This window comes from Rheinheimera sp. ATLC3, assembly GCF_059429535.1.
In genome coordinates, this window is sequence record NZ_CM182103.1 from 3510201 (window position 1) to 3625543 (window position 115343).

Below are 115343 nucleotides of genomic sequence, written 5' to 3' on the forward strand. Positions count from 1 at the left end.
CAGAGCGTCATCAAAGCCTTTCATATAACAATAACCATACGCGTTATAAGCGCCTGCCCATATTGAGAAATTATTAGAAGCAGGTGGAACGTTTTGAGTCACGTCATAGAAAGTAACTGTTGCAGCATTCGCTGCAGAAGATAGCGCAGCAACAGACAGTAAGGAAATAAGTAACTTTTTCATTCATTTTCATCCTTTTAAACAGAGAGTTAACTTAAATTGGACTGTTATATTCCAACCCGGATGAAATAATACTCTTATATTGCTTTTAAATTATTTCACTTTAGTGAACTTTGTGTTTCTATTTTTTCAATTTTTTATCGTTATTTCCTGTTTTAGGTAGTTCGGCCTGAATTTAAAGGAGGTGTAGCTCATGAGGTTTGGCTGATTGAGTAGCAAGTACAGAGCCTGGGCTCTGTAATGGGCATGTTTTCAGGCAGGGACCTCCAGCATTTTTTTAATAAATTTCCTTGACTAGCATTAAGCCAATGACGGATGTAATACAGGGTGTTCCACGTAAGTCCATATGTAATAATGTTGGTATATTCTTGCGATGATATATTTACGAGTGATAAATGTGAGATTTTTTGTTTTTGTGGGTTTAATTAAACAATTAACACTGGGTAGGCTGCTTAATCCGCTTTAAAATGATCGCGCCTGAACAACCTTACTGATAAAAAGCTAAATTGTGCCTGATATTAATATATTAAGCGTTTTGGTTATCGCGCTGGCAGTACTGGTTACCGGCATTTCCAAATCCGGTTTCGCTGGCGCTATTGGTGGCATTACCGTGCCTCTGATGTCATTGGTGGTAAGCCCTGCCTTTGCTGCTGCGCTGTTACTACCGATTTTGATCATTGCTGATGTGCTTAGCCTCCGGCAATGGTGGGGACAGCACAGTAGGGCGCATTTAATGCTGTTACTACCGGCTGCAGTAGTTGGCATTGTGCTGGGTTATATCAGTTTTGGCTCTTTGGACGAAGCGGGCTTGCGCTTGTTACTTGGTATTATTACCTTGCTGTTTGCCCTGAATATGCTGTTTAAAGTGGTTAATCAATCGCACTTCACGTCATCTGCCGCGGGGCGTGTGCTCGGTGCGCTAAGCGGTTTTACCAGTTTTATAGCCCACGCAGGTGGTCCACCGCTAAATATGTATTTGTTACCACAACACTTGCCTAAGCAGCAGTACCTGGCTACTGCTGTGGTGTTTTTTGCTGCTGTAAATCTGTTGAAACTGCCACCATACATAATATTAGGCCAACTCAATACCGCTTTACTGGGTTATGCTTTGCTGAGCCTGCCACTGGTTTGGCTTGGTGTAAAACTGGGTATTGTTTTGCAGCATAAGATGAATGAAAAAGTGTTTTACTACCTGATTAGTATCAGTATGTTACTGCTAGGCCTACGGCTGGTTTATCACGCCATATTGCCTTAACGCACGTTGCTTTTACGCACCATTTTATATAGCAGTTCCGGCGATAAGCGCGAGACCAGGGCGCCGAGGCGTTCTTTCAAGCCGCCGATAACAATATAGTTTTTACCTTTCAGCAGCGCTTTAACGGCTTTTTCAGCAAAGGTTTCGGCCGTCATGGCATTGGCTTGGGCATCGTCCATGCTACCAAGAGTAGAACCATCTCCGGTTAGCGCATTACGTGATACATCGGTTTTAACGAAACCCGGAAAAATCGTTGCCACCTGCAGGCCTTTATCAAACAGTTCTGCCCGCAGGCTGTTTGCCCACAAATGCAAAGCAGCTTTAGCTGCTGAGTAACTGCCTCGATATTGAGTACCGACTAAACCAGCAACTGACGAGATAAATACGACTTTACCGCCGCCGTCCGCCAGCAGTAGCGGTAATGCGCTGCGGGTTAGGTGGATCTGAGCAAAGTAATCGACATCGAACAGTGTGCGATCTGTTTGCGCCGTGGTGTCAGTTATCAGTGCGCGTTGGCTGATGCCAGCATTATTGATCAGCCAGTCAAGGCCACCTATTTGCTGCGTTATCGTCGCGATGGCGGCTGATACTGCATTAAAGTCGGTAATATCTAATGGAAGTAATAAATGCTGCTGACTATTGGCGAGGCTTGCCTTAACCCGTTCCAGTTCGTGAAGGCGCCTGGCACTGAGCACTAACCTGGCACCATCTGCTGCCAGCTCCCGGGCCAAGGCTTCGCCAATACCACCAGAAGCGCCAGTGATCCAGATAACTTTGTTGTGTATGGCCGGGTTTATCATAGTGCTGCTCTGTTCGCCTGATTAAACCCGACATTAAGCCAGTAGCATCAAGGTTGTAAAGCTTTCTGCGGTGCGACTTTATATTTGCGTTTGTAATAGCCCTTTAAACTCAGGAGTACCGCTGTGCCAATAACTGGTGCAGCCAGCCAGCTGATTAACTGCCAGTCGCCGGGTAGCCACTGCGCCAATATTCTGCGCCCGCCTGCGGCGAAAAATGCTGTGTAAACCGCGATACCACTGCCTACCATGGCACTGAAATGCTCGATAATCCAGGCGCGCGGGCTGACTTCTGCTTTGTAAACATACCAACTGATTGTGGACGCTGTTACTAAGCTGACGCAGGCAAAGATGATTAACAATGGCATACCGACACTTAGCCCTTGCCAGGCAACATATAAAGCAGTAGGGAACAGCAAAAACACCGGGCCTTGGTAGTTCCAGCGCCGCAGCAGCGCCCGATTATGTTTGGTGCGAAGTACACCAATTGCGTGGCGCACAGTGACCCAGGTTAACAGGCTAAGCAGTAATAGAAATTGCGATAGCGGCACCCGCCACACCAGCATGCGCTGTATTTGTTCAGGGTTTAACTGGCTTCCTGCAGCATAAATAGCAACCGGGTCAGCTAGGCCCAGTGAACTTAATACCACGCCGGAGCCCGACACCAGCAGCATGATGTAATAAAAAATATTGCCTGCGCTGATATGAAGTTTACTGCCTTTACGCACTATGATAGGAAGCCAGTAAAGTAACAAAGCCACAGCACCGAGTGTAATGTGCAGGTAAAGTAAGACGGTATAAAGTGTGTGCATAATAAGCCTCCGAGATTGATAGCAAAAGCTTACCCGGCAACTTTTATTAAGGCAGGTGCCATAAGTCAGGATTTTTCACTATGACTTCTGGCATATTGCTGTTATGTCAGCATCTTGCATAATGCACTTATGAAAAAACAATATGATTTTGCCGTTCTGGCGGGGTTGGCCACCTGGCTGGCAGTTTATGGCATCAGTTTTTATATTCTGCATAAAATAGCACCGGGCCAAAGCTGGTTGCCGGTACATTTGTTGTTTATCGGGTACGGCAGTTTGTTCTTTGTGCTAACCCAGGCGCATGGCCGGTATACGTTGTCAGGACGTTACGGCGGTGTGTTACTCGTGCTACAGCTGATAACCGCTTTTGCCCTGCTGCTGTATCTTCCGGCTGATTATTTCGATTTTTTATCAGTACTAACCATTATCTGGGTAGCTATGTTGCCGTTTGTGATGTCTACCGGCCGGGCGATGTTGGTCGTGCTTGTGGTAGTGGCGACATGGTACAGCATTGTAGCCTGGCAAAACGGTCACAGTGTCTGGATCACTGCATTGCTTAATGGCTGTTTTCATGTGTTTGCGGTGTTGGTGCAAAGTGCCAGCCGGGACGCAAAAGCAGCTAAAGAAGAGCTCGAATTGAAGCATCAGCAATTGCAGGCGACACAGCAACTGTTGCAAGGGGCGTCGCGGCAGGCTGAGCGTACGCGGATTGCCCGCAACTTACATGATCTTGTCGGTCATCATTTAACGGCTTTGACAATACAACTGCAGGTAGCAGGTCACTTAACTGACGGCGACGTCAAAACACAGATTGATAAATGCCATCAGCTGGCTAAATTATTGCTGTCAGATGTGCGTGAGGCAGTCAGTACCATGCGCCAGTTCACTGATGTATCTTTACAGGATGCGATAGCACCTTTGCTGGCATGGTTACCTGAGCAGCTAAAGGTAAACCTGACTATTACGGGGAATATTATGCTGCATGATCTGCAGCAGGCGCAGCATTTACTGTGTATCGTGCAGGAAGCGCTGAGTAACAGCTTAAAACACAGCGGCGCCAGCGAAGTATTTATCCGGGCGTTTACCGACCAAGATTGCCTTAAGCTACAGATCTTCGACAATGGCAGCTTGCCGGCGCGATGGCGGGCAGGCAATGGTATTAAAGGTATGCACGAGCGGCTTAACGAATGTGGTGGCAGTTTGGTGCTCACAACACAAAAGCAGGCGATGATGCTGAACATAAGTTTGCCCTATCGGGGGAGTGACAGTGCATAACGTAATACTGGTTGATGATCAGAAGCTTATCCGTGATGGCATTAAAGCACTACTGGGTTTGTGCGCCAGTGTACGCGTTGTTGGCGAGTACAGTGATGGTAGTGGTGTGGTTGAAGGTTGCCGGCAATTGCAACCTGATGTGATTTTGCTGGATTTATCCATGCCGGTAATGAATGGTATTCAAACGCTTGGCGCGCTGCAGCAAGCCGGTATCAATATACCCGTGCTTATTCTAACGACTTTTGATGAACACGAGCTGGTACTGAAAAGTATCAGCTGTGGTGCGCGTGGTTTTTTATTAAAAGATGTGTCACTGGATACGCTGATACAAGCTATTGCTGCGCTGGCACAGGGCGGTAGCTGGTTTGCGCCAAACATTACCCAGCGTTTGTTGGAAACGGTGAAAAGCAGTGACAGTACTTTTACTATGCCAGCTACGCTTGAACCTTTAACTGAAAAAGAATTAGAGATACTGCAGCTTATGGCGGCCGGTTACAGCAATAAAGAAATCGCGTCGGCGCTGTATAAATCTGAAGGTACTGTTAAAAACCAGTGCTCAGCGATACTGGCTAAACTCGGGGTGCGTGATCGTACCCGGGCCGTATTGCTGGCACTGGAGCTTGGCCTAATCAGTTAATTGCTATACCCGTTAGGGTTTGCCGACTGCCAGCGCCAGCTGTCACGCACCATATCGTCCAGTGTTTTCTCTGCCTGCCAGCCAAGTAGGGTTCTGGCTTTAGCAGGTTCGGCATAACATACTGCAATATCGCCCGGCCGTCGCGGTGCAATCTGATAAGGCACCGGCACTTTGTTAGTTTCGCTGAACGCTTTTACCATATCCAGCACGCTGTAGCCGGTACCGGTGCCCAGATTTATCGCCTCAATACCACTATGTTTCTGCAGGTACTGCAAGGCTTTCAGGTGGCCGCGGGCTAAATCCACAACATGAATATAGTCGCGTACACCTGTGCCGTCATGCGTAGCGTAATCGCTACCAAACACACTTAATTGTTCACGTTTACCAACGGCCACCTGAGAGATAAACGGCATCAGATTGTTCGGAATGCCGTTAGGGTCTTCACCTATCTGGCCGCTGTCATGCGCGCCGACCGGGTTAAAGTAGCGTAGCAGTGTAATACCCCAGTCGGGTTCTGCGCGCACTAAGTCTTCGAGAATATGCTCAATCATCAGCTTACTCTGGCCGTAAGGGTTAGTGGCGGAACGTGGCGACGATTCAGGAATAGGCACTTGTTTGGCATCGCCATATACCGTTGCTGATGAACTGAAAACCAGTTTTTTCACCCCAAACTCGCGCATAACACGGCATAAGGTAACGGTGCCGGCAACGTTATTGTCGTAGTAATGCAGTGGAATTTGGGTAGATTCACCAACGGCTTTGAGGCCGGCGAAATGCACAACGGCAGCAATATCATACTGACTGAACAGCTCACGCAGTGCTTGCTCGTCGCGGATATCGCCTTTAACGCTGACAATGCTTTTCCCGCTTAACTGCTCTACGCGCTTTAAGGCAGCATCAGAGCTGTTACTGAAATTGTCATAACTTAACACCTGAAACCCCGCGTTAAGCAACTCCAATGCCGTATGGCTGCCAATATAGCCTGCACCACCGGTAAGTAAAATATGGCTCATTCCTGTCTTCCTCAGTTTGGCTGTTATGGCAGTACTTTTTTAAACGGTTTTACTGTTGAACGTTGATACACACCTGCCGCGAGATAGGGATCGGCATCTGCCCATTGCTGCGCGTCAGCCAGCGAGGCAAACTCTGCAACCACCAGAGACCCGCTAAAACCAGCCGGGCCAGGATCAGCGCTGTCAATCGCCGGCGTGGGGCCAGCAAGTAGCAAACGGCCTTCAGTTTTCAGTTGTTCAAGCCGGGCCAGGTGTGCCGGCCGGGTTGCCAGACGTTTCTCCAGACTGTTGGCAACATCTTCAGAATAAATCATGTAGAACATAGATACGTCCTTTTACAGAGCCTGTTTTTACTGGCGCACCTTAGCAGATTGATAACACTTCGCCAATGATATTGCACGCATCGGAGCAGTGCAGGCTAGGATTTGCAGCAGCAGCCTGTTAGCATGCAGGGCGCTACTTATATTACTGAGCCTTGCTCAGACATTCTAATAAGAAATATTCAGGGAGTCCGCGTAGCAATGAAACGTGAACAATTCAGTTCAAGCCTCGGCTTTGTATTGGCAGCCGCCGGTTCAGCTGTAGGTATCGGCAATCTGGTCGCCTTTCCGGTTATGGCCAGCAAAAACGGCGGTGCCGCCTTTTTAATCATGTATGCCATTTTTGTGTTCTTTATTTGCCTGCCGGTAATGCTGGCGGAGATGAGCCTTGGCCGCCATACCCGGCAAAACCCGCTGGGAGCCTACAGCGAAATTGGCCAGAACCGTGCCTGGCGCACAGTTGGCTGGATGTCGGTTATCACGCCTTTTATGATTGGCGTGTTTTATCTGGTGATCACCGTCTGGATTTTTGGTTACCTTGGTAAATCAGTACTGGGGCAACTTAATGAACTAGCCGGGCCGGACAGCTTTGGTAACTTTATTAACAGCAACGAACTGTTTGTCTACATGGCCGTGGTGATTGGCCTGACGTTTTTAATTTTGCAAGGTGGGGTAAAGCAAGGCATCGAAAAGGCGGCACGGGTATTGATGCCTATGCTGTTTATTATGCTGATAGCGTTGGTGCTGTATGTCTTTACGCTGGATAACGCCATGCTGGGTGTGAAGTTTTTCCTGATCCCTGAGTTTGATAAATTAACCGGCAAAGTGTTAAACGGCGCCCTGGCACAAGCGTTTTTCTCGCTGTCGCTGGCAATGGGTATTTTGATCACCTATGGCTCTTATATTCAAAAAGACAATAATATTGTTCAGGCCGGTAAAATGGTGGCTGGGTTATCGCTGTTGGTGGCCTGTTGCTCGGGTTTGTTGATTTTACCTGCGGTATTCTCGTTTAACCCTGATATTCAAATCAGCACGCTGTCTGAATCCAGTATCAGCATGATTTTCACTTTTCTGCCGAAAATCTTCTTAGCGATGCAGGCCGACATTGGTTACTTTGGTGCATCTTTTATCGCCGGTTTCTTTTTCCTGCTGGTGTTTTTCGCTGCGCTGACGTCACTGGTATCGATTATTGAAGTACCGGTATGCAGTCTGATGGACCAAAAAGGGGTTAGCCGTCGTACGGCGCTATATTCACTGGGTGCAGCGATGATTTTGCTGGCTGTATTTTCTGCCTTGTCATTTGGCCGTGTTGAGCTGTTTAGCAACCTGTTGTCTTATGGTGGGGTGAATAAGTCTTTCTTTGATGTGGTGTACGATATTTTCTATGAAACTATCCTGCCGCTGAATGGCTTACTGCTGTGTCTGTTTGTTATATACCGCTGGAAAAAGCACAACTTCGATGCGGAAATCAGTCAGGGTAATAGCACTTTTGCCGGTTCGTTTTTGCAAAAGTACGTTAATTTCTCGTTGGGCACGTTTATTCCGCTAATTTTAGCGGTGATCTTCGTCAATACGGTATCGACTATATTCTTCGGTAAGAATTTGTTGTTCTGATATCAGCGAAATAAAAAAGGCAGCTCAGGCTGCCTTTTTTTGGGTCTGTGTGTGGCTTATTTAGCCAGTTTTTGCTGCATGGCAGCAACAACACCGGCGATATCCAGCATTTCTTTCTCGCCACTACGGCGGTGCTTGTATTCTACCTGCTGGTTGTCCAGGTTGCGCTCGCCGATAACAATACTGTGTGGAATACCCATCAGTTCCATGTCCGCAAACATGACGCCCGGGCGCTCTTTGCGATCGTCAAATAATACGTCAAAACCTGCTGCGGTCAGTTCGTTATATAAACGCACAGTCGCTTCTTCAATACGCGCTGATTTGTGCATATTCATTGGAATTAACGCAATTTGAAACGGTGCTATCGCGTCCGGCCAGATAATGCCGTATTCATCATTGTTCTGCTCTATTGCCGCTGCGATGATGCGTGATACACCCACGCCATAGCAGCCCATCGTCATGATCTGGTGTTTACCTTCTTCATTCAGCACACCGGCTTTTAATGCCTGTGAGTATTTGTCGCCCAGTTGGAAGATATGGCCAACTTCTATACCGCGTTTGATGACCAGCTTGCCCTTACCGCATGGGCTGGCATCGCCTTCAACGATATTGCGCAGGTCTGCCACGCTGTAGTTCTGAATATCACGATCCCAGTTAACGCCGGTTAAGTGATAGCCATCTTTGTTGGCACCACAGATAAAATCGTTCAGGTGTGCGGCACTACGATCAGCAATAATGGTTAGCGGCATAGCAACAGGGCCCAGTGAGCCGGGGCCGGCCCCGATAGCCGCACGAATTTCTTCTTCGCTGGCAAAGACCAGTGGGCTTTGCACTTGCGGTAGTTTTTCGGCTTTTATTTCATTCAGTTCGTGGTCGCCACGCAGTACCAGCGCGACTAATGGCTGAGTCGTATCCGCGTCAGTTTTTACGCCATAGACAATAAGGGTTTTACTTACCAGGTTTTGTGGTTGCCCCAGTAAGCTGGCGACATCAGTCACCGTTTTTGCATCCGGTGTGGCGACTTCGCTGATGGTTTGTGTTGCCGCACCGCGTTCACCGGTAGGGGCAACCGCTTCTGCCATCTCGATATTGGCGGCGTAGTCGCTGCTGTCTGAGAAGGCGATAGCATCTTCACCGGAAGCGGCAAGTACATGGAACTCGTGTGACATGCTGCCGCCGATAGCGCCGGTATCGGCCAGTACCGGGCGAAAATCTAACCCAAGCCGGGTGAAGATGTTGCAGTAAGCCTGATACATGGTGTCATAAGTCTGTTGCAGGCTGTCCTGGCTTAAATGGAATGAATAAGCATCTTTCATTAAAAATTCGCGCGCGCGCATCACGCCAAAACGTGGCCTGCGCTCATCACGGAATTTAGTTTGAATTTGGTACAAACTCAGCGGTAGCTGTTTGTAGCTGGTAATCTCGCGTCGTACCAGGTCGGTGATCACTTCTTCATGCGTTGGGCCAAGTACAAAGTCCCGGCTATGGCGATCTTTAAAACGTAGCAGCTCAGCATCCATTTTGTCCCAGCGGCCCGATTCCTGCCAAAGTTCAGCCGGTTGCACCATTGGCATCAGTACTTCAATAGCGCCGGCTTTATTCATTTCTTCACGCACGATCTGCTCAACTTTACGCAGTACCTTCACGCCTGTTGGTAAATAGGTATACATGCCAGATGCTACCCGGCGGATCATGCCGGCGCGCAACATAAGTTTATGGCTGATTACCTCGGCATCGGCCGGGGTTTCTTTAACGGTAGATAGTAAGTACTGACTGCTGCGCATCGTAATCTCATATTCGTGCTAAAAAATTGCCGCCATTCTAGCAAGGCGGCAGAACCAATTCTATTGGAGTTTTATTGTGTGTTTAATCAGCTGCGGGCTAACCTGTTGGTTATTTTGCATGCCACCTACCGAGTATATATCGCCATCCACGTTAACCAGCCCCCGTAAGTCCATTACCGCGGTGGTGTCGGCGGCGTTGAGCCAGCGCTGTTCAGCTATTGAATATACCCAGACCTTGCTGTCAGGTGTGGCCGCATTGCCGTCATAGCCGATGCCGTTATAGTTATAAGCTGTGGTGCTACCGCCAATAAACGCCAGTATCGGTTTGCCGGCCATTTCAGTGTTAATGCCGGCCATGCGGTAACGGGCTTTGCCGGTAGGATGAGGCACTATGCGCCAGTCTATCTGGTTAGCGTTACTGCCAACCGTACCCAGGTAACAGGCAGGTTCTGCTTTGTACTCGCGCTTTTTATCGCGATAGTATTCCAGTGCTACGCCGTCACACAGCAGCATCTGGTTATCAGCCATAGCACCGGCCAAACCAAACACCGGCTTTCCCGGAAAAGGCGTAGCCTGTGACCAACGCTGGGTATAGTTATCAAACACCTGCACTAAATTTACATTACCGTGGTCGCTCCAGCCGCTGATTAGATAGATGTAGCGGTTCTGGTAGGTGAGCGCGACGGCATCATCTACCGGTACCGGTATGTCATTGAGGCGGGTATAGCGCTTCGTAATGGGATCAAAGCGATAGCTGTCGGCTGCAGTTTGTTCTGTACCATCCGCATTAACAGCAAAACCACCAAAGACAAAAAAGTTATTATTTAGTGCTACAGCACTGGCTGCTACACGACCTTGCAGCCGTTGCTGGCTGGGAACATCTGGCATCTCATGCCAGCCAAATTCTCCCAGCGTATGCATAAACACTTTGTTGTGAATATCACTGTACTGTTTGCCAGGGCCTATACCCATAAAACTGGCGATATAGGTTTTACCACGGATAGCGACACTCGCGACTGCATTATTACTTACCGGCTCTGGCAAATCAGGCAGCTCGGCGGCGGACAGGGCAAAGCACGCTGCTGCGGCCAGGCTGCTAAGGCAGCCGATGAATTTCAGTAACATGGTTATGCTCTCCGTTCACAGTCCATTTGATATTGTAGTTATACAGCGTCATGCCGTAACTTTGTTCACCATCGCGCTGCTTTTTATAGGAAGGGCGTGGATCTTGTTTTAGTACTTTTTCAATAAAAATCTGCAATTCGGGTTCTTGCTGTTGCAGGCAAAATTGTATCGCCTGGTCTGAGAAACTGACTGTCATCGCAGTTTGCGGAGCTGCGTCGGCAAAGCCCCCGGCCGCGTCGGGCAGCGCATCAGAGTAGGGTAAATAAGGTTTTATATCGATAACTGGCGTTCCATCGAGTAAATCGATGCCGCTTAATTTAAGAAGCAATTTACCATTTTTATGCTCTATTCCTTCCAATTTTACCACTGACAGCCCGACAGGGTTGGGTCTGAAGGTTGCACGGGTTGCAAAGACGCCTTTACGGGCATTGCCGCCTAACCGGGGGGGGCGCACCATAGGAGACCAGCCTTTACCAGCCGTTTCATGAAACACAAACAACAACCACAGATGACTGAAGCTGTCGATACCCCGCACAATAGCTTCATCACAGTATTCAGGTTCAAGCTCCAGATAGCCGGTTGCTTCCGGGATAAGACCTGGCTGGCGCGGAATGGCAAATTTTTGTTTATAGGGTGAGCTTATATAGCCCACTACGTTAAACTGATATGACGCCATAAACTCCTGGCTGTATAGAAACCAATATAGTGTGCGGTATTATGCGGTTTTTTGCCGAAACAACAAGTTAAGCAAAAGACGTCTGAATGTCTTTGACGCCATTAGGGAAAGTGCGGTAAAACACTGGGCTGATTAGTTACCAGTGGTAAATGGCTATGGAACGCAAAATCTTACTTACCGAATGCCCTGATTCAAAAGGGCTAATCGCGCAAATTACCAATATTTGCTACAAACACCAGTTGAATATCATACGTAATACAGAATATGTTGACCCGGTTAGTGGTCAGTTTTATATGCGTACTGAACTTGAAGGCGTATTTAATGATCAAACTCTGCTGTTTGATTTGGACCGTGCGCTGCCCGCAGGCTCAACCCGCAGCCTGATTAGCCAGCGGGCGAAAAGGGTGGTGGTGCTGGTTACTAAAGAAGCCCATTGTCTGGGCGACATTCTGATGAAGGTTTTCGATGGTTCGCTGGCGCTGGATATTGCGGCTATCGTCGGTAATTACCCTGAGCTTGAGCAACTGGCCGCCCGTTTCGATTTGCCATACCATTATGTCAGTCATCAAGGGGTAAGCCGGCAGCAGCATGAAGCGGCACTATTAGAGGTCATTAAACCATACCAGCCTGAGTATCTGGTGCTGGCCAAGTTTATGCGTATTTTAACGCCGGCTTTTGTTGCACAGTATCCGAACAAAATTATCAATATTCATCATAGCTTCCTGCCGGCATTTATCGGCGCTAACCCCTACCGGCAGGCATTTGACAGAGGGGTAAAAATTATTGGCGCTACGGCACATTTTGTAAATGATCACCTGGATGAAGGCCCGATTATTCAGCAAATGGTGGCGCCGGTTGATCACAACTTCAGTGCAGATGACATGGCCAGAGCCGGCCGCGATGTTGAAAAAGCGGCACTGAGTAAGGCCCTGCAGTGTATTGTCGAAGACAGAGTATTTGTGCATGGCAATAAAACAGTGATCCTGTGATTGGTGATTTTACTTAAACGGCGTTTTCCCGGATACTTGGCTGATATACCGAAAAGGAGTTTTGCTATGAAAGCCATTTTTTTGTGTGGTGCGTTACTATTCAGCTGTTTAGTGCAAGCAGCAGAAACGGGCATACTTCATCCTAAGCTGGAACCTCTTCGGCCCTATCTTAACCAGCATTGGCAGGGTGATCTGACACAACCGGGGGCTACTGAGAAAGTAATAGACAGGTCATTCTGGAGCCGGGCGCTTAATGGTCAGGCAATTAAAACTGTGCATTCTATTAATGATGGCCAGTATGGCGGTGAGTCATTTATTTTCTGGGATGAAAGTAAGCAAAGCCTGGCATACTATTATTTCACCACGGCTGGGTTCTATACGCACGGTACCATGGCGTTCAACAGTAATATCGGTGAGATTATTGCACTGGAGCAGGTTGAAAATAATCAAAATGGTATCACCCAGGTAAAATCGTTCAGCCGTATTATGCCGGATGGTACTATGGAAACTAAATCCAGCTATTTGCAGAATGGCAGTTGGGTCGATGGCCACAGCGCCACTTATCAGCCGGTGGCGCAGCAACAAATCATTTTTAAATGATTACTTTTCTTCCGGGTGATAGTCAGTCAGATCCAAGGTGTAAATATCGTCAATTTTATCGGCACAAGAATGACTGACGCGTAAATCTTTCACCCTGCCATTGCGTAAGCTATACACCCAGCCATGAATAGCAAGTGGCTGACCACGCTCCCAGGCTTCCTGCACAAAGCTGGTATGACAAAGATTACGTACCTGCTCGGCAACATTCAGCTCAATCAGGCGGTTAAGCCGTTCATCTTCGTCTGCAATAGCATCAACTTCATCACGGTGCAGCGCATAGACATCTTTGACATTACGCAGCCAGTTATCGACAAAGCCGACTCGCTGCTTAGTTAGTGCGGCTTTGACACCACCACAGCCATAATGGCCTACGACCAAAATATGTTTGACCTTAAGAATATCAATAGCGTACTGCAGTACTGACAGGCAGTTCATGTCAGAGTGCACGACTAAATTCGCGACATTACGATGAACAAATAGCTCTCCCGGTAGCAAACCTACGATTTCGTTTGCTGGCACTCTGCTGTCAGAGCAGCCAATCCATAAGTACTCAGGTGCTTGTTGCTCAGATAGCTGTCTGAAGAAACCTGGTTGTTCTTTCTCAATCCGATCAGCCCAGTTTTTATTATTAATAAACAACTGTTTAAAATTTGGCATAATTTTACCTTCAGTCAGAAAATCGCGACAAGATAGCTGATTTTACCTACTTTTAGAGCACCGACCAGCTTAATTGACACATTAAGGGCTGAAATTGCAGTAGCGGGTAAAATAACGAATATGGCTGAATGGCTGTTTTTAGTTGAATACCTGAATAATATTTATGTCTCCACGCTGAATAAAACAGACAAAATTAGCGTTAATAGGGAAATAATATTGAAAGATTAAGAAATATTAACCGAAGCTGAATGGTGATGGATTTTTTATATAAAACAATACGTATTGTCGCTTTATTTTACAGCACTAATTGCTTATCCTGAAGCCATTAAGTTTGAAGGAGGTCGCAATGTCAATTTTATTAGATAAACGAGAGCTGAAAAAAGCAGCGAAAGAATTAACGCTGGCGAAATTAACTGACGTTATCGAAACGCTCAATGCTGTACTGGCGGAGCGGCAAAAAGAAGTGGAACTTATCAGCCAGTTAGAACAATTAGCCAAGTCACAGGGATTCACGCTTGAACAGTTGGGTTATAAGTTGAATCATGATGGCTTGATGTCTGATAGTGCTGAAAATACAGATAAAGTTGAAAGGCGTCCAACCAAGCCAAAATTTAAGACTATCAATAAAGAAAACCAGTATTTTTATATAGAAAATGGTCAATTGTTATTGTTACGTACACATACAATGAAAAAGGGTTTACAAGATCGTGGTATCGAAGTAATGCCTTTGGCTAAAGTTGATAAGAAATATGCAAAGCAAATTGATAAGCTGATCGCTGAAGCAACGGCCCAGGCGGTTGAGAATTTTAATAGCAAAGTGGATGCCTGGAATGAATGGGCAGCTGCAAATGCAGAAGAAATTCTAAGCAAAAAATAATTTAGGCTAAAAACAAAAAAAACCGGTTTCAGCCGGTTTTTTTGTTTTTAGTAAGCCGCTTTACAGCCAGCCTTACTTGGGCTGAGCATCCAAAGACTGGCCATTAACATCGTTGCTGTCGTCGCTCATTAAATACAGATACAACCACATCAGATCTGCGGCGGTTTTTAGCTTACTGACATCTTCACCGGGGTAAGCTTTGCTGCGCATTTTGGTGCGTGTAGCGCCAGGGTTAATACAATTTACTCTGATACTGCTGTTTTCAAATTCATCAGCCATTACTTGCATCAGACCTTCAGTGGCAAACTTAGATACGGCATAAGGGCCCCAGAAAGCACGGCCTTTTCGGCCTACACCGGATGATGTAAACACAACAGATGCCGCAGAAGTGCGTTTTAGCAGGGGGATCAGTGCTTGCGTCATCAACATTGCTGAAGTCACATTGACCTGCATAATGTCATTCCAGGTAGCCAAGTCTATATGTTCAAATGGGCTTAACACGCCAAGAATGCCAGCGTTATGCAGCACACCATCCAACCTGCCAAATTCTGCTTCAATAGTGGCTGCCATATCCCGGTAATGTTTTGCCGTTGCACCTTTTAAATCCAACGGAACAATAGCGGGTTCCTGACCGCCTTTCGCTACAATCTCATCATAGACAGCCGTGAGTTTGTTCACTGTTTTACCGAGCAGAATAACGGTAGCACCGTAACGGGCATAAGTCAGGGCAGCCTCTTTGCCGATACCATCACCGGCACCGGTAACCAGTATCACTTTGTCTTTTAACGCGTCCGCCGCAGCCTGATAACTTTGCATATCACCTAACCTGTTGCCAAAAAAACGGCGCCAGCATACGCGCAATTGATAAACTTTGCACCTTTCTTCACGGTTTATGTATCTTTGCGCTAGCGATTTGTTTAGCTTTGAGTTAACTTTAACTGGTCGTAGCTGTTGCAGCTATATCAGTGATTGGTTTCCAATAAGCAAACTAAGTTTTTGCTTTAAAAACAAAAAATAAAAGTCAGGATAGGGGAGAAATTATGAACAAGCTGGCACTTAGTGTGGCTGTTGCTCTGGCGCTCGGGTTAACCGGCTGCGGTAGCGAATCTTTAGATGATATTAAGTCTGATGTCGGTGACAATACTGAGAAATCCTATTCCAGAGTTGTGTTTGATCCAGGTGCCAGTACGCCTCGCCTGTCTGTGCCTAATGACTTACTGTTTCAAGGCACTACAGACGGTACGCTAACTACCGATAGTGGTGCTGCGCCTGATTATTCTAATCCTCAGGTTGCCTTAGGTGCGCTTGATGGCTGGTCTACACAAAATCCGTTCACCATTTCGATTGATTTTGCCGCCGGTATTAGCCTGAATGTGTCAACCGCGTCTGCCCCTGGTGCCGTACGTGTGTTTGAAATAGTTTCCGGCAGTGCCTTATCGCCCGATGCCGACTGTCGTACAGTCAGTCAGGGGCATGCCTGTAAAGTAGTGGGCGAACTGACGTTCGGCGTTGATTTTGTCTCTGGTGCCAGTGGAAACAATGTTGCTGTCATTCCACTTAATCCGTTAAAACCCGCCACTACTTATATGGTTGTATTGACGTCAATCATAGAAGATAGCGAAGGTAACCCTATAGCGCCGTCTACATCGTATGAGCTGGTGAAGCAGGACGACGAAACCTTACCGCTTAACACTCCGTCTCAGGTATCACTGCAAAAACTGATCAACAGCTTTGAAGATGTTATTGAGGCTGAAGGCGTTAATCGGGACACCATAATTTATACGGCTGCTATCACGACTCAATCTACTGATGTTGTCTTTAATACAATTAAACAACTGCTGTTACAGCCTGCGCTGCGGCCGGTATTGAATGCTGCACCGCAAGGTTACACTGCTGCAGATGCTTTAGTTCAGGCAGGCTTGATACCGGCTGCTCAGGCTAATTTAACCAACCCTGCTTATGCGGCTGCTACCACAGCACAGGTATATGGTGGCACGATAAATCTGCCTTATTTCAGTGCTTTGCCTACAGCTGATAATCCGCTGGCTCCGCTAACCGGCCGTTGGCTGGCGCAGTACGACAGCCCGGTAACCTTGTCGGGGGCTATTCAGGCGGGTTTGATAAGCCCTGCTGATTTAGGTTTAAGCCCGGAAGAGGCTAAAAACCCTCTAAATTTAATCGGTTTTGATCTGGATTTAGACAAGGCTCGCCATATTACCAAGTTTAACCCTATACCTAAGGTTAACCAGGTTGTGAATGTACCGGTGCTGATGACAGTACCTGATTTAGCACAGATTAATATGCTGCGTGCTGCTAAGCAATTGCCAGCGATGACAATGCCTGTCGGCGGCTGGCCTGTGGTGATATTCCAGCACGGAATTACAGGTAGCAAGAGTAACGCTTTGGCGGTTGCCGGTGCTCTTTCAATGGAAGGCTATGCTGTGGTAGCAATTGACCATACCTTGCATGGTGACCGGGGCTTCAGCGTTGAGGTGCCTACAGATACCGGTACCCGTACTGTGGTCATTAATGCATCAACAAATAATGCAACAGATTATATGAACCTGCAGAGTTTATTGACGACCCGCGACAATGTCCGCCAGAGTATTAGTGATATTCTCGGGCTGCGGGCTGGCCTTAATTTCAGTAATCTGACGCAATCTGGCACTATTAACCCGACAAATGTACAGTTTATGGGGCATTCGCTAGGCGCTATTACTGGCACCTCTGCTGTAGGTGCAGCGAATACGCCGGTACAAAGTGCAACCTTGAGTGAACCTGAGAAAGCACAGATTGATGCGGTGTACGCATTGAAAACTGCGACACTGGCTATGCCAGGTGGTGCTATAGCAAACTTCCTGCTGGAATCTGGTCAGTTTGGGCCGTTGATTAAAGCATCTGTGTTATTAAGCACCGGCACTGATGAGCTAAAACAAAATTTTGTTACTTTTGCGCAAAATGCTGGCGGTTGTGGAGCTGCTTTGGTTGCTCCGTTTGCTGCATGTTATTATGCTTTTGAAGAACAATTACCTGCAGAGACCCTCGCTAGATTGCAGGGGAATTACAGTCAGTTTTCTTTTGCTGCGCAAACTGTTATTGACAGTGGAGATCCAAATAACTATGCGCAGAACCTGGTGGCTGCCGAAACGCCGGTTTACATCATCGAAGTTGTTGGTGATGGCGCAGGGTCTTTACCTGATCAGGTTATTCCAAATGGCATCGCATCTCCGTTGCAGGCCGTTGGTGCCGGTAAAATGCCTCTGGCAGGTACTGAGCCTTTGGGGCGCTTACTGGGCGTAACGGGCGTCGACAACGTTGCCGGTACTCAGGTACTTGGTGGTGGTAATGCGATAGGTCGCTTTATTGCCGGTGGTCATGCGTCAATATTAGATCCTAGCGCCAGTGCTGCAACAACTGCAGAAATGCAGATGCAGGCTGCCAGCTTTATTGGCAGTGGTGGGGCAGCAATAGTGGTAACTAACCCTGGCGTGCTGGCACCGGCTAACTGAATATAACTTTCGGTGTTTATAATTGAGCCCGGCAATGCCGGGCTTTTTCTTTTTTATTAAGGCGCTACAATGCAACAAAACATAGGCTAAGGGGATAGCATTGGAATTTTTATATGAATACGGTTTGTTTCTGGCCAAAACGGCAACGTTAGTGCTGGCGGTTGGCTTGGTTGTCGGTTTGATTGCCGGCGCTGCAGCGGCTAAAAACAAAGCGAAAAAAGGTCAGTTGCAATTTACTGATTTAACGAAGCATTATCAGTCAATGGCAGAGGACATGCAGCAGCATCTGCTGGAGAAGAAACAGTTTAAGCAGTGGCAAAAGGCGCAGCGGGTAGGCAAGCCGGACACCAGAGCTAAGCTATTTGTACTGGATTTCAATGGCAGCCTGGACGCTAAAGAGACAGAGTCACTGCGGGAGGAGGTTACAGCAATACTGGCCGTTGCCAATCGAGAAGACGAGGTATTGTTACGGCTGGAAAGCGGCGGCGGAGTGGTGCATGGATATGGCTTGGCCGCTTCTCAACTGGACAGACTGCGACAGCATCCGCTGAATCTGACGGTAGCAATAGATAAAGTTGCAGCCAGCGGCGGCTACATGATGGCCTGTATTGGTAACACTGTTCTTGCTGCGCCCTTTGCAATTGTTGGCTCGATAGGTGTTATTGCACAGTTACCCAACTTTAATAAGTTACTGAAAAAGCATAATGTCGATTTTGAACAGTTCACTGCGGGTGAATACAAACGCACTGTAACGCTGTTTGGTGAAAACACCGACAAGGGTAGGCAGAAGTTTCAGCATGAACTGGAAGATACGCACCAGTTATTTAAACAATTTGTTTTGCAACACCGGCCACAGTTAGATATCGATAAAGTGGCTACCGGAGAGCATTGGTTTGGGCACCAGGCGCTGGCATTAAATCTTGTTGATACTATCCAGACCAGTGACGACTACATATTGACTCAGATGTCTCAGCGACAGGTGTTTCAGGTGAAGTATCAGCTTCGCAAAGGTATAGCGGAGAAGGTGGGAATGGGCTCAGCCAGCATCATTTCTCACTATTGGCAGAGGCTGATTCAACACAGCTGGATCCGTTGATGGAGGCTGAATTCTGGCACCAGCGCTGGCAGAATAATGAGCTCGGGTTTCAGTTAGATGAGGCTCATCCATTGTTACGTCAGCATCTGCCTGCTGTTACTAGCGGTAAGCACAAGGTTTTTGTGCCTTTGTGTGGTAAATCGCCTGATTTAAGCTATCTGGCGCTGCATATACCGGTTGTAGGTGCTGAATTATCGGCAATCGCTTGTGAGGATTTTTTTCTGGAACAGCGATTGCCGTTCGAGGTCAATCAGCAGCAGTCATTCCAGTGTTACCTGAGTAAGAATATAAGATTGTGGCAAGGAGACTTCTTTGGATTAACTGAGCAACATATCAGCGGCTGTGATCTGGTGTATGACAGAGCCGCGTTAATTGCATTGCCGGCTGAGATGCGGCGGCAGTATGTGCAAAAGCTGCGTCAGTTGATACCGAAGGGGGGCGATATTCTGCTAATTAGCCTTGAATATCCGCAACATGAAAAGCAAGGGCCGCCGTTCAGCGTGCCGGATAAAGAAATAAAACAACTCTTTGCAGGTGCTGAAATTACATTGCTTGGTACAGCGGAGTTAACCGGAAAAGGTTTTGCCAGGCGCCGGTTCGCAACCAGCAGTCTGCTTGAAACTGTTTATCGTATTACACTGCCGCCAATATAAACTGGCTGGCAGTGTGTTATACCGTAATAGTCTGATTAACGCAGTTTGTGAAAATCTACATCTTCTTCTTTGCTGCCGGCATTAATGTCATCGAAAACGGCTTTATCAAAAGCCCCCTCGCTTTTACCAACAATGCAGGACACCATAGCGTCACCCGTAACATTTACCGAGGTGCGGGTCATATCGAGTAAGCGGTCAACGCCTATAATAAGAGCGATACCTTCAACCGGTAAGCCAACTTGCTGTAACACCATCGCCAGCATTATCAGGCCTACACCTGGCACACCAGCTGTACCAATAGATGCCAGCGTTGCTGTCAGTATTACCATCAGGTAATCAGAAACAGAAAGATCCACTGCAAAGACTTGTGCAATAAATACAGTAGCCACCCCCTGCATAATAGCGGTGCCATCCATATTTATTGTTGCCCCCAAGGGCACCGTAAATGAAGCCACACTATTTTTTACACCAAGTTTCTTAGTTACCGTTTCCATTGTCACCGGCATAGTGGCGTTGCTGCTGGAGGTACTGAAACCAAACAGGGCAGCATCTTGCATTTTACGGAAGAAAATAATCGGGTTCAGACCTGTCAACAATTTTAAAATGACAGCATAACTTACCAGGCCGTGTATTATCAGGACACACAATACTACAGCGAAATATTTGGCCAGACTGGCAATCGTTTCAAACCCAAGCGTTGTGAATAGTTTTGCCATCAGGAAAAACACACCATAAGGTGCCAGATTCATCAGCAAAGTCACTAACTTCATAATGACTTCGCTAAGATCGGTGAACACTGCCGCCAAGCGCTCACCGGCTTTACCACTCATCGCCATAGCCAGGCCGAACAGCACCGCAAATACAATAATTTGCAACATGTTGCCTTTTGCCATTGATTCTATCGGGTTACTGGGGAAGATATTAATAAACACCTGTGACAGTGCCGGTGCCTCGCTTGGGTTAAAGCTGGCGTCAGACTGCATCTGTATACCTTCGCCTGGGCCTATCAGCAAGGCTGCAAATATTGCCAGACTTATCGCAATAGCAGTGGTAATCAGGTAAAGCGCAATCGTTTTGCCGCCCAGCCGCCCAAGTGCCGAAGTATCAGACAGGGAACAGGTGCCACAAACCAGCGAAACAAAAACTAAAGGCACAACCAGCATTTTTAAGCTGGCGATAAATATTTCTCCGCCTATATGAAAGAAACCATCAATAAACAGCGCTTTAAGTGGGATATCCATGCCCAGTAGATGCAGGACTCTTTCTTCCTGCCCGGCCAGAAGTAGCTTGAAAAGAAAACCAACGGCTATGCCGGCAACCATACCTATTACAATGCGGGCGGTCAGCCCCAGCTTCTTATTTCCTGTCATAACATCAGACTAGTATTCAGTTTGCAATGGCGCTAAGCCTAACAGGTTGAGACAATGAAAGGCATATTCAGGCGATTTTTTTTTCAAATATGCTGTGACGTTTGCAAGATTAATGGTTTAAGATACAGAATTAACAAAAACTATATAATAAATACAGCTTGGGAGAGTTTTCATGCGAAGCATAAAGCAACTATTGGTTGCGCTAATTGTTACAACCCTGGCCGCCTGTGGTGGCGGTGGTACCTTGGATAATGATGGCGGTAATGGCGGTGGAACTGGTGGAACAACGCCGACTTATACTCTTAGCATTGAGAACAGTAATGGTGAGCCTTTTGCTGAGCTCTCTCAGGCAACCCCGCAGCAGTTAACAGTGACTTTAACCGTCTCAGGTAGTGGTTCTGTTTCCGGGCAGGTTATTACCTTTGAGTTAAGTGATAACGAGTTAGCATCATTAACGCCTGCAGCTACAGCACTAACTAATAGTAATGGCATTGCCACTGTTAGTCTTTTGGCTGGAGCTAAAGCCGGGGCAGGAACGCTTACGGCGAGCTTCGGTGATGCCAGTGCAAGTTTTGGTTTTAACTCTGCTGGCGATGGTGGAACCCAAGTTGACGTGACTGTTGGTAGTGTTTCTCTATTCGCTGATACAGTCGTGTTAGGTACAGGCTCTTCTTCAAAGGTTGAACTAACAGCGTTGGTTCGGGATACCAATAATATTGTATTAGCCGATGTGCCCGTTACCTTCAGAACAGACTCAGGTGAGTTGTCTGGCGTTGATCAGGTAACTGATGAAAATGGTATTGCTAAAGCAACTCTAAAAAGCCAAACAGATAAGAGTATCCGCGATATCATCGTCACCGCCCAAGTGCAAGGACTATCAGCGGAACTTCTGATTAAGGCTAGTGGTACTAACCTTGACATTTCTGCTCCCGGCTCTGTAGTTCTCGGAGACACTGCTACTATAGATGTGCTGCTGGCAGACTCTAACGATGCAGGTATTGCCAGCCAGGTTGTTGAGGTATCTTCGGCACTTGGCAATACCCTGAACCCGGCAAGCCCAATAACTGCTGCCTCAGGTAAAGCTACTTTTACTTATACGGCGACAAATCCTGGCGAAGATACGCTAAGTGTGTCAGCACTCGGCACCACTAATTCAGTTTTGATCAATGTAAGCCCGGATCAGTTTGCTTTTGTCGCTGCTGCTGATGAAGCTGAAGTTATCGAAGTGCCGCTAAATTCAGCTGAAGAGTTAGAAGTAGAGTGGTTGGTTGATGGCAGCGGTAATGCAGGGGAGATGGTTACTTTTAATACCACTCGTGGGGTTGTGGCTGCCTCGGCAGCCTCTGCAGTCACAGCAACAGAACAAACGGCAACTGATACCACAGATGCTGCAGGTTTGGCACAAACCTTTGTGCGTTCTAAGTTTGCAGGGCTCGCTACTATTACCGCCACAGGTGGTGCTAACTCGGTCAGTGCGAAAAAAGTAATTGAGTTTGTTGCGACTGTGGCTGCCAATATAGAAACACAAGCATTCCCAGCTCAGTTGGGGGTAGGTGAAACCAGTACTATACGTGCTGTGGTGCGTGATGCTAATAACAATCCGGTGAAAAATGCTACAGTTGTGTTTTCATTAGATAATGCCGCCGGTGGTTCACTAAGTAGCGGTACCGCTGTTACTAACTCGCAAGGTGTGGCTTCCTCGTTATTTAATGCTGATAGTACTACTGGTAGTGGTGTTGACGGCAGCAATTTGGTGGTAAAAGCCAGTGTGCAAAGTAACCCGGCAGTGTTTGATGAAACGGATATTGCTGTTGGTAACCGAACGTTATTTTTCCGCTTCGGCACCGGCAATGTTATCACTAAACCAAGTGCCAGCACTTATGCCAAAGAGTTTTCTATTATCGTTACCGATAGCTCAGGTAACGCAGTTACTGGTCAGCAGCTGAATGTGGCAATAAGCTCTGTTAACTATCGCAAAGGCTATTGGGTTAAATCTCCCGAAGAGCCTGCAGCCTTTAAAAACTGGACAACATCAGGCACATCACCAGCAATTAGCTCGCCGATAAATTGTGTATCTGAAGATGCTAATTTTAACGGTATCATTGATGCTGGTGAAGATACCAATGGTGATGGCATGCTGACGCCGGGGAATATTGCAGTAGTATCTGGCTTAACGCCTTCTGATGCCAGCGGTATTGTAACCTTTAACGTGATGTACCCCCAGGACGCAGGAAGCTGGTTAGATGTGCGTATTCAGGTATCTGGCACTGCGGCAGGTACTGAGAATATCAGCTATCGTGAATATTCACTGCCAACTGCAGCTGATGACTTAACTACAGAGACCAATCGTCCTGCAGCTAACCCATTTGGCGTCGCACAAAATTGTGCCATCGCAAATTAATAGCTAGTAGCAGGTTATAAGTAACAAAAGTCCCCGGCTTGCTGGGGATTTTTTTGTCAATCTTAAACCACCTCCTATGGAGGTGGTGATCGTTCAGTCGGGGCTATACCCGTAGAGTACCCATGTTAACGGCAATCAGGTTGTTTAATAAATTTCCGTATCTTCGTAAGAAAAAGCTGTGGGGAAATCACTTTTGGCAGCGCGGCTACTTCGTAGACTCAGTTGGTGCGAATGAGGAAATTATCCGGCGCTATGTTAGGCATCAGGATAAAGTGGGTAGAGAAGACGAGGAACGTCAATTAAGGCTGGATGTAGAAAATAATTAAGCCCCCTTATAGGGGGCCAACGCAAAGCCACCTCCTGTGGAGGTGGCTTTTTAATTGCTTTTAGCCTTGCTGAAACTGATACACAGAACCCAAGCCCAGTATCCGGGTAAGTTCATCAAGTGCTGAGCGCGACTCATCCAGCAATTGCGGATCAGCCAGATCGGCTTCGCTAATCTCATCACGATAATGCTTATCTACCCACTGATTGAGCGTGCTAAATAACGTGTCATTCATCAGCACGTTCGGGTTGACCGCCTGTTTTTCCTGCTCACTTAAGGCAACCCGTAAGCGCAGACAGGCAGGGCCACCACCGTTACGCATACTTTGTTTAACATCGTAGTAATGTACATGTCTGATAGGCGTATGCTGCTGTACTAACGCTGCCAGATAAGATGAAACAGCAGGGCTTTCCTGGCACTCTGTCGGAGCAATAATTGCCATCTCGCCGGATGGTAATGTAATGACCTGCGTATTAAACAAATAGGTCTTTATCGCCTCTGATACACTGACATCACTGTCTTTTACTTCAATCAGGTGCAAATCTGCTTCGTTGCCGAATTTGCGTTGCAACTCGCTAAGTTTATTCTGCTTATCAACAAAGGCCTGCTGATGATAGAACAGCACGTTCTGATTTCCGACGGCAATAACATCGTTGTGAAATACGCCTTGATCTATCACATCCGGGTTTTGCTGCATATACACAACATGCTCGTCGTTTAAGCCGTGCAAACGCGCGACGGCTTCACAAGCCTCCAGCGTGTGTCGTGCCGGGAACCGGCTAGGTGCGGGTTTACTGCTATCGAATGCATAACGACCAAAGACAAAAAGTTCGACGCCACGTTTACCATAAGCGCTGCAAAGTCTGGTATGATTTGCCGCGCCTTCATCACCGAAGTGATCATTGTCGGGTAAATGTGTATGATGCGCGAAATGTGCAGGATCGCGGAACATCGCCTGCAGAATTCTGCCGGTAGTGACAGGTTCAAGTGAGCGGTGAAACTTATTGGTAAGATTTGCCGGGGTAAAATGCACTTTACCATCGTGTGTATCAGCGCTTGGCGAAATGGTTGCAGCATTGGCTGTCCACATACTTGACGCTGAACAAACTGCTCTGAGCACCGCAGGAGCCTGTTTCGCTGCCTTGGCTATGACCTGAGCATCGGTGCCGGTAAAGCCCAGGCGACGTAATGTGTAAACATCAGGCCGCTCTTGTGGTGCTAACACGCCTTGCACCATACCCAGGTCATGCAGAGCTTTCATTTTACTTAAGCCTTGCTTTGCTGCCTGGCGTGGGCTGGAGCTGTTTTTCGCGTTAGATAGCGAGGCAACATTGCCGACAGATAAGCCGGCATAGTTATGCGTTGGCCCTACCAGGCCATCGAAGTTTGCTTCAAAGAAATTCATTTTTGCTTTATATCCTTTAGTTGGAGTGGGCACTGTTTTTATTATTTTTGCGGCCGCGGAGGATGCTTCATTTATATTGGCGAACCTTTCGCCAGACAGCCCGGAAAACAGGCTGGTTTGCATAATAATGAGTTTATTCACTTGTCACAACTGCGGTTTACGGATATATGTTAAAAAAGCAGCACTGATGACAAGCATTAAAAAGTTAGGGATCTCAGGATTAAGATGGCGAAATCACTGGTAATAGTAGAGTCACCGGCAAAAGCGAAGACAATCAACAAATATCTCGGTAGCGATTTTATCGTTAAGTCGAGTGTTGGGCACATTCGCGATTTACCGACCAGCAGCAGTAAAGAGAAATCCGCAGCTAAAAAGTCGCTGAGTAAAGAAGAAAAAGAATATCAGGCGCTGGTTGACCGAATGGGCATTGACCCGGCGCATGGCTGGAAAGCGCGTTATGAAATACTGCCTGGCAAAGAGAAGGTCGTGAAGGAGCTTAAAGCTCTGGCAGAAAAAGCTGATACAGTTTATCTGGCAACGGACTTAGACCGTGAAGGAGAAGCCATTGCCTGGCATCTGCAGCAAATTATCGGCGGCGAAGAGCAGCGTTTTAAACGTGTCGTGTTTAATGAAATCACTAAAAACGCTATCCAGAACGCGTTTGAAGAACCTGGCGAGCTGAACGTTGACAGGGTCAATGCGCAGCAGGCAAGACGTTTTCTTGACCGTGTAGTGGGGTTTATGGTTTCGCCACTGCTATGGAAAAAAGTGGCCCGTGGTTTGTCAGCGGGGCGTGTACAGTCAGTGGCGGTCAGGTTGGTTGTAGAGCGCGAGCGCGAGATAAAAGCCTTCGTTCCGGAAGAATACTGGACAATAGCTGCAGATACACAAACTGCAGCGCAGCAGATGTTGCAACTGGATGTAACCCGCCAACAAGGAAAAGCCTTCAAACCGGTTAATAAAGCCGAGGCTGATGCCGCGCTTACCCTGTTAAACAAAGCCAGCTATAAAGTACTGGAGCGGGAAGATAAACCCAGTAGCAGCAAGCCGCAGGCGCCTTTTATTACGTCTACATTACAGCAGGCTGCAAGTACCCGTTTGGGTTACGGTGTTAAAAAGACCATGATGCTGGCGCAGCGCTTGTACGAAGCCGGCCATATTACTTACATGCGTACAGATTCAACAAACCTCAGTGCAGAGGCGGTTTCAGCATGTCGTGACTATATCTCACAGCAGTTTGGTAAAAAGTACCTGCCAGAGCAACCATTAAGTTATGGCAGCAAAGCCAACGCTCAGGAAGCACACGAAGCTATCCGGCCTTCTGACGTCAATGTGATGGCTGGTTCATTGGCTGATATGGAAGCGGATGCGCGTAAACTGTACGAGTTAATCTGGCGCCAGTTCGTTGCGTGCCAGATGCCCCCGGCGTTATATGATGTTACCAATATTAGTGTTGAGGCCGGCGAATTCGAATTAAAAGCCAAAGGCCGTGTACTGCGTTTTGATGGCTGGACGAAAGTGCAGCCTGCGTTAAAGCGCAAAGATGAAGAAGATAATGTGCTGCCAGATGTAAAACCTGGTGAGACGCTCGACTTACAGCAACTGCACAGTAACCAGCATTTTACAAAGCCACCGGCGCGCTTTAGCGAAGCCAGTCTGGTAAAAGAGCTGGAAAAACGCGGTATAGGGCGGCCATCAACTTATGCGGCAATTATTTCCACCATTCAGGAACGTGGATATGTTCGGGTTGAAAACAAAAGGTTTTACGCCGAGAAGATGGGAGAGATTGTTACCGATCGTCTGGTTGAGAACTTTAATGACCTGATGAGCTATGATTTTACTGCGAACATGGAGCTAAAGCTGGATGATATCGCTAACGGTCAGGCTCAGTGGCGCAAAGAGCTGGATAATTTTTATGGTGATTTTTACCAGAAACTGAAAACGGCCGAGAATGACCCAGAGCAGGGTGGTATGCGGGTTAATCAGTTTGTATTAACTGATATCCCTTGTGCAACCTGTGGCCGCCCGATGGGAATACGTACGGCTTCAACCGGCGTATTTTTAGGCTGTTCAGGCTACAACCTGCCACCCAAAGAGCGCTGCACAACAACGGTTAATCTGTTGCCTGGCGACGAAGCGGTTAACGTCAGTGACGAAGACGAAATGGAGACCGAAGCACTGCGGCAGAAAAAGCGCTGTGAAAAATGCGGTACTGCAATGGATAGTTACCTGATTGACGAGCAGCGCAAACTGCATGTATGCGGTAACAACCCTGCTTGTGATGGTTACCAGGTTGAGCAGGGCAGCTTTAAAATCAAAGGTTATGACGGGCCGGTTATCGAATGCGATAAATGCGGCAGTGATATGCAGCTTAAATCTGGCCGTTTTGGCAAGTATTTTGGCTGTACTAATACCGAGTGTAAAAACACCCGTAAGCTGCTACGAAATGGCGAAGCTGCACCGCCAAAAGAAGACCCGGTGCATTTACCTGAGTTGAAGTGCGAAAAGTCAGATGCGTATTTTGTACTGCGTGATGGTGCTGCCGGCCTGTTTCTGGCTGCCTCAACATTTCCAAAATCACGTGAAACGCGTGCACCTTTAGTTGCTGAGCTGGCTAAGTACCGTGATCGCTTGTCGCCGAAGTTTTACTACCTCGCAGATGCCCCGGTTAAGGATCCTGATGGCAACCCGGCTATCGTGCGTTGGAGCCGAAAGACAAAACAGCAGTATGTTATGTCGGAGAAAGACGGTAAGGCGACAGGATGGTCAGCCTGGTTTGAAAATGGCAAATGGGTTGTCACCAAAAGCTAATACGTTGAGATAAAAAATGGCCGCAGTAGCGGCCATTTTTTATCTTGCAGGCTTTACCACTTGCGTTTCGGCGCAAAGAGTTCATCCAAATCTTTGTTTTCTTTCTCTTCTTTCTTTTCTCTGTCCCGCACATTACCCTCTTTTAACTGGGTGGCGATGTCTTCAAGTGCTTGCATTACCTCAGATTTTCGCGTCGTGGCATAGTCATCCTGATGTGGGGTATTGGTCAGTGCTGTAAGTGCCTTTTCAAAATACTGTCTGGCAGAGCCGAGCATATTATTTGTTCTGGCCTGGTTACCACGCTTGATCTGGCTTTCTACATTAATCCGCAGTTGCAGCACTTCCAGGCGTTTGTCTTCCTGGATCACGGTTTGCGTATCGACATTACCTCTTGCGTGCTCTGCACGCAGCACAGTACGCAGTTTCTTAATACCTTTAATCATACCAATAAGCTGCTGGTCATTATCTGGCAGGGTGACGGTTTCAGCAAAGCTTGCGCCATCAGCGCTGGTGTCACTGAGTCTTTTTTCCGTTTCCTGCAAGCGCTGCTTTATATCACGGGCACCCGGCTCCAGTTCCACCATCGCTTTAAGCGTAAACGCTATACGTTTAAGCAGCATTTGGCTGATAGCAGGTGATAAGGGGACATTGGCGGAGTTGACAATTAACTCTTCCGTATCTTCGAGTATGGTACGAAGTTTACTGTATTCAGCCCGTTTCAATGTGGCTAAACGCTCTTTATGTTGTTGAATAGCACTGACTATTATCGCAATAACAACCAGTGCTACAACCAGCGTTATAATCAAGGTTAACAGCATTGAAACCTCATTCCGAACGGATTTTTATCATTCATATTAATCACAAAACAGCTTAAATAACAGCTATCTGTCTTTTCAGGGTAAAGTCAGGCGGAATACTCCGCCGCCAAGTTCACCACCATTTATCAGGTTGACGGTACCTCGTTCACCTTTATTAGTATGGGCACCGGCAATTAACTTAGCAAAAAAGATACCAAGCCCGGTATGATTATTGGCCAGATCTGGCGTATTCATATCTAAAGCATCGCTGTTGAGCATAAAAGTTGGAAAACCAGGGCCATCGTCATGAACTTCAATAAGCAGTTTTTGCTGTAGCTGCGTAGTTTTCAGCAAAATACGGCTGTTGCAGTAGCGTAATGCGTTAGCGACTGCATCATTTAGCAGATTGACGATTAGGTCATAGTCAAAAAACCAATACAGATCGGCGCTCTGCTCCAGTGTGATTTGCAGCTTGCGCTGTTCAGTATAAAACTGGTTTTTCAGCAAGACTTCTTCCGTGATATCAGCCAAATAGTGTTCATCAATTTGTACCGGCAGCTGATTTCGTTCAAAGCGGTACAGTGACAGTAATTGCAGCAAATTAGAATTAAGGCGGTTAGCTTCGTAGTTAAGCCGGGCAAGTTCATCCTGTGCGCTGTCTGATAGTTGCCGCCTTTCCTGTTGTATCAGCTCGGTCGACTGAATAAGCATACATAAGGAATTTTTCATATCGTGTACGGTTGACGCCAGCACTGACGCGAAATCAATTACCGGGACTGTATTACTCATAATATTTCCTTTATTCACAACAGACATCGCAGCCGATATAGCACCGGATCTATAATTTTTAACTACTGTTAGTTATAGCGACCAACGAATTAAAAATAAGTTGGAATATCCTGCTATATATGTATATTGAGCAATGATATGCCATTACCGGATCTGTGACACATGAAATTGCAGCAGTTGCGTTATATTGTCGAAGTGCTGAACCACAACCTGAATGTTTCCTCTACTGCTGAAAGCCTTTATACCTCTCAGCCTGGTATCAGTAAACAGGTTCGCATGCTCGAGGATGAGCTGGGCATTCAGGTGTTTGGACGCAGCGGCAAGCATTTAACACATGTAACGCCGGCCGGACGGGATGTGATTGAAATTGCGCAGCAAATTCTGGCGAAAGTCGAGAGTATTAAGTCGGTAGCCAAAGAGCACACCTTACCGGATCAGGGTAAACTCAACATCGCGACAACCCACACTCAGGCTCGTTATGCACTGCCGCCGGTAATCAGTGGCTTTATGCAAAAATATCCTAAAGTGTCGCTGCATATGCATCAGGGAACGCCCCAGCAAATATCAGAAGCGGCGTCACGTGGTGAAGCCGACTTTGCCATAGCGACAGAAGCACTGCACTTATATAACGATTTGGTGATGCTGCCTTGCTATCACTGGAATCGCAGCGTCATTGTCAGAAAAGATCATCCGTTGCTGCAACTAGGCAGAAAAATCTCGGTGGAAGATGTTGCCCAACATCCTATAGTGACATATGTTTTCGGTTTTACTGGTCGCTCGGAGCTCGACAGAGCCTTCGCGGCTAAAGGACTTGAGCCTAAAATCGTTTTTACCGCCACTGATGCGGATGTCATAAAAACCTATGTCAGGCTCGGCTTAGGTGTCGGTGTTATTGCATCAATGGCGATGGATAAAGAGCTGGATAAAGATCTGGTGGCAATAGATGCCAGTCATTTGTTTGACGCATCAACGACAAAAATTGGCTTTCGCAAAGGCGCCTTCCTCCGAACCTACATGTATGATTTTATCGAGCGTTTTGCCCCTCATCTGACTAAGGATGTGGTAGAGAAAGCCAATATGCTGCGTAATCAGGAAGAAATTGATCGCATGTTCTCCCGCTTCGAATTGCCCGTCAGGTAACATTTTATCGTCGTTTCCGTTCGGTTGAACGGCTTACGTTTTGTATTTTATTGCAAATGGTAATGATTATCAGTAATATGCCGGCTACTTTATAGCAGGCATATTACTTATCATGACTGAATTCTGGCGTGGACCAGCGTTGGCAAAAATGATGCGGGCAATTCACAGTTACAGCTCAATGCTGGTACTGGTGCTGCTGCTGTTTTTTGCTATTACCGGTATTACGCTGAATCATCCTGATTTAATCATCAGTAAAGCCGGGCAGGTGAGTCAGCAGTCCGAGCTCGAATTACCTCTTCACTTGCAGTTTGCTGAGCTGCCTGAATCTGCTGCTAAGCAGGCTGAGATTGCTGCGCAGTTTCGAAAATGGCTTAGCCAGGAACACCAGTTAAAAGCCTCTGTATTCAGTTATAGCTTTGAAGTCGATGACAAGCTGTTGGAGCTTGATTTTAAACGGCCAGCGGGATATGCCAGTGTGGTGGTTGATTTTTCGGCCGGTACAGCAGAGCTGGATATGGAATTCGGTGGTTATCTGGCGCTGCTTAACGATTTACACAAAGGGCGTAACGCTGGCATTAGCTGGGTTTTACTGATCGACCTGACGGCTATTGCCTGTATTGTGTTTGCGCTTACCGGTTTTTATCTGATTTTGAAGCAACCATCACGTCGCAGTTTAGGCAATAGTCTGGCAATGCTGGGCATTTTTATTACGCTGTTTGCGTATATTTTATCGTTACATTAATACCGTTATTTGCAGCTCACAGGGGAAATTTATGAGATTAACCAGCGCCATTTTAGTTGTATGTTTTAGCGCAATATTGACCTGCGGCGTTGAGGCTGCACCACATGAAATTACCGTACAACTGCCGGAGATTGAAACCAGCCAGTACCATCGTCCTTATGTCGCAGTGTGGGTTGAGGATGCCCAGCAACAGCCGGTTAGACTAATCGCGCTGTGGGTTGAAAAGCCTGACTGGCTGAAAGATTTACGCCGTTTCTGGCGCAAGATTGGCCGCAGCAATACTGCGTTGGTTGACGCTGTAAGCGGCGCAACGCAAAAACCGGGAACCTATACATTGCAGTGGGATGGCAAAGATGACAACGGTGAGCCACTTGCCGCGGGGCAGTATCAACTGCTGGTAGAAGCCGCGCGCGAGCAAGGGGGGCGCAGCCTGGCGAAACACGAATTTATGTTGCCTGCCAAAGGCGCTGTTATTGACATTGCGGCGGACGGTGAGCTGGGTGACATTACTGCACGTTTACATTAATCGTACCGGTCAGAATCAATACTGATAACAAGGACTTGCTATGTTGAAAAAATCTGTTCTGCTATTATCGTCGCTGCTTATCAGCAGTAGTTTGAGTGCTCATACCTTGTGGGTTGTACCAAGCCATTATGTATTGTCTAAGCCTGATAGCTGGATTGCGGTAGATGCATCGGCAGCAAACATGACTTTTGTACCGGACAAAGGTATAGGGTTAAAGGCACTTAAGCTGTACTTGCCGGATGGCAGCGTTAAACCGGTTACCGATGTGTATCAGGGCAAGCGCAAATCCATGGCGGATGTGCAGCTTGGTGGTGACGGTACTTACCGTATTGAACTGGCCAACCCGCTACGTTTTTTTACCAGCTATGAGCTGAACGGTGAACGCAAGCGGCTGATGGCAAATAAGCAGGAACGCGCCGCACAGTTACCGCAAGGCGCTACTAACGTTGAAACTGTGCAGATCCGCAGCCGCAATTTCGCCTATGTCACGGTCAATGGCCCGACAGATACTGTGATGAAGGTCCGTGGCGAAGGACTTGAGCTCAGCAGCAAAACGCATCCGGCCGATGCCGTGGCCGGAGAGAAACTGTCATTTGTGTTTAATCTGGATGGCAAACCCCAGGCTGGTGTAAAAGGTGTATTATCTTATGCGGGCGAGTTATATCGTAACGAGGCCGGTCGCGTCGATTTCGAGACGTCGGCAGACGGCAGTTTTAGCTTTACACCGCAGCACGCAGGGCGGTATCTGATCGAAGCGTCGTACTCAGCAGATACTGCAACAGCGCTGGCTGACAAGGTAAGGGAGTCTGTAACCTACACCTTTGAAGTCGCTCTACCGTAACGACACGTTTTTTCTCCCAAAGCCAGCCTGATACATTAGGCTGGCTTTGTGCTATTTGTTACACTGCCGCCAGTTTGAGACTTTGTTAACGGGAAGGCCCAATGCAAATCTTTGCCGATGAGAACATGCCATTAGTACAGCAATTCTTTGCTGGGCTGGGTGATGTTCATTTGTTTAACGGCCGCACTGTTTCTGCTGGTCAGCTAAAAGATGCAGATATTCTGCTGGTGCGCTCTGTAACCAATGTTGATGCTGCGCTTTTGGCTATGAATAGCCGGTTGCGTTTTGTTGGTACTGCAACTATTGGTACTGATCATATCGATCAGGCATATCTGGCGCAGCGCAATATTCCCTTTGCCAGTGCTCCCGGTTGCAATGCGCAATCGGTAACTGAATATGTTCTCAGTAGTCTGTGGTGTTTGGCCGAGAAGTACCAATGGGATTTGACTGACAAAACTGTTGGTATCGTTGGCGTGGGCAATATCGGCTCACGTTTGGCTAAGGCGCTGCAAGCGATGAATATTAGTGTGTTGCTATGTGACCCGCCAAGAGCAGAACGTGAGAGTAGTTTTGTGCATACCAGCTTTGAACAGCTATGTAAGCAAGCTGATATTATCAGTTTTCATGCCCCCCTGACATCAGGCGGGCGCTGGCCAACAAGACATATGCTAAATAAAGCAACACTGGCAAGTTTAAAACCGGACTGTGCGCTGATTAATGCCGCTCGTGGTGCAATTTTCGATAACCAGGCACTGCTGGCGGATGTTGTTGCAGCACAACCCCGTCGCCCTATAGTGCTTGATGTATGGGAAAATGAGCCCGATATCCTGACGGCTTTATTGTCGTATGCCGATATAGCTACTGTGCACATTGCCGGGCACAGTGTGGAAGGTAAAGCCAGGGGCACAGAAATGCTGTATCAGCAGTACTGTCAACTACAGGGAATACCCGCTAAACAACAGCTAAGTGAGTTGTTGCCGGTACCAGCAATGGAAAAAATACAAATTAGTGCAAATTTTGGGCTTCCAGATGTCCAAAACCTGGCGAGACTGTTATATGATGTACGACGTGACGATGCTATCTTGCGTCAACATTTAGCTGAACAGGGGTTTGACAGATTGCGCAAAAGCTATCCAGCACGGCGCGAGTTCAGCTCGTTACAATTGTGCGGCAGTAGCGTACCCGACTATTTGCTGCAATTAGGTTTTGGCCTAGCTCAATAATTAGAGGAACAGTCATGGCTTCGCAATATAATGTTGCCGTTTTAGGTGCAACAGGGTTGGTTGGACAACATTTAATTGAAATCCTGGAACAGCGCGATTTTCCGGTCGCAGAATTGTTTCCGCTGGCCAGCAGCCGCTCGGCTGGTGGTACCGTGACGTTTAAGGGCAAGAAAATCAAAGTTATTGATGCCGAAACCTTTGACTGGTCTCAAGCGCAAATTGGGCTATTTTCAGCCGGCGGTAGTGTGTCAGCAATATATGCACCCAAAGCAGCAGACGCAGGTTGCGTAGTGATAGATAACACATCTCATTACCGCTACGAGCATGATATTCCATTGGTCGTACCGGAAGTAAACGCACACGCCATTGCAGACTACCGTAACCGTAATATTATCGCTAACCCGAATTGCTCAACCATTCAAATGTTAGTCGCGCTTAAACCAATTCATGATGCTGTTGGCATCAGCCGGATTAACGTGGCTACTTATCAGTCAGTCAGCGGTGCTGGTCAGGATGCCGTTGAAGCGCTGGCGCACGAAGCTGCACAGCTGATGAATGGCCGGCCGATTGAAAGCGAGGGGAAGTTCGCCCGTCAGATAGCTTTTAATGTTATACCGCAAATTGATGTGTTTCTGGATAACGGTTACACCAAGGAAGAGATGAAAATGCACTGGGAAACGCAGAAAATCTTCGGTGACGACAGTATTGCTGTCAATGCCACTGCGGTAAGAGTTCCTGTGTTTTTTGGCCATGCTGAAGCTGTACACATAGAAACCCGCATGCCGATAAGTGTTGAACAGGTTAAAGCATTGCTTGCTGATGCACCAGGTGTGGTATTGCTGGAAAACAATGCTGATTTCCCAACCCAGGTCTGTAGCGCGGCAGGGAAAGATGAGGTTTTTGTGGGCCGCATCCGACAGGATTTATCGCATGAAAATGGCATTAACCTTTGGGTAGTTGCCGACAACATACGAAAAGGCGCCGCAACAAACAGTATTCAGATAGCTGAGCATCTTATCCGCGATTATTTGTAAAACAAGCAAGGCTCCCAAGTGGAGCCTTTTTTCTGCTTTTATGTCCTGCTTAGATGTTGTTATCAGTTTACCCAGAGTCAGAAAAACTAGTCATAATGGTATCAGTGCATTATATTTCCGTGCAGTGAACGGGCTTGTAAAGTTGGAACATTGTTTGCAACATAATTAAAGCCGGTACCTGTTGCTGCCGACATCTTATACATATGCGCCTGAATTGGGGTAGGAAGCTTTTAATGCCAGTGTTATTTGTTCTCATTATTACCGTGCTCGTCAATTTTTCGTCATGTGCGCTGGCGCAGGAAAGAACTACAAAAATTCGTGGGCCGCGCAGCACAGATGTACCGCCAGCGCCATTAACGGTAGGCCCGCTTAGCCCCTCTGATACGTTGTGGCGGGTAGCCGAGCGCATTAAACCAGAAGGAAATATCAGCCTTTATCAGGTGATGTATGCGCTGTATCTGAAAAACCCGGATGCCTTTCTGGATAACAATCTGAACCATCTTCGCCCGGGTTCCGTGCTGGTATTACCCAGCTTGCAGGAAATTCAGCAGATTGATCTGAATACCGCACGGGATAAGTCAGAACGTGATGATAAAGAGTGGGCTACACGGCAAAAAAATGCCGCTGCCAGACAAACGACGGCAGCACCGGAAAAAGCAGCGCCCTCAACTGACGATGCACAAAAGCTTCAGCAGGAATTGACCAGAATTGACCAGCAGCAACGTATGGAGCTGGATAGTCTTCGTAGTCAGTTCGCTGACTCCATGCAGCAAGTAGAAGCAATCGTCGCTGAGAATCTGCAACTTAAAACCAGCTTGAGTAAAGTCGAGCAAGAGCTGGCGCTAATAAAATCTCAGTTGGGTGAAGACAGCGAACTGCAACAGCAAATATCCCAACTGCTTGCTCAGCAATCAGAGCTATTACAGGCAAAAGCAGAGCAGGAAGCTGCAGCAGCAGAGGGGGTAGATTGGCAGCAGTGGTTTAAAAATCCTATTGCCTGGGTTTTGGCGGCCTGTATTCCTGCCTTGCTGGTGCTATTTAGTATTTTGCTATGGGTGAAAAAACGTAGCCGGCAAACTGAAGAGGTTATTCATGCAGCGACCACAGAGCCGATGCCAGACCCCTCTTATCAGTCGCCTTTGCCACCACTGGACGATAACAACGACCTGGATGAGAGCCTGTTTGAGATTGACGACGCCTTGCTGGAGGATGCCTTTAGTGCGGGCCCGGACTTAGCAGAACCAGATCTTAGTGACGAGCTGCAGGAATTCGACGACACCTTGTCCTTTGAAGATGATAGCCTGCTGCCATCTGATGAGCGCCCGGACAAAGATGCCGCCCCCGAGCCAGAAGACGCATTTGACCCGGACAATATTTTGTCTGATACCGACTTATCTGCGCTGCTGGCAGCTGAAGATGATGATGATGTTGTAATAGAGCTTGCTGATGAAGAAGACAGCATCGGCTTGCAAGTCGAAGCGGAACAAAACGTTACTGCGCAAGACAATACTGCTGATGCGGATCCGTTTGAGGATCCTGTGCTGCCGGATGAATTTGACGTTGATGAACTGATCGAGGAAATTGATTTAGACGAGCCTGACGAGCCTGACGAACCTGCCGTTACTCAAGAGCAACAATTGAGCCAGGCCCTGTCAGACATGGCGTTAGCAGAGGAGTCGTCAGAGGCAGATCTTAGTAAAGCTGCAGAAGTAGATGTTACAGATAGCAGTGATACTGATGTGACTGATATAGAGAGTTTCGACAGCTCCGAGTTGGAGGAATTTGCGGAAAGTCTGGTAGCTGAAAGTGATGATTCGACATCAACGACCAATGTGGAAGAGCTTGATAACAGTGAGGAAGCACTGTTAAGTGCAGAGCTGGCGGAACTGCTTGATCAGGTGCAGGACACGCTTCCCGACAACCATCAACAGGCTGCTGCTGAGAGCGCCACTGATAACAATTTTGACCTTGATGGCGACGACGGGGATGTTAGTAGTCAGGACGAACTGCTGGATGTCACTGAGTCGGAAGAGCAAGATACTGCACTGGCATCTTTGGATCTGACCACCTCAGATGATGCTTCGGTGAGTCAACCGACAGATGCTGCATTGTCTGTTGAAAATCCGAGTAAAATACTAGATCAGTATCCGCAGCTTGAACTTGATGCGGATGTTCCGCAGGACGAAGAATCGGCACTGTCTCTGCCTGATGATTTAGAGCCTGAGCTTTTACTGACGGATCCGGATGAACTGACAGAGGAAGATTTATTAACTGTAGAAGATGAGACGGCAGCCGGAACTGAACCTGAGCTGGACCCGATGCCGGATACGCAGTTTGATTCGCTGATGACTGAATTAGAAGCCATGGCGGATAATTTGGATGACGCAGAGCCTGCTGAGAACCAAGCCAATGATGCGGTCATCTCAAATGCAGAGCATGATGACAGCTTTGATTTTGGTGACGAAGATTTTGTCGAAATAGACAGTTTACTGGCTAATGCGGAACTGCAGGAGCAGGACCCTGACCGCTTTGCTCAATTGAACGTGGATGTGGGTTTGGAAGACTATGCTGATATCATTGGCGAGCATGAAAGACGAGACGTAGACAGCGAAGATAATGGTTATTCAGCGAAACTTGATTTGGTCAGGGCCTATATTGAGATTGATGATCGTGAGAGCGCTGACTTACTGCTTGATGATATTCTGGCGTCAGACGCGCCGGACAACGTTAAAGCGGAAGCTCAAAGTCTTAGACAGTAAGATTGTAGCAAGCGCTGTAATAACCACAGGCATGCGTTATAATCGCCGCCGTTTTATCAAGAGGGGACGGCATGCGCATTGCACTGGGTATCGAATATGACGGTTCAGCATTTTATGGTTGGCAGCGCCAGCGTGAAGTAAACAGCGTGCAACAGGAGCTGGAAACTGCGTTGTCAAAAGTTGCCAATCAGCCGGTGGAGCTGTTTTGTGCCGGGCGCACTGATGCCGGTGTGCACGCCACAGGGCAGGTAGTGCATTTTGATACGACGGTGATTCGTGATAATAAAGCCTGGGTAATGGGGACTAATGCTCAGTTACCTGACGCAGTAGCCGTGCGCTGGACGACCCCCGTAGCTGATGATTTTCATGCCCGCTTTAGCGCAACAGCAAGGCGCTACCGCTACATCATATACAACCACAGGTACCGGCCTGCTATTTTGCGCACCGGGCTTAGTCACTATCATCAGACGCTTGACATTGAGTTGATGCAGCAAGCTGCGCCTTATTTACTTGGTGAGCAGGACTTTAGCTCATTTCGTGCAATACAATGCCAGTCGCACAGCCCGTTTCGTAATGTGCATCATTTAACGATAGCGCGCAGTGGTGATTACATTGTACTGGATATTAAAGCCAATGCATTTTTACATCATATGGTACGTAACATTACCGGTAGCCTGCTGGAAGTCGGTATGAAAAACCGGCCGCCTGAGTGGATAGCTGAGTTACTGGCGGCGAAAAATCGTAATTTAGCTGCGGCAACCGCTAAGCCAGGCGGTCTTTATCTGGTGGATGTGGATTATCCGGACCAATTTGGCATACCTAAAACGGAACCTGGTCCGCTGTTTTTACCACGCTAACTGTCACTACTAAGACCAGTTCTCTATATTCGATATATGGGGTTTTATGCTTTAATAGCGCCGGTTTACTGAATTTTGGCGTTGTTTAACGTTTTTTCAACATGGCCACAGGCGGTGTTGCCAGCAATAGGACATATATATGAGTTGGTTAGAAAAGATCCTGCCCAGAACATCCTCTTCTTCCGCGCGTCGAAATATCCCGGAAGGTGTCTGGACAAAATGTACCTCGTGCGAGGCGGTTTTATATAAAGCCGATTTAGACAGAAATCTGGGCGTTTGCCCTAAGTGTGACCATCATATGCGGGTATCGGCCCGTGCCCGGCTGACCAGCTTCTTAGACACTGGGGCGGTAAAGGAACTGGCTGCGGAGCTTGAACCACAAGATCTGCTTAAGTTTAAAGACAGCAAACGTTATAAAGACCGTATCGCCGCTGCACAAAAAGATACCAATGAGAAAGATGCCATGGTCGTGATGCATGGTACCTTAAAAGGTATGCCGATTGTCGCTGCGGCATTTGAATTTGAATTTATGGGCGGCTCGATGGCATCGGTTGTTGGTGCTAAGTTTGTTGCGGGTGTGGAACATGCTTTGCAGCATAAAGTTCCTTTTGTCTGTTTCTCTGCCAGTGGCGGTGCAAGGATGCAGGAAGCATTGTTTTCACTGATGCAGATGGCGAAAACCAGCGCCGCACTGGCTAAGATGAGTGAACAGGGACTACCTTACATCTCAGTGTTGACGGATCCGACGATGGGTGGGGTATCAGCCAGTTTGGCCATGCTGGGCGATATCAATATTGGCGAGCCAAAAGCACTGATTGGATTTGCTGGTCCAAGGGTAATAGAGCAAACTGTGCGCGAGAAGTTACCGGAAGGTTTCCAGCGCAGTGAATTCCTGCTTGAACATGGTGCTATCGACATGATTGTTGACCGGCGCAAAATGCGCGATACAATTGCGCGATTAGTTGCTAAGTTTATGCAGTTGCCTGCTCCGGTGTCGGAGCACGACGCCGCTTAAGGGATTCATGTCTGTAGCTACACCAGCCAGCCAATCGTGCCAGACTCTGGACGATTGGCTTTGTTATATAGAGCAAAGCCATCCTGTACATCAAATTGAACTGGGTTTAGAACGTATCCAGAGCGTTGCCAGTCGCGCAGGTTTACAAAGCTTGCCGGGTAAAAGTATTTTGATCGGTGGTACCAATGGCAAAGGCACTACGGCGCGGGCTTTGGAACAGCTGTTACTGGCGCAGGGGTACAGTGTAGGTGTGTACAGCTCACCGCACTTGTTACATTTTAACGAGCGTTTGCGTGTCAATAATGCTGACTTGTCTGACAACGACTGGATAGAGGCTTTTGCTTTTGTTGAACGGTTACGCGGTGAAATCGCACTGACCTATTTTGAGTTCACGACTCTGGTCGCATTTAGAATTTTGCAACTTAAGCAGCCGGATTTTTGCCTGATTGAGGTTGGGCTGGGCGGTCGCTTGGATGCAACTAATATTATCAGCCCTGATATCAGTGTTATTACAACCATCGATTTAGATCATCAGGACTGGCTCGGTAACGACAGAGAAAGTATTGGCTTTGAGAAGGCCGGTATTTTCAGACATGGCCAGCCGGTTGTAATAGGCGACCTGAGCCCGCCAGCTTCTGTGCTAAAACATGCTGCCTTGCTGGCATGTCACGTCAGACAGGTAAAAGAACACTACCACTATAGCGAAGCTGCCAATAGCTGGCAGTGGTATAGCGACACTGCGTCGTACCGCGAGTTACCTTTACCTGCGATGCCGGTTCAGAACGCTGCATGCGCACTGGCTGTACTGGAGTGCCTTAATTTGCTGCCGGAGCCATCGGATTTATCATCAGTGCTGGCAGGACTAACCCTACCCGGGCGTATGCAATGGCTACAACAACAGCCTGCAATTATCGTGGATGTGGCACATAATCCGCAGTCTGCTGGCTATCTGGCAGAGCAGCTGCGCAAACTAAAACCACAGTACCGGCAGATCTGGGCATTGTGTGGTATGTTAAAAGATAAGGATATTCAACAAACTCTGTTACCCTTGACGTCCTTGTTTAATCAATGGCATCTTGTAAGCTTAGGCGGGGCAAGAGGCGCATCGGCTCAGCAGCTGGCGGATTCGCTTGCTGGTGCTCTGACAGACGTTCAGCTGTATAGTGACGTACAGCAAGCCTATCGTGATATTCGTGCTAATTTACAGCCGGACGAGTTATTAGTTGTGTTTGGTTCTTTTTTCACCGTGTCTGCCGTGTTGGCTGACCATCTGGAGGCAAAGTGACACCCGCATTTAAACATCGGTTACTTGGAACTGCGATACTGGTTATGGCTGGTATTATTTTCCTGCCGGATTTGCTGGATGGCGAGAAGCAGGTGGTAAAAGATGATTTTAAGGTGATCCCTAACCGGCCTGAATTTCAGGGAGTTCAACAACAGCAAGTGTTGGAACCTGAGGTATTCACCCAGGCTGAAACGGAACTAACTGCTGAACCTATGGATGAAAAACCATTGGATGCCGGGGACAATGGCGCTACAGAGCAGTTGCCTACTCAGCAGTATGCTCAGGTAACTGCGCCTACTACAGAGAAAAAGGTGCAGCCGCAAACTAACCCTGCACTGGCTCAATCGGGCTGGGTGGTGCGGGTCGGCTCATTTAGTAAAGAGCAAAACGCCAATGCGCTGGTGGCAAAACTGCGCCAGGCCGGTTTTGTGACTTTTACCCGTAATATTACCAGTTCTGAAGGTATCCGGCTGACCAGCGTGCTGGTGGGGCCTGAGCTGCGTAAGGAAAAGCTGGAACAGCAACTGCCTAAGCTGCAGCAGTTAACCGGTATCGAGCGCCTCTCAGTGATGAGTTACCAGCCAACAGAAAATAGATAGCCAATCGGGCGCTCAGTTTGATAGAATGCGCGCCGTCATCAAGCAACCTTTGGTAGCAAATGGTCTGGGTTGATTTTGCCATTCTGGCAATCATAGCGTTATCAGCTGTTATCAGTCTGGTGCGTGGTTTTGTTAAAGAGGCGATATCGCTGGCGGTCTGGATCCTGGCATTTTTTATTGCCAGCCAATATTACCCGCATCTGGCAGGTTTATTTACTTCTATGCAGGATGAAACCCTGCGCAACGCATCTGCTATCGCGATTTTGTTTATCTGTAGCCTGGTTCTGGGCGCTCTGATTAATTTTGTTGTTGGTAAGCTGGTGCAATCTACCGGCTTGTCTGGTACTGACCGCTTGTTAGGGCTGGTGTTCGGCGCATTGCGCGGCGTGCTGGTTGTTAGCGCTATTCTGTTCTTTATGGACGCTTTTACTCCGGCTGCATCGGCAGACTGGTGGCAGAGCTCTGTGTTGGTCCCTGAATTTGGTTTTATCATTGAATGGTTCTTCGAGTACTTGCAGAACCATTCCAGTTTTATGCAAAAGCCTTAACGCTGGCGAGGAAAAATCCATGTGTGGTATTGTTGGTATTGTTGGGAAATATCCGGTTAATCAAGCACTTTACGATGGTTTAACAGTGCTACAGCATCGCGGTCAGGATGCTGCCGGTATTGTTACCGTTGATAACAACACCCTACGTCTACGTAAAGCTAACGGATTGGTAAAAGACGTTTTTGAAGCGCGTCATATGCAGCGTCTGGCAGGTAATATTGGTATTGGTCACGTGCGTTATCCAACGGCGGGATCGTCCAGCACAGCTGAGGCTCAACCCTTTTATGTTAACAGCCCTTTTGGTATTGCACTGGCGCACAATGGCAACCTGACAAACTCGCATGTGCTAAAAGAAGATATTTTCCGCGTAGCCAGGCGTCATGTAAACACGACATCTGATTCAGAAGTGTTGTTAAACGTGCTGGCGCATGAGCTGCATAACAGTGGTGTTATGGAGCTACAGGCGGAACATATTTTCCGTGCAGTTGCTAACGTTCACCGGAAAGTAAAAGGTGGCTATGCGGTTGTAGCCCTGATTATTGGCCATGGTTTACTGGCATTTCGTGACCCTAATGGTATCCGTCCTTTGGTGATGGGCAAGCGTGAGACAGAGCTTGGCACAGAGTATATGGTGGCGTCGGAAAGCGTAGCGCTGGATACGGACGGTTTTACCGTACTGCGTGATGTGTCGCCGGGAGAGGCGGTATATATTACTGAGCAGGGTGAGCTACACAGTTTTCAGTGTGCGGAAAACCCAAGCTATACGCCCTGTATTTTTGAATATGTGTATTTTGCCCGCCCGGATTCTACTATTGATAATATTTCGGTCTACGCATCGCGCGTAGCGATGGGCACTATGCTTGGTCAAAAGATTAAACGTGAATGGGCGCATCTGGATATCGATGTGGTGATCCCAATTCCTGAAACCAGCAATGATGCAGCACTGCAAATCGCAACTGAGCTTGGTCTGCCTTATCGGCAAGGCTATGTGAAGAACCGCTACATTGGCCGTACCTTCATTATGCCAGGGCAGGAAGCGCGCAAGAAATCTGTAAAGCGTAAACTCAACGCTATTAAGCAAGAGTTTAAAGATAAAAATGTACTACTGGTTGACGACTCTATTGTGCGCGGTACAACGTCTAAGCAGATCATCGACATGGCACGTGAAGCCGGGGCGAAAAAAGTATACTTTGCCTCAGCAGCGCCTGAGATACGGTTTCCAAATGTGTACGGCATCGATATGCCATCTGCAAACGAACTAATCGCTCACGGTCATGATGTTGAAAGCATTTGTGACATTATCGGCGCCGATGGCTTAATTTTTCAGTCATTACCGGATCTGATTGAAGCTGTTCGGCTGGCGAACCCAGAGATAAAACGCTTTGAAACATCCGTGTTTGACGGTAACTACGTGACCAACGATATCGACCAGGATTACCTGAACCTGCTTGATCAGATGCGCAGCGATGATGCCAAAGCCAAGCTTGGTGCCGCGATGGCTACCAACCTGGAAACTTATAACGAAGGTTAATAAATGCGAAAAGGGAGCTAAGGCTCCCTTTTTACTATCACTGTACTTAATGTGTAAACATTGGACCGAAACCTGAGCTCCATAAAATCGCGGTCGCAGTCATAATGCACACCAGCAGCACCAAGCCACAAGTGACAACAGAACTGGCATAAATAAAGCCGCGTTCTTCCGGTATATGCATCAGAATGGGTACGCCGACATAGAGTAAATACACTGAGTACGTCAGACCTATTAATCCGACAGTCATGACGACCCACAACTCAGGATACAAACCGGCAAAACCCACCATAAATAGTGGCGTAGAGGTGTAAGCCGCCAGCTCCAGTGTTTGTGTGTAGGTAGGTTCTGCACCAAATGTATGCGCCATCCAGTGGGCCAGTAATGCCAAAGCGAACACACCACCAATTAACGCAACATACATAGCGGCAGACATCATTACTGCACTGTCGTGAGTTAATAAAATGCGCTCACCGGCACCTATGCTCCAGCCCAGATAGACTGCAGAATAGTAAGCACAGACTGACGGTATCAGTGCTACCAGTAGTATGTGGATTAAGCTATAACGAAAACTTTCATGTCTTGCATCTATCGTATGCCATTCTTCTTTCGGATGTGCATACAGTCCCCATAAGTGATTCAATATCATAATTATTATCCTTGTCACTACGTCTGAACTACCCGGCTACTTTATGTCACCGTTGTATCAGTTATGACCAATAGAATGCGCTTCGTCAAGCTGTTGTTGAAAATTTGACCATGACAAGGTGCGTTGGTTGATACTTGGTGGCGGCGACCCTATCCGCTATAATACGCGGCATCTTTTTTTGCGGACTAGCAGATGATAAGTTCAGAGATCCAACGGCTAATTGAGCCGGTGCAGCAGTTTTTGCACTGCGTCACCCCAGACAGTTGGCTGGAACAGGCGGTAAAACCATATAACTTGTCAGTGCTTTTGCATGATCATCTGATTTGTGAGCTCAAAGCCGCGCAATCCGCTATGTATCTTATTCGCCGTTATGCAGTTGATGAGCAAAGTAGCGAAGCGTTACTGCAGTGGCTGAAACCCTACGAAGACTTCACGTATCGCCAGCAAGGTGATTGGCGCGAACTGGCTGCTCTGAGCTTAAAGAAATCGATGTTGCCTAAAGCCAGTTCCCAGTACGCGCAGGAATTGATTGATAAAATGGTGCTGCTGATTAAAGAGGAGCTGCATCACTTTTACCAGGTACTGGAAATTATGCAGCAACATGGCATTGAGTATCAGAAGATCACGTCCAGCCGTTACGCCAAAGGTATGCTTCGGCATGTCCGTACTTTCGAACCGGCAGCCATGATAGATAAGCTGATTTGTGGTGCTTATATTGAGGCACGCTCCTGTGAACGTTTTGCTTGTCTGGCGCCACTGCTGCCCGCGACCATTGCCGATTTTTATATTTCGTTGCTACGCTCTGAAGCCCGGCATTATCAGGACTATCTGGGTCTGGCCCAACAGATTGCCGGCAATGATATCAGTGAACGTATCCGGTTCTTTGGCAACATTGAGGCTGAACTTATTCTTACAGCAGATACCGATTTCAAATTTCATAGCGGTGCCCCTGCTAGTAAAGATGCTTCTGTATTATTGAGTACTACAGGATAATACAGTATTCGGCGACAATAACTTTATTGCGGCCGCTATGTTTAGCCTGGTACAGAGCCGCATCTGCATCAGCATAAAGTTGTTCGAAACTGGTCTTGTCTCTGGCCAGCGCTATGCCAATTGAAAGTGTGATATTGAGCTCCCTTCCATCGATAAAGAATGGTTCGTGTGCAATTAATTGCCGCAATCGTTCCGCAACTTCTTCTGCTGTTTCCCTGTTAGTTTGAGCCAGAAAGACGCCGAATTCTTCTCCGCCAATGCGACCGAAAATATCATATTCGCGCAGCGTACGTTTCACCCGCGCAGCAAGCTGACGCAGCACAGCATCGCCGGCCTGATGACCATAGGTATCATTGATCGTTTTAAAGTGGTCGATATCAAGCAGAAAAAATGCCATCGCACACTGTTGCCGGCTACAACGGGTTATTTCGGATTGTACTGACGCAACAAAACTACGGCGGTTAGCGATCTGTGTCAGCTCATCTGTCAGTGCTAAATCTGTCAGGCGGCGGGCATGCTCGTTTAAATGCTGCTCCATTATTTTTTGTTTGGTGATGTCTTTGGTTTGCAGCAGCATTTCACCGTCAGGCATCGTTTGCTCAGAGAATAAAAACCAGCGGCCATCAACTAAATCTACTTCAAATAATCTGAAATCACGTGAGCGACGCAGCTGTTGCACACGGCGTAGCCAGCTGTCTATGTTATCCGCATCAATACGTGGGCCCTTACTGGTATGAAAAGCGTTGCGCATAATGTCGCTGAAGTATTGACCGATAAGTTTAGACTCATCTACGAAAAAAACGTCCATAAATGCTCGGTTAGCGCATAGCAGCCTGTCATCAGCGGTGAGAATGGCATAGCCATCACGGCTGACATCTGCAAATGCAGCTAATTTTTCTGCATAGTATTTAAATGAGTTTTCCATACAACAAAATCTGACAGATAACAGTGCTATAGTGCTAAGCATAGTGGAGTTCTGCTGGGTTTTTGAAAATAATTGCAGGAGTTTCAATGCGACAGCAACAAGGCTACTGGCGGTGGCTAGCAGTGTTAGTTATCGTGCTGGCTTGTCAGGCATGTAGCCAGGGGAAATACATTTACTGGCGCAAGGCCGCACCAGCACAAACGGAAGCCATCAATGGCTTTCTCGCATATCAGTATATTGCTCTGGAGCAGGTAGCGGACAGCGCTATAGCAGATTACTGCCTGCAACTTACCTCACAGCAGACGTCCGGCTACCAGTTATTTTTGTTGCAGTTAAGCTGCGCTGAGCGCTGGTTGGCACAAGAGCTGACGTTTGAGCAGCAGCAACAAGCTATTGCTTACTATAACCAGGCATTGATGCCCTTAGCACGTGCGGCAGTAGCTAAAACGGATACCCGTGCGCTGAACCTGGTGTTAAAACTGCAGTTGGACACAGATGAGAACGGCTTTGCTTTTGAGCAGCTGTTTATCAGCGCAGATCTTAACGCTTATGACCCTTTCATTCAGCGCCAGCAAGGTAATGGTGTCGGTATCAGTGTTGTTGGCCAGCGAGCGAACAGCAAAACCGAGCTGGATCGTTACTATCCACCAGAAGGGATTTTCCGGCCACTAACGTTACTTCCGGTGGCGTTAGATTTCTCTGATCCGGTATTACCTGTGCTGACACTGCGTGCAGTGCAACCAGAAATTGATGACGGTTTGCGCACTGGCTGGACATTTGGCAGTAAGCATTACGCTTTGAATTACGACCCGGCGGCCGCATATTTATGTCTTGTTGAAGTGGCAGTTGTCGACACGCTGGAACAGTCCGGGCTGTTTAACGCAGATAAGGTCGAAGATAAACTTGGCATTTATGCTATTGAGCCATTGCAGCGGGATAAGATACCTATACTGATGATCCATGGTCTGAACTCAAGCCCGTTGATCTGGCGGCGGTTGAGCTGGGCTATTCTGTCAAACCCCAAGTTGGCTGCCCGTTATCAGGTATGGCATGCGTTTTATCCATCAGGGCCGCCGCCATTTTTTAATGCCATGCGGTTAAGGCGGCGTACCGACGAGTTGCTAAAGTATCTTTCGCCGGACTTGCAGGCACCTGCGGCAAACAATATGGTGCTGATAGGACACAGTATGGGCGGCATTATCAGTAAAACCTATGTGCAAAGCAGCGGCAGCGAGTTATGGGATCGCACCTTTTACAAAGTGCCGGCAGAGTTGCCGGTAGATGACGCAACAAGACAGACTTTGCAGGATATTTTTATCTTTAATGCCAGACCCTATGTAAAAACTGCGATATTTATGGATACGCCGCATCGGGGGGCTGATACCGCTGATAGTTGGGTCGGACGGTTGGCGTCAGCGCTGATTACTTTGCCAACAGCCATTAAAAAAGTGTTTGGTAACATGTGGCTGGCATTAACCAGAGAAGATATTAAACCCGCGATGCGAAGCTATATGCGCGGTGGTGGCCCTAACAGTGTGGAAGTGCTGTCTCCACGTCATCCTCTTACCCAGGCGTTGAATCAGTTGCCGTTCAGTGTGCCGGTGTATTCGGTCATAGGCAATGCAAAATTAGCCCAATGCACCGCGCTTAAAAATTGCGAGCTGCAAAATGATACGGTTGTGCCTTATTCCAGTGCACATCTGGCGCTGGCAAAGGAGGAGCTGGTTGTGCAGTCGGCACATAATTCCTATCAGTCTGAACAGGCGATAGAGTTTATCATTGGTATTTTATCCCGTAGCTCTAATACTGATACTCCCTGATGATCACCGTATAACTCTTTTTAACCGCGTGTTGCCCTATAGGTTGATAAATTTTTGAGCAATAAATGGTTGCGCAATCATTTTGCTTTGTGTGACAATGCGCCGCAATAAAGTAGTGCATTGCTTGCTGTCTTTATGCTTCGCATGCCGCTTTTAGCGATCAGGTTTTCTGGTTGCGCAAACATAATAAGTCATTAAGAGATGGCAGCATAATGCCAGCACATTTCAGACAACGGGAAGGACAGACAACAGTGCCTATATTTAAATTTAAAAAAAGCTTTCTTTATACCAGCATGGCTATTCTGGCCGCCGGTGGTGTTAATGCTCAGACCAGCGAAGCAGGCAGCGAAAATACTCGGGCTATCGAGGTTATCCAGGTCAGTGCGACAAAGCGTGTAACCACTATCAGGGAAACGCCACTGGCGGTAACAGCGTTCGATCAGAATGCACTTGATGATAACCATGTTTTGCAACTGGACGACTTACAGGGCATCGTGCCCAGCCTGCATATAGCTCAGAACGGTACGCAGAATACGCCTATGGTGTATGTACGCGGTATTGGTTCATCTGATCAAACTGAAAGTGGTGACCCGGCGGTTGCGTTTCATGTTGATGGTATTTACTCCGCCCGGTCTCAGGGCGCCTCTGCGCTGATGTTTGATCTTGAAGGAGCTGAAATTCTGCGCGGACCGCAGGGTACCTTGTTTGGCCGCAATGCTACCGGCGGTGTTGTTAATTTACATACCGCCAAACCTAAACTGGATTACTTCGAAGCCAATGCTGAAATCACCATTGGTAATTACGACCGCCGCGCTACCCGTGCCATGGTAAACCTGCCACTGAGTGAGACGTTTGCTATTCGTGTTGCGGCGGCGATGGATAAGTCTGAAGGTTATGTTGATATGGCGCCGGGTTCTGCCATGGGCGATAAATATGGCGCTACGGACCTATCAGCCACACGTATCAGTGCGTTCTGGCAGCCAGCCGACAACTTTGACTGGTTTTTATCTTATGAGAATTTTAATGATCAGGGTACCGGTCAAATTCCTACAATAACAGGTGGTTCATCGCGGTCTGCTTATATTCAGGAGCCGGGTTTCAACGATTTTGTTATTGATAGTTTCCGCACCCGTATGAATTACAATTTCGATAGCGGTATAACACTGTCTTACATCGGTGGTTACACTGATTCTTCCCGTGAGTCAGTGTGGGACAGAAGCTGGAGCCCGGATAAGTACGAGTGGGGCGGCTGTGTGGAATGTACCCATGAAGCGACCCAGCATGAACTGCAAATTAAGAACGAAGACAGTGCGCGGCTGCAGTGGATGGTGGGGTATTTTTACTTCAAAGAGAACAACAGCACGCACTTTGACATAGTGCACCCGGACGTAGACTACGAAGGTGGCAACACGCCTAACCCTAATCTGTGGTCAACCTACCGTCAGCCGGATCGCGGTTTAAAATCAAACAGTATCTATGCACAAAGTACTTATAAGGTAACGGATGAGTTTCGTTTGAGCGTAGGGCTGCGTTATACCGAAGATGAGCGCTGGGACAGAGGCGGACGCAATATTATGTGCCCTGATGTAAAACGCACTGAAAATCTGCCGCTTAACAGTGACTATGTTGGTTTGCTGGACCCGGATGGTTTATTAAACGGCCTGGCACCAAACAAGTTTTTGGTACAGCCAGGGCAGTGCTGGGTAGATACCTACAACGATACCAGCCCAAGCTGGGATAAGACGACAGGTATGGCGCGCCTGGAGTGGGATTTTACCCCTGATGTGATGTTGTATGCCTCTTATGCGACTGGCTTTAAATCAGGTACTATTCAGGATGGAAACCGCTACACAGGTGAAGGCCCGTTCACCCAGGCTGATCTGGATGCCATTATTGCTGCCAACAATAATGAAACGGCTGGTACCAATGCCTATGTAGCGCCGGAAGAAAACACCAGTATTGAACTGGGCTTAAAAGGTAGCTTCCTTGACAATACACTGCAATTGTTCGCGGCACTTTTCACCACCGAGTATACCGACTTACAGGTAACCAGTAATGTACTGACCGAAACCGGCGCTGATTTACTGCGTAAAACGAATGCTGGTAAAGCCACAATTAACGGTCTGGAACTGGAAGCTAAATGGTTGGTTGGTCAAAACGGCGAACTGAGCGGGTCTATGTCTTACCTTGATGCGAAGTATGATGAGTTTTTCACGACAGACTCAAGCTACGGTGCTGATGGTATTGCCTTTAACCCGTCGGCTGGCAATCCGGCATTGCCAAACCTGCTCGATTTTAGCGGTAACCATCTGGTGCAGGCGCCTGAGTTTAGTTTGTCACTTAATTACGCGCACTTCTTCGAGCTGAGTAACGGTGCAACGTTAAAACCAAAAGTTCGGATGAGCTACTCATCAGAGATCTGGTTTGATCCGGCAAACCGTGGTGATCGGCCAGAAGGGTTCCGAGGTTTACCTTATGCAGCTGATATCGACAGACAGGATGCATATGCGAAGTGGGACGCCAGCCTGACGTATGAGCCGTCAGAAGGTAACTGGAGTCTGGAAGCTTTTGTTAATAATATTACTGATGAAGAAATTAAGAGTGATCAGGGCCGCTGGAACAGCAACCCGGTACCGAACTATATGTGGCAGGCTCCACGTACGTTAGGTATGCGGTTAAAAGTGCGGTTTGACTAACACTTACTGAAAAAAGCCCTGCACTGCAGGGCTTTTTCCTATCGGCTAAATACAGGTTTCAGGTCGAGCGTCTGGCAATAATTTGATAACCAACATCAATTGGCGCGATTGATTTCCGTGGCTTACCTGCTGCCGCCAGCAACATTTCTACAGCCTGTTTACCCATATCAAAGCGGGCTGACGCGACAGAGGTAATTGATGGGTTTACCAAAGAAGAAGATTCCAGATCGTTAAAACCGCAGATAGCGATATCGCCGGGTACAGCCAGGTTCATCTTCTGCGCTTCAAATAAGGCACCGAGTGCTAAGTCATCATTGCAGCAAAATACGGCATCGCACTTACCGGCAGACTCTGCAATCAATGCTTGCAGTAACTGGCCCCCCAGACGTGCGGACGAGGGTTGGGTTGTGGTTTGCACAAAACTCTGACAAGGTTGTGGCCAGTCAGCCAGCGCCTGCCTGAAGCCGGCCAGACGCTGCTGGGTGCGGGGATCCATTCTGGCACCAATAAACCCCGGCGTGCGGTAACCACGTTGCAGCAGGTGTTTCGTCATATCATAGCCGGCATGAAAATGGGAAAAGCCGATATTCATATCTATTGGCTGATCTGTAAGCTCCATCAGCTGTACCACCGGAATATCGGCCCGCTCAAGTAATTTACGGGCGTAGTCGGTCTGGGCAGCACCGGTCAGAATAATGCCCTCCGGTGATTGTCCCAGCAGCGTTGCGATCAGCTTTTCTTCTTCCAGTGGTGAATAGTGGCAGTCGCCCAAAACAACCTGCAAGTTGTTTGGCCTGGCCGTCTGGTAAATGCCCTGCAGCACTTCATTAAACACAATGTTAGACAGCGACGGAATGATCACGGCAATAACACCCGAACGTGAGGATGCCAGTGCACTGGCCGCGTGATTACGGATATAGCCGGTTTCCCGTACTGCCTGCTCTACCTTATTACGCAACTTATCAGACACTTTTGTTGGGTCTGTCAGCACTCTTGACACCGTAATGGCGCTTACGCCGGCAACTTTGGCGACATCTTTTAAATTAGGTTTTCTGCTCATAGCGCAATCTTATTTTTTCCACAAACAATACTGTATTGTGCCATTTCAGTCAAAATGGTTGCGCAATCATTTTTCGTCAATTAAGCTAACAGTCTTTGTAAATATAACTGGAGCAACATAGCACGATGCCTGTCACGCCTTTAGCGCAGCAATGCCGGACTATTATCATTATGGGAGTGGCCGGCAGTGGTAAATCTACCATCGCCAGTTTACTGTCTGACACGCTTGGCTATGTTTATCTGGAAGGCGATGATTTTCACAGTCCAGAAGCCAAAGCCATGATGGCTGCGGGTATTCCTTTGACTGACTCATTGCGTGAAAGCTGGATAGACAGACTATGCCAGCAGTTAGCATTGTGCGCCGGGCAAAAGAAAAGTTGTGTGCTCAGTTATTCTGGTTTGATAGCCCGCCAGCGCCAGCGCATACGTACAGCCGGCAGCCCGGCGCAGTTTTTCTATTTACACGGTGAAGAAAGCTTGCTGTTACAACGGCTAAGCGCCAGGCAGAATCATTTTATGCCTGCTACTATGCTGCGCAGCCAGCTTGATACCATGCAAAGCCCGCAGCACGAAACAGATGTGTACTATATCGATATCGCGCAAACCACTGAGCAAATTCTGGCAATTATTTGCCGGCAGCTAGGCTGATGTTAATGTGGTAGCGATATCATTCTTAGCATTTCAGACTGGCTATCGCCATTAATCTAATAACGATAAAAGAGACAGACAGGGTGAATAAACACAACACAGCTGCAACAGGCAGTATCAGTTTTCGTGAAAAGGTCGCCTACGGTGTCGGTGATATCGGCTTTAACTTTTACTGGGCAAATATCTCGGCATTTTTACTGATTTTCTATACCGATGTATTTGGCATCTCAGCGGCGGCTGCCGGCACTATGATGCTGGTGACAAAAATTGTCGACGCTTTTACCGATCCCATGATGGGTGCCATCGCCGACAGAACAAAAAGCCGCTTTGGTAAGTTCAGGCCTTATATTTTATGGCTGGCTTTACCGATGGCGGCAGCGGGGGTACTGACTTACAGCACACCTGATATCAGTGAGGGCGGTAAGCTTATTTGGGCTTATGCCACTTATACGCTGATGATGCTGATATACACGGCCATTAATATTCCTTATTCAGCGCTGTCGGGCGTGATGACGGCTGACAGCCAGCAGCGCACTACGCTTATCAGCTTTCGTTTTATCGGTGGCTTTACCGGCGGTATTCTGGTGACCTATTTAACGCCAAAACTGGTGCCGTGGCTGGGGCAGGGCAACGATGTGTTGGGCTGGCAATTAACTATGGCGATTTTTGGCATAGCAGCGGCGCTGATGTTTCTGGCGACATTCTGGTTTACCCGCGAACGTATCAAGCCAATTAATCAAATCCCTGAGTCTGCCTGGCGTGACATTGCTGATTTAAAAGACAACAAGCCATGGCTGGTGCTATTTGCGTTGGCACTGATCATTATGATTTGTATCACTATGCGTGCAGGCAGCGGTGTGTATTACTTTAAGTACTTTGTACAGCGACCGGAGCTGGTTGGCGAATTTTTGTCCTCTTATATGTTTGCCTTGGCGCTCGGTGCCGCCTGCACACCGCTAATGACCCGCTTTATTGATAAAAAACGCCTGATGATTTTGTTGATGAGCCTGACCGGTGTGCTGTCAATCAGCCTGTATTTTGTACCGGCGCAGCAGGTAGGCCTTATTTTCGCGATTAATCTGGCGATTGGCTTTGTGCTTGGCCCCAAATCACCACTGGCGTTTTCGATGTATGCCGACACGGCTGATTATAACGAATGGCGCACCGGCCGGCGGGCAACGGCCATGACATTCTCTGCGGCCACGTTCTCACAGAAGCTTGGTGGTGCCATTGCCTCGGCAGCGATTGGTTGGTTGCTGGCGCTGCTGGGGTATGTCGCAAACGAGCAACAAAGTGCGGCTTCTCAGGATGGCATCGTGCTGCTGATCTCTGTGATACCGGGCGTTATCGCGCTGTTATCTGCTTTTGTTATGCGGTTTTACAGCCTGGATAACCAGCAGCTGGCCAAAATTCAGTACGAGCTTGCCGAACGCAAAGCGGCGGCAGCTAAATTGTAATACAGCACAACAAGCACGCAGTGACATTTAAGGAGTCTGCGCACTATGTCTTTTGAAACGCATGCTGCAGTTATGCAGCCAAACGGTGACCGTTACGAATTGCTCAGCCCGGTAAAAATGCCGCAGGCTGCAGCGTTTTTATGGAACAAATACATGATGATCCAGATGAATTGCCGCGGTTATGCTACCGCGCAGTTTATGCAGCCTGAGCCGGCCAAGTACGCTCATGCGCCAAATCTGGAGGCAAAAACCTTTATGCAGCCGGAGCAGCCTTATTACGCACATCATCCCGGCCGCTTTGTATACATTAAAGATGAGCAGAGCAATGACATTTTCTCTGTGCCGTATGAACCGGTGCGTAACAAGGCTGATAGCTTTGTGTTTTCTGCCGGTAAAAGTGATATCAGCTGGCAATTACAGCAACAGGGGTTAAAAGTAACGTGGCAACTGTGTTTAAGCCCGGACGAGCCCCATGAGCTGTGGCAGCTTGTTGTGACTAACCTGAGTTCCACGCCGCGTCAGCTTAGTATCTATCCCTATTTCCCGGTGGGCTATATGTCGTGGATGAATCAGTCTGCGCGCTTTGAGCCAGAGCTGAATGCCATTGTTTGCTCATCTGTTACGCCTTATCAGAAGTATCCGGATTACTTTAAAAACAAGTTGTTGAAGGATAAAACCTTTTTGCTGGCAGAACGGCAGCCTGATAGCTGGCAGTGCGCACAGCAGCCGTTTGAAGGCGAAGGTGGCCTGCATGCGCCCGATGCATTGCAACAGCCTGAGCTGAGTAAAGATGATGCCTTATATGAAACGCCGGCCTGTGTTATGCAATACCGTTTGCAGTTGGCGCCTGGGGCTCAGCAGCGTTATCGCTTTGTGTTCGGCCCTGCATTGGATGAAGCAGAAATCGCTGCGGCCCGGCAGCGGTACTTTTCAGTAGCCGATGGTTTTAATCAGGCGCAGCAACAATACGCTGATTATGTTGCGCAGGGCCAGGGCTGCCTGCAAATTACCACGCCGGATAAAGCACTGGATAACTTTGTTAATCACTGGCTGCCACGGCAGGTGTATTACCATGGTGACGTCAACCGTTTGACCACAGATCCGCAAACCCGGAATTATCTGCAGGATAATATGGGCATGAGCTATGTGCGGCCACAAGCCTTTCGCACCGCCTTGTTGACTGCGCTGGCACAGCAGCACCGAAATGGCGAAATGCCTGATGGTATTCTGTTACACCCGGATGCCGAACTGAAATATATTAATCAGGTGCCGCATACTGATCAGTGTGTCTGGTTGCCGGTATGCCTCAGTGCTTATCTCGCCGAGACCAATGACTATGCCGTGCTGCAGCAGAAGGTCGCATTCTCAGACAGTGACGAGCCGTTGACTGTATATGAACATCTTTGTCTGGCGATGGGCTGGTTAATGCATAAGCGTGATGAGCGTGGCCTGAGTTATATCGAGCAGGGCGACTGGTGCGACCCGATGAATATGGTCGGTTACAAAGGTAAGGGCGTGTCGGGTTGGCTGTCGCTGGCTGCTGCCTATGCGCTTAACTGCTGGGCAGAGATCTGCCAGCAGTTAGGCCAGCACGAACATGCCGCAAAATACCAATCTGAAGCAAATAATTTTAACCAGGCAGTTAACCGCCATCTGTGGGACGGTAACTGGTATGGCCGTGGTATTACCGATGACAATGTTGTGTTCGGTATCAGCAAAGATACGCAAGGGCGCATATACCTGAACCCGCAAAGCTGGGCGATGTTAAGTGGTGCAGCCAGTCCGGAGCAGCTTAGCGCGATGCTGAGTGAAATTGACGCTCAGCTTATGACACCTTTTGGTGTGCAGATGCTGGCGCCGGCTTATACCGCCATGCGCGATGATGTCGGGCGCGTGACGCAAAAACACCCGGGATCGGCTGAAAACGGCTCGGTGTATAACCATGCTGCAGCGTTTTACCTGTTTGCGCTTTATCAGGTCGCGCAACCCGACCGCGCCTATCAGGTGCTGCGTCAGATGCTGCCGGGCGATGATGCTGCAGACTATTTACAGCGTGGCCAGTTACCGGTGTACATTCCGAATTACTACCGTGGCGCCTGGCAGCAACTGCCGCGCACGGCGGGCCGCTCCAGCCAGCTATTTAACACCGGCACAGTACACTGGGTTTACCGCTGTCTGATAGAAGGCTTATTTGGTGTTAAAGGCTGTCCGCAGGGGCTGCAATTTAAACCGCAACTGCCGTCACACTGGCCTGGCGTTGCGCTGGAGCGGGCGTTTCGAGGCGCGCACTTTTCTATCAATATCAGGCGTCAGGCAGACCTGACAGCCGCTCAGCTTATCGTTAACGGCGAAACACAGGCTGATATGCTGTTTAGCAATATTGTGCCCGGGCAACGTTACCAGGTTGACGTACTGCTGCCAGCATAGGGAGGATTCAATGATACGCATAGGCTTACTCGGGGCGTCTCGTATTGCCGATAAAGCTATCTTTCAGGTGCTGCCACAGCTTAGTGGTTTTTGCGTTCAGGCCGTTGCCGCGTCGAATAAAGCGAAAGCGCAAGCCTATGCTGATACGTTCGCAGTCGCTCATGTGGCAGAGAGTTATCAGGCACTGGTAGCGCGGGATGATATTGATGTGATTTATAACGCCCTGCCGCCGTCTGAGCATGCCTACTGGACGATTCAGGCATTGCAGCACGGTAAGCACGTATTATGTGAAAAGCCTTTTGCGATGGATGCAACTGAGGCTGGCGATATGGTTCATGCCGCTGAGGTCTCGGGTAAATTGCTACTGGAAGCCTTTCATTACCGCTTTCATCCATTGTTTGTTGAAGTGCTGACACTGGTGCAATCCGGTGTGATTGGCCCGCTTTTGCATTTACGTGGTAATTTCTCGGTGCGGATCCCGTATTTTGCCGGTTCATTGCGGCATGAGGCCGCACTTGGTGGCGGCGCCATGATGGATCTTGGTTGTTATCCTTTGCACTGGGTTCGAAGTGTGATGGGGAGCGAGCCTGAGGTGCAAAGTGCACAGTGTATCCGCAGTAAAACCGCAGAGGGTGGTGCGCAGATAGACGTAACGATGCAGGCCCGGCTGAAATTTAATAATGCTGTAGTCGCCGATATCGGTTGCAGCATGGCGGATCATTTAAGCCGCATGCCCGATACCAGCCTGGTGCTGGAAGGGCAGCATGGGCAGATAGAGGTTAGTGGCTTAATCACGCCGCATCTGGCAAATAATATCAAACTGACAACAGCCGATACTGAGCGCCAGTACAGCGTGCCCGGACACAGCACCTACTATTATCAGCTATTACACCTGCAGGACTGCCTGCAGGGTAAGGCCATGCCTCTAACCGGCGGTAAGGATGCTATTAATAATATGCAGTTGCTTGAGCAGATTTATCAGCAGGCGGGGTTGCTCAGCCGCGGGTTATGCCGCCAGCAAAGGGGCCGGCAATAGCAAAGCGACGTGTCGGTAAAAACAGTTTATCAAACATTGCACAGCTTAATTGCGGTGCTTATAGTAGCAACACCGCCAGTCCGGACTTGTCTGCATGGACCATTTGTTAGCCATTAAAGTGTTTTGTCGCGTTGTTGAAGCAGGGACCTTTAGTCGTGCTGCTGATTTACTGGATATTCCCAAGTCGACAGTAACTAAGCTGGTGCAGGAGCTGGAAGCGCATCTGCAGTTGAAGTTACTGCACCGCACAACGCGGCGGGTCACCGTAACAATGGAAGGTGCCGCTTATTATGAAAGGACAAACAAGCTGCTGCATGAGCTTGAAGATATTGAAAGTAACATCAGTAACGAGCAACGTACGCCGCGGGGCAGGCTGAAAGTCGATATGGCGTCTGCCATAGCCAACTTTATTTTGCTGCCGGCCTTGCCCGCTTTTATACAGCAGTATCCCGAGATCCAGCTGGAGCTGGGGGTGAGTGATACTAATATCGATTTACTGACCGACAACGTAGATTGTGTTATTCGCGGCGGTGAACTCAGTGATACATCGCTGATTGCCAAACGCATCGCTGAGCTGAAGTTTGTTACCTGTGCTGCACCAACTTACCTGCAGCAACATGGTACGCCGCAAACACCGGATGAGCTTGGCGCCAAACATCGCATTATTTATTACCGCTCGCGTAAAACAAACCGTGTGATGCCGCTGCGTTTTAGCAATAAACAACAATCGATGGAAATTCAGCAGCAGGGCAGTCAGCTATCGGTCAACGACAGTACGGCGCAGCTCACAGCTACGCTAAGCGGTTTGGGGGTGAGCCAGCTGCCACTTTTTATGGCGCAACCTTATATCGACAATGGCCAGTTACAACTGATCATGACTGACTGGCAACGTGCAGCGTTTCCGCTATACCTGATTTACCCGCAAGAACGCCACCTTAGTGGTCGGTTACGGGCTTTTGCTAACTGGGTCATGGACGTTTTTCAGCCGCATCGCCCATACTAAATCCTGTCTTCATAAAAACGTCATATGTTATGTCAAAACATTATTCACCACTGTGAATAATGTTGTCGGGATTTTGGCATTTATCTGATTTGTACCGATCGGTATATTACTTGTCATTCAATGGTAATGCCCTTTTCCGGGTTAAAGTGACAGGTAACAATGATGAAAAAATGGCTTATATCCTTAGTGCTCATGTCTGGATTGTTTAGCATACCTCAAGTGTTGGCTGACAGCCGTATGGAGCAGATCTCACAGCTTTCTATTGAGTATTTAAAAGGCGAGGGCCGTGTAAATGGCTTAAGGCTTGGCTACAGGCCGTTAGAGTTCCATTTCACCACTTTACCGGTTATCGGTGATGCCAATATGTACATCGAAGCCAGTACTAACTTTTGGCAGTATGGCCAGCCGTCGCAGTACCAGACTAACGTGGCACTGGCAGTGTCGCCGGTATTAAAAAAGCAGTTTGCCAACTGGTACGGCAAACCGGTATTTTGGGAGTTCGGTATAGGGGTTAGCATGCTGACCAAACGCGAATTCGCCGGTAAAGATCTGGGGTCTCACTTTCAGTTTGAAGACCGGTTAGGCTTGTTATTTGGCCTTGATCAGAAAAACAGTAAAATGCTTGCTGTGCGTTACATGCACTATTCAAATGCTGGTTTATCCAGCCGTAACCCTGGCATGGATTTTCTTAATATCGCCTATTCCTGGCGGTTTTAGTCCGCCAGGTTGGCAAAATGTAGCTGCCAGTTTTCTGCACTGACAGTCAGGTAGCTACTTTGTGTATACCAGTCACCCAGCACATAACGCTCGCCAGTAGCACCATTGACATTAACCTCATGTACCGCTGGCCTGTGAGTATGGCCGTGGATCAGCTTAAGCACGCCAGCAGCAGCCATTACACGGGGCACTTCGTCTGGCGTAACATCCATGATCTGGGGCTGTGCTTGCTGCTTATACTGCTGTTTATGCTTAGCACTGCGGGCTCTGGCTTTGCGGGCCAGGCGTTGGCGATACCATAACGGCATCTTCAGCATCAGCCACTGCCACCAGGGTTGGTCCCACCATTTACGGAATTTCTGGTACGCAATGTCCAGCGTACACAGGCTGTCGCCGTGCATAATCAGCGTCGGCGTGCCGTAAAGATCGATAACCTTAGAAGGGGGCAGCAACGTCATACCGCAGCGGTCAGCGTATGCTTTACGCAGGAAGAAATCACGGTTGCCATGAATAAAATACAGCGCAACGCCCTGGTTACTCAGCGCTTTTAAAGCATCAGCAACTTCAGCCAGTAAAGGCTCGGGGTTATCATCGCCTATCCAGACCTCGAACAAATCTCCCAGAATATACAGAGCTTGTGCAGATATGGCCTTTTCACTGAGAAAGCGTAAAAAAGCCTGAGTGATATCGGGCCGATCTGCAGCCAGATGCAGATCGGCAATAAACAGCGTATGCGGTTTTGACATTAACAGGCAGGCTTAAGCGTGCAGCTCGGCTTTTTCAATAATTACCGGCTTAACAGGCACATCGCTATGGCCCTGTGCGCGGCCAGTCGCGACTTTTTTAATAGTATCAATTACGTCCATGCCTTCCGTTACTTCACCAAATACGCAGTAACCCCAGCCAGAGCCGGTTTCCGAGCTGAAGTTTAAAAAGTCGTTATCTGCTACGTTGATAAAAAACTGGCAGCTCGCTGAATGTGGGTCGTTGGTGCGGGCCATGGCAATGGTACCTTTTTTATTAGGTACTTTATTGTTCGCTTCGTTTTTAATTGGCGCTTTGGTTTCTTTTTGTTCCATATCAGGTGTAAAGCCACCTCCCTGGATCATAAAACCATCGATAACACGGTGAAAAATAGTGTTATCAAAAAAGCCGTCTTTTACATAGCTGATAAAGTTATCTACTGTTGCCGGGGCTTTGTCGGCAAACAGGTTAAGTTTAATTACGCCATAGTTGGTATGTAAGCTAATCATTATCTGCAATCCTTACTCTTAACTCTTCATTTAAAGTGGCGCTATTCTAGCGCAGCACCGCCAAATCATAAAGCAAGGATAGCGGTGTAAAAATACCGGTGATACACTAACGCGCTTTCGCAACATCAGGAATAGACGGCCACAGCGGCCATTTTCGGGGACACCATGTTACAGATATTTAATACCTTAAGCAGAAAAAAAGAACAATTCACACCAATAGTGCCGGGTAAAGCCGGGCTTTATGTCTGCGGTATTACAATTTATGACTACTGTCACGTTGGGCACGCCCGGACTTATGTTGCCTTTGATGTCATTAACCGTTATTTGCGTTTTTTGGGTTTCGATGTGACGTATGTGCGCAATATTACCGATGTTGATGACAAAATTATCAAAAGAGCGGCAGAAAATAACGAAAGCTGCGATGCGCTGACTGAACGCTTTACCAAAGCAATGCACGCTGACTTTGATGCGCTTGGTTTGATGCCTGCCGACATTGAGCCGCGGGTTACCACCCATATGGCTGAGATTATTCAGCTGATAGAAATGCTGGTGGCAAAGGGCTATGCCTATGTCGCTGCCGACGGTGACGTACTGTTTGATGTCAGTAAATATGACGCCTACGGTGAGCTTAGCCAGCAAAATCTGGAGATGCTTAAATCCGGTGCGCGGGTAGAAGTGGCCGACAACAAAGATGACCCGCTGGATTTTGTGCTGTGGAAAAGCGCAAAGCCAGGCGAGCCATACTGGCAATCGCCGTGGGGCAACGGCCGCCCGGGCTGGCATATTGAATGTTCAGCCATGAGCGCCAAACATTTAGGCGAGCATTTTGATATTCATGGCGGCGGCTCAGATTTACAGTTTCCGCATCATGAAAACGAAATTGCACAGTCAACCTGCGCGCATGGTCACAAATATGTCAATACCTGGATCCACACTGGTATGGTGCAGGTTGATAAAGAAAAAATGTCTAAGTCTTTAGGCAACTTCTTCACAGTAAAAGATGTGCTGGCGCAGTACAACGCTGAAGCCGTGCGTTACTTCCTGTTATCCAGCCATTACCGCAGCCAGCTGAACTATTCGGCTGAAAACCTGGAACAGGCGCATGCTGCATTAGGCAGGCTGTATACCGCGCTGCGTAATGTCACGCCATCCTCTGACGTGGATATGCAAAGTGACTATATCGCGCGTTTCAAGGCCGCAATGGATGATGACTTTAATACGCCGGAAGCCTTGCCAGTATTGTTTGAATTGGCGCGTGAAGTTAACCGCTTTAAGGAAACAGAACCTGCCAAAGCAGCAGAACTTGCAGGCATACTGAAGTTGTTAGCCGGTGTGCTGGGTATGCTGCAGGGCGATGCTGAGCAGTTCTTAAAATCCGGCGCGTCAGATGACGACGTAGCTGAAATAGAGGCGCTGATTGCCAAGCGCAACACAGCCCGCGCCAACAAAGACTGGGCAGCAGCAGATGCCGCCCGTGATGCGTTAACAGCCAAGGGTATTATTGTCGAAGATAAAAACGGTGTAACCAGCTGGCGCAAAGGCTGATTTAATACCGTTGATTTAAAAAACCGCCTGCTGGCGGTTTTTTTATGCATGAAATCCGTAGTAGACAACGGCTAACAAGCTGGTTAATGTTTTGCTGAAACAGGCTGTACCTGTAAGTTATTGTAAGTTCTAAATATGCGGTGTAGTGTTTGAGCATATGAAACTATAAGGCTGCTTAATCCGTGCTTAAATGCGGGCCTTGCGTGTTGTCGACGTTAGGGGATATAGGTCATAGACTATGTATTTTAGAACTGAAGCAAGAAATGCGCTTCAAAGAGCAAAAAACGAATTATCTCACGAGGATTATTCTAGAGCTAAGTATGCTGCTCTTGAGCTAAGAATGGCGCTTGAAAGTTTAATTTACGATATTAGTAGGTCATATAGAGAAGAGCTTTCAGAAACGGATTTTGATACTTGGCAACCGAAGAAGTTGCTGGAAATTTTAATCGAAATAGATCCATCAGTAGAGCGAACATCGGAGTGGAGGATTGGTAAACAGGACAGGAAGGGAGAGTTACCAGCTGCAATGAAAAACCTTGGAGTTGACCGGAGATTGTCACTAAAAGAGATAAAATTTTTCTATGATCGGTTTGGCAACTATTTGCATACGCCAACTATTAAACAGCTCGAAGACCATAAAGCCCCAGATTATTCAAAGCTTAAAAATCGTTGCAATGAGTTGATCGAGATTCTGGATGAAGTCTTGTCTTCAACTGTCTTTAACGCCAGGATGAAAGTAACTTCTAAAATCTTTTGTGAAAAGTGTTCCGCTAAAATTGTGAGAAATATCCCGAAAGGTCAATCTGAATTGACTGCCACATGCCGGGAATGTGGAGCGTGCTACACAATTAAACCCCAGAGTGATCGGACGGTATACTGGGAACCGCAGCTTTTTGATTTTTTGTGCGGAGGGAGCGGTTGCTCTGAGAGCATAAAGCTGTTTGAAATTGAGATTAAAGAGGGGACACACTGGGTTTGTAATAGCTGTGATGGGCGAAATACTATCTGTCTTGGCGTGTCCTATGAGAAGCCCAATAGCTAAAAATAGCCACAAAAAAACGCTCGTTTGGCGTTAAACCCAATCTTCTGGCCGCGTTAGCGGCCAGTCAGTTGTTAATCGGAAAGATATGCTCCTTTATCTATCATTAAGGCGGGCGATTGCTCAGCGGGTTAACTTGTATTTTCCTATCGGAGTAGCAACTTCTAAATGATGAGGGGCTTCGCTGAGTATCTGCCAGCTAATCTGTTCATCGTCTGCAGTTAACGTAAGCACGTTGCCTTGTCTGCTATAGGGATACTGTCTGCTACCGTGATCTTTAATAACTTCTGTTATGGTATCCGCATTTATATCAACAAAATTACCTGCTTCCAGCTGATTTATACTGCCATCATCATAAACCACCTCGGTCATAACCCAACGGCCTAAAATATCGTCACTTTCGCTGGCATTACTGCAAGAAGACAAAACCAAAGCAAATAAGGTTAGTGCAACCATATTCTTTATTCGTGACATAAATTTATGCATAGGATGATGTCGTCTTTATTGAAGGCGCACTTGCAATTGCACGTGCTAATCCATCGGGTAATTCCGATAGTTGATATTTTCGAGTAGATGATGACTCTCTGACAATCGCACCTTCAAAATTACGAGAAATCAGCGTAATTTTTTGTGTTAGTCCTTTCTGCCCCCAAGGATGTGGTGACCATTTAAAGTTATGTTCGAAGATCATCTCAAATGACCAACCACGAGCCATTCTTGGGTATTCTACGGCAGCTTGTATCTCATCTTTGGTAATGGCAACTATGGTACCAATAGCCACACCAGCCATACCGCTTGTTAATAATGTAGCAGCTACGGTCAAACCGGCAGTCGCTAAATGGCCTGTGTAACGAATTGCTTTTTCATGCTCAAGATTCCAGTTTGTGGCAGCGCTATCTGTTTCAAATAAATAAGTGTGAGAACGCGAATTTGTTATCTCGTCTTTCAAGAAACAGTTGGGTTTGCGGCCTGATCCAATCCAGTTACCACCATCTGACCAATTGAGACGGTTGTGGCACTTGTTTTCGAGCTCTTTTCGCTGCGCAGGTCCTAATCTGGTTTGTGTGGCGGTTGCAAAATCTGATTGCATAACGAATATATCCTTTTCTGTTATGGTGGTTTCTGCTTACTTCTGACAGAAAAATGAATTCAAAGAGTATAAATAAATAATCAAAAATGCAACATTTTGTTATCAATTTGTTGTTGTGCGAACTTCCAAAGGTGGGTTTGTGGCTCAGCTTTATTTACTGATATGAAGCGAAAAGATAGTCGGTCGTCGGAGAAGAGGCAGCGAAAGTATCCGCTGCCAAAAGGGGATTAGTTTTTGTCGTGATACAGCTCACAGGCTTCCAGCGTGTTTTCAATCAAACTGGCCACTGTCATCGGGCCTACGCCGCCTGGCACCGGCGTAATATAGCGCGCATGCTTTACTGCTGCGCCATACTCTACATCGCCAACCAGCTTGCCGCTATCCAACCGGTTAATGCCCACATCAATAACCAAAGCGCCTGGTTTTACCCAGTCACCGGGAATAAACTCCGGACGGCCGACGGCAACAACCAGCAAATCTGCGCGGCGCACCTGCGCTTCCAGGTTTTTAGTAAACTTATGGCATACCGTAGTGGTGCAACCTGCCAGCAGTAACTCCAATGCCATAGGGCGGCCGACAATGTTAGAAGCTCCTACTACAACAGCATCCATGCCCTTGACGTTAACGCCCGTACTTTGCAGCAGCGTCATTATGCCTTTAGGTGTGCAGGAACGCAGTGCTGGCATACGCTGAGCCAGGCGGCCAATATTGTAAGGATGAAAACCATCGACATCTTTATGCGGCGTGATGCGCTCTAAAATAGCAGACGAGTCCAATCCAGCCGGTAATGGCAGTTGCACCAGAATACCGTCAACAGTGTCGTCATTGTTCAGTTTATCAATCAGTTCAATTAGCTGCTGTTCAGTGGTATCCGAAGGTAAGTCATATGATACCGAATGAAAACCAACTTCCTCGCAGGCTTTACGTTTACTGCTTACATAAACCTGAGAGGCGGCATCTAATCCCACCAGCACCACAGCCAGACCCGGCGCGCGTCTGCCTGCAGCAATACGGGCGCGAACCTGAGCGGCGACTTTATCTTTTGTTGCCTGAGCAACGGCTTTGCCATCTATAATCTGTGCGGTCATCTGCTTACATCTCTGCCATATTTTCACTGCCGGCTATTTTCGCACAGCTATAGTCTGAACACCATCCTGCACCAGTTCTGAGGCAATAGGTTCAAATAATAGGCAATCAGTTGATAACTGCAAAAAAAGGTTTGACGCTATAGCAGCTCAGCTGTAATATTCCGCCCCGTTGCAGCAGTGCAGCGAAGTCGGTGATTGGCGCAGCTTGGTAGCGCACTTGGTTTGGGTCCAAGGGGTCGCAGGTTCAAATCCTGCATCACCGACCATTTAGTTTACAGCTTGGTAGGGCTTTCGATTGTGCGCCCGTAGCTCAGTTGGATAGAGCAACGGCCTTCTAAGCCGTGGGTCATAGGTTCGAATCCTATCGGGCGCGCCATAACAAGCGCAAGACAGTTTCAGTGGTGGTTGTAGCTCAGTTGGTAGAGCCCCGGATTGTGATTCCGGTTGTCGTGGGTTCGAGCCCCATCATCCACCCCATCTTATTTATACCTAGTCGGTGATTGGCGCAGCTTGGTAGCGCACTTGGTTTGGGTCCAAGGGGTCGCAGGTTCAAATCCTGCATCACCGACCATCTCATTACTACAAATGCTTTCCTCTTCTATTAAGTGCTCAGCTGATTAAAGGCTGTATGCAAAAAACAAAGTTGTTCCCTTTTCTTTCTGCCTTAATGTATGCTGAACACAGCTGTTATATTAAGGATGATATCTGTGATTATTGCTGAAACATCGCGCCTGCGTATACGCCATCTTACCGCTGCTGATGCAGCCTTCACCTGTAAACTGCTGAACGAACCCTCGTTTATTGAAAATATCGCAGATCGCGGTGTGCGCTCTGAGCTGGATGCATTGCATTATCTGGCTGACGGCCCGATAAAGAGTTATCAGCAACATGGCTACGGTTTGTTTATCGTCGAACAGTGCAGTACCGCTGAACCAATAGGCTTTTGTGGGTTGTTGTTTCGTGATTTTTTGCAGGAAACTGATATCGGCTTTGCATTGCTGCCAAAATTCTGCGGCCAGGGTTATGCCTTTGAAGCTGCATCAGCTGTCATGCATTTTGGTTACAGTTCGCTTAAATTAAAACGCATCGTTGGCCTGACAAGTGCGGGAAATACTTCGTCTATCAAATTGCTGAGCCGTTTAGGGCTGCGGTTTGAAAAAATGGTGAAAATGCAACCGTCTGAAGAATACGTACAACTTTACTCCTGACTAATAAATTGTAATTTAATTACATAATTCGCCGCTTGTACCACCAATTCTGTTGTGTATGGTGGTTATTCGTTTTTATTATAGTCCATATTTATCAATAGTTTATAAGCTTAAGTTTGCCATGGCATAGCTTTGAAACTGTAACCCGAGTGGTGCCGGGTTACAGTTTTTGCTATTATGGCCGCCGGAACAACCATTGGAGGAGTTATGATTAACCCATCCTGGCGCCGGGTCGTGCTTAAAGTCGGCAGTGCCCTGATCGCGCCGGACAACCAGGGGTGTAGCGAACAGTATTTGCGTCCCATCGCCGAATTTATCCGGCAGTGCCGACTACAGGGTCTTGAAGTGATCCTGGTTTCATCAGGCAGCGTGGCAGCTGGCCGTCATCATTTTAATTTTCAGCATCAACGGGTTCCTATCGCACTTAAAAGAGCGATGGCAGCAGTTGGACAAAGTGAATTAATGAACTTTTGGAGCAATTGCTTTGATTTTCCGTGTGCGCAGGTCCTGCTCACCCACGGTGATCTAAGTGACAGAGTGCGCCACGTTAACATTCAGAACACGTTACGCAGGCTGCTTGACCATAACGTGCTGCCTATCGTGAACGAGAATGACACTATTGCCACCGATGAAATAAAGGTTGGCGACAATGATAACCTTGCAGCTATGGTCGCAACGGTTGCCAATGCAGATGCCTTGATCATCTGCTCTGATGTGGCGGGCTTGTACACGGCTGATCCTAACAAAGACCCAAATGCCACCTTGATCCCCGCTGTACAGCGGATCAGCCCTGAAATTTATGCCCTGGCCGGCGGCGCCGCTTCCAAAGTGGGTACCGGTGGTATGAGAACCAAAATCGAAGCTGCAGAAAAAGCAGCAGCACATGGTATTGATACTGTTATTATTGATGGTCATCAGGAATACAGTTTTCAGTGTATTTTAGCGGGCAATAATCCTGGCACCATTTTTCATGGGCATGCCAAACCGCTGCCGGCTAAAAAACATTGGGTACGCCATACGCTTCGCGCTAAAGGCGAGATCTGGGTCGATGAAGGTTGTATAGAAGCACTTTGCCGGCATGGAGCATCGCTGTTGTGCAGTGGTATAGTGAATATCAGTGGTGAGTTCGATTCTGGCGACGCCGTTTTGGTGCGCTGTGCTGACGGTAAACGCAAAATAGCAAAAGGTGTCAGCCGGTTTAGTGCCAGCGAACTGTTTTCTATAAAGGGTCAGCAAAGCCGGGATATCGCTGCATGTCTGGGCTATTGTCCGACAGGCAGTGATGCCGTTATTCATCGCAGTGAAATGATGTTACTGGAGAGAATATGAGTACCGATATTGCAGTAGATATTGCTGCTAAAGCGTCGCACGCCGCTAAAGCTGTAGCGAACTTAACAACAGAGCAGAAAGATTTTGTTCTGCAGAGCATGGCGAACCATATCCGTTCGGCCAGCGAGATGATTCTAGCCGCAAATGCCGATGAAGTGGCAACAGCCCGAGCTAATGGCACAAGTGCCGCTATGCTCGACCGTTTAACATTGACGACTGAACGTATCAACGCTATGGCTCAGGCCATTGAACAGATTATCAGTTTGCCTGATCCGGTAGGGGCAACCCGCCAGATTGAACGGCGGCCGAACGGCATTAACATTGAGAAACGCCGTATTGCGTTAGGGGTGATTTGTATGATTTACGAAGCACGGCCAAACGTCACTGCTGATGCCGGCGCTTTGTGTTTTAAATCAGGCAATGCCGTTATTCTGCGTTGCGGCCGTGAAGCTATTCAAACCAGTTTAGCGATAGCAAAAGCGATGCAGCAGGCGTTGCGTGAACATGAGTTGCCGGACGAGGTGATAAGCATAGTGCCGGATCCTGATCGGGACTTAATGTTGTCACTGTTACAGCAAGACAAATATATCGATCTTGTTATACCACGTGGTGGAGAAGGCCTTATTCGCTTTGTTACCGAACATAGCCGGATTCCCGTGATCCAGCATTTTAAAGGCGTGTGTCATTTGTATGTCGACCAATCAGCTGATCTGCAAATGGCAATAGAATTATTGCTCAATGGCAAGGTGCAGCGCCCTGGCGTATGTAATGCGCTGGAAGGCTTGTTGGTAAATAAATATATTGCCACCGACTTTTTACCGATGGTTGCTGCAGCACTCGCCAAGCATGATGTAATAGTGCATGCCTGTAAGCAGAGTATTGGCCATTTTGCCAATGGCCAGGCTATTGCTGACAGTGATTTTGGTCAGGAATATCTGGCACCGGAAATTGCTATAAGGGTGGTTGACGATTTAGAAGCGGCTATGGCTCATATTGACCAGTTTGGCAGCCAGCATACCGAAGTCATTTGCACTGCTGATCAAGCTAATGCTGAGCGCTTTATTCGCCAGGTCGACTCTGCAGTTGTCATGCATAATGCATCGTCTAGATTCTCCGATGGTGGCGAGCTGGGGCTGGGTGCAGAAATAGGCATTTCAACCAGTAAATTGCATGCATATGGGCCTATGGGGCTTGAAGCCCTGACTACAGAGAAATATGTTGTCACAGGTAACGGCCAGACCCGCGGCTAAACAATATTTACTGTCTTTGACATAAAATTAAACTGACGCAACCTGAGTAATTTGCTGATCAGGTTGCGTTTTTTTATACCAAACACAGCTGCATAAATGGGCTTTAGTTAAGGGCTCGACGCCAGACATTTACCCCGCTATAATGCCGCGTCCTATTTTATTACAGGTCTGGTTCAGTGCTGCATTTTTGATACCAGATCATATTAGTAAGGCGTTTGTTATGCGCCTGTATTTTGAATTTGAGGTAACAAGATGCAAGTTTCTGTGGAAACCACTCAGGGTTTAGAGCGCCAGTTAACAATCACAGTTCCGGCCGACAAAATTGATACAGAAGTAAAAAGCCGTTTACGTGATCTGGCCAAGCGTCAGCGTATCGACGGTTTCCGTCCGGGTAAAGCCCCGGTATCACTGATCCAAAAACGCTACGGCATGGCAGTACTGCAGGAAGTTGCAGGTGAGCAAATGCAGCGTCATTTCTATGATGCCATTATTGAGAACAAACTGACTCCGGCTGGTTCTCCTACTTTTGCTCCTGGTCAATTGGCACAGGGTAAAGATCTGGAATTTAAAGCCACTTTCGAAGTGTATCCGGACGTTGAAGTTAAGAACCTGGACAAAATCGAAGTAAATAAACCAGTAGTAGAAATTGCTGACGCTGACCTGGACAAAATGTTGGATACCCTGCGTAAGCAACATGCGAAATGGGAAGAGAAAAAAGGCAAAGCAGCTGCTTCTGATCGCGTAGTTATCGATTTTGTTGGTTCAATTGATGGTGAAGAGTTTGAAGGCGGTAAAGCCAGCAACTTCAGCTTAGAATTAGGCCAAGGCCGCATGATCCCGGGTTTTGAAGATGGTATCGTTGGTAAGAAAGTCGGTGAGCAAGTTACTGTTGATGTAACGTTCCCGGAACAATACCATGCTGAGAATTTAAAAGGTAAGGCCGCAAGCTTTGCGGTTACCGTTAATAAAGTTGAGCAGCAAGTGCTGCCAGAGCTGAACGATGAGTTCGCTGCATTATTTGGTCTGGAAACTGCTACAGTTGACGCGCTGAAAGTTGAAGTGCGTAAGAACATGGAGCGTGAACTGAACCAGAATATTAAAGCAAAAGTAAAAGAGCAGGTTATCAAAGGTTTACTGGCAAACAACGAAGTTGACGTGCCTAAAGCATTGATCGCCGGTGAAGTAGATGTACTGCGTAAACAGGCCCTGCAGCGTTTTGGCAATAACTTAGATCCTAAGCAACTGCCAGAATTACCAGCATCTCTGTTCGAAGAGCAAGCGAAAGATCGCGTTAAAGTAGGCCTGTTACTGGGTGAAGTTATCAAGACAAACGAGCTGAAAGTTGATGACAGCAAAGTTCAGGCGTTAATTGAAACTGTTGCTTCTGCCTACGAAGATCCGCAAGAAGTTGTACAGTACTACAACAGCAATAAAGAATTGCTGCAAAGCATGCGGAATGTGGCACTGGAAGAGCAAGCCATCGACGTTATTCTGGCCGGCGCGAAAGTGACTGAACAAAAAGCAGCTTTTGACGAGATAATGAACCCGCAAACAGCCAACTAACGTTGACTTATGTCGGCTTGACGGCTTTAATGGCTCGGACAACTGTTCGGGCCATTTTATTTTCTGCAACAATAAAACCAGCCATTTAGAGGGAACCCTATAATATGTCTATGCCGCAACATATGAATGACATAGTAAACGCTCTGGTACCAATCGTTATTGAACAAACTGCCAAAGGCGAACGCTCATTTGATATATACTCTCGTTTGCTCAAAGAGCGGGTAATATTCTTAACTGGTCAGGTCGAAGACCACATGGCCAACCTGATTGTGGCGCAATTATTGTTCTTAGAATCAGAAAATCCTGAAAAAGACATCTATATTTACATCAACTCCCCTGGCGGTTCTGTTACGGCCGGTTTATCGATATACGATACTATGCGTTATATTAAGCCGGATATCGCGACAGTATGCGTGGGGCAGGCAGCCAGCATGGGCGCGTTTTTGCTTTCCGGTGGCACTAAAGGCAAGCGTTATTGTTTGCCAAATGCCAGGGTAATGATTCACCAACCTTTAGGCGGGTTTCAGGGGCAAGCAACGGATTTTGAAATCCATGCCCGGGAAATTTTAAGTATCAAAGAAAAGTTGAACCGTCTGATGGCAGAGCATACTGGTAAGAGTTACGAACAGGTTTGTAAAGATACTGAGCGCGATAACTTTTTAAGTGCACAACAAGCCTTGGATTATGGCCTGGTAGATGCCATATTAAGTAGCAGAGACGCGAAATAATCATATAAGGCAGCTCGGTCTAGTGAGCTGCATCGTAGTGAAAGAGGTAGTTACATGTCTGATCACCGCACTGACGGCGATAAGAACGGTAAACTGTTGTACTGTTCTTTTTGTGGCAAATCACAGCATGAAGTGCGTAAGTTGATTGCAGGCCCACAGGTTTACATTTGTGATGAATGCGTTGATTTATGCAATGACATTATCCGTGAGGAAATTAAGGATATTTCGCCGAAGCGTGATGCCGATAAATTGCCGGTACCGCGGGAGATCCGCAACCACCTCGATGATTACGTAATCGGTCAGGACCATGCCAAGAAAGTACTGGCAGTTGCTGTGTACAACCATTACAAACGCTTACGTAGTGCTCAGCATAAACAGGATGTAGAGCTGGGCAAAAGTAATATTTTGCTGATAGGCCCGACCGGCAGTGGTAAAACGTTGCTTGCTGAGACGCTTGCCAGATTGCTGGATGTGCCTTTCACCATGGCAGATGCGACCACACTGACAGAAGCGGGTTATGTCGGCGAGGACGTTGAGAACATCATTCAGAAGCTATTGCAAAAGTGTGACTACGACGTAGAGAAGGCCCAACGTGGCATCGTCTACATCGATGAGATCGATAAGATTTCACGTAAGTCTGATAACCCTTCAATTACCCGGGATGTGTCAGGTGAAGGTGTGCAGCAGGCGCTGTTAAAGTTGATTGAAGGTACTATTGCGTCTGTACCGCCGCAAGGTGGTCGTAAACATCCGCAGCAGGAATTTTTGCAGGTTGATACCTCAAAAATCTTGTTTATCTGTGGCGGTGCTTTTGCTGGGCTTGACAAGGTGATTGAGCAGCGCTGTGCCAAAGGCTCAGGTATTGGCTTTGGTGCCGAGGTGCGTAGCAAAGAAAGTAGCCGCAGTTTGAGTGAGTCGTTTCGTGATGTTGAGCCGGAAGATTTAGTCAAATATGGCTTGATCCCTGAGTTTATAGGCCGTCTTCCTGTCGTGGCGACACTCAGTGAGCTTGATTTGGCTGCGCTGGTACAGATCCTGAGTGAACCTAAAAACGCTCTGGTAAAACAGTTTGCTGCGTTATTCGCGATGGAAGAGGTTGAGCTGGAGTTTCGTGAAGATGCGCTAAAAGCGATTGCACAAAAAGCGATGGAGCGTAAAACCGGTGCCCGTGGCTTGCGCTCGATAGTTGAAGGTGTTCTGCTGGATACCATGTACGAGCTACCTTCGATGCAGGATGTAGCGAAAGTGGTGATTGATGAAACGGTGATCCGCGGAGAAAGCGACCCTATTCTGATTTATCAGAGCAGCGAGCCAGTGGCTGCTGAATCACACTAAAGGTATAGCGGTTAAAATCTAGCTATTGCGAAAAAGGAGCACGAAAGGCTCCTTTTTCTTTCTGGTGATTGAAGTTTTGAAAATGAGCCCCATATACTGAAACATATTTGCGCCTGCAGTAATTAATTTCGAGAGAGAATCAATGACATCAGAACATGCAGAACGTTTGCATATGCCGGTACTGGCACTACGCGACGTTGTCGTTTATCCCCATATGGTTATTCCACTGTTTGTCGGGCGGGCAAAATCCATTAAGTGTCTGGATGCTGCAATGGAGAAAGATAAACAGATCTTCTTAGTGGCCCAAAAGGATGCGACGTTAGATGATCCCTCCGCCAGCGATTTATACCAGGTTGGTACGGTTGCCACGATTTTACAATTACTTAAGCTGCCTGACGGCACAGTTAAAGTGCTGGTTGAAGGAAGTCGCCGAGCGCGTCTGGCAGAGTTTACTGAGACAGAGGAAGCTTTTGCTGCCTACGTTGATATTATTGAAGCGTCTGAAGTAGAAAGCCGCGAGCAGGAAGTTTTTCTGCGCTCTGCCATTAATCAGTTTGAAGGCTATATCAAGCTGAACAAGAAGATACCACCGGAAGTTCTCACTGCATTAACAGGTATCGATGATCCTGCCCGTTTGGCTGACACGATGGCGGCACATATGCCGCTGAAAGTGGAAGATAAACAGAAGGTGCTGGAGATTTTTGACGTCACCGAGCGGCTTGAATATCTGATGGCAATGATGGAGAGTGAAATTGATATTCTCCAGGTTGAGCGGCGTATTCGCAGTCGTGTGAAAAAGCAGATGGAAAAAAGCCAGCGTGAGTATTACCTGAATGAACAGATGAAGGCAATACAGCGTGAACTGGGTGAACTTGAAGACACGCCGGATGAATTTGAAGCGCTGAGCAAGAAAATTGAGCAGGCGCAGATGCCGGCTGAGGTGTCGGATAAAGCCAAAGCAGAACTACAGAAGCTGAAGATGATGTCGCCGATGTCTGCTGAAGCCACAGTGGTACGTAGCTACATTGATTGGCTGGCAAATGTGCCGTGGAAAAAACGCAGTAAGGTTAAGAAAAATCTGGCAGTAGCCGAGGAAATTCTTAATGCAGACCATTACGGTCTGGAGAAAGTTAAAGAGCGTATCGTCGAGTATCTGGCGGTGCAACAGCGTGTTAATAAATTAAAAGGCCCGATCTTGTGCCTGGTAGGGCCTCCGGGTGTGGGTAAAACGTCGCTTGGCCAGTCTGTTGCAAAAGCCACCGGCCGCAAATATGTGCGTATGGCATTAGGCGGTGTGCGTGATGAAGCAGAGATCCGGGGGCACAGACGGACCTATATTGGTTCTATGCCCGGGAAAATCATTCAGAAAATGGCTAAGGTAGGCGTTCGTAATCCGCTATTCCTGCTGGATGAAATTGACAAAATGGCCTCGGATTTTCGCGGTGACCCTGCAGCAGCACTGCTTGAGGTATTAGACCCTGAGCAGAATACCAGTTTCAGCGATCACTACCTGGAAGTTGATTATGACCTGTCGGATGTGATGTTTTTTGCAACGTCTAACAGTTTAAATATTCCGGCGGCGCTGCTGGACCGGATGGAAGTGATACGTCTTGCAGGTTACACCGAAGATGAGAAGCTTAACATTGCCAAACAGCATCTTATTCCGAAGCAAATTGGCCGTAACGGTCTGAAGACCAATGAAATTGCTATAGAGGATTCAGCAATTATTGGCATTATCCGTTACTACACCCGAGAAGCTGGCGTACGTAGTCTGGAACGGGAAGTGTCGAAGTTATGCCGAAAAGCAGTAAAACAAATTCTGCTGACGAAAGATTTGAAACAAGTTGTGGTTAATCAGCAAAACCTGGAAGACTTCCTCGGTGTGCAGCGTTACGACTATGGTAAAGCGGAAGACAGTAACCGTATTGGTCAGGTAACGGGCCTGGCGTGGACAGAAGTAGGCGGCGATTTGCTGACAATCGAGGCTGCGTCAGTTATGGGTAAAGGCAAACTGACCTTTACCGGCTCGCTGGGTGATGTGATGAAAGAGTCAATCCAGGCCGCTATGACGGTGGTTCGCAGCAGAGCTGCTGGTCTGCGCATAAATGAAGATTTCTATGAGAAGCGCGATATTCACGTGCATGTGCCTGAAGGCGCTACGCCAAAAGATGGCCCAAGCGCTGGTATTGGTATGGTAACAGCGCTGGTTTCAAGCCTGACAGGGAACCCGGTGCGGGCCGATGTTGCGATGACCGGTGAGATCACGCTGCGTGGCGAGGTACTGCCTATCGGTGGCTTGAAAGAGAAACTGCTGGCGGCACATCGTGGTGGTATTAAACGCGTGTTGATCCCACATGACAATGTGCGGGATTTAAAAGATATCCCGGATAATGTGAAAGGGGATATCGAAATTTGTCCGGTGAAATGGATAGACGATGTGCTGGAGCTGGCGTTACAAGAGCCTTTAGAGCGTGTTTCGGTGCTGGAAACGACAAAAAATTCAGCAAAAAGCAAAAAAACGGAAAAAAATCCTGCATAGGGGCTTTTCATTCCCGTTGGCTGTGCTAAGTTATGGAAAGTTTCGACCAAGCCCTTGTTATACAAGGGCTGCAGTCAAAGCCGGAATTATTAGTTTTGATGCTTCTTTTGCTTGCAAGCGCCAAAGATGCTTGTTATAACGATTGGGCTCACTTAAAGAACTAATAAAGTGTAGTTGTTGAAAATAATAACAATTGAAGGGGATGATATTGTGAACAAGTCTCAACTTATCGACAAAATTGCTGCTGGTGCAGACATTTCTAAAGCGGCAGCTGGTCGTGCTTTAGATTCGTTCATTGATGCTGTTACTGAAGCTCTTAAGGAAGGCGACTCTGTAGCATTAGTTGGTTTTGGTACTTACAGCGTACGTGAGCGTGCAGCCCGTACTGGCCGTAACCCACAAACTGGTGCAACTATTCAAATCGCTTCTGCGAAAATTCCTTCTTTCAAGCCAGGTAAAGCGTTAAAAGACGCCTGCAACTAAGCTGTAGTTTTGTCTTAATAGCAAAACTCAGTTGGGTGTGCAATTAACTGCTTAGCTACTACAGACTAAGCAGTTAAAACAGGCAGCAGAATATGGTAGCCGTAGCCTCCCAAGGCTTCTCTAAAAAAAGCGCATCTGTTAAGATGCGTTTTTTTTTACGGCAACAGTAATGCTGTTTTGTTGTCTCCCGGCAACATATAGTGAATAAAGAGATCGCGCTAAGATGTTAGAAAAAATCAGAGAAGGCTCACAGGGAATTATTGCCAAGTCTATTTTAGGCTTAGTGATCCTGACATTTGCACTGGCAGGTGTAGGTAGCTATTTAAACACGCCAGCTGACACCCATGTTGCTGAAGTTAACGGTGAAAAAATCAGCCGGGAAGACTTTGAGCAGGCATTTCAAAACGGACGTGCCCGGATGCAGCAACAGTTCGGCGAGATGTACGCGGCACTGGCAGCTGACAGCAACTATATGAATAACTTCAGAAGTGAAGTTCTGGAAAGCCTGATTGACGAAGCTTTGCAAAAGCAATTGGCAGCCAGCTTGGGCCTGCGTGTTAGTGATGAGCAGATCCGCGATGCGATTCGAAACATGACGGAATTTCAGGTCGATGGTCAGTTTAACAATGACCGGTACATAGCATTACTGCGTCAGGCGGGTTATCAACCGGAACAATTCCGCGAATTGATCCGCGAACAGTTGTCGCGTAACCAGTTGATGATAGGGCTGGTGGGTAGTGAGTTCGCGACTGATAAAGAAATGCAGGCGCTTATGAAGCTGCAACAGCAGCAGCGTGATATCAGCTACATTCGTTTTAAAGCAGCGGATTATGCCGATTCAGTTAGCATTACTGATCAAATGCTGCAAGATTACTATACGATGAATTTGTCTCAGTTTGAGACTGAGCAAAAAGTTGCTGTGGAATACATTGAGATATCTGCCGCGGCGTTGGCTTCTGATGAGCAGGCTACAGCGGAAGAGATTGAAGCATATTATCAGGCGAATAAATCGCGCTATGTGCGCGAAGAGCGCCGGCAAGTCGCGCATATTATGCTGGAATCAGAAGAAGACAGTGCAGATGTAGAGCAACAAGCACAAGCCATTCTGGAAGAAGTTCAAGGTGGTGCCGATTTTGCTGAGTTAGCAAAGGCCAAATCTGCCGATACTTTCTCTGCAGAGAATGGTGGTGTTCTGGATTGGCTGGCTCCTGGTGATATGGACGAGAAGTTTGAACAGGCTGCATTTGCATTAAAGCAGGTAGGGGATGTAAGCGGCGTTGTTAAAAGCGCTTATGGTTACCACATTATCAAGCTGGTCGCGTTAGAGCCGGAACAAATTCAGCCTTTAGCTGAGGTATCTGCGGACATTGCCGAACGCATTAAGCAGGACAGGGCAAGTACGGCGTACTATGAGTTGCAGCAGCGATTGGCAGAAGTGAGTTTTGAAGTTCCTGACTCTCTGGAAGACGCCGCTGAAGCAACAGGACAGAAGGTGATATCTACGCCGCTGTTTAGCCGTAACGAAGCGACTGAACCTTTATCTGCACCCGCTGTGATGAACAAACTGTTTGATGCAACCTTTATTCAGGATGGCCTGAACAGTGAGTTAATCGAATTGGGCAAAGAGCAAGCGATAGTGGTTCGGGTAACTGAACACGAGGCAGCACGTACTCAAAGTCTGGATGAGGTTAAAGCGCAGGTTGAAGCCGCGGTGCGGGCTGAGCAAAGTGCGTTACTTGCCAAGCAACAAGCAGAAAAAGTATTAGCCGATGCCACTGATAGCGGTTTGGCACAGCAAGCTGAGCAGCTAAATGCAACGCTTGAGCAATCACCGGATACGCCACGCTTTGGCGGTACTTTAGATGCAGAAATCCGTGCTAAAGCTTTTGCGATGCCACGGCCACAGGATAAGCCGGCGGTTGAGATGGTGACACTGGCCAATGGTGATGCGGCATTGGTAACTGTACTGGCAGTTAAGGATGCGGATGTAACAGTCGCCCCTGCAGCGGCACAGTTAGAACGCCTGGCTGAGCAACAGGCTGAACTGGCTTTCAGGGCAGTGATAGCGGCGCTTAAAGCTAAAGCCGATATCAGCCGTAATTTGCGGGCTGCACAAACTGAAGAAACGCTTTAAGCACAGAGATAGCTGGTAAGAAAAAACCGTGGCATGCCACGGTTTTTTTATGCCTGCGCGCTGTTAATCAGCTTACGGCTGTAGTCATGGCTGGCATTGGCAAATACATGCGCAGTTGCCCCGTAGTCCAGCATTTTTCCGTGATGCAGCACCAGCAGATCATCGGCAATGTGTTTAACCAGACGCAGATGGTTGGTGATAAGCAGATAAGCCAAACCAGATGTTTTTTGTAGTTCCAGCAGCAAGTTCACAATTTGGGCTCGCAGGGATGGATCCAGAGCTGTCAGCGCTTCATCAAGGATAAGTAGCTTTGGATCAAGAATAAGTGCTCTGGCCAGCGCAACACGCTGCAGCTGACCACCCGAGAACATATGCGGGTAGTATTCGCTATGCTCGTCAAGCAGGCCAACCTGTTTTAATACGGTACGAATTTTATAGCGACGCTGTTCGGTGTCTTGCTTTGTGCTGTAACGTAAGACGTCGTCCAGCATCTGGCCAATCTTCTGATGTGGATTTAATGATTTGGCCGCGTCCTGAAAAATAAAGCGGATAACGTGGTTGTACTGACGAAAATGGCTTATCTGAACTTTAGTCCCTTCCAGCAGTATTTCTCCATGGTCAGGTTTCTCAATGCCTACCAGCATTTTCGCCAGCGTACTTTTGCCAGAACCTGTTTCACCAACAATTGCCAGCGTTTTGCCACTGTCAAGACTGAAGCTGATATCGTCCAGTGCAACCACACTGCGTTGGCGAAAAAGCCCGGCTTGTTTGCGGTAGGTTTTATGTAACTGCTTAACCTCGAGCAGAGTACTCATATGTCTTTATTTCCTATCAGCGGGAAGTGGCAGCTGTAGTAATGGTTCTGCAAACGGTCCAAAGCTGGTGTTTTTACGCATTCTTTGCGTGCATTGGGGCAGCGAGGCCCAAGCCTGCAGCCGATGGGCAGATGCTGCAGCACCGGGATACTGCCAGGTAAAGCATACAGTGGCGTTTTCGGTTGTAAATCGGGTTGAAATTCGGGCACGCTTTTAATCAGTGCATGCGTGTACGGATGGTACGGCTGCTTAATAATGGCAGCGGTTTCACCCGCCTCAACCAACTGACCACAATAGAGCACGCTCAGGCTCTGAGTATAACGCGCTATACTTTCCAGCTCATGGCTGATCAGCAGCACAGACATGCCTTTTAACTGATTGAAACTGGCCAGCAAGCGAAAAAGCTGAGCTTGGGTAGTACTTTCCAGCGTTGTTGTTGGCTCGTCGGCTATCAGTAACTTGGGGTTTTTCGCAATGGCCATCGCGATCATGATTTTTTGGCATACGCCCTCTGACAGCTGATAAGGATAGCTTTGTAAGACTGACTGGTGGTCACGGACCCCGACTTTATGTAGCAGCGCTATAGCTTTACGCCGGCGCAGATAGCTGCGTTTCCACCAGGGACCGTCGAGCAGATTATCCGGAATAGCTTCTTCGAGCTGTTCCAGAATGGCGGCTGTAGGGTCCAGGCTGCGGCTTGGTTCCTGATATATCATGGCAATGTCGCGGCCTATGATTTTTCGCTGTTGCTCGTACGGTAGGTTAAGTAAATCCTGTCCCCGCCAGTTAAACCTGTCTGCGGTGATTTGCCAGCGCTTATTCAGCACCCCAACGATGGCTTTGGCGATCAGGCTTTTACCAGAGCCAGATTCCCCTACCAAGCCGCGGATCTCGCCTTCGCGCAGGCTTAGATTCACTCTGTCTACTGCCCGGATCAGGGCGTCGGATGTTTTAAGCTCAATTGTCAGATTTTTGATGTCCAGCAACAGCATTAGTTTTCCCGCCGTTTTTTGGCTGCGTTACGCAAGCCATCGCCTACCAGATTAACAGACAACACAGCCATAAAGATTAACAGGCCAGGCACAGCCACACTGACAGGTGCAATATAAATCAGATCAAGTGAGTCGCCTATGATGGCTCCCCATTCTGCACTGGGTGCCTGAGCGCCCAGCCCCAGGAAGCCAAGTGCGGCGATATCCAGCGTCGCGGTTGACAGGGCCATTGTGGCCATCAGCGTAAGCCGTTCCCAAATGTTTGGCATGATAATCCGGCTGAATACCTGCCAGTTATTTGCGCCATCCAGGCGATAGGCAACGACATAGTCCTGATTTAGCTGCTCAGCTATAGCGTTGCGGATACCGTGTACAAATTGAGGCAGCAGTGCCAGCATGATAGCCCAGGTAGTATTTTGCAGGCCAGGGCCCAGTATCGCGACAATGATGATCGCCAGTAGCAAAGACGGTATTGTTAACGCTAAATCCAGCACATGATTAAAAATGCTGGATTTTACGCCTTTGCTCATACCCGCAAGGGTGCCAAGCAGCAGCCCCATAAACAGAGCGCCGAGCACGGTGATGATAGCTATACCAAAAGTGTATCGCGCACCGACTAAAAGTCTGGAGAATAGGTCGCGGCCGAGATCGTCAGTACCAAACGGGTATTGCACCAATCCTTGTTCTGACCAGGATGGAGGCAATAACAACAGAGTATCATTTTGTAAGTAAGGATCATGCGGGCTTATCAGTGGCGACATCAGTGCCAGCAGAAAAAAAATAATAAACAGCAGCAGCCCGGCTACTGCGCTGTGGTGCCTTGAGAACTCACGCCATAATTGTCTGACAGGAGAGCGGGCAAGTTGTTCATCCGGAAGCAGGCGGAATTTAGCCATATCAGCGTTTCCTTGCCAACGGGTTAAAAACGGTGTGAAGTATTTCTGTCAGCATATTTACCGTTATGACGAGGGTTGATATCACCAGCAAACCGGCTTGAATAGCCGGGTAATTACGCTGATAAATACTGTCAATCAGCCAGCGGCCTATGCCGGGCCAGGAAAAGATAACTTCAGTGATCATTGCCAGCGTAATCAGCGTACTGAATTGCAAACCAATTTGCCGTATTACAGGCAACAGTGCGTTGCGAAGCGCATGCCGGTAGAGTACCTGCCCGCGGTTCAACCCTTTTGCCCTGGCTGTCTTTATATAACTTTGCTCCCACACATCCAGCATTGCATCGCGGGTAAATCTTATCATTACAGTCGTCGGGAAGGTTGCCAGCACAATGGTAGGCAGCAGTAAGTGGCGCAGTGCGTTAAGCAGGGCTTCCTGGCGATGTGCGGTACCTGATAGCAGTATATCCGGCAGCATAAAGCCGGTAACATGGTTGATTTCGTATAAAACGCCAATCCGCCCTGCAGTCGGTAGCCAGCCTAACGCCAGTGAAAACAACATTATCAGCAACAATGCCCACCAAAACACCGGAATAGAGTAACCTGCAACCGCAACCGCAGAGATCAATTTACTCAGTGTACCTTCGGGTTTGATGGCAGCAATAATGCCGATGGGTATACCAATAAAAAACGAAATCAGTAGTGCGTAAGATGCCAGCTCCAGTGTTGCTGGCATCAGCATCTGCATTTCCTGTAGCAGGGGTTGCTGACTGGAGAATGATAATGCCCAGTTTCCGGAGAAAATGCGCCCCAGATAAGCCAGATATTGTGCAATATAGCCCTGTTCCATCCGGTATTCCTGTTGCAACAGGGGCAACTGTTCTGCAGAAATATGCCTTAAACCGGTAAAGTTTTGCAGCGGTTCACCCGGAAACAAATATCCAAGACTAAAAGCAAAAATGCTCAGGGCAATAAAGACGAAGGCCAGCAGAAACATCCGGCGCAGCAGATATAAGATCATTTTACATCCTTCACAGCATTAGCCAGCGCAATTCCGCCATAAGGGTTTATTCGCACGCCTTTGATATCGCTGCTAATTGCCTGAAAACGCTGGGAATGTGCGATACTGAGCAACGGCATTTGTTCAGCCAGATATTGCTGAGCTGCCATGTAATAGCTGCGCCGCTGTTTCTGATCAGCGGTAAGCAAGGCCTGGCTTATCAGATTGTCAAAGGTTTCGTCACACCAGTTAGCCCGGTTTGACCCGGTCAGTGCAGCACTGCAGCTTAGCAAAGGCCGGAAGAAGTTATCCGGGTCGGCATTATCCGCCGACCAGCCGATCAATACTGAATCATGCTCATAAGAGCCGAGCTTACGGCGAAAGCTGTTCCACTCATAAGACACAATGCTGGCGCGCACGCCAATTTGAGCTAAATCGGCCTGCATCAACTCAGCCATTTTCAGAGCATTAGGGTTGTATAGTCGCTGCACCGGCATCGCCCAAATATCCATGCTAAAGCCATCGGGGTAACCGGCTTCAGTTAATAAGGCTTTTGCTTTAACCGGATCATATTGCTGTACTGTCAGGTTAGGGTTATATGCCCATGACGTTGGCGGTAGTACGGAGTCTGCAGCGGTGGCGTGGCCAAAATATACGGCCTGCAAAATCGCATCGCGGTTAATCGCATGTGCCAGTGCCTGCCGCACTTTTACCTGATCAAACGGAGGCTTAGCGGTATTAAATGCCCAAAAGCCAATATTCATGCTGGTGCTTTCCTGCACATCAACATCAGGCCTTTTACTAATTAAGCCAAGTTCAGCTACGCGGGGAAAAGCCACCACATCGCATTCATGTGTGAACAATTTCGCCATGCGTCGCGCGTTGTTAGGAACTATGTCGAACACCAGCTGTTCTGGCTTAGCCGGTTCACGCCAGTAATTTCGGTGGCGATAATAGCGGATAAGTACATCTTTTTGATATTCCTTAAACCTGAAAGGGCCGGTACCTATCGGATGGCTGTCCATTCTGGATAACTGGCCCGATTTAACGAGTTTAGCACCATATTCAGCCGATAAAATAGCCGCAAAATCGGTTGCGATATTAGATAAAAATGAGCTGTCAGGCCGGCTTAACTTAAAACGCACCTGATGTGGCGTGTCTGCGGTAACACTGTCGACCAGATCCGCCCAATCTACACTCTGGAAAAAAGGATAGTTTCCACCACCTTGGCGGTGGAACGGATGGTTGTGCTGCATAATACGGTTGAAAGTAAAAACCACATCTTCAGCCTGTAGGGGTCTGGAGGGGCTGAAGTATTCTGTCTGATGAAATTGCACATCGTCACGCAGGGTAAAAAGATAGGTTTTACCATCTGCGCTGACCTGCCAGCTTTTGGCAAGCGCCGGCACCAGCTCGCCGGTATCTGCATCTATCTCCAGCAGCCGGTCATAAAGTTGCTGGCTGATAGCATCAATAGTGGTACCAGAAGTTACCAGTTGAGGATTAAATGTTTCGGGAGAGCCCTCTGAGCAGTACACCAGGCCACTTCGTACCGTGTCCGGCAAGGGAGGCTTGCATCCACTTAGTAAGCTGATACTACACACAAGTAAAGACATCGTGCAGCGGTTGAAACCAGATAATGACATGTGGCCGTGGTTTGGCTTCATACTTGTTGGCTGTCCAGTAACTGATACTTTTTCATGTAGCCACGCAACTGATGATACGTCAGATTTAGCAATTCTGCGGTTTTTTTCTGGTTGAACTGGCTTGCAGCCAACGCTTGCTTAATCAGGCTGACCTCAAAATCCTGTGACAAGGTTTTAAAGTCTTGCGTCTGAGTAAAATCGAACAGGCTGGAACCGCTTGCTGTTGGTGCTTGTACTGCAGTTTGTGGGACTACCGTGGCGTCGGCTGTCACAGCTGTGGTTTGCGGCTTTGGCGCTTTGATACGTTGTTTCGGTCGGTATGGTGATTCAAACGGATCCAGTAAAATATCATGTACCGGCACATAAGCATTATTTGTGCGGTAAACACTGCGCTCCACCACATTTTTCAGTTCACGTACATTACCGGGCCAGTGGTAATCCAGCAAAGTGCGCTTAGCCTTTTCGCTAAAGCCACTAAATAATTCAAATCCGAGCTCGCGGGCCATGTTAATGGCAAAATGTTCTGCCAGCAGCAGAATATCTTCGCGTCTTTCCCGCATCGGTGGCAGGGTGATAACATCGAAAGCCAGCCGGTCAAGTAAGTCAGCGCGAAATTCACCGTGCTCGGCCAGCACCGGCAAATCTTCGTTGGTTGCGCAGATTAACCGTACATCTGTTTTGATAGGCCTGCTGCCTCCAACCCGCTCGAATTCCCCATATTCAATTACACGCAGCAGTTTTTCCTGAACTAGGCCTGGCGTGTTTGCCAGCTCATCAAGAAACAAGGTACCGCCGTGAGCGCGTTCGAAGCGGCCTTCATGACGTTTACTGGCACCGGTAAAAGCGCCGGATTCGTGACCAAACAATTCGCTTTCCAGCAAGTTCTCATTTAGCGATGCACAGTTAAGTGTCAGGTATTGCTGATCCCAGCGTTGTGACAAAAAGTGCAAACGGGCGGCGATAAGTTCTTTACCTGTACCCCGTTCACCGATAATGAGTACCGGTTTGTCCAGCGGTGCGATTTGCGAGACCTGATCCAGCACATTAAGAAAGCTGTTAGACTGGCCCACCAGATTATCTTGTTGGAATTTTCTGCTCATGGCGTGCTATTAGTTAGTTAAATTGGCTAATTAGTAGTGTATTTCATAATGGCTGACAGCAGAAGCTTTTCATTAAAATAAATAAAAAATCATATTATTCAATGAATTAAATTAATTTAAAAAGTTGGCAAGAAACCTGAATAGATTAGGTTGTACTTAACCAGTCATTTATGAGGTAAATATTATGGGTATTTTTTCACGCTTCTCAGACATAGTGAATTCAAATATCAACGCATTATTAGATAAAGCCGAAGATCCGGAAAAAATGGTGCGCTTGATTATTCAGGAAATGGAAGACACCTTAGTAGAAGTGCGTTCTTCTTCTGCTAAAACCATCGCAGAGAAAAAAGAATTGCAACGTGTGGTCAACCGTTTACAGGAAGAAGTTAGTGACTGGCAAAGCAAAGCTGAGCTGGCGCTGAGCAAAGAACGCGAAGATCTGGCCAGAGCGGCACTGATTGAGCGGCAGAAGGCTGCAGAGCAAGCTGATTCTGTTACGGCAGATATCGCCAATCTGGATGAGCATATCGGCAAGTTACAAGACGAAGTAGCGCAGCTACAGGAAAAGCTGGCAGATGCCAAAGCACGGCAGAAGGCGATGTTGATGCGTCAGAAAACCGTAGCTTCGCGCCTGGAAGTGAAGAAGACACTTGATAGCAACCGTATCAATGATGCGATGTATAAATTTGAGCGTTATGAGCAGAAAATTGATACGCTGGAGGCTCAGGTTGAAGCCTATGATCTGGGTAAGAAAACCTTAAAAGATGAATTTGCTGAGCTGGCTGCACAGGAAAAAATTGACAATGAGCTGGCAGCGTTAAAAGCTAAAGTAAATCAAAAAGATAAAGACGCCTGATAATCAGGCGTCCGGGAGTTGCAGATGGATATTCATGAAATAATTTTTGTGCCACTGATCCTGTTTATGATTTTTGTGGCGCCAATCTGGGTCATAATGCATTACCGCAGTAAGAACAAGATTGGCCAGGGGTTGTCAGATCAGGAACTGTCACAGTTAAATGAACTGGCGCAACGGGCGGAAAAAATGGCTGACCGCATTAAAACGCTGGAAGCCATATTAGATGCCGAAAGTCCGAAATGGAGGGCTCAGCATGACTAAGCAAAAACGCGAACTGCTGCGGGATGATGCCAATGGTAAGATTGCCGGCGTATGTGCCGGTATCGCAGATTACTTCGGCTGGGAGCTTTGGCTGGTAAGGATCATTACCGTATCAGCATTTTTTCTCGGTGCTGGCGGTTTCGTGTTCGTGCTGTATGTCGCAGCCTGGGTGGTGCTGGAAAAAAAGTCCAAAGCTGCTGCCAGGCTGGAAACCACCGCTGACTACAAACCTGCCACAGAGCGTCCGGTTGAAGTGAAAACCCGCGTTTGGCAGCGTGGCGAAGCACCAAAACAAGCTTTGCAGCATTTGTCTAATCAGTTTAACGGTTTGGAGTTACGGTTGCGTGATATAGAACGTCACGTGACGTCAGCAAAGTTTCAGCTAAACCGTGAATTTAACAGTCTTTAATTCATTACGTTGTTGCCTATGAGTTTATTTGGTAGGGTCAAGCACCAGGGGCGTGAGCTAACCAGCCGCGCCCTTGAGCGTCATCTTCGCCTCGGGGTTACAGGGCTCAGTGGCTCAGGTAAAACGGCATTTATTACGTCTTTGGTGCATCAGCTTACTCAGGGTGACAATAGCGGTAATTTGCCATTTTTTGATGTCGTGCAGCAACAGCGTTATCTGGGAGGACAGTTAGCGGGCCAGGTTTTGGCTGTGCCTCGTTTCCCACTAGAGCAAAACCTGCAATATCTGCAGCAACACCCTCCTGTCTGGCCGCCGTCGACCACCGGCTGGAGTCAGCTGAATCTGCAATTACGTTATAAGGCAGGCTCTGGTGTCCGCGCCCATTTGCAATCACATAGTGAGTTAGCGCTGGAGATTGTCGATTATCCGGGCGAATGGTTACTGGATTTGCCGATGCTGACGATGAACTATACGCAGTGGTGTGAATTCAGCTGGCAGTTGTTTAGTAAGGCTCACAGAGCACAAACAGCACAACCATTCAGGCAGCTGTTACAGGATGCGGATATAAATGAGGGTAGTGAGCTCTATGTTCAGCAGCTCACCGATAGCTACAAACAGCTACTGGCGCAATTTCATCAGACAGCAGGTGCTTATCTTAATCAGCCGGGCCGCTTGCTAATTCCTGGCGAGCTGGCTGGTGCACCTATGCTGCAGTTATTCCCTTTGTTACCAGAGCAGGCAAGCCAGAATACCGCGCTGGCAGCTAAGCTCACGCAGCATTACAACAGTTACTGCAAGCATGTCATTAAACCATTTTATCAGCGTTATTTTTCTACTCTTGATCGCCAGGTTATCCTGGTTGATTGTTTATCGGCACTAAATGCTGGTCATGCAGCGGTAACTGAATTACAGCAGGCTTTGCAACTTATTTTGCAAAGCTTTCATTATGGTCCGTCCAGCCTGTTACGGCGGTTATTTAAACCCCGGATAAGTAGGGTGTTGTTTGCTGCCAGTAAAGCTGACCATGCCACACCCGAGCAGCACAAATCACTGACCCTGTTATTACAGCAATTGCTGCAGCAACCACTTAAAAACAGCCAGTACCAGGCCGCTACGACTGAGGCAATGGCGATTGCGGCTATCCGTGCCAGTACCAGCGGCTTTGTGCAGGTTGATGGGCTTGCCCAACCATGCCTTAGTGGTACGGGAGCGGATCAGAAAAGACTGAACTATTTTCCTGGTGAAGTACCGGCAACAGTGCCGCCGCAGGCAGTATTTGAACGCCATAAGTTTACCTTCTTACCGCTACAGCCTTTGCCCTGGCACGGCACTTCAGCGTTGCCCCATATACGCATGGATCATGTGCTGCAGTTTATCCTCGGAGACAAATTGCGATGACTGAATTAAAGCAAGCAAAGTATTTTGATACAGCGCCTGCAGAACCCGCACCGGTGACATTACAAGGTGCCAGCCACTACGATGGCGATGAGTTTGTGCCGGCAACGCCTGACGACATTAAACCTACAGTGAAGAAAAGTTCCTGGTGGTGGAGACTGCTCGCTATTACCTTGTTACTGATTATTACTCTGGCCGGCTGGCAATGGGGGGTTACGGTAAAGCAAAGCTGGCAGCACAGTGTATTGTATGGCGGCTTAATCACAGCCGTTTCACTGGCACTTTTATTATTGCTTGCAACTTTAATCTGGCGCGAGCTCCGGCTATGGCGGCGCCTGGCGCGAAACAGGCAATGGCAACAGAGCGCAGAACGTATCCGTAATAGTGTGCAGTATGGCGAAGCCGGTAAACTTTGCCTTGCTGTTGCTGCAAGTTTGCCTGCAGAGCCCGCGATTACTGCGGCTGTAAAACAGTGGCAAGCTGCCCTTAAAGACGAGCACAGTGATGAAGAGCAGCTACAGCTGTTCGAGCGCTTTGTTTTGGCACATTTAGACGCCAAAGCCCAACAGTTAATTTACCGGGCCGCTACCGATACCAGTGTAGCAGTAGCGGTTATTCCCTTTGCGCTGGCCGATATGCTGTTGGTGCTGTGGCGTAGTAGCCGCTTGCTGCGGGAGTTGGCACAGCTATATGGTGGGGCTATAGGCCAGCTGAGAAGTCTTGTGCTTTTAAAGCGTTTGTTCACAGCCCTATTGTGGGCTGGCGGGTCCGAACTGGCACTCGATATGGCGTCCGATGTTATTGGCAGCGAATTGACGGCGAAGTTGTCAGCCAGAGCCGGGCAGGGAGTGATCGCGGGTTTGTTAGTTGCGCGTATCGGTAATTTGGCCCAGCAGCAATTACGTCCGCTACCCGTCGCTGTTTCTGCAAAGGTCAGCCTGAAATCGCTGGCCCAATCGCTGTTTAGCCGCTTTAAACAGGCAACGCCAACTAAAGCTGACAGCATTGAGTAACTTTCTCTGATACCGCCAGACTGCAAGATGTCTGGCGTGCTTCCATTACCTTTAAATTCTGCTATTTGTTACTGCGACTTTAACTTTCAGTAGCAGTAGAATCATGCAAAATACTAAACACGATAAAAACAAAAACGCTGAAACACTGTGTATTCACGCCGGTAAAGAAAAGAACCAGCATGGCACGCTCGCCACCCCTTTGTATCAAAGCTCAACCTTTGTGTTCGATAATGCCGAACAGGGCGCAGCGCGGTTTGCCGGTGAAGCGGAGGGGTATATCTACACGCGTTTAGGTAACCCGACCACGCGCGAGCTGGAGCTGAAAATTGCTGCACTGGAAGGTATGGCTGATGCGGCAGCAACCGCCACCGGCATGGGCGCTGTGGCCGCCGCTACCATGGCTTTTTTAAGTCATGGCGACCATCTGCTTGCCAGCAAAGCGATTTATGGCTGCAGTTTTGCACTGTTTAATCATATGTTTGCCCGCTACGGCATAGAAGTCAGTTTTGTTGATATGACAGATCATGCTGCAGTGGAGCAGGCGGTTAAGCCCAATACCAAGATGTTGTTTGCAGAAACACCCATTAACCCAAATATGGTGGTGCTGGACCTGGCCTTTCTGAGCGATGTTTGCCAGCGGCATCAACTTATCTCCGTTATTGATAATACGTTTATGACGCCATTGCTGCAGAAGCCGGCAGAATTTGGCATTGATATCGTTGTACACAGTGCGACCAAGTATCTGAACGGACATGGCGATGTGGTGGCCGGTGTCATCGTGTCTGACAGTGAAACGATTAACACGATAAAGCTGACCACATTAAAAGATATGGGGGCGACAATAAGCCCGCATGATGCCTGGTTGATTATCCGGGGTTTAAAAACTCTGGCGGTTCGTATAGAGCGCCATTGCACTAATGCACAAAAAGTTGCCGAATTCCTTGAAGCCCACCCGGCAGTGCGCGAAGTGTATTACCCTGGCTTGCCATCACACCCCGGCTTTAAGTTTATTGGCCGGCAAATGAAAGCGGCTGGTGGCGTATTGGCATTCGAGCTTAATGCCAGCCTGGATCAGAGCCGTTATTTTATTAATCAATGCTGCTTATTGAGCCTGGCTGTGAGTTTAGGAGATGCAGAATCGCTGATCCAGCATCCGGCCTCGATGACGCACAGCCCATACAGTGCAGAGGAGCGGCAAATGGCTGGGATTAGTGACGGCTTAATCCGCGTATCTGTTGGGCTGGAGCATGTCGATGACATCATTGCTGATCTGGCGCAGGCGCTGGATAAAATGCAGGCGCGTCAGGGCTAGTCTTATTCTGCTGTAAGATATTCTTTACGAAAATGCAGGTGGTTTTAGCTGGCTGTTAGTTTAACTCTTGCCGCACTATCGCTTAGTATCCGCATTAACTAATGAACTGCCAGCCATAATTACAATCAACTCAGCGGCAGTTCAGCGGGACATCCCGTATAACAGAATAGTCAACAGGTTGTATATGAGTAAGTCGAGTAAGTATGTTTCACGTCAGTCGGATGAAACGGGCTTTATCGCCTGGTCCGATGAAGAAAATCAGATTTGGCATGAGCTGATCAGCCGGCAACTGAGTGTGATAGAAGGTAAAGCCTGCGATGAGTATATGGCTGGCTTACAGAAGCTGCAGTTACCCACTGATCGTATTCCGCAGCTGGAAGAAGTCAGCCAGGTTTTGCGTGCAACGACAGGCTGGGAATGTGCAGAGGTACCCGCACTGATTAGCTTTGATAAGTTTTTTGAACTGCTGGCCAATAAGCGCTTTCCGGTAGCAACTTTTATCCGTAGCCGGGAGGAATTTGATTACCTGCAGGAACCGGATATTTTTCACGAGATATTCGGCCATTGCGCCATGTTAACTAACCCGGCATTTGCCAAGTTTACTCATATTTATGGCAAACTGGGATTGGCTGCCAGTAAACAGGATAGGGTATATCTGGCACGGCTGTATTGGTTTACCATCGAGTTTGGTTTGCTTAAAACGGACAAGGGGCTGCGTATTTATGGTGGTGGGATTTTGTCATCGCCAGGTGAAACAACTTATGCACTGGGTTCTGATATTCCCGAACGCAAACCGTTTGATGCGCTGGATGTGCTACGCACGCCTTACCGCATTGATATCATGCAGCCAATCTACTTTTTGATAGAGCGTATTGACCAACTGTTTGATATCGCGCATCTGGATATGATGGCCCTGGTCGAGCAGGCGAAAGCGCTGGGGCTGCATGCGCCGAAATTTCCACCGAAAGAAAAACAAGCAAGTTAGGAAAAAACATGTCTGAATTAAAAGCAATGCAATGTGAAGCCTGCCGTGCGGATGCACCTAAAGTCAGTGACGCTGAGCTGCCTGAGTTGATGCGGCAGATCCCGGACTGGGCGCCGGTCGTGCGCGATGGTATTTTACAGCTGGAACGAGAGTTTAAATTTAAAAACTTCAAACAGGCCTGGGCGTTTAGTAATAAGGTTGCCGGATTGGCAGAAGAAGAAGGTCACCATCCGGCGATACTGCTAGAGTGGGGAAAGTTGACAGTGACCTGGTGGTCGCATTCTATTAAAGGCTTGCACAAGAATGATTTTATCTGTGCCGCCAAAACAGACAGCTTGCTGGCTGAATAATCTAACTCGCGCTAAACAGTAAAAAGCTGCAGTTTAGCGCAAACTCCGCGTAAAACCTCTTTTTGTTCACATTTCTTTACAAAACTACTGGTTTCTTGTCGGCTGAATGCCTTATTATGCTATTCATCACCTAGTCTTAAGGCGCGTTGCGATATGCGGTTAGAAATTCAATGCCAGAACCGGCTTGGCCTGGCGCAGGAAGTATTAAATGTTTTGGTAAGTTATCAACTCGATTTAAGAGGCATCGAAGTCGACCCCGGGCTCAGCCGGATGTATGTGTCATTTCCGACAGTAAATTTTGAGAAGTTTCAGGAGCTGATGGCAAAAATGCGCCGCATCAGTGGCGTTGAAGATGTTAAAACCACAGCATTTATGCCATCTGAGCGTGAGCATAATGAATTGTCTACCTTGTTACGCACGTTGCCGGATGGGCTTATCGCCATAGATATTAAAGCCAACATTACCGTTATAAATGATGCTGCGCTAGACGCTTTGGCTGTTTCACATGAGGCTGTTGTTGGGCAGTCTCTGCAAGGAATGGTAAAGGGGTTTAACTTTCTACGCTGGCTGGAAAGTGATGATGTACTGGCGCAAACCCGCCGGCTTGAAATACACGGTAAACGCTTTGTCGCCGACGTGCTGCCGGTTATGGTGCCGGATGAGACCGGCCACGAAATTCTGGCTGGCGCCGTGATAAACCTGAAATCTGAAAGCCGTTTAGGTCAGCATATCGTAGCGTTTAAAAAAGGCGATCAGGAAAGTTTTAATACATTGCAGGCACACAGCAACCTGATGCGTAAAGTGGTGCGTGAAGCCAAAAAAATGTCACAGCTGGATGCGCCAATTCTGATTATGGGAGAGACAGGTACAGGTAAAGAGCTGCTGGCCAGGGCCTGTCATGCTGCCAGTAGCCGCTCCGGCAAGCCCTTTCTGGCACTGAACTGCGCCTCGCTGCCAGATAATGTCGCTGAGTCAGAGTTATTTGGTTATGGAGCGAACGCGTTTCCTGGTACAACAGAAGGCAAAAAGGGCATTTTCGAACAGGCCAATGGCGGCACCGTCTTTTTGGATGAGGTCGGTGAAATGTCGCATCAGCTGCAAACTAAACTTATCCGCTTTTTACAGGATGGCAGTTTCCGCCGGGTGGCTGATGAGAATGAAGTGAAAGTGGATGTCAGGGTTATATGTACCACACAGAAAGATTTACCCGCGATGGTGCAGGAAGGGAAGTTCCGCGAAGATTTATACTACCGGCTGAATGTGCTGACACTGGCGTTACCAGCGCTGCGTGAACGAAAACAGGACGTGATCCCGCTGGCAGAGTTCTTTATTGCCCGCTTCGCTGCCAGACTGGGCCGAAAAGCACCAAAGTTAACTGATAGCTGTGCAAACTTCTTACAAAGCTATCCTTGGCCGGGCAATGTGCGGCAGCTGGAAAATGCACTATACAGAGCCATTACATTGCTTGATGGTAATGAGCTAGATAAAGAGCATTTGCAGTTACCCAGTTATACCAACGACTTTGGTTATCTGGAGCAGGACTTTGATGGCACCCTGGATGAAGCCGTTAAGCGCTTCGAAGCCAATTTGCTGCGAAAGTTATTTCCGGCGTATCCCAGTTCAAGACAATTGGCGAAGAAGCTCGGGTTAAGTCACACCGCCGTTGCTAATAAATTGCGGGATTATGGTATTAATCGCAAGAGTGTAAAAATTTAAATACGATTTGTGCATTAAATTGTACTTTTGGCCGGCCGTTAATGCCTTTTAACGGCCTTTTTTGATTGTTAAAGCTGCAAAATCCTTTTTCGTATTGCCAACTTTACAAAACATGTTGTTTGCTCTGACCTGGCCGTGATGTGCTGCCCTCTTTCTTTTTTTTGCCGCAAGCGCATTATTAGCGCCATCAAAGACGTAGCAGGGATTAATTGACATGTTAGATAAAATAAACCCACTGGGTACCGATGGTTTTGAATTTGTTGAATACACTGCTGCTGATGCAGACGGCATTCAGAAACTAAAAGATTTGTTTTATTCATTAGGCTTCACTGAAGTCGCAAAGCACCGCTCTAAACAGGCGTGGTTGTATAAGCAGGGCGATATCAATTTTATTGTCAACGGCGAGCCTAATTCACAGGCAGAAGAGTTCGCCCGTCAGCATGGCCCGAGTGTTTGTGCTATGGCATTTAGGGTCAGGGACGCAGCACAAGCGTTAAAGCATGCAGTGGCAAACGGCGCCAAGGAATATAAAAATCAGGTTGGCCCGATGGAGCTGAACATTCCGGCGGTGTACGGTATTGGCAGCAGCCTGTTGTACTTTGTTGACCGTTATGGTGCCAGCTCTGTCTACGATATTGATTTTAAATATTATGACAACTGGCAGCTAGAGATGTCCAAGCACGGTGTTGGCCTGGAAGTACTGGATCATTTAACCCATAACGTAATGCGCGGCAATATGAACGTTTGGGCCGGTTTCTATGAGAACATCGGTAATTTCCGTGAGATCCGTTATTTTGACATTGAAGGTAAGTTAACCGGCCTGGTGTCTAAAGCGATGACTGCGCCTTGTGGCAAGATCCGTATTCCAATTAATGAATCATCAGACGACAAGTCGCAAATTGAAGAGTTTATCCGCGAGTATAAAGGTGAAGGCATTCAGCATATTGCCCTGACGACCGAGGATATTTATGAAACAGTGCGTACCTTACGTAGCCGTGGTATGGACTTTATGCCAACACCAGACACTTACTACAACAAAGTAAACGAACGCGTTGTTGGTCATGATGAAGATCTTGAGCAACTGCGTGAGCTTAGAGTTCTGATTGACGGTGCGCCGATGAAAGACGGTATTTTGCTGCAGATCTTTACCAAGACTGTTATTGGGCCGGTGTTCTTTGAAATTATTCAGCGTAAAGGCAACGAAGGCTTCGGTGAAGGCAATTTTAAAGCCCTGTTTGAATCTATCGAAGAGGACCAAATCCAGCGCGGAGTGCTGAGCAATGCGTAAATGGGCATCGTTTCCGTTAAAGGAAGGAGATGTATCACGCCAGGCTCATGCAGATTTTCCTGAACAGGCGATTTATGAGCGCGAGACTGGCCGCAGTGGTTTTTTTGGCCCGGCTACGCACTTTCACCACAGGCATGCGCCAACAGGCTGGAGTGACTGGCAGGGGCCATTACGGCCGCATCTGTTCAATTTTAATGAAATAGGTGCAGATAAAACTAATTCGCCCTGGGCGGTACCCGATTTGCTGTTTAATGCGCACGTTAAAATGCGTACCTGGCGTCTGAGTAACAACATGAGCAAGCTGGTACGTAATGCAGACGGCGATGAACTGCTGTTTATCCACGAAGGCAGTGCAGAACTGTATTGCGATTATGGGCATATGACGGTGCGCGATGGTGATTATATCGTGATCCCACGCTCAACCATGTGGCGGCTTGAACCAAAAGAACCAATGTTTATTCTGTTGGTAGAAGCGACAAACGACAGTTATCAGCTACCGGAAAAAGGTCTGGTAGGTAACCATGCGATTTTTGACCCGGCAATGCTGGATACGCCAAAAATCAACGACGCATTCAAAGCGCAATACAGTGAGGACAGCTGGCAGGTTGAAGTTAAGCGTCACGGCCAGGTGTCGGTGATTACCTATCCGTACAACCCGCTTGATGCGATAGGCTGGCACGGTGATTTAGCCGTAATGCGCATTAACTGGCGCGATATCCGGCCTTTGATGAGCCATCGCTACCACTTACCTCCATCGGCGCATACTACTTTTGTCGCTCAGCGCTTTGTCGTCTGTACTTTTGTACCACGGCCGATTGAAAGCGATCCCGGCGCGTTAAAAGTACCGTTTTATCACAACAATGATGATTATGACGAAGTACTGTTTTACCACGCCGGAGACTTTTTCAGCCGCGATAACATCGAAAAGGGCATGGTCACTTTCCATCCGGCTGGCTTTACTCACGGGCCTCACCCAAAGGCCTTTCAGGCTGGGTTGGAATACCGGAAAAAGTTTACTGACGAAGTGGCTGTGATGCTTGATACCCGGGATGCATTAGAAATGGGTGCAGCAGCACTGGCGACAGAAAATCCTGAATATGTGAATAGCTGGAAGGTAAAACCCTGAGTGCATTCGGTTAAGGAATTAAAATGAAGTTAGCAAGTTTAAAAAATGGCAGCCGTGATGGCTTGCTGGTTGTTGTAAGCCGTGATTTAAGTCGCTGTGTTGCGGTACCGGCAGTCGCAGCCACAATGCAGCAGTTGCTGGACAACTGGGCTTTGTTGAGTGTTAAGCTGGAAGAAGTCTATCTGGCGCTGAACAGTGGAAACGTGGACGGTGAAATGGCGTTTGAGCAGGCACAGTGTGAATCACCACTGCCCCGCGCCTATCAGTGGGCAGATGGCAGTGCTTATGTGAACCATGTTGAGCTGGTACGTAAGGCGCGTAATGCTGAAATGCCACCGAGTTTCTGGACAGATCCGTTGATGTATCAGGGGGGCTCAGACGACTTTATCGGCCCACGTGACAACATTGACGTGGTTAGCGAAGATTACGGCATTGACTTTGAAGGTGAGGTTGCCGTTATCACTGACGATGTGCCGATGGCCTGTAATTCAGAAGAGGCCCGTAGCAAAATCCGTCTGTTAATGTTGGTGAATGATGTATCACTGCGTGGCCTTATCCCCAATGAGTTAGCAAAAGGGTTTGGCTTTTTTCAATCGAAGCCCGCATCGGCGTTTAGCCCGGTTGCTGTTACCCCTGATGAGCTGGGTGATAAATGGCATGATGGCCGTGTACACCTGCCGTTATTATCAACATACAACGGTAAACTGTTTGGCAAACCCAATGCCGGCACTGATATGACATTTGATTTTGGTCAGCTGGTCGCCCACGCGGCAAAAACACGGAATCTGGGGGCGGGAGCCATTATTGGCTCGGGTACGGTATCAAATAAGCAGGGCACTGAGCATGGCACATCAGTTGAGGAAGGTGGAGTAGGGTACAGCTGTATTGCCGAGATCCGTATGATTGAAACGATTCGTGATGGTAAACCAGCGACTGCCTTTATGCGTTTTGGCGACACCATTCGTATGGAAATGCTTGATGAACAGGGCAACAGCATCTTTGGTGCTATTGACCAGCAGGTCGTGCAATATAAGGGGTAAGTATGCAACTTTACGGTTACTGGCGTTCATCTGCAGCATATCGGGTACGTATAGCGCTGAATCTGAAGCAATTAAGCTATGATAATCTGCCTGTTCACCTGATTAAGAACGGCGGTGAGCAGCACAGTGACCGCTATAAGCTTCTCAACCCCGCCGAGTTGGTGCCAACGCTGATTGATGACGGCCTTACCCTTAATCAGTCTCTGGCTATCATTGAATATCTGGATGAAGTATATCCTGAGCCAACCTTGTTACCGCAGGAACCTGCAGCCCGGGCTTTAGTTCGGGCGCTGGCGCTCGATATCGCCTGTGATATCCATCCACTTAACAATTTGCGTGTTTTACAGTACCTGACAGGGCCTTTGGCACTTAGCGAAGCACAAAAACTACAATGGATAACTCATTGGCTTAGCATAGGTTTTGCAGCGCTGGAGCGGCGTTTGCAAGATACTGCCGGGCAGTTTAGCGTCGGTGACGAGGTTACAGTGGCAGATCTTTGTCTGGTTCCTCAGGTATATAATGCGCAGCGGTTTGCGCTGGATATGTCTGTTTATCCCACTATTAGTTCTGTGCACCATCATTGCCAGCAGCTGGCAGCTTTTGCTCTGGCAGCCCCTGAACAACAACCTGACGCGCAGTAAAAACACATGCCGCTTAGGTCTTCACCGATGACTGTGAGCTATTGCTAGACGATTAGCTAATGTCGCCTATGCTTAAAACAAGATTTTTGTTTTTCTAGTCAGCGATGACATTGCGTTGTGGCTAACAACATGCTTAAGTGTCGGCATAAATAGTGATTGGCTGAGAATGGCCCAGAGGGAACAGCTTATGAGTAAATTAATGGCTGCGGTAAACCAGCGTACAAATCTGGTGGGAAACAACCGGTTAGAACTGTTGTTATTCCGGTTACACGGTACTCAGCCGTTTGGCATTAACGTATTCAAAGTACGGGAAGTGTTACAGTGCCCGGAATTGACAGAAATGCCGGGTTCCAGCCCTCATGTACGGGGTATTGCGCATTTGCGTGGCGTGCCGGTCATGGTTATTGATCTCAGCCAGGCAACGGGTGGTAAGCGCATAGAAGACTTATCCAGCGCTTATGTGTTGGTTACCGAATATAACCGACATACGCAGGGGTTTTTAGTCAATGGTGTCGACCGTATTGTAAACACCAACTGGGATCAAATTCTGCCGCCGCCAAAGGGGGCTGGCGCCGGGCATTATCTGACGGCTGTAACTGAGATCGATGGTAAATTGGTGCAGATTATTGATGTTGAAAAAGTGTTCTCTGAAATCACTCCGGTAGATGAAGATGTAAGCGAAGATGTGAAATCTAAAGCCACTGCGCGTGACTTCAAGGATCTTATCGTTTTAGTTGCTGATGATTCTGCTGTTGCCCGCAATCAGGTGAAAAGAGCACTGAGTTCTATCGGTGTTCAGGTAGAACTGGTCAACGATGGTCGTTTGGCATTGGACTGGCTAAATGCCAAAGCAGCAGAGTTGGGAGGCGATATCTCAACTAAGGTGCCGTTGCTTATTTCGGATATCGAAATGCCGGAAATGGATGGATATACGCTGACTGCCGAGATAAAGGCAGACCCTGTATTGAGAAATATGCATGTCGTGCTGCATTCTTCGTTAAGTGGTGTTTTCAACGAGGCGATGGTGAAGAAAGTGGGGGCTGACCAGTTTATTGCGAAATTCCATCCGGATGAGCTGGCATCGGCTGTGCAGAAGTGGATGACAGCAGAGCAGTAGAGGTCGTTTTATGAAAATGTTTACATTACCTAAAAGGGCGCTTAATCGCGCCCTGGTTTATGCCGGGTTATTTGGAATAGTGTTTCAACTGACTGCGGCATGTTATGCCTGGTGGCATGGCGTCAGCCTGCAAGCGGGCTGGCTTTTGACATTGGTTGCACCATTGCTGTGTATTGCATCAGGCACATTATCTGCGCTGCAGCTACAAAAAGAGCCGGATTAGCTTCAGCGCCGTGGTTTAAACATCCCTTCAACACGAACATCCTTTATGCCGTCCTCGGTAAACAAAAAATTTATCTGACCGGGGCCGCGGCTGAAGTGAAACTGTTCATCGTTAAGCTGTAAAACAAACTTGCCTTTGGCATTAGTGGCCTCACTATCCTGATACAGTTTTATCACATAGTCGTCTATGGTCACTTCAAAGCCATTAATGGGCTCGTTAATAAAGTCCGGCACCCAGACATGTTCATCATCTTGTAAGATTAGCGCCAGAGAATATTTCTGCGGCACTGACTGGACAGTCAGCGTATGGCGCCCGACGATAAAACGGTAACTGCCTTCCTGGCGGAAGTAACTGAAGCCAAAATCAAATTCCTGGCTTTTGCCGGTGACCAGGTGCACTTTGCCTTCCCCGGAGATATCAAACTGAGCATGACTTGCTGCGCTAAACAACAAGCCGGTAAACAGGATCAGATATCGGACAAGCGGGTGGTTAAACATCGGCGCACCTTTATACCTGAGTAATATTCAACAACAACTTAAGCTGTTGTCCTGGCTGCAGATAATTATTCGTGTCAATTTTATTCCATTTTACAATATCGGATACCGTAACACTAAAACGCTGTGCTATTCGTGCCAGTGAGTCGCCTTTACGCACTTTATAGTTCACAGTGCGGGATACACCGGCAACTGACGCAGCACTGTCTTGCTGCCAGATCGCCAGTTTTTGGCCTGGTTTTAGCGCTGAACGTTTCGCAATACCGTTCCATTTCGTCAACTGTTCTACGGTTACTTTATGTTCGCGACTGATATCCCATAACGTATCGCCCTGCTGCACAGTATAGTCGACCCTGTTGCCACTGTTTTGCTGTTGCGCTTTAGCAATACGATTAGGGGCGCTTAACTCATAGTTACTTTCATTGTCGGCTGCAATGGGGATTAACAGTGCCTGGCCAAGACGAATGGTATTACCTGAGAGCTTATTGATGCGCTGTAAGGCTGCAACATTGCTATTGTGCTGCTGCGCAATTTTGCCAAGCGTATCACCTTTGGCCACAATATATCGTTTCCAGCGCAATAACTGTTGGCTGCTTGCTTGTGATAGCTTTTGCTGGAATGCCGGTACCTGTTGTTTTGGCAGTACCAGATAGTGAGGACCATCAGGATCGGTCGCCCATTGGTTAAACCCTGGGTTGAGTCCCTGTAAATCGGAAACACTGATACCAGCCATTTCAGCAGCAATGGCCAGGTCTATCTGGGATTTAACCTCAACAACATCAATTTTCGGCTCGTTAGCAATAAACTTCCAGACAATATCAAACTCGTCCGGCCGCTTGAGAATATCGACTAAAGCCAGTAATTTAGGTACATACGCAGTGGTTTCAGCGGGTAAATCCAGTGACCAGAAGTCTGTGGGTAAGCGCCGTTTTTTATTGCGTTTTATTGCAGTTAAAATCCGCCCTTCACCAGAGTTGTATGCCGCGATGGCATTGAGCCAGTCACCTTCGAGTTTGTCGTGCAGATATTGTAGGTAGTCAAGTGCCGCTCTGGTTGAAGCTATCACATCACGCCGGCCGTCGTACCAAAAGTTCTGCTTCAAGCCAAAACGTTTACCGGTCGCTGGCATAAACTGCCACATGCCTGCAGCCGCGGCATGCGAGTAGGCAAAAGGGTCAAAAGCGCTTTCTACAATGGGGAGCAATGCCAGCTCCAGTGGCATATTACGCTTTTCAAGTTCCTGAACGATGTAATGTAAAAAAGGTTGAGCTCTGCCAGCTACGCGATCCAGGTAGGCCTGATGGCTGCTATAAAAGTTGCGCTGCTCTACGATAGGTCTGGTTTGCGGCACATTGAACGTTAATTGAAACTGGATACGCTGCCATAAATCTTCCAGCTCAGTCGCATCAGGTAGCTGTTCCTCTGCAACATCGGTGTTTTGATTCCATAAGCGATAAGCTATTTGTTCAGCGCTGGCGGCTTGCTTGTGAAAGTCTGCTGGTTTGGTGTTGGTTTTCACCACTGGCGTGTTTTCAGCCTGCTCCGGTTCAACAGAGGAATTGTTACTGACGCATCCTGCGAGTAAAACGGCTGCAGCCACAGCAGAAATTCTTAAAAGCATTACATCATTCCTGTCTAAAAATACGAATGTTACCTGTTCAGCCCCTGATTGCAAGTCAACCTTTAAACTGGTCTTTGGCCGCTCTTAATGCGGTAAAGAGGCCAAGTGACGAATCTTGCTGCCATCTTTGCTGTAAGGCTTTGTTATCGCAGCGTAAAAATGGGTTTACCAGCTTTTCTGTTTTCAATATTGACGGCAGAGTTGGAGCATTTTTTTTACGTAAACGGGCACACTGCCCGGCATATTCGACTAACGCCGCGTTAGTTGGTTCGGCACTAAGGGCAAACTTCAGATTTGAGATAGTATACTCGTGCGTGCAATAGATCTGAGTGTCGTCGGCAAGCGCACTCAACTTACGCAGCGAGTGCCACATTTGCTCCGGTGTGCCCTCAAACAGTCGGCCACAACCTGCGCTGAACAAGGTATCACCGCAAAACAAAACCGGAGCTGAATAATAAGCAATATGCCCCAGGGTATGGCCTGGCACCGCTATTACCTCGAAAGCCAGCTCAAATGCCGCTAAGTCTATTCTGTCGCCGTCGCTTACCGTTTGGGTCAGACCTGGTATTCTGTGCTGTTCTGTCGCCGGGCCAATAACGTTAACGTTAGGGTAGTGTTGTTTCAGCGCGATAATGCCGCCGGTATGATCGGCGTGGTGATGTGTTATAAGGATGGTATCAAGCTGCAGTTGGTGCGCCGTCAGGAACTCCAGGACTTTAGCTGATTCGCCCGGGTCAACAATCAGGCAGCGTTTGTTCTGCGGCTGACATAACGTCCAAATATAGTTATCCTCAAATGCAGGTATAGGTGTAATCTGAAACATAGTGATCATAATGTTAATGGATCCGGGTTGTAATTTAGCATGAAACCGGCGTTAAGCGAAAAAGACCAGGCTTATCCATCAGAGTGGCAGCAGTTTCGCCAAGGTGAAGCATTGAATCAGGCAATTGTCAGTGCTTTGCAGCCCTGGTGGCAGAAGATATTCGGCTATTACCTGCTAAAAATTGGCGATCTGAGCTGCCAGCTCGATACCTCAGGGTGCAAAGTTCAGCACCATATTACCGTTGGGCGCTCCAGCGCAGGGCTAATGTTGCAGGCCGAAGCGGATGCACTGCCTTTTTGCGATAACAGTGTAGATGCAGTGTTATTGAGTCACAATCTGGAATTCACGCCAGATCCGCACCATGTCGTGCGCGAAGCTCACAGGGTGCTGCGCTCTGACGGATATTTGCTGCTTACTGGCATTAACCCTTATAGTATGGTGGGCCTGCTAAAATGCTGGCCTGCATTGAAACATCGCTACCCTTGGCAGGGGCGTTTCTTCAGTGTTTCGCGGGTAAAAGACTGGTTGCATCTGGTGGGTTTTGAAATATTGTCAGAGCAACGCTTTTTCTGTTCTGCGATGGTGGCTGGTGAGCATAGCGAGGGCATATTACAGCAATGGACAGAGCGCTATTTCAGTTATTTTGCGTCAAGCTACATTATTGTTGCGCGTAAGCGCGAACTGCCGTTAACGCCAATCCGGCCAAAATGGCAGTTGAAACCCACTTTCGCGCAGCAGGTAAAAGGTGTGAGCGCCTGTCAGCGCGCAGACGATATCTGACTTTGCAGCAGGTAGTTGTTAGCGCACTGCAGAGCTTGTTCCGCTTGCAGCGTCATAAAATAGAGCCTTGCGTTGTGCTGTTCAGGCGGAGAACTGATCATAAAACCAAGACTTTTATAGCATTGAACCGCAATGCTATTATGGCGGTGCACATACAACGAAATTGTCCGCTGTTGCTGTTGCAAAGCCTGTATTATCAATTCTGCGATAAGGACTTTAGCCAGGCCCTGGCCTCTGACTTCAGGTGCTATGACTAACCGCGCCAGATGATGACAACCAAAGCGATCACAGATTTGCCCGAAGCCTGCCAGTTGGCCGTTCAGTGTGTCGAGCAAGCTGTAACTCTGTGTTCCTGTGCGGCAAAGCAGCTCCAGAAAGCGTAACTCAGAGCAAGGGTAGTCAAAGTTGTCTCCGCCCCAACTCTGCTGCTCATCAGCAGAATGAAACCAGCTTTGCAACAGCTGCATTTCCGCAATATTGGCCAGCGCCAACTGCAATACCATTTTTGTCATCGCCGAAGTGGCTACCACATCAGATCATCAGGAATTTTAAAATCAGCATAAGGATCATCTTCGTCTTCCTGCTGCTGTTTCGCATTTAGTACAATGATGCTATCTGCCTGACGTTGAGTAATTTTCTCTGCAACTGCCGCAGGAACCAGATAGAACTGCTCGTCTTGTTTGGCAATCGCCAGTAACCCCCGGCTTAACTCATCGTGTTGCCGGCTACTAACGTACAGCCGTTTAACCAGTTTACCGTCAGTGAAGTTATAGGCAACTTCACCGTTAGCTTTGATGGTGTTGTTTGCTATTAATTGTTTTACCTGCGCTGCAATGGCTTTTTGCTGCAGCGCAGCCTGTTTCTGCTGATTCAGTTGCTTGTCACGTTCAACCTGTTGCTGGCGTTTTTGCTCTGCCAACATACTGGCTTCATTAACGACAGGCTGGTTTTTACCTGCCTGCACTTTTTGTTTATGTTTTTCTTTTTTAACGGCTTTGAGTTTTTTTGCATCGGCAAGCCCGGCCTTTAACAGTTGCTCTTTTAGCGCATTACTCATAACTAACTCTGCTCATACAATAGCGATTGGGGGACATACGATAGCTGTCTATAGTAACGCAAACGCTGAAGGTAAATAAATCAAACTAACTCAATTTGTCAGCTTCGGTTATCATATAGCGGTAATTTAAGGTTGAAGAGGTTCATTTTGCCATTTAATGATTTGTCGCTTGATCCCAGGTTGATGCGCTCGGTACAGCATTTGGGTTTTGCTAAACCTACAGAGATCCAGCAGGAAGCGATTCCGGCTGTTATGGTTGGAAGAGATTTAATTGTTTCTTCGCAAACCGGTTCAGGTAAAACCCTGGCGTACCTGTTGCCTATGATGCAGCGCTTATTAAAAAGTCGCCCATTGTCAAAACGTGATGCCAGAGCATTAATTCTCGCGCCTACGCGTGAACTAGCGCGGCAGGTTTATGCGCAGTTGCGGCTTTTTGTGGCAAATACTCCTTTAACGTCAGCGCTGATTGTCGGTGGTGAGAACTTTAATGATCAGGAAAAATTGCTCAAACGTGAGCCTGCGATTATCGTTGCGACTCCTGGCCGTTTTGTTGATCACCTTGAACACAAATCAGTGTTTATTAGTGGCCTGGAAATGCTGATCCTTGATGAGGCTGACCGCATGCTGGATTTAGGCTTTTTGCCCCAGCTAACCACCATTAATAAAGCTGCCGATCACAGACTGCGGCAAACCTTATTATTTTCGGCAACCCTTGAGCATGCTGACGTTGATGAGCTGGCACTGGCTTTACTGAAAAATCCTTACCGGGTGGCGGTTGGAACGGCTCACCAACAGCATCAGGACATCAGCCAGCGTTTTTATCTGGCAGATCACCTGACACATAAAGAGGCCTTACTGCAGCATTTCTTAAAACAGGATGCGATGAAGCAGCTGATTATCTTCACCGCAACACGTGAAGATGCCGAGCGTTTAGCAGAGCTTTGCGTGCAGCAGGGAAAAACAGCTGTGGGTTTAAGCGGTAAGTTGTCACAAAGCAGCCGCAACAGCGTGATGCAGGCTTTTGCCGCAGGTAAGTATCAGGTGTTGGTGACAACTGACCTGGCGTCACGGGGGTTGGACTTATTGCAGGTCTCTCACGTTATCAACTTTGACCTGCCAAAACATGCTGAAGAGTATGTGCACCGTATTGGTCGGACAGGTCGTGCTGGTATGAAAGGTGAGGCTATTTCACTGGTTGGCCCCAAAGACATCGCGGCGCTGACAAGAATTGAAGCTTTTCTGCGTCAAGCCACAGAGTACAGTGTGGTAGAGGGGTTGCAGGCGAAATTTGATGGTAAAGCTAAAACCAGTAAGATGCCGGCCAAGGTGGCTGCCACTAAGAAGAAAACTGACAGCTTGAAAGTGTCAAAGAAAACAACAAAGAAACCTTCGGCCAAACCCGCGTTTTTTCAGGGCGGGGATGACGGTTCTTTGCCGGTAAAGCGTAAGCAAAAATAAATTTTAAGTTGGTTATTTTTTAGGCATTAATGCTGCTACACTGACAAGGTTGCTACTTTACACAGTAACAACAGGGTAATCAGTGACGTAGTGCAGGTTACTGATACGGCCAAAAAGAAAATATTTTCTGTGCGGCTGGCAAGGTTATTGACCCCTTATATGGCTTAACTGATAATGAGGGCGAAAATATATACTCGTCAACTGCTTTGGCCGGTAATATTTAAGTCGCCAGCGAGCTGGCAAAATTAGTTAATGTAAGAGAGTGTTATGTCACAGTTAATTTCCGGTTCAGTTAAGTGGTTCAACGAAGAAAAAGGTTACGGTTTCCTGGAGCGTGAAGGTGGTAAGGATGTTTTCGTTCACTTCCGCGCGATCAACGGTACCGGCCGTAAAACTTTAGTTGAAGGTCAGAAAGTTACTTTCGAAGTAACTGAAGGCCAAAAAGGCCCACAAGCTGAAAACGTAACTGTTATCGGATAATTCCGGCCAGGCTTGCATAAAACCGGCTTTAGCCGGTTTTCTGTTATCTGGCTAACCGTTTCTTACGGGGAATTAGAAAGGCAAGGTCAATTGCTGTAAGTGCTCCGTCTTAAATCCGATATGTAAACCGATTAATCTTACTCCCTGTTGTTGTCTGCGTTGCCAGGCTTCGTCCAGTAATGGTAGCAATTTATCCAGTTGTAGCGGTTGCCCTTGTTTTTCAACCGTAGTTTGCCGAAAATCACTGAACTTTAATTTAACGCCAACCTTGTGTATTGGGGCGGCCCTTCCGGCTGCCGTTGTGCTGTAGTGTTCAAGCCTGCGTTGTAATTGTGGCAATAGCTGACTGATGGCTTCAACACATTCGGTATAGTGCAGTAAATCTTGCTCCAGTGTGCGTTCGACGCCCAGCGATTTGCGCTGTTCATTGTTAAACACTGGCCTTTCATCAATGCCCTGGCTGCGTTTAAGTAAGCTATCTGCCAGGCTGCCAAAGTGTTTAACCAAAAGTGGTAACGGTGCATTGGTGATATCAGCGCAGTAATGTAACCCTAGCTGACTTAATCGCTCAGCCGTTTTACTACCCACTCCGGGTAGCCGCTTTAAAGGCAAGGTTTTAACAAAGCTGTCGACCTGATCCGGGGTTATTACAAAAAGCCCGTCTGGCTTATTTTCATCGCTGGCAATTTTTGCCAGAAATTTATTCGGCGCTACACCGGCTGAGGCTGTCAAACCTGTCTCGGTATAAATGCTTCTGCGGATATCCTCCGCTATCCTGGTAGCACTGCCGTGATGCAACGAGCAATCACTGACATCCAGGTAAGCTTCATCCAGTGATAACGGCTCAATATGTTCGGTGTAACGCTGGAAGATACTGCGGATCTGTCTGCTTGCCGTCTTATACTTTTCCATATTGCCGTTTAATAAGGTCAGGTGTGGACACAACTTCAGTGCCTGACCTGTTGGCATGGCGGAGCGTACGCCAAACGCCCGTGCTGGATAGTTGCAGGTTGATATTACACCGCGGCTTTGCCTTGACCCACCGATAGCAAGCGGAACGTGGCGCAGAGCAGGGTTATCACGCATCTCTACTGCGGCGAAAAAGCAATCCATGTCGATATGTATTATTTTACGCATGGGCAAAGTGTTGGCTGTTTATATATACAGTATATTAGGTGTCGTTAGTAAGAATGTAAAGCGAGACGTACTGTTATTCAGCAGCTGAGCGGGTGATAAATTCTTGTGGGTGTCTGGATGGCTAAAAACGGAGTGCATAACGGCGGATTTACGGGTAGAATAGCGGCCAATTTTTACCAGCCAGTTTTGATTTACCGATATCTTAATTAAGACTAAGCGTGAAAGCCGCGCCAGGAGATAGCATGTTAAAGCGTGATATGAATATTGCCGATTTTGATCCCGAATTATGGCAAGCCATAACAGATGAAACTGAGCGTCAGGAAGCGCATATCGAGCTTATCGCATCTGAAAACTATGCCAGCCCAAGGGTATTACAAGCGCAAGGTTCTCAGCTGACCAATAAGTACGCCGAAGGTTACCCACATAAACGTTATTATGGTGGCTGTGAGTACGTTGATATTGCCGAAGATCTGGCGATTGCGCGCGCTAAAGAGCTGTTCGGTGCCGACTACGCTAACGTGCAGCCGCATGCTGGTTCTCAGGCCAATGCCGCAGTATTTCTGGCGCTGTTAAATGCTGGCGACACTATTTTGGGTATGAGCCTGGCGCACGGTGGCCATTTAACACATGGTGCCCACGTAAGTTCTTCAGGTAAATTGTATAAAGCTGTGCAGTATGGTTTGCACCCTGAAACTGGTGTGATTGATTATGACCAGGCTGAAGCGCTGGCACTTGAGCATAAACCTAAGCTGATTATTGCCGGTTTCTCTGCCTACTCAGGTATTGTTGACTGGCAACGTTTTCGTGATATCGCAGACAAGGTTGGCGCTTATCTGATGGTAGATATGGCGCACGTTGCCGGTTTAGTCGCGGCTGGTTTGTATCCGAACCCTGTGCCGGTAGCCGATGTCGTTACCACGACCACGCACAAAACGCTGGCAGGACCACGCGGTGGTTTGATTCTGGCGCGTAAAAACGAAGAGATTGAGAAAAAGCTTAACTCTGCAGTATTCCCAGGTGGTCAGGGCGGCCCGCTGATGCACGTTATCGCCGCTAAAGCTGTGGCGTTTAAAGAAGCACTGCAACCTGAATTCAAAGTCTATCAGCAACAGGTATTGAAAAATGCTGTAGCAATGTGCGACGCGATGATCGCCCGTGGCTATAAAATAGTCTCTGGCGGTACGCAGAACCATTTGTTCCTGATGGATCTGATTGACAAAGATATTACCGGTAAAGAAGCTGATGCCTGGTTAGGTCAGGCGCATATCACGGTGAATAAGAACTCGGTTCCAAACGATCCGCGTTCACCTTTTGTGACATCAGGCTTACGCATCGGTACCCCTGCTATAACCCGTCGCGGCTTTAAAGAAGCTGAGGCGGCTGCGGTAGCAAACCTGATTTGTGACGTACTGGACAGCCGTGGTGACGCCGCAGTGATCGACACCGTGCGCGCTCAGGTAGCCAAACTGTGCAAACGCTTGCCGGTTTATGCGTAAAGGCTGATTAAGTGCTATGATGGCCGCTATTGCGGCCATTTCTTTATCTGGCTATTTAACGGCTTAGTGAGATCTTTTATGTATTGCCCGTTTTGTAATGCTGATGATACTAAAGTCATTGATTCGCGGCTGGTAGCCGATGGACATCAGGTGCGCCGTAGACGTGAATGTCTGGCGTGTCATGAACGTTTTACTACTTTTGAGGCAGCAGAGCTGGTTATGCCGCGAATTATCAAACGCGATGGTTCACGTGAGCCTTTTAACGAAGATAAATTACGCAGCGGCTTACTACGTTCACTGGAGAAGCGTCCGGTGTCTGCCGAGCAGATAGAGCTACTGATTAATAAAATTAAATCTCAGCTGCGGGCGACAGGTGAGCGTGAAGTTGGCAGCCAGCTGCTTGGCAACTTAATTATGGATGAACTGGTAAAAGTAGATAAAGTTGCGTATGTAAGGTTTGCATCCGTTTACCGCTCTTTTAAAGATATCCGTGAGTTTGGCGAGGAAATCGCCCGTTTGGGAGAGAAAGCCTGATGTTCAGCGCCAGTGATACCGCCTATATGGCAGAGGCGCTTCGCCTGGCCGAACTGGGGCGTTATACCACCAGCCCAAACCCCAACGTCGGCGCACTGCTGGTCAAGGATGGGCAGGTTATCGGGCGCGGTTACCATAAGCAGGCCGGTGGGCCGCATGCTGAAGTATTTGCGCTGCGTGAAGCTGGCAATGATGCTCGCGGTGCGACCTGTTATGTGACACTGGAACCCTGCAGCCATCATGGCCGCACACCACCTTGTGCAGATGCATTGATTGCTGCGGGCGTGTCGCGGGTGGTGGTGGCGATGCAGGATCCGAATCCTCAGGTAGCCGGGCGCGGCATTACCATGTTGCGAAGTGCCGGTATCCGTGTTGAATTGGGGCTACTTGAACAGCGAGCCAGAGCAATCAACGCCGGGTTTCTTAGCCGGATGGAGCGCAAGCGGCCTTATGTCCAGCTTAAACTGGCTGCCAGCCTTGATGGGCGCACGGCGCTGGCCAATGGGGATAGCAAATGGCTGACCTCAGATGCGGCGCGTGCCGATGTACAGCGCTTCAGAGCGCAAAGTTGTGCCGTGTTATCAACAGCTGCAACTGTCATGGCAGATAACGCCAGACTGAATATCAGATCAGAGCAACTGCTACAGAGTATCCCAATGCTGGAAAACGGCCAGCTACGCCAACCTAAACGTGTGATACTGGACCGCAACGGGCTGCTCGACCATAAACTTGCCCTCTTTGCTGAGGGTGGTGAAGTATTGCTATGTGTCAGCAACATTGAAAATAAGCGCGAATTACCCAATATAGCCAGACAAATTCACTGTCCGCTGACCAGCAGCGCACAGTTTGATCTGGCCGTATTGTTAGAGCATCTGGCGGTACGCGAGAATATTAATCTGTTATGGGTAGAAGCGGGTGCTACGTTGGCCGGCACCTTGTTACAGCTTGGCCTGGTTGACGAACTGATTGTGTATCTGGCGCCAAAACTGTTGGGCAACAGTGCCCAGCCTCTGGCTGTTCTACCGGAGTTTTCTGTGCTTAATCAGGTACCGCAGTTAAGCTGGACCGATGTGCGCATGGTGGGGGCAGATATCCGCCTTAGTGCCCGTTTAAGTTAAATGAACTCACAATACGAGAGACACTATGTTTACAGGCATTATTGAAGCCACGGGCAAACTGGCTGCTGTGGTACAGCGTGGTAACGATATCAGTGTCACCATCGAAAGCGCGGAGCTGGATTTTTCGGATGTGAAACTGGGTGACAGTATCGCATGCAATGGCGTTTGCCTGACGGTAACGCATTTGGCCCAGCACAGTTTTAATGCCGATATATCCTCAGAAACCTTAGCGTATACTTTGTTTGGCCACTATAAAACCGGGCAGCGGATTAATCTGGAGAAAGCCATGTTGCCCACCACCCGGATGGGAGGGCACATTGTCAGTGGTCATGTTGATGGTGTAAGCCAGGTTATTAAAATTGAACAAAGCGGCAGAGCCAGCAATATCTGGTTGTCGCTGCCGGCAACGTTAGCGCGTTATGTCGCAGCCAAAGGGTCAATAACTGTCGATGGCATCAGCCTGACAGTAAATGAGCTTAATCACGACGCATTCCGGCTGACGATAGTGCCTCATACCGCAGCGCATACTACGATCGCTGCATTAAAAGCGGGTAGCAAAGTGCATCTGGAAGTTGATTTGATTGCGCGGTACCTCGAACGTTTACTTAGCAAAGACAGCGCCGGCGTAACTGGTGGTGTCAGTATGGCGCTGTTGTCTCAGCGCGGCTTTTTATAAATAAGGTTTGTTATGCAACTGAATACTCCCGCTGAAATTATTGAAGATATCCGTCAGGGCAAGATGGTCGTCCTGATGGACGATGAAGATCGTGAAAACGAAGGTGATATATTGATGGCGGCCGAGTACGTTACACCTGAAGCCATCAACTTTATGGCAACACATGCACGTGGCTTAATTTGTTTAACACTAAGCCGTAAGCGTTGCCAGCAACTTGCTTTGCCGTTAATGGTTGACGCCAACAAGTCGCCGTTTTCTACCAACTTTACACTGTCAATTGAAGCAGCCGAGGGCGTGACCACCGGTATTTCTGCTGCAGACCGCGCCCGTACGGTGAAGGCGGCGGTTGCCCGTGATGCCCGCCCGTCAGATATAGTACAGCCTGGCCATATCTTTCCGCTGATGGCGCAGGATGGTGGCGTACTGGTACGTGCCGGTCATACCGAAGCCGGTTGCGATTTAGCACGGCTTGCAGGGCTTGAGCCTGCTGCGGTCATTGTTGAAGTGCTGAATGAAGATGGCACTATGGCACGTCGGCCAGACCTGGAAATTTTTGCCAAAAAACATGGTGTAAAAATAGGGACTATTGCCGACCTGATTGAATACCGTAACCTTAACGAGACGACAATCGAACAGGTTGCCCGTTGCCAGTTGCCAACAGAAGTAGGCGATTTTCAGTTAGTAACATTTAAAGATACTATCGACAACCAACTGCATTTTGCCCTAATCAAAGGTGATATTGACCCTGAACAACCAACGTTGGTGCGGGTGCATTTACATGATACGTTCAGTGATTTGTTAATGGCCAACCGTGCAGCGAATCGCAGTTTCTCATTGCACACCGCTATGGAACGTATCGCCAGAGACGGTGGTGTGTTGGTGTTGCTAGGGAAACATGAAAGCACCGACCAGCTTATCCGCACGGTACAGGGCTTTGAAGCTGAGGATAAAGGCGAAAAACCACGCTCAACCCCATGGGCAGGCACCTCCCGTACTGTTGGTGTTGGCTCGCAAATCCTGGCCAGTTTAGGTGTGAAGAAAATGCGCTTGCTAAGTCAGCCTAAAAAATATCATGCGTTGTCTGGTTTTGGTCTGGAAGTGGTGGATTACGTTAGCGAATAACCACCAATCAGAAAAAATTAACCCTGTCGCAGAAGTATAAACACTATGCCGGTTTGCTTTGCGTTGTGCTATTATGCACGGCTAATTTTCAGTGGTCAGATTTTAAGGGCAGCTTATGCAGGTAATTGAAGCGGGATTTTCTGCTAACGGTAAGAAGTTTGCGATCGTCGTAGCACGGTTTAATAGCTTTATTGTTGAAAGCTTATTAGATGGTGCAACAGACACGTTGCAGCGTATTGGCAATGTAGCTGAACAGGATATTACCGTGATCCGAGTGCCTGGCGCCTTTGAGCTGCCGCTGGCTGTACAACGTGTGGCTGCCAGTAAGAAGTATGACGGTATCATTGCATTAGGTGCGGTGATCCGTGGTGGCACACCTCATTTTGAATACGTTTCCGGTGAGTGCACTAAAGGTATTGCGCAAGTGATGATGCAGCATGACATCCCTGTTGCTTTTGGTGTTCTTACTGTAGACAGCATCGAGCAGGCCATTGAACGTGCAGGCACCAAAGCCGGCAATAAAGGTAGCGAGGCGGCAATGTCTACGCTTGAAATGGTTAACCTGCTGACCAAGCTGTAACAGGAAGAGACATTTACATGAAACCAAATGCCCGTCGTCAGTCACGGTCACTTGCAGTGCAGGGAATATACAGCTGGCATGTCAGCCAGAACCCGATTGCAGAGATAGAGCAGCAATTATTGCTGGAAACCAATGTTAAGCACATTGACGTTGGCTATTTTCAGGATTTGTTACGTGGTGTGGTGAAAAACCATGCGGTGCTGGATGAGGCGGTAAAACCGTACTTAGACCGACCTTTTGATGAAATTGATTTTGTTGAGAAGGCTATTTTACGTGTGTCGGCCTATGAGCTGAAATACCGTCTGGACGTACCGTATAAAGTCATTATTAACGAAGCCATCGAGCTGGCAAAAGCCTTTGCCGCAGATGACAGCCATAAGTTTGTCAACGGCATTCTGGATAAAGCCGTACGCGTATTGCGTCCTAGTTAAAGGAGAGCCGACACTTGTCGGCTTCTTAATTTTATGGGTGAATTCGAACTCATTTCCCGTTACTTCAGCAACAGTGGCGCGCGCCGACAAGATGCGGCTATCGGTGTTGGCGATGATGGTGCCGTACTGCAGGTTCGTGATGGTTATGACCTGGTAGTCACGACCGACACTATGGTGGCTGGTACACACTTTTTCCCTGATGATGATCCCCGTGCTTTAGGTCATAAGCTGGTTACCGTGAATGTCAGTGATCTGGCAGCAATGGGCGCTGAGCCGGCGTGGCTGTCGCTGGCGTTAACATTGCCTGCAGTTGATGAAGACTGGCTTGCGGCGTTCTCTGCCGGTTTGCATGAGACGGCGGAGTATTACAATTGTCAGCTGGTAGGTGGCGATACAACACGTGGCCCGATGAGCCTGACGATGATCGCTAAAGGCATAGTACCTCGTGGCAAAGCGCTGACCCGCAGTGGTGCAAAAGTGGGTGATTATATTTATGTTACCGGTACGTTGGGTGACGCGGCTCTTGGTTTAAAACTTTGCCAGGGCTTGCATGAAGTAAGCAAGAAACATCAAACGCACATTTTACAGCGCTTTCATTACCCTTCCGCCCGTGTTGCCTTAGGGCAGGCACTGCGTAATATCGCCAGCAGCGCGATGGATTTATCCGATGGTTTGTACGGTGATATCCAACATATAATGAAACGTTCTGACGTTGGCGCCAGCATTGATGTGTCGCGTCTACCTCTGTCTCAGGCTGTCAAAGACAGCTGCGATCAGACAACGGCAATGCAACTGGCCCTGTCTGGCGGCGAAGACTACGAGTTGTTGTTTACCGTACCAGAAGCTAAACGTGGCTCGTTAGACGTCTTACTGTCGCCTTATGGTACGCCAGTCAGCTGCATCGGCCGCATTACCGGCGTTGCCGGCAAGCTGGAGCTAAAACACGGCGAGCAGCCATTCAGTTATCAGCCGACAGGCTTTGTGCATTTTGTATGACACTTTTTTATGACTAAAGCACAGTTCAACCTGAAAAAATGGCACCAGTTTCTGGCGCTGGGTTTCGGTAGCGGCCTGGCGTCCAAAGCACCCGGTACCTTTGGTACTCTGGCGGCGGTACCCTTGGTTATCCTGTTACTACTGCTGGGCAACAGCTATCTGTTGCTGTTTGCAGTAGCGGGTTCGTTACTGGGTATTTATGTTTGCGGCAAAACGGCACACGATATTGGCGAGCATGATCACAGGGCTATTGTCTGGGACGAGGTAATCGGTTATGCCATTACTATGTTGTGGGCACCGCTGCACTGGCAAACAATGTTGCTGGGCTTTGTATTGTTCCGCCTGTTTGATATTGTAAAACCCTGGCCAATCAGTGTGCTGGACAGACATGTACACGGCGGGCTGGGTATTATGCTGGATGATATTGCGGCAGGCGTTGCTGCCTGCCTGACACTGCAATTGCTGTTACCTTTTCTGGCCCTGGGTTAAAACAAATAATAAGAAGAGAGCACACAATGAAAAACACCTTATCGTTGCTTTTATTGTTGTGTAGCTTTGCCTGTCAGGCATATAACCAGCAGTCAGTGTATGATTTTGATATTAAGCACTGGGGCAGTGCTGAAGGGCTATCAAATAATTCGGTGCGCTCGGTCAGCCAGGATGCGCAAGGCTATATCTGGCTGGCAACCCAATACGGTTTAAACCGTTTTGATGGTATGCAGTTCGAACATTTCAATAAAGAAACTCACCGCCACTTAGCCAGCAATGCGATTACCCGCTTATTCAGCGATAGCAGAGGTTATATGTGGGTGGGGACTAAAGCCGGTTTATCTGGTTTTGACCCGGCAAGCCTGACTTTTGAGCGTTACCAGATCCTGTCTGAAGTTACCGCTATCGTGGAAGTCAGCCCGGGGGAAATCTGGGTAGCTGCAGATTCATTGTTCCGTGTTCGTGATGGTAAGGTCAGCCGGGTAGAGCAGATCCGCTCTCAGGTTGGTCAACTGGAATTGGTCAACAACCAGGTATGGGTTACCAGCACAGACAAGTTATTTCGTATCGACATTGAAGGTAATACTGAAAGTTTCCCGTTACCTGCTGAGTTGATGCAAACACCGATTTACGACCTGTACTGGACGGACAATGGTTTGCATATCGCCGGTGAAGCAGGCTTTTATCATCTGGATAAAACAGGTGAGGTTAAAAAGTGTGACTTGCCGGACAACAACAGTACTGCAGTGTATAAACTGCTGAAAGATAGCCGGGGCAACAGCTGGATTTCTGCCCACCGGAAATTGTTTCACCGCCACAATGGCCAGAAATGGCAGCATATTACCGGCGATGAGCTCGGCAGTTACCCCTGGTTCAGCGATATTTTCGAAGACAAAGACCACAATATCTGGTTAGCCAGCTTCAGTGATGGCATCTATCGGGCCTCTGTTGGCAATATTCGCCGCATTGTGCCGGCAACGGCAGATCCGGTCGTGCGAAGTCTGGGGGTGACGCCGGACAACACACTGTTAATTGCCGGACAATCTGATGTTGGCGAGCTTGAAGTTGATGGCAGTTATCGCTCTTTGCTCAGCGCTGCGCAGCTCGGCGCCAGTACGGTGCATGATGTTTACTGGCCTGACAATCAGCAGCTATGGCTGGCGACAGATCAAGGGGTGTTGCGTTATCAGCGCGGACAGCCTGAACTGCAGTCGCAGTTTGCGTCGTTAAACGGCTACACCGTCAGAGTATTACAGCCCGACGGTGCTGACGGTGTGTGGATAGGCGGTGTAATGGGATTGTTTCATTACCAGCACCAAATCCTGACGCCATTTTCACTGAACAGCGAACTTGAATCGCGCCATATTACGGTATTGCAGCAACAACGGCAGACCCTTATCTTCGGTACAACCAGAGGGTTATACCAGTATGAGTCAGGACGACTTACACGGCTTGGGGTAGGCAGTGCGTTGTATAACAGTTACATCACGGCACTGCTTATATTGCCCGACAGCACAGTTATCGCCGCGACACTCGACGATGGTATCTTTGTAGAGCTACCGCAGCAGACACAGTGGCTGCAATGGCACGCTGGTAATGGATTACCACACAGTCCGGTTGTCAGTCTGGCATTTGATGCCAATAGCGATAAATTATGGGTCAGTAGCAACAAAGGTATCTTCAGGCTGGACAAGGCACAACTCTTGGCTTTAGGGCAGGGCACTGTGCAGGCTGACGAAATTCTCGGCCCGTATGACAGGCAGCTTGGCACTGTGCCCGGACGCTGCTGCAATGGTGCAGGGCAAGCTAAAGTAGTGCGTTGGCAAGATCAATACTGGTATCCAACATTAAAAGGGTTGGTTGCTGTGCCGGTGCAACTTGATCAGCAACAACGCAGCAGTTTGCGACCTGTTATCAAGAGTGTACAGGGGCTGCGTAATTATCTCGTTGATGCTCTGCAGCCTCGCTTGGTACTTGACTTAGACGACCGTAATCTCA

Annotated in this window: 107 protein-coding genes, 4 tRNA genes and 1 pseudogene (2 of these 112 cut by a window edge); 78 read left to right on the forward strand and 34 right to left on the reverse strand. The window is 48.0% G+C overall.

Going from position 1 to position 115343, the window contains the following annotated elements; translation table 11 throughout:
* Positions 1-183, reverse strand: partial view of a hypothetical protein gene (locus AC5SV9_RS16315; protein ID WP_475148576.1) — the beginning only. The gene continues 183 nt to the left of window position 1, outside the view; the window shows 183 of its 366 coding nt (coding positions 1-183); it begins with the start codon at positions 181-183; its stop codon lies off the left edge, out of view.
* Positions 184-688: 505 nt separating this feature from the next.
* Here AC5SV9_RS16315 and AC5SV9_RS16320 point away from each other — a divergent pair.
* On the forward strand, positions 689-1435 hold the full coding sequence (locus AC5SV9_RS16320; RefSeq protein WP_475148578.1) for a sulfite exporter TauE/SafE family protein: 747 nt from the start codon (positions 689-691) through the stop codon (positions 1433-1435).
* On the opposite strand, the gene AC5SV9_RS16325 is transcribed toward AC5SV9_RS16320, so the two are convergent.
* Both AC5SV9_RS16325 and AC5SV9_RS16330 read right to left on the reverse strand, forming a co-directional pair.
* Positions 1432-2235 (reverse strand): SDR family oxidoreductase, encoded by an 804-nt coding sequence (locus AC5SV9_RS16325; RefSeq protein WP_475148581.1) that lies wholly within the window; start codon positions 2233-2235, stop codon positions 1432-1434. The two genes, AC5SV9_RS16320 and AC5SV9_RS16325, sit on opposite strands and share 4 nt — an antisense overlap.
* 47 nt (positions 2236-2282) lie before the next feature.
* On the reverse strand, positions 2283-3044 hold the full coding sequence (locus tag AC5SV9_RS16330; RefSeq protein ID WP_475148584.1) for a hypothetical protein: 762 nt from the start codon (positions 3042-3044) through the stop codon (positions 2283-2285).
* 129 nt (positions 3045-3173) lie between these two features.
* Between AC5SV9_RS16330 and AC5SV9_RS16335 the strand changes: the two genes are divergently transcribed.
* A complete protein-coding gene (locus AC5SV9_RS16335) occupies positions 3174-4316 on the forward strand; it encodes a sensor histidine kinase (protein ID WP_475148586.1) in 1143 nt (380 codons plus the stop codon).
* Positions 4309-4953 carry a response regulator gene (locus tag AC5SV9_RS16340; RefSeq protein WP_475148588.1) on the forward strand — a complete coding sequence of 215 codons (645 nt, stop codon included), beginning with the start codon at positions 4309-4311 and terminating at the stop codon, positions 4951-4953. Before AC5SV9_RS16335 ends, AC5SV9_RS16340 begins: the two co-directional genes overlap by 8 nt.
* Here AC5SV9_RS16340 and galE read toward each other — a convergent pair.
* Together galE and AC5SV9_RS16350 are read right to left on the reverse strand one after the other, a co-directional pair.
* On the reverse strand, positions 4950-5966 hold the full coding sequence (galE, locus tag AC5SV9_RS16345) for a UDP-glucose 4-epimerase GalE (RefSeq protein ID WP_475148590.1): 1017 nt from the start codon (positions 5964-5966) through the stop codon (positions 4950-4952). The two genes, AC5SV9_RS16340 and galE, sit on opposite strands and share 4 nt — an antisense overlap.
* A gap of 23 nt (positions 5967-5989) precedes the next feature.
* A complete protein-coding gene (locus tag AC5SV9_RS16350) occupies positions 5990-6289 on the reverse strand; it encodes a YciI family protein (protein ID WP_475148592.1) in 300 nt (99 codons plus the stop codon).
* 198 nt (positions 6290-6487) lie between these two features.
* On the opposite strand from AC5SV9_RS16350, the gene AC5SV9_RS16355 reads away from it, so the two are divergent.
* On the forward strand, positions 6488-7900 hold the full coding sequence (locus AC5SV9_RS16355; protein ID WP_475148594.1) for a sodium-dependent transporter: 1413 nt from the start codon (positions 6488-6490) through the stop codon (positions 7898-7900).
* A 56-nt stretch (positions 7901-7956) separates the two neighbouring features.
* Here AC5SV9_RS16355 and AC5SV9_RS16360 read toward each other — a convergent pair whose 3' ends face one another.
* From AC5SV9_RS16360 to tsaA, 3 genes are read right to left on the reverse strand one after another with little or no spacing between them, the layout of a single operon-like run.
* Positions 7957-9684, reverse strand: a complete 1728-nt coding sequence (locus AC5SV9_RS16360) for a proline--tRNA ligase (RefSeq protein ID WP_475148596.1) — start codon at positions 9682-9684, stop codon at positions 7957-7959.
* Positions 9685-9744: 60 nt separating this feature from the next.
* On the reverse strand, positions 9745-10809 hold the full coding sequence (locus AC5SV9_RS16365) for a Kelch repeat-containing protein (RefSeq protein ID WP_475148599.1): 1065 nt from the start codon (positions 10807-10809) through the stop codon (positions 9745-9747).
* A complete protein-coding gene (tsaA, locus tag AC5SV9_RS16370; protein ID WP_475148601.1) occupies positions 10781-11485 on the reverse strand; it encodes a tRNA (N6-threonylcarbamoyladenosine(37)-N6)-methyltransferase TrmO in 705 nt (234 codons plus the stop codon). The genes AC5SV9_RS16365 and tsaA overlap by 29 nt, the downstream gene beginning before the upstream one ends.
* Positions 11486-11640: 155 nt before the next feature.
* Here tsaA and purU point away from each other — a divergent pair, with 155 nt between their 5' ends.
* Both purU and AC5SV9_RS16380 read left to right on the forward strand, forming a co-directional pair.
* Positions 11641-12474 (forward strand): formyltetrahydrofolate deformylase, encoded by an 834-nt coding sequence (purU, locus tag AC5SV9_RS16375; protein WP_475148603.1) that lies wholly within the window; start codon positions 11641-11643, stop codon positions 12472-12474.
* 66 nt (positions 12475-12540) lie between these two features.
* Positions 12541-13074: a hypothetical protein gene (locus AC5SV9_RS16380; RefSeq protein ID WP_475148604.1), complete on the forward strand. Its 534-nt coding sequence runs from the start codon at positions 12541-12543 to the stop codon at positions 13072-13074.
* On the opposite strand, the gene can is transcribed toward AC5SV9_RS16380, so the two are convergent.
* Positions 13075-13731, reverse strand: a complete 657-nt coding sequence (gene can / locus AC5SV9_RS16385; protein ID WP_475148605.1) for a carbonate dehydratase — start codon at positions 13729-13731, stop codon at positions 13075-13077. It abuts the gene before it with no gap.
* A gap of 346 nt (positions 13732-14077) precedes the next feature.
* On the opposite strand from can, the gene AC5SV9_RS16390 reads away from it, so the two are divergent.
* A complete protein-coding gene (locus AC5SV9_RS16390) occupies positions 14078-14608 on the forward strand; it encodes an H-NS family histone-like protein (protein WP_475148608.1) in 531 nt (176 codons plus the stop codon).
* Positions 14609-14680: 72 nt separating this feature from the next.
* Here the strand turns inward: AC5SV9_RS16390 and AC5SV9_RS16395 are convergent, their stop codons facing one another.
* A complete protein-coding gene (locus AC5SV9_RS16395; protein ID WP_475148609.1) occupies positions 14681-15424 on the reverse strand; it encodes a YciK family oxidoreductase in 744 nt (247 codons plus the stop codon).
* A gap of 224 nt (positions 15425-15648) precedes the next feature.
* Here AC5SV9_RS16395 and AC5SV9_RS16400 point away from each other — a divergent pair, with 224 nt between their 5' ends.
* The 3 genes from AC5SV9_RS16400 (at position 15649) to tmpT (ending at position 19866) form a co-directional block, all read left to right on the forward strand.
* Positions 15649-18117, forward strand: a complete 2469-nt coding sequence (locus tag AC5SV9_RS16400) for a VolA/Pla-1 family phospholipase (RefSeq protein ID WP_475148610.1) — start codon at positions 15649-15651, stop codon at positions 18115-18117.
* A 100-nt stretch (positions 18118-18217) separates the two neighbouring features.
* Positions 18218-19213, forward strand: a complete 996-nt coding sequence (gene sohB, locus AC5SV9_RS16405; RefSeq protein WP_475148613.1) for a protease SohB — start codon at positions 18218-18220, stop codon at positions 19211-19213.
* On the forward strand, positions 19213-19866 hold the full coding sequence (gene tmpT / locus AC5SV9_RS16410; RefSeq protein WP_475148614.1) for a thiopurine S-methyltransferase: 654 nt from the start codon (positions 19213-19215) through the stop codon (positions 19864-19866). Before sohB ends, tmpT begins: the two co-directional genes overlap by 1 nt.
* A gap of 35 nt (positions 19867-19901) precedes the next feature.
* Here the strand turns inward: tmpT and AC5SV9_RS16415 are convergent, their stop codons facing one another.
* The gene (locus AC5SV9_RS16415) at positions 19902-21236 is read right to left on the reverse strand and encodes a dicarboxylate/amino acid:cation symporter (protein WP_475148616.1); all 1335 of its coding nucleotides are present in this window, start codon (positions 21234-21236) and stop codon (positions 19902-19904) included.
* 172 nt (positions 21237-21408) lie between these two features.
* On the opposite strand from AC5SV9_RS16415, the gene AC5SV9_RS16420 reads away from it, so the two are divergent.
* Complete coding sequence (locus AC5SV9_RS16420) at positions 21409-23637, forward strand: Ig-like domain-containing protein (protein ID WP_475148618.1); 2229 nt, start codon at positions 21409-21411, stop codon at positions 23635-23637.
* A 128-nt stretch (positions 23638-23765) separates the two neighbouring features.
* A pseudogene (locus AC5SV9_RS16425) lies at positions 23766-23963 on the forward strand (transposase); the annotation flags it as partial.
* A gap of 60 nt (positions 23964-24023) precedes the next feature.
* Here AC5SV9_RS16425 and astB read toward each other — a convergent pair.
* Positions 24024-25367 carry an N-succinylarginine dihydrolase gene (gene astB, locus AC5SV9_RS16430; RefSeq protein ID WP_475148620.1) on the reverse strand — a complete coding sequence of 448 codons (1344 nt, stop codon included), beginning with the start codon at positions 25365-25367 and terminating at the stop codon, positions 24024-24026.
* A gap of 225 nt (positions 25368-25592) precedes the next feature.
* Here astB and topA point away from each other — a divergent pair, with 225 nt between their 5' ends.
* On the forward strand, positions 25593-28178 hold the full coding sequence (gene topA, locus AC5SV9_RS16435; RefSeq protein ID WP_475148622.1) for a type I DNA topoisomerase: 2586 nt from the start codon (positions 25593-25595) through the stop codon (positions 28176-28178).
* 53 nt (positions 28179-28231) lie between these two features.
* Here topA and AC5SV9_RS16440 read toward each other — a convergent pair whose 3' ends face one another.
* Positions 28232-28996 carry a hypothetical protein gene (locus AC5SV9_RS16440; protein WP_475148625.1) on the reverse strand — a complete coding sequence of 255 codons (765 nt, stop codon included), beginning with the start codon at positions 28994-28996 and terminating at the stop codon, positions 28232-28234.
* Positions 28997-29071: 75 nt separating this feature from the next.
* On the reverse strand, positions 29072-29764 hold the full coding sequence (locus AC5SV9_RS16445; protein WP_475148626.1) for a sensor histidine kinase: 693 nt from the start codon (positions 29762-29764) through the stop codon (positions 29072-29074).
* 162 nt (positions 29765-29926) lie between these two features.
* Between AC5SV9_RS16445 and cysB the strand changes: the two genes are divergently transcribed.
* The 13 genes from cysB to purF all read left to right on the forward strand — a co-directional run bounded on the left by cysB (position 29927) and on the right by purF (position 43864).
* On the forward strand, positions 29927-30904 hold the full coding sequence (gene cysB / locus AC5SV9_RS16450) for an HTH-type transcriptional regulator CysB (protein WP_331925119.1): 978 nt from the start codon (positions 29927-29929) through the stop codon (positions 30902-30904).
* A 100-nt stretch (positions 30905-31004) separates the two neighbouring features.
* Positions 31005-31646, forward strand: coding sequence for a PepSY-associated TM helix domain-containing protein (locus AC5SV9_RS16455; RefSeq protein WP_475149451.1), 642 nt, complete (start codon positions 31005-31007; stop codon positions 31644-31646).
* A 31-nt stretch (positions 31647-31677) separates the two neighbouring features.
* Entirely contained in the window at positions 31678-32172 is a 495-nt protein-coding gene (locus tag AC5SV9_RS16460) for a DUF2271 domain-containing protein (RefSeq protein WP_475148629.1), read from the forward strand.
* Positions 32173-32212: 40 nt separating this feature from the next.
* Positions 32213-33013 carry a DUF4198 domain-containing protein gene (locus AC5SV9_RS16465; RefSeq protein ID WP_475148631.1) on the forward strand — a complete coding sequence of 267 codons (801 nt, stop codon included), beginning with the start codon at positions 32213-32215 and terminating at the stop codon, positions 33011-33013.
* Positions 33014-33114: 101 nt separating this feature from the next.
* Complete coding sequence (locus tag AC5SV9_RS16470; RefSeq protein WP_475148632.1) at positions 33115-34236, forward strand: 4-phosphoerythronate dehydrogenase; 1122 nt, start codon at positions 33115-33117, stop codon at positions 34234-34236.
* A gap of 14 nt (positions 34237-34250) precedes the next feature.
* Positions 34251-35270 (forward strand): aspartate-semialdehyde dehydrogenase, encoded by a 1020-nt coding sequence (locus AC5SV9_RS16475; protein WP_226767006.1) that lies wholly within the window; start codon positions 34251-34253, stop codon positions 35268-35270.
* A 233-nt stretch (positions 35271-35503) separates the two neighbouring features.
* A complete protein-coding gene (locus AC5SV9_RS16480) occupies positions 35504-38029 on the forward strand; it encodes a FimV/HubP family polar landmark protein (RefSeq protein ID WP_475148634.1) in 2526 nt (841 codons plus the stop codon).
* A 71-nt stretch (positions 38030-38100) separates the two neighbouring features.
* Complete coding sequence (gene truA, locus AC5SV9_RS16485) at positions 38101-38886, forward strand: tRNA pseudouridine(38-40) synthase TruA (protein WP_475148636.1); 786 nt, start codon at positions 38101-38103, stop codon at positions 38884-38886.
* Positions 38887-39025: 139 nt separating this feature from the next.
* Entirely contained in the window at positions 39026-39901 is an 876-nt protein-coding gene (gene accD, locus AC5SV9_RS16490) for an acetyl-CoA carboxylase, carboxyltransferase subunit beta (protein ID WP_475148638.1), read from the forward strand.
* A gap of 7 nt (positions 39902-39908) precedes the next feature.
* Positions 39909-41186: a bifunctional tetrahydrofolate synthase/dihydrofolate synthase gene (folC, locus tag AC5SV9_RS16495; RefSeq protein ID WP_475148640.1), complete on the forward strand. Its 1278-nt coding sequence runs from the start codon at positions 39909-39911 to the stop codon at positions 41184-41186.
* Positions 41183-41785: an SPOR domain-containing protein gene (locus AC5SV9_RS16500; RefSeq protein WP_475148642.1), complete on the forward strand. Its 603-nt coding sequence runs from the start codon at positions 41183-41185 to the stop codon at positions 41783-41785. Before folC ends, AC5SV9_RS16500 begins: the two co-directional genes overlap by 4 nt.
* 59 nt (positions 41786-41844) lie before the next feature.
* Complete coding sequence (locus AC5SV9_RS16505) at positions 41845-42333, forward strand: CvpA family protein (protein WP_134056267.1); 489 nt, start codon at positions 41845-41847, stop codon at positions 42331-42333.
* 19 nt (positions 42334-42352) lie between these two features.
* Positions 42353-43864 carry an amidophosphoribosyltransferase gene (gene purF / locus AC5SV9_RS16510; RefSeq protein WP_134056265.1) on the forward strand — a complete coding sequence of 504 codons (1512 nt, stop codon included), beginning with the start codon at positions 42353-42355 and terminating at the stop codon, positions 43862-43864.
* 46 nt (positions 43865-43910) lie between these two features.
* Here the strand turns inward: purF and AC5SV9_RS16515 are convergent, their stop codons facing one another.
* A complete protein-coding gene (locus tag AC5SV9_RS16515; RefSeq protein WP_475148646.1) occupies positions 43911-44510 on the reverse strand; it encodes a Yip1 family protein in 600 nt (199 codons plus the stop codon).
* A 192-nt stretch (positions 44511-44702) separates the two neighbouring features.
* Between AC5SV9_RS16515 and miaE the strand changes: the two genes are divergently transcribed.
* Positions 44703-45503 (forward strand): tRNA isopentenyl-2-thiomethyl-A-37 hydroxylase MiaE, encoded by an 801-nt coding sequence (gene miaE, locus AC5SV9_RS16520; RefSeq protein WP_475148648.1) that lies wholly within the window; start codon positions 44703-44705, stop codon positions 45501-45503.
* On the opposite strand, the gene AC5SV9_RS16525 is transcribed toward miaE, so the two are convergent.
* Positions 45493-46428 (reverse strand): GGDEF domain-containing protein, encoded by a 936-nt coding sequence (locus AC5SV9_RS16525; RefSeq protein ID WP_475148652.1) that lies wholly within the window; start codon positions 46426-46428, stop codon positions 45493-45495. The two genes, miaE and AC5SV9_RS16525, sit on opposite strands and share 11 nt — an antisense overlap.
* Before the next feature lie 86 nt (positions 46429-46514).
* Between AC5SV9_RS16525 and AC5SV9_RS16530 the strand changes: the two genes are divergently transcribed.
* Both AC5SV9_RS16530 and AC5SV9_RS16535 read left to right on the forward strand, forming a co-directional pair.
* Positions 46515-48248, forward strand: coding sequence for an esterase/lipase family protein (locus AC5SV9_RS16530; protein WP_475148655.1), 1734 nt, complete (start codon positions 46515-46517; stop codon positions 48246-48248).
* 251 nt (positions 48249-48499) lie between these two features.
* Entirely contained in the window at positions 48500-50944 is a 2445-nt protein-coding gene (locus AC5SV9_RS16535) for a TonB-dependent receptor (RefSeq protein ID WP_226767000.1), read from the forward strand.
* A 58-nt stretch (positions 50945-51002) separates the two neighbouring features.
* Here AC5SV9_RS16535 and AC5SV9_RS16540 read toward each other — a convergent pair whose 3' ends face one another.
* Entirely contained in the window at positions 51003-52004 is a 1002-nt protein-coding gene (locus AC5SV9_RS16540) for a LacI family DNA-binding transcriptional regulator (RefSeq protein WP_134056255.1), read from the reverse strand.
* 125 nt (positions 52005-52129) lie between these two features.
* Between AC5SV9_RS16540 and AC5SV9_RS16545 the strand changes: the two genes are divergently transcribed.
* The 6 genes from AC5SV9_RS16545 to AC5SV9_RS16570 all read left to right on the forward strand — a co-directional run bounded on the left by AC5SV9_RS16545 (position 52130) and on the right by AC5SV9_RS16570 (position 59291).
* A complete protein-coding gene (locus AC5SV9_RS16545; protein WP_475148658.1) occupies positions 52130-52651 on the forward strand; it encodes a gluconokinase in 522 nt (173 codons plus the stop codon).
* An 83-nt stretch (positions 52652-52734) separates the two neighbouring features.
* Complete coding sequence (locus AC5SV9_RS16550) at positions 52735-54108, forward strand: MFS transporter (RefSeq protein WP_475148660.1); 1374 nt, start codon at positions 52735-52737, stop codon at positions 54106-54108.
* 45 nt (positions 54109-54153) lie between these two features.
* Entirely contained in the window at positions 54154-56535 is a 2382-nt protein-coding gene (locus tag AC5SV9_RS16555) for a GH36-type glycosyl hydrolase domain-containing protein (RefSeq protein ID WP_475148663.1), read from the forward strand.
* 10 nt (positions 56536-56545) lie between these two features.
* Entirely contained in the window at positions 56546-57571 is a 1026-nt protein-coding gene (locus tag AC5SV9_RS16560) for a Gfo/Idh/MocA family protein (protein WP_475148664.1), read from the forward strand.
* Between the two features lie 94 nt (positions 57572-57665).
* Positions 57666-58574, forward strand: coding sequence for a LysR family transcriptional regulator (locus AC5SV9_RS16565; RefSeq protein ID WP_475148666.1), 909 nt, complete (start codon positions 57666-57668; stop codon positions 58572-58574).
* 237 nt (positions 58575-58811) lie between these two features.
* Positions 58812-59291 (forward strand): acyloxyacyl hydrolase, encoded by a 480-nt coding sequence (locus AC5SV9_RS16570; RefSeq protein ID WP_475148668.1) that lies wholly within the window; start codon positions 58812-58814, stop codon positions 59289-59291.
* On the opposite strand, the gene AC5SV9_RS16575 is transcribed toward AC5SV9_RS16570, so the two are convergent.
* Entirely contained in the window at positions 59288-60037 is a 750-nt protein-coding gene (locus AC5SV9_RS16575) for a UDP-2,3-diacylglucosamine diphosphatase (RefSeq protein ID WP_475148670.1), read from the reverse strand. The two genes, AC5SV9_RS16570 and AC5SV9_RS16575, sit on opposite strands and share 4 nt — an antisense overlap.
* Positions 60038-60049: 12 nt before the next feature.
* Complete coding sequence (locus tag AC5SV9_RS16580; protein ID WP_475148672.1) at positions 60050-60544, reverse strand: peptidylprolyl isomerase; 495 nt, start codon at positions 60542-60544, stop codon at positions 60050-60052.
* Between the two features lie 165 nt (positions 60545-60709).
* Here AC5SV9_RS16580 and cysS point away from each other — a divergent pair, with 165 nt between their 5' ends.
* Together cysS and AC5SV9_RS16590 are read left to right on the forward strand one after the other, a co-directional pair.
* Positions 60710-62089 (forward strand): cysteine--tRNA ligase, encoded by a 1380-nt coding sequence (cysS, locus tag AC5SV9_RS16585; RefSeq protein ID WP_475148674.1) that lies wholly within the window; start codon positions 60710-60712, stop codon positions 62087-62089.
* A gap of 238 nt (positions 62090-62327) precedes the next feature.
* Positions 62328-63131, forward strand: coding sequence for a hypothetical protein (locus AC5SV9_RS16590; protein WP_475148676.1), 804 nt, complete (start codon positions 62328-62330; stop codon positions 63129-63131).
* 120 nt (positions 63132-63251) lie between these two features.
* On the opposite strand, the gene AC5SV9_RS16595 is transcribed toward AC5SV9_RS16590, so the two are convergent.
* The 3 genes from AC5SV9_RS16595 to folD all read right to left on the reverse strand — a co-directional run bounded on the left by AC5SV9_RS16595 (position 63252) and on the right by folD (position 65306).
* The gene (locus AC5SV9_RS16595) at positions 63252-63602 is read right to left on the reverse strand and encodes an outer membrane protein assembly factor BamD (RefSeq protein ID WP_475148678.1); all 351 of its coding nucleotides are present in this window, start codon (positions 63600-63602) and stop codon (positions 63252-63254) included.
* 4 nt (positions 63603-63606) lie between these two features.
* Positions 63607-64218 carry a hypothetical protein gene (locus AC5SV9_RS16600; RefSeq protein ID WP_475148679.1) on the reverse strand — a complete coding sequence of 204 codons (612 nt, stop codon included), beginning with the start codon at positions 64216-64218 and terminating at the stop codon, positions 63607-63609.
* 227 nt (positions 64219-64445) lie between these two features.
* Positions 64446-65306: a bifunctional methylenetetrahydrofolate dehydrogenase/methenyltetrahydrofolate cyclohydrolase FolD gene (folD, locus tag AC5SV9_RS16605; RefSeq protein ID WP_475148681.1), complete on the reverse strand. Its 861-nt coding sequence runs from the start codon at positions 65304-65306 to the stop codon at positions 64446-64448.
* A 189-nt stretch (positions 65307-65495) separates the two neighbouring features.
* Between folD and AC5SV9_RS16610 the strand changes: the two genes are divergently transcribed.
* The 13 genes from AC5SV9_RS16610 to AC5SV9_RS16670 all read left to right on the forward strand — a co-directional run bounded on the left by AC5SV9_RS16610 (position 65496) and on the right by AC5SV9_RS16670 (position 77875).
* Positions 65496-65572, forward strand: a tRNA-Pro gene (locus AC5SV9_RS16610).
* Between the two features lie 33 nt (positions 65573-65605).
* A tRNA-Arg gene (locus AC5SV9_RS16615) sits at positions 65606-65682 on the forward strand.
* 25 nt (positions 65683-65707) lie between these two features.
* A tRNA-His gene (locus AC5SV9_RS16620) sits at positions 65708-65783 on the forward strand.
* A 17-nt stretch (positions 65784-65800) separates the two neighbouring features.
* Positions 65801-65877: transfer RNA gene (locus tag AC5SV9_RS16625), tRNA-Pro, on the forward strand.
* A gap of 136 nt (positions 65878-66013) precedes the next feature.
* Complete coding sequence (locus AC5SV9_RS16630) at positions 66014-66514, forward strand: GNAT family N-acetyltransferase (protein ID WP_475148683.1); 501 nt, start codon at positions 66014-66016, stop codon at positions 66512-66514.
* Between the two features lie 207 nt (positions 66515-66721).
* Positions 66722-67843, forward strand: a complete 1122-nt coding sequence (gene proB, locus AC5SV9_RS16635) for a glutamate 5-kinase (RefSeq protein WP_134056232.1) — start codon at positions 66722-66724, stop codon at positions 67841-67843.
* Positions 67840-69093, forward strand: coding sequence for a glutamate-5-semialdehyde dehydrogenase (locus tag AC5SV9_RS16640; RefSeq protein ID WP_475148684.1), 1254 nt, complete (start codon positions 67840-67842; stop codon positions 69091-69093). The genes proB and AC5SV9_RS16640 overlap by 4 nt, the downstream gene beginning before the upstream one ends.
* A gap of 252 nt (positions 69094-69345) precedes the next feature.
* Positions 69346-70656: a trigger factor gene (tig, locus tag AC5SV9_RS16645; RefSeq protein ID WP_475148686.1), complete on the forward strand. Its 1311-nt coding sequence runs from the start codon at positions 69346-69348 to the stop codon at positions 70654-70656.
* Between the two features lie 122 nt (positions 70657-70778).
* Positions 70779-71384 carry an ATP-dependent Clp endopeptidase proteolytic subunit ClpP gene (clpP, locus tag AC5SV9_RS16650; RefSeq protein ID WP_134056752.1) on the forward strand — a complete coding sequence of 202 codons (606 nt, stop codon included), beginning with the start codon at positions 70779-70781 and terminating at the stop codon, positions 71382-71384.
* Between the two features lie 54 nt (positions 71385-71438).
* Complete coding sequence (clpX, locus tag AC5SV9_RS16655) at positions 71439-72719, forward strand: ATP-dependent protease ATP-binding subunit ClpX (RefSeq protein WP_134056226.1); 1281 nt, start codon at positions 71439-71441, stop codon at positions 72717-72719.
* Between the two features lie 142 nt (positions 72720-72861).
* On the forward strand, positions 72862-75258 hold the full coding sequence (lon, locus tag AC5SV9_RS16660; protein ID WP_475148687.1) for an endopeptidase La: 2397 nt from the start codon (positions 72862-72864) through the stop codon (positions 75256-75258).
* Positions 75259-75468: 210 nt separating this feature from the next.
* A complete protein-coding gene (hupB, locus tag AC5SV9_RS16665; RefSeq protein ID WP_008220336.1) occupies positions 75469-75741 on the forward strand; it encodes a nucleoid-associated protein HU-beta in 273 nt (90 codons plus the stop codon).
* A gap of 223 nt (positions 75742-75964) precedes the next feature.
* Entirely contained in the window at positions 75965-77875 is a 1911-nt protein-coding gene (locus AC5SV9_RS16670; RefSeq protein ID WP_475148689.1) for a SurA N-terminal domain-containing protein, read from the forward strand.
* Between the two features lie 47 nt (positions 77876-77922).
* Here AC5SV9_RS16670 and AC5SV9_RS16675 read toward each other — a convergent pair whose 3' ends face one another.
* The 6 genes from AC5SV9_RS16675 to pspF are packed head-to-tail and all read right to left on the reverse strand — an operon-like array spanning position 77923 to position 84321.
* The gene (locus tag AC5SV9_RS16675; protein WP_475148690.1) at positions 77923-78690 is read right to left on the reverse strand and encodes an ATP-binding cassette domain-containing protein; all 768 of its coding nucleotides are present in this window, start codon (positions 78688-78690) and stop codon (positions 77923-77925) included.
* The gene (locus AC5SV9_RS16680) at positions 78687-79682 is read right to left on the reverse strand and encodes a peptide ABC transporter ATP-binding protein (RefSeq protein WP_417707459.1); all 996 of its coding nucleotides are present in this window, start codon (positions 79680-79682) and stop codon (positions 78687-78689) included. Before AC5SV9_RS16680 ends, AC5SV9_RS16675 begins: the two co-directional genes overlap by 4 nt.
* Complete coding sequence (locus AC5SV9_RS16685) at positions 79682-80578, reverse strand: ABC transporter permease subunit (protein WP_475148693.1); 897 nt, start codon at positions 80576-80578, stop codon at positions 79682-79684. Before AC5SV9_RS16685 ends, AC5SV9_RS16680 begins: the two co-directional genes overlap by 1 nt.
* Position 80579: 1 nt before the next feature.
* On the reverse strand, positions 80580-81596 hold the full coding sequence (locus AC5SV9_RS16690) for an ABC transporter permease subunit (protein ID WP_475148695.1): 1017 nt from the start codon (positions 81594-81596) through the stop codon (positions 80580-80582).
* Entirely contained in the window at positions 81593-83191 is a 1599-nt protein-coding gene (locus AC5SV9_RS16695; RefSeq protein ID WP_475148697.1) for an ABC transporter substrate-binding protein, read from the reverse strand. Before AC5SV9_RS16695 ends, AC5SV9_RS16690 begins: the two co-directional genes overlap by 4 nt.
* Positions 83192-83238: 47 nt before the next feature.
* Positions 83239-84321: a phage shock protein operon transcriptional activator gene (gene pspF, locus AC5SV9_RS16700; protein ID WP_475148698.1), complete on the reverse strand. Its 1083-nt coding sequence runs from the start codon at positions 84319-84321 to the stop codon at positions 83239-83241.
* 184 nt (positions 84322-84505) lie between these two features.
* On the opposite strand from pspF, the gene pspA reads away from it, so the two are divergent.
* The 15 genes from pspA (at position 84506) to AC5SV9_RS16775 (ending at position 98053) form a co-directional block, all read left to right on the forward strand.
* Positions 84506-85177, forward strand: a complete 672-nt coding sequence (gene pspA / locus AC5SV9_RS16705) for a phage shock protein PspA (protein WP_475148701.1) — start codon at positions 84506-84508, stop codon at positions 85175-85177.
* A 24-nt stretch (positions 85178-85201) separates the two neighbouring features.
* Positions 85202-85438: an envelope stress response membrane protein PspB gene (gene pspB, locus AC5SV9_RS16710; protein ID WP_134056206.1), complete on the forward strand. Its 237-nt coding sequence runs from the start codon at positions 85202-85204 to the stop codon at positions 85436-85438.
* Positions 85431-85847: an envelope stress response membrane protein PspC gene (gene pspC, locus AC5SV9_RS16715; protein WP_134056204.1), complete on the forward strand. Its 417-nt coding sequence runs from the start codon at positions 85431-85433 to the stop codon at positions 85845-85847. The genes pspB and pspC overlap by 8 nt, the downstream gene beginning before the upstream one ends.
* An 18-nt stretch (positions 85848-85865) precedes the next feature.
* Entirely contained in the window at positions 85866-87245 is a 1380-nt protein-coding gene (locus tag AC5SV9_RS16720) for a YcjX family GTP-binding protein (RefSeq protein WP_475148703.1), read from the forward strand.
* The gene (locus AC5SV9_RS16725; protein ID WP_475148706.1) at positions 87242-88255 is read left to right on the forward strand and encodes a TIGR01620 family protein; all 1014 of its coding nucleotides are present in this window, start codon (positions 87242-87244) and stop codon (positions 88253-88255) included. Before AC5SV9_RS16720 ends, AC5SV9_RS16725 begins: the two co-directional genes overlap by 4 nt.
* A gap of 103 nt (positions 88256-88358) precedes the next feature.
* Positions 88359-89567 carry a trans-sulfuration enzyme family protein gene (locus AC5SV9_RS16730; RefSeq protein ID WP_475148708.1) on the forward strand — a complete coding sequence of 403 codons (1209 nt, stop codon included), beginning with the start codon at positions 88359-88361 and terminating at the stop codon, positions 89565-89567.
* A gap of 184 nt (positions 89568-89751) precedes the next feature.
* Entirely contained in the window at positions 89752-90552 is an 801-nt protein-coding gene (phhA, locus tag AC5SV9_RS16735; RefSeq protein ID WP_475148709.1) for a phenylalanine 4-monooxygenase, read from the forward strand.
* Between the two features lie 8 nt (positions 90553-90560).
* On the forward strand, positions 90561-90902 hold the full coding sequence (locus AC5SV9_RS16740; protein ID WP_417707472.1) for a 4a-hydroxytetrahydrobiopterin dehydratase: 342 nt from the start codon (positions 90561-90563) through the stop codon (positions 90900-90902).
* A 153-nt stretch (positions 90903-91055) separates the two neighbouring features.
* Positions 91056-92618 carry a transcriptional regulator TyrR gene (gene tyrR / locus AC5SV9_RS16745; protein WP_475148711.1) on the forward strand — a complete coding sequence of 521 codons (1563 nt, stop codon included), beginning with the start codon at positions 91056-91058 and terminating at the stop codon, positions 92616-92618.
* A 214-nt stretch (positions 92619-92832) separates the two neighbouring features.
* A complete protein-coding gene (gene hppD / locus AC5SV9_RS16750; protein WP_475148713.1) occupies positions 92833-93906 on the forward strand; it encodes a 4-hydroxyphenylpyruvate dioxygenase in 1074 nt (357 codons plus the stop codon).
* Positions 93899-95032 carry a homogentisate 1,2-dioxygenase gene (locus AC5SV9_RS16755; RefSeq protein ID WP_475148715.1) on the forward strand — a complete coding sequence of 378 codons (1134 nt, stop codon included), beginning with the start codon at positions 93899-93901 and terminating at the stop codon, positions 95030-95032. Before hppD ends, AC5SV9_RS16755 begins: the two co-directional genes overlap by 8 nt.
* Before the next feature lie 23 nt (positions 95033-95055).
* Positions 95056-96072, forward strand: a complete 1017-nt coding sequence (locus AC5SV9_RS16760; RefSeq protein WP_475148717.1) for a fumarylacetoacetate hydrolase family protein — start codon at positions 95056-95058, stop codon at positions 96070-96072.
* 2 nt (positions 96073-96074) lie between these two features.
* Positions 96075-96713 (forward strand): maleylacetoacetate isomerase, encoded by a 639-nt coding sequence (maiA, locus tag AC5SV9_RS16765; protein ID WP_475148719.1) that lies wholly within the window; start codon positions 96075-96077, stop codon positions 96711-96713.
* A 187-nt stretch (positions 96714-96900) separates the two neighbouring features.
* Entirely contained in the window at positions 96901-97830 is a 930-nt protein-coding gene (locus AC5SV9_RS16770) for a chemotaxis protein (RefSeq protein WP_134056186.1), read from the forward strand.
* Positions 97831-97840: 10 nt separating this feature from the next.
* Positions 97841-98053: a hypothetical protein gene (locus AC5SV9_RS16775; RefSeq protein WP_134056185.1), complete on the forward strand. Its 213-nt coding sequence runs from the start codon at positions 97841-97843 to the stop codon at positions 98051-98053.
* 2 nt (positions 98054-98055) lie between these two features.
* Here the strand turns inward: AC5SV9_RS16775 and AC5SV9_RS16780 are convergent, their stop codons facing one another.
* From AC5SV9_RS16780 to gloB, 3 genes are read right to left on the reverse strand one after another with little or no spacing between them, the layout of a single operon-like run.
* Entirely contained in the window at positions 98056-98550 is a 495-nt protein-coding gene (locus AC5SV9_RS16780) for a hypothetical protein (RefSeq protein ID WP_475148721.1), read from the reverse strand.
* Between the two features lie 10 nt (positions 98551-98560).
* Positions 98561-100168, reverse strand: a complete 1608-nt coding sequence (locus AC5SV9_RS16785; protein WP_475148723.1) for a LysM peptidoglycan-binding domain-containing protein — start codon at positions 100166-100168, stop codon at positions 98561-98563.
* A gap of 55 nt (positions 100169-100223) precedes the next feature.
* A complete protein-coding gene (gloB, locus tag AC5SV9_RS16790; protein WP_475148725.1) occupies positions 100224-101000 on the reverse strand; it encodes a hydroxyacylglutathione hydrolase in 777 nt (258 codons plus the stop codon).
* 30 nt (positions 101001-101030) lie between these two features.
* On the opposite strand from gloB, the gene AC5SV9_RS16795 reads away from it, so the two are divergent.
* Positions 101031-101771 carry a class I SAM-dependent methyltransferase gene (locus tag AC5SV9_RS16795; RefSeq protein ID WP_475148727.1) on the forward strand — a complete coding sequence of 247 codons (741 nt, stop codon included), beginning with the start codon at positions 101031-101033 and terminating at the stop codon, positions 101769-101771.
* On the opposite strand, the gene AC5SV9_RS16800 is transcribed toward AC5SV9_RS16795, so the two are convergent.
* Together AC5SV9_RS16800 and AC5SV9_RS16805 are read right to left on the reverse strand one after the other, a co-directional pair.
* Positions 101750-102301: a GNAT family N-acetyltransferase gene (locus tag AC5SV9_RS16800; protein WP_475148729.1), complete on the reverse strand. Its 552-nt coding sequence runs from the start codon at positions 102299-102301 to the stop codon at positions 101750-101752. The genes AC5SV9_RS16795 and AC5SV9_RS16800 overlap by 22 nt on opposite strands.
* Positions 102295-102828, reverse strand: coding sequence for a DUF2058 domain-containing protein (locus tag AC5SV9_RS16805; protein ID WP_475148731.1), 534 nt, complete (start codon positions 102826-102828; stop codon positions 102295-102297). The genes AC5SV9_RS16800 and AC5SV9_RS16805 overlap by 7 nt, the downstream gene beginning before the upstream one ends.
* 147 nt (positions 102829-102975) lie before the next feature.
* Here AC5SV9_RS16805 and AC5SV9_RS16810 point away from each other — a divergent pair, with 147 nt between their 5' ends.
* Together AC5SV9_RS16810 and AC5SV9_RS16815 are read left to right on the forward strand one after the other, a co-directional pair.
* Positions 102976-104286: a DEAD/DEAH box helicase gene (locus AC5SV9_RS16810; protein WP_475148733.1), complete on the forward strand. Its 1311-nt coding sequence runs from the start codon at positions 102976-102978 to the stop codon at positions 104284-104286.
* Between the two features lie 267 nt (positions 104287-104553).
* The gene (locus AC5SV9_RS16815; RefSeq protein WP_027669659.1) at positions 104554-104766 is read left to right on the forward strand and encodes a cold-shock protein; all 213 of its coding nucleotides are present in this window, start codon (positions 104554-104556) and stop codon (positions 104764-104766) included.
* Positions 104767-104838: 72 nt separating this feature from the next.
* Here AC5SV9_RS16815 and dinB read toward each other — a convergent pair whose 3' ends face one another.
* On the reverse strand, positions 104839-105903 hold the full coding sequence (dinB, locus tag AC5SV9_RS16820) for a DNA polymerase IV (protein WP_475148735.1): 1065 nt from the start codon (positions 105901-105903) through the stop codon (positions 104839-104841).
* Positions 105904-106145: 242 nt separating this feature from the next.
* Here dinB and glyA point away from each other — a divergent pair, with 242 nt between their 5' ends.
* The 10 genes from glyA to AC5SV9_RS16870 all read left to right on the forward strand — a co-directional run.
* On the forward strand, positions 106146-107399 hold the full coding sequence (gene glyA / locus AC5SV9_RS16825) for a serine hydroxymethyltransferase (protein ID WP_475148737.1): 1254 nt from the start codon (positions 106146-106148) through the stop codon (positions 107397-107399).
* Between the two features lie 78 nt (positions 107400-107477).
* Positions 107478-107933 (forward strand): transcriptional regulator NrdR, encoded by a 456-nt coding sequence (gene nrdR, locus AC5SV9_RS16830; RefSeq protein ID WP_134056175.1) that lies wholly within the window; start codon positions 107478-107480, stop codon positions 107931-107933.
* Positions 107933-109051: a bifunctional diaminohydroxyphosphoribosylaminopyrimidine deaminase/5-amino-6-(5-phosphoribosylamino)uracil reductase RibD gene (gene ribD, locus AC5SV9_RS16835; RefSeq protein ID WP_475148740.1), complete on the forward strand. Its 1119-nt coding sequence runs from the start codon at positions 107933-107935 to the stop codon at positions 109049-109051. The genes nrdR and ribD overlap by 1 nt, the downstream gene beginning before the upstream one ends.
* 25 nt (positions 109052-109076) lie before the next feature.
* Positions 109077-109727 carry a riboflavin synthase gene (locus tag AC5SV9_RS16840; protein ID WP_475148741.1) on the forward strand — a complete coding sequence of 217 codons (651 nt, stop codon included), beginning with the start codon at positions 109077-109079 and terminating at the stop codon, positions 109725-109727.
* Positions 109728-109739: 12 nt separating this feature from the next.
* Positions 109740-110849 carry a bifunctional 3,4-dihydroxy-2-butanone-4-phosphate synthase/GTP cyclohydrolase II gene (ribBA, locus tag AC5SV9_RS16845; protein ID WP_475148743.1) on the forward strand — a complete coding sequence of 370 codons (1110 nt, stop codon included), beginning with the start codon at positions 109740-109742 and terminating at the stop codon, positions 110847-110849.
* A gap of 115 nt (positions 110850-110964) precedes the next feature.
* Positions 110965-111429 (forward strand): 6,7-dimethyl-8-ribityllumazine synthase, encoded by a 465-nt coding sequence (gene ribH / locus AC5SV9_RS16850; RefSeq protein WP_226766964.1) that lies wholly within the window; start codon positions 110965-110967, stop codon positions 111427-111429.
* Between the two features lie 17 nt (positions 111430-111446).
* Positions 111447-111860, forward strand: coding sequence for a transcription antitermination factor NusB (nusB, locus tag AC5SV9_RS16855; protein WP_226766962.1), 414 nt, complete (start codon positions 111447-111449; stop codon positions 111858-111860).
* Positions 111861-111893: 33 nt separating this feature from the next.
* A complete protein-coding gene (gene thiL, locus AC5SV9_RS16860; protein WP_475148746.1) occupies positions 111894-112856 on the forward strand; it encodes a thiamine-phosphate kinase in 963 nt (320 codons plus the stop codon).
* Positions 112857-112865: 9 nt separating this feature from the next.
* A complete protein-coding gene (locus tag AC5SV9_RS16865) occupies positions 112866-113345 on the forward strand; it encodes a phosphatidylglycerophosphatase A family protein (protein WP_475148747.1) in 480 nt (159 codons plus the stop codon).
* 26 nt (positions 113346-113371) lie between these two features.
* A protein-coding gene (locus AC5SV9_RS16870) for a ligand-binding sensor domain-containing protein (protein ID WP_475148749.1) crosses the window boundary here: on the forward strand, positions 113372-115343 show its 5' portion. Its footprint extends 1064 nt past the window's final position; the window shows 1972 of its 3036 coding nt (coding positions 1-1972); it begins with the start codon at positions 113372-113374; its stop codon lies off the right edge, out of view.

Coding starts and splice junctions, on each gene's coding strand:
- AC5SV9_RS16325 (WP_475148581.1), bottom strand. CDS start 2,235: ATGATAAACCCGGCCATACACAACAAAGTTATCTGGATCACTGGCGCT.
- AC5SV9_RS16330 (WP_475148584.1), bottom strand. CDS start 3,044: ATGCACACACTTTATACCGTCTTACTTTACCTGCACATTACACTCGGT.
- AC5SV9_RS16335 (WP_475148586.1), top strand. CDS start 3,174: ATGAAAAAACAATATGATTTTGCCGTTCTGGCGGGGTTGGCCACCTGG.
- galE (WP_475148590.1), bottom strand. CDS start 5,966: ATGAGCCATATTTTACTTACCGGTGGTGCAGGCTATATTGGCAGCCAT.
- AC5SV9_RS16350 (WP_475148592.1), bottom strand. CDS start 6,289: ATGTTCTACATGATTTATTCTGAAGATGTTGCCAACAGTCTGGAGAAA.
- AC5SV9_RS16355 (WP_475148594.1), top strand. CDS start 6,488: ATGAAACGTGAACAATTCAGTTCAAGCCTCGGCTTTGTATTGGCAGCC.
- AC5SV9_RS16360 (WP_475148596.1), bottom strand. CDS start 9,684: ATGCGCAGCAGTCAGTACTTACTATCTACCGTTAAAGAAACCCCGGCC.
- AC5SV9_RS16365 (WP_475148599.1), bottom strand. CDS start 10,809: ATGTTACTGAAATTCATCGGCTGCCTTAGCAGCCTGGCCGCAGCAGCG.
- tsaA (WP_475148601.1), bottom strand. CDS start 11,485: ATGGCGTCATATCAGTTTAACGTAGTGGGCTATATAAGCTCACCCTAT.
- purU (WP_475148603.1), top strand. CDS start 11,641: ATGGAACGCAAAATCTTACTTACCGAATGCCCTGATTCAAAAGGGCTA.
- AC5SV9_RS16380 (WP_475148604.1), top strand. CDS start 12,541: ATGAAAGCCATTTTTTTGTGTGGTGCGTTACTATTCAGCTGTTTAGTG.
- can (WP_475148605.1), bottom strand. CDS start 13,731: ATGCCAAATTTTAAACAGTTGTTTATTAATAATAAAAACTGGGCTGAT.
- AC5SV9_RS16390 (WP_475148608.1), top strand. CDS start 14,078: ATGTCAATTTTATTAGATAAACGAGAGCTGAAAAAAGCAGCGAAAGAA.
- AC5SV9_RS16395 (WP_475148609.1), bottom strand. CDS start 15,424: ATGCAAAGTTATCAGGCTGCGGCGGACGCGTTAAAAGACAAAGTGATA.
- AC5SV9_RS16400 (WP_475148610.1), top strand. CDS start 15,649: ATGAACAAGCTGGCACTTAGTGTGGCTGTTGCTCTGGCGCTCGGGTTA.
- tmpT (WP_475148614.1), top strand. CDS start 19,213: ATGGAGGCTGAATTCTGGCACCAGCGCTGGCAGAATAATGAGCTCGGG.
- AC5SV9_RS16415 (WP_475148616.1), bottom strand. CDS start 21,236: ATGACAGGAAATAAGAAGCTGGGGCTGACCGCCCGCATTGTAATAGGT.
- AC5SV9_RS16420 (WP_475148618.1), top strand. CDS start 21,409: ATGCGAAGCATAAAGCAACTATTGGTTGCGCTAATTGTTACAACCCTG.
- astB (WP_475148620.1), bottom strand. CDS start 25,367: ATGAATTTCTTTGAAGCAAACTTCGATGGCCTGGTAGGGCCAACGCAT.
- topA (WP_475148622.1), top strand. CDS start 25,593: ATGGCGAAATCACTGGTAATAGTAGAGTCACCGGCAAAAGCGAAGACA.
- AC5SV9_RS16440 (WP_475148625.1), bottom strand. CDS start 28,996: ATGCTGTTAACCTTGATTATAACGCTGGTTGTAGCACTGGTTGTTATT.
- AC5SV9_RS16445 (WP_475148626.1), bottom strand. CDS start 29,764: ATGAGTAATACAGTCCCGGTAATTGATTTCGCGTCAGTGCTGGCGTCA.
- cysB (WP_331925119.1), top strand. CDS start 29,927: ATGAAATTGCAGCAGTTGCGTTATATTGTCGAAGTGCTGAACCACAAC.
- AC5SV9_RS16460 (WP_475148629.1), top strand. CDS start 31,678: ATGAGATTAACCAGCGCCATTTTAGTTGTATGTTTTAGCGCAATATTG.
- AC5SV9_RS16465 (WP_475148631.1), top strand. CDS start 32,213: ATGTTGAAAAAATCTGTTCTGCTATTATCGTCGCTGCTTATCAGCAGT.
- AC5SV9_RS16470 (WP_475148632.1), top strand. CDS start 33,115: ATGCAAATCTTTGCCGATGAGAACATGCCATTAGTACAGCAATTCTTT.
- AC5SV9_RS16475 (WP_226767006.1), top strand. CDS start 34,251: ATGGCTTCGCAATATAATGTTGCCGTTTTAGGTGCAACAGGGTTGGTT.
- AC5SV9_RS16480 (WP_475148634.1), top strand. CDS start 35,504: ATGCCAGTGTTATTTGTTCTCATTATTACCGTGCTCGTCAATTTTTCG.
- truA (WP_475148636.1), top strand. CDS start 38,101: ATGCGCATTGCACTGGGTATCGAATATGACGGTTCAGCATTTTATGGT.
- accD (WP_475148638.1), top strand. CDS start 39,026: ATGAGTTGGTTAGAAAAGATCCTGCCCAGAACATCCTCTTCTTCCGCG.
- folC (WP_475148640.1), top strand. CDS start 39,909: ATGTCTGTAGCTACACCAGCCAGCCAATCGTGCCAGACTCTGGACGAT.
- AC5SV9_RS16505 (WP_134056267.1), top strand. CDS start 41,845: ATGGTCTGGGTTGATTTTGCCATTCTGGCAATCATAGCGTTATCAGCT.
- purF (WP_134056265.1), top strand. CDS start 42,353: ATGTGTGGTATTGTTGGTATTGTTGGGAAATATCCGGTTAATCAAGCA.
- AC5SV9_RS16515 (WP_475148646.1), bottom strand. CDS start 44,510: ATGATATTGAATCACTTATGGGGACTGTATGCACATCCGAAAGAAGAA.
- miaE (WP_475148648.1), top strand. CDS start 44,703: ATGATAAGTTCAGAGATCCAACGGCTAATTGAGCCGGTGCAGCAGTTT.
- AC5SV9_RS16525 (WP_475148652.1), bottom strand. CDS start 46,428: ATGGAAAACTCATTTAAATACTATGCAGAAAAATTAGCTGCATTTGCA.
- AC5SV9_RS16530 (WP_475148655.1), top strand. CDS start 46,515: ATGCGACAGCAACAAGGCTACTGGCGGTGGCTAGCAGTGTTAGTTATC.
- AC5SV9_RS16540 (WP_134056255.1), bottom strand. CDS start 52,004: ATGAGCAGAAAACCTAATTTAAAAGATGTCGCCAAAGTTGCCGGCGTA.
- AC5SV9_RS16545 (WP_475148658.1), top strand. CDS start 52,130: ATGCCTGTCACGCCTTTAGCGCAGCAATGCCGGACTATTATCATTATG.
- AC5SV9_RS16555 (WP_475148663.1), top strand. CDS start 54,154: ATGTCTTTTGAAACGCATGCTGCAGTTATGCAGCCAAACGGTGACCGT.
- AC5SV9_RS16560 (WP_475148664.1), top strand. CDS start 56,546: ATGATACGCATAGGCTTACTCGGGGCGTCTCGTATTGCCGATAAAGCT.
- AC5SV9_RS16565 (WP_475148666.1), top strand. CDS start 57,666: ATGGACCATTTGTTAGCCATTAAAGTGTTTTGTCGCGTTGTTGAAGCA.
- AC5SV9_RS16570 (WP_475148668.1), top strand. CDS start 58,812: ATGGAGCAGATCTCACAGCTTTCTATTGAGTATTTAAAAGGCGAGGGC.
- AC5SV9_RS16575 (WP_475148670.1), bottom strand. CDS start 60,037: ATGTCAAAACCGCATACGCTGTTTATTGCCGATCTGCATCTGGCTGCA.
- AC5SV9_RS16580 (WP_475148672.1), bottom strand. CDS start 60,544: ATGATTAGCTTACATACCAACTATGGCGTAATTAAACTTAACCTGTTT.
- cysS (WP_475148674.1), top strand. CDS start 60,710: ATGTTACAGATATTTAATACCTTAAGCAGAAAAAAAGAACAATTCACA.
- AC5SV9_RS16590 (WP_475148676.1), top strand. CDS start 62,328: ATGTATTTTAGAACTGAAGCAAGAAATGCGCTTCAAAGAGCAAAAAAC.
- AC5SV9_RS16595 (WP_475148678.1), bottom strand. CDS start 63,602: ATGTCACGAATAAAGAATATGGTTGCACTAACCTTATTTGCTTTGGTT.
- AC5SV9_RS16600 (WP_475148679.1), bottom strand. CDS start 64,218: ATGCAATCAGATTTTGCAACCGCCACACAAACCAGATTAGGACCTGCG.
- folD (WP_475148681.1), bottom strand. CDS start 65,306: ATGACCGCACAGATTATAGATGGCAAAGCCGTTGCTCAGGCAACAAAA.
- proB (WP_134056232.1), top strand. CDS start 66,722: ATGATTAACCCATCCTGGCGCCGGGTCGTGCTTAAAGTCGGCAGTGCC.
- AC5SV9_RS16640 (WP_475148684.1), top strand. CDS start 67,840: ATGAGTACCGATATTGCAGTAGATATTGCTGCTAAAGCGTCGCACGCC.
- tig (WP_475148686.1), top strand. CDS start 69,346: ATGCAAGTTTCTGTGGAAACCACTCAGGGTTTAGAGCGCCAGTTAACA.
- clpP (WP_134056752.1), top strand. CDS start 70,779: ATGAATGACATAGTAAACGCTCTGGTACCAATCGTTATTGAACAAACT.
- clpX (WP_134056226.1), top strand. CDS start 71,439: ATGTCTGATCACCGCACTGACGGCGATAAGAACGGTAAACTGTTGTAC.
- lon (WP_475148687.1), top strand. CDS start 72,862: ATGACATCAGAACATGCAGAACGTTTGCATATGCCGGTACTGGCACTA.
- AC5SV9_RS16670 (WP_475148689.1), top strand. CDS start 75,965: ATGTTAGAAAAAATCAGAGAAGGCTCACAGGGAATTATTGCCAAGTCT.
- AC5SV9_RS16675 (WP_475148690.1), bottom strand. CDS start 78,690: ATGAGTACTCTGCTCGAGGTTAAGCAGTTACATAAAACCTACCGCAAA.
- AC5SV9_RS16680 (WP_417707459.1), bottom strand. CDS start 79,682: ATGCTGTTGCTGGACATCAAAAATCTGACAATTGAGCTTAAAACATCC.
- AC5SV9_RS16685 (WP_475148693.1), bottom strand. CDS start 80,578: ATGGCTAAATTCCGCCTGCTTCCGGATGAACAACTTGCCCGCTCTCCT.
- AC5SV9_RS16690 (WP_475148695.1), bottom strand. CDS start 81,596: ATGATCTTATATCTGCTGCGCCGGATGTTTCTGCTGGCCTTCGTCTTT.
- AC5SV9_RS16695 (WP_475148697.1), bottom strand. CDS start 83,191: ATGTCTTTACTTGTGTGTAGTATCAGCTTACTAAGTGGATGCAAGCCT.
- pspF (WP_475148698.1), bottom strand. CDS start 84,321: ATGAGCAGAAAATTCCAACAAGATAATCTGGTGGGCCAGTCTAACAGC.
- pspA (WP_475148701.1), top strand. CDS start 84,506: ATGGGTATTTTTTCACGCTTCTCAGACATAGTGAATTCAAATATCAAC.
- pspB (WP_134056206.1), top strand. CDS start 85,202: ATGGATATTCATGAAATAATTTTTGTGCCACTGATCCTGTTTATGATT.
- pspC (WP_134056204.1), top strand. CDS start 85,431: ATGACTAAGCAAAAACGCGAACTGCTGCGGGATGATGCCAATGGTAAG.
- AC5SV9_RS16720 (WP_475148703.1), top strand. CDS start 85,866: ATGAGTTTATTTGGTAGGGTCAAGCACCAGGGGCGTGAGCTAACCAGC.
- AC5SV9_RS16725 (WP_475148706.1), top strand. CDS start 87,242: ATGACTGAATTAAAGCAAGCAAAGTATTTTGATACAGCGCCTGCAGAA.
- AC5SV9_RS16730 (WP_475148708.1), top strand. CDS start 88,359: ATGCAAAATACTAAACACGATAAAAACAAAAACGCTGAAACACTGTGT.
- phhA (WP_475148709.1), top strand. CDS start 89,752: ATGAGTAAGTCGAGTAAGTATGTTTCACGTCAGTCGGATGAAACGGGC.
- AC5SV9_RS16740 (WP_417707472.1), top strand. CDS start 90,561: ATGTCTGAATTAAAAGCAATGCAATGTGAAGCCTGCCGTGCGGATGCA.
- tyrR (WP_475148711.1), top strand. CDS start 91,056: ATGCGGTTAGAAATTCAATGCCAGAACCGGCTTGGCCTGGCGCAGGAA.
- hppD (WP_475148713.1), top strand. CDS start 92,833: ATGTTAGATAAAATAAACCCACTGGGTACCGATGGTTTTGAATTTGTT.
- AC5SV9_RS16755 (WP_475148715.1), top strand. CDS start 93,899: ATGCGTAAATGGGCATCGTTTCCGTTAAAGGAAGGAGATGTATCACGC.
- AC5SV9_RS16760 (WP_475148717.1), top strand. CDS start 95,056: ATGAAGTTAGCAAGTTTAAAAAATGGCAGCCGTGATGGCTTGCTGGTT.
- maiA (WP_475148719.1), top strand. CDS start 96,075: ATGCAACTTTACGGTTACTGGCGTTCATCTGCAGCATATCGGGTACGT.
- AC5SV9_RS16770 (WP_134056186.1), top strand. CDS start 96,901: ATGAGTAAATTAATGGCTGCGGTAAACCAGCGTACAAATCTGGTGGGA.
- AC5SV9_RS16775 (WP_134056185.1), top strand. CDS start 97,841: ATGAAAATGTTTACATTACCTAAAAGGGCGCTTAATCGCGCCCTGGTT.
- AC5SV9_RS16780 (WP_475148721.1), bottom strand. CDS start 98,550: ATGTTTAACCACCCGCTTGTCCGATATCTGATCCTGTTTACCGGCTTG.
- AC5SV9_RS16785 (WP_475148723.1), bottom strand. CDS start 100,168: ATGCTTTTAAGAATTTCTGCTGTGGCTGCAGCCGTTTTACTCGCAGGA.
- gloB (WP_475148725.1), bottom strand. CDS start 101,000: ATGATCACTATGTTTCAGATTACACCTATACCTGCATTTGAGGATAAC.
- AC5SV9_RS16795 (WP_475148727.1), top strand. CDS start 101,031: ATGAAACCGGCGTTAAGCGAAAAAGACCAGGCTTATCCATCAGAGTGG.
- AC5SV9_RS16805 (WP_475148731.1), bottom strand. CDS start 102,828: ATGAGTAATGCGCTAAAAGAGCAACTGTTAAAGGCCGGGCTTGCCGAT.
- AC5SV9_RS16815 (WP_027669659.1), top strand. CDS start 104,554: ATGTCACAGTTAATTTCCGGTTCAGTTAAGTGGTTCAACGAAGAAAAA.
- dinB (WP_475148735.1), bottom strand. CDS start 105,903: ATGCGTAAAATAATACATATCGACATGGATTGCTTTTTCGCCGCAGTA.
- glyA (WP_475148737.1), top strand. CDS start 106,146: ATGTTAAAGCGTGATATGAATATTGCCGATTTTGATCCCGAATTATGG.
- nrdR (WP_134056175.1), top strand. CDS start 107,478: ATGTATTGCCCGTTTTGTAATGCTGATGATACTAAAGTCATTGATTCG.
- ribD (WP_475148740.1), top strand. CDS start 107,933: ATGTTCAGCGCCAGTGATACCGCCTATATGGCAGAGGCGCTTCGCCTG.
- AC5SV9_RS16840 (WP_475148741.1), top strand. CDS start 109,077: ATGTTTACAGGCATTATTGAAGCCACGGGCAAACTGGCTGCTGTGGTA.
- ribBA (WP_475148743.1), top strand. CDS start 109,740: ATGCAACTGAATACTCCCGCTGAAATTATTGAAGATATCCGTCAGGGC.
- ribH (WP_226766964.1), top strand. CDS start 110,965: ATGCAGGTAATTGAAGCGGGATTTTCTGCTAACGGTAAGAAGTTTGCG.
- nusB (WP_226766962.1), top strand. CDS start 111,447: ATGAAACCAAATGCCCGTCGTCAGTCACGGTCACTTGCAGTGCAGGGA.
- thiL (WP_475148746.1), top strand. CDS start 111,894: ATGGGTGAATTCGAACTCATTTCCCGTTACTTCAGCAACAGTGGCGCG.
- AC5SV9_RS16865 (WP_475148747.1), top strand. CDS start 112,866: ATGACTAAAGCACAGTTCAACCTGAAAAAATGGCACCAGTTTCTGGCG.